Source organism: Shewanella sp. YLB-07, assembly GCF_009377275.1.
Window position 1 is genome coordinate 1 of the sequence record NZ_VOQB01000017.1, and the last position, 115,343, is coordinate 115,343.

Here is a 115,343-nt window from a genome sequence, read left to right on the forward strand (position 1 = left end):
GCGCATGGTGTTGTTATCTGGTTTGTTTTTGGCGAAATTGATTAGATCAAATTGCACCATGTGTGTCTAGCTTTTGAAAACAAAAGAAATTATCTGGGGATTCCCTAGAGCAGGGCGTTAGAGTATTTTTATCATGCTTCGGTATTTATTAATTTCAATTTTAATATTTTATTCATCTTCGTCATTCGCTTCATGGAATGAGCATTTTGTTAAGTACACATGCTTGACTGAACTAGGTGTTTTCCAAATTGAAAGGCTATCCATAGAGTCGCCCAATAACTTCCACGATTCGAATCCCGTGAAGAAAAAAAGTATTTCCGAAAACCTAGCTAATAAAAATATATATAGCATTAGTGGTGGTAATCATAACTTCACTTGCTCCATTTTCAATCACAATATCTCAGTTGATTTTGTACCACAAAGTTATCGCCATAACTGGGTTGGTGGCAAAGTGTCAATAAAAATTGGAGAAAAGTATCTAGTAAAACAATTAGATTTCTTTTCGTCTGTTCCTAGTTTAAGTAAGCTGAAAATAAACTTTAATTCATCTTCTCCATTCATTTATTACTGGAGTAATGTTGCATCTGAAAATGATATATTTGGCTATGATGAAAGCGAAATGGTGCTAACTAAAGATACAGTCATTACATATAAAGACATAGTTAACCATTACAACAAGTCTTCGAAGTAAAACGAATTTATCAAGCCAGCCATAATAAAAAGAAGGCCTCGTCATCACATAACACTGTCAAAGCTAGTAATGATAAATATGGGTAAAGCATTGATTTAAAATCAATTGCAATACTGTCTAGATTGGTTTTATACAATACGTTAAGTGGACACCCATAGAATTTAACTGAACTAATTCCTTTCCCTCATCCTACTCCATGCCTCATGCCCTTTTTCCTCCGCCGTGAGGATTAGCTTTGGTTTGATACTTAACGAAAACAAACAGCGTTCTCACCACGGAGCGCTGCGCTACACGGAGAACACGGAGGTAAAGATTTAGAGCGCAAAGATTTAAAATACTAAGGTTTAGAGAACAGGACTTTAGATTTCGCTCTTCTCCGTGGCCTCGATGTCCAACAACATCCATGTTTAACAGCCAGTTCGGCTCCCAGCCTCTCGTTCATTGCTTATGACTACGTCATATTCACCGTGGTGAATAGCTGGGTCTTTAGCTATTTGGGGGAAGAGTAAAATCAGATACTATTCTAATCCAATACAGGTTAACTAGAATCAATACTCTAAGTGGTTTCTGTCCAAAAGTGAACTGCATGCCAGTAAAACTCAAATCGAAGCGATAACTTTCTTGAAACCATAGCAGGTGTGAACGCGGCTGTGAGCTTCTAAATCAGGGATGATTTAGTAGAGCTTCCATGGACGGACTCGCAGCGACTCACAGAAGTGTTTGCACATTCCTCGCCGGACAGGCGGTAGATAACAATGCAATATTGGTAAGCAGAACACTACCAAGTATCAAACCAGTCCAATGAAGCAATCAGAAAAAGATATTTGAAACTTGTTATCCGACAAGTGTAGCAGTCACTATGTTTCATTTGTGTAACTTGTTACTCTCTATTGCAACAGAATATACGAGGGTACGTGGAATGAACTGGATGGAATTTGTAATACAGCTTTTTGATAAATTGGCTTGGCCTTCCGTCATTCTCATTTGTGTATATAGTCTTAAACGTCCAATTTCTAAGTTGATTCCTCTGGCTAAAAAACTCAAGTTTAAAGATTTGGAAGTGGAGTTTGGCCAAGAGTTAAAGTCGATAGTCCAGAAAGCAGAAGGCGCCTTTCCTGAACTTAAATATGACAGCAAGTCTCTGCTCATTGCCTCGGCTAACAATCTACCTAACTCGGCCGTTATCGAGTCTTGGGAGGCCGTGGATGTTGCAGCAGAGGCGCTGATTAGAGCCAAGAAAATTAATATCAAACTGGATGTTAATACCCGCTATAAGCATATAGAGAGTATCTTACTCAAAGAGAGCCTCATCAATACCAAGCAAGGAAAGCTGTTCAGTGAGCTTAGGCAACTAAGAAACCGGGTGGCCCATGCGGTAGGTTACGAGATAGGTAAAGTAGAAGCTATTCAATATATCGAACTCTGTTTTAAGTTGATTAACTATCTGGAGACGCTGACATGTGAAGGAGAAACAGCGTGTCTTGCCAAAGTAGAAAGTATCGCAAGCTAGTCAATGGCTTCTTGCTTGAAATTAATGTTAATTAGTTGTTATGCATTATTGACTATCAGTATGGTTTTTATACACTAGTACCCTTCATGGATTGAATGTGCTGGGGTTTTCGATGGGATCGATAACGAACAAAAAGAGTAAACGTTTCACCATACATTTCACTGTGGTGGGAATATTCATTTTGGCCACTGTAGTTACCGCAGTAATTGCGATAGGCCTACAGTATTATTTCAGCAAGTCCATGGTCACCGAGTCTGCGCTTAAACTCTATAATCTTACCTCTAAGAATGTCAGCAGTTATCTATCTCAAGTGGATAGTCAGGCCACTAATACTACCCAATTACTCTCGAGTTTCGATAATTTAGTCGTTGATGATGAGTTTAATCAAGAGTCTATTCAGATGTTTGCGCAAGTGATGCGAACCAACCCCCTATTTTATGCTATCTATATTGGTATGCCCGACGGCGACTTTTATGAGTTGATTAACTTAAATGCCCATCCCATTATTAGAAAGCAGCTAGAGGCCACACATATGGACAGGTGGGTGAGGATAACCATAAAGCAAGATGGGGGGGAAGGGGTAAGAGAAACGACCTATTTAGACTCGCAATTCAAGCCGCGAGTGACACGTACAGAACCCAGTGATTATGATGCGACCAGCAGACTATGGTTTATTGACTCGAACACTAAGAATGTATCTAAAACTGAGCCTTATCTTTTCAGGCACCTGCAATCCCCAGGGCAGACCTATTCAATCAAATTATCCGAGTCCGGTGCGGTTCTCGGCGTCGATATCGCGCTATCTACCCTGAACGAATATCTTATTGGTCAGAGTGAGAATGAATCGGGAGAATCACAAGCAGAAATCTATCTTTACAAACCTAGTGGTGAGCTAATTGCTTCTAACCAGAAGCAGCAAATACAAGTCCAGATCCCTCAATCTGCAGTGCTTAATTTGACTCAGCAACAACAGGCACTTATCGACAATACGCCAACCTTGCTGGTTTCTAACGAAACGGATTGGGCGCCGATCGATTTTGCTGTATCAGGTCAACCCCAAGGCTATAGTATTGACGTGGTTAACTTAGTTGCCGAGATGACAGGACTGAAGGTTCAGTTTATCAATGGCTTTACTTGGAACGAACTGGTCGACAGCTACATGATCGAAGAGTTGGATATGCTGCAGCCTATTATGATAACGGCCAAAAATGAAAGTTTGGGGGAGTTTAGTACGCCATTTTTAGACCTTAAATATGGCATAGTGACGCGTCCCGATGTGCAGCAGATAAAGGAATTGTCAGAGCTGAGTGGTAAGCGGCTGGCTATTCCCTTGGGTTGGTCGATTATTCCTGTTATTGAAGCTAATTTCCCTGAGGTTGAAATAGTCGAGCTGGCATCGACCCAAGCAATATTGAGTGCCGTGGAGCAAGGTGAGGTATTTGCAGCCTTGGATAACAGTATTATCTTGCATTATACGGCTAAGAGTTTCTTCATCGATGAGCTGAAATATCACGAAGATATCGGTTTTGATGATGTACAGACACCAACGGGATTACACATTGCCATGCAGGGCAAGAATGCGTCGTTGATCCCTATTATCGATAAGGCATTGGCAAATATCACTCCTGAGCAGGTAACGGCCTTAAGAGCCAAATGGTTTGCCGAAGGGACTCAACACCAGCTAACCACTCAAGGTGCTGTCCCCTATGAAGCACTTATCGATATTGGTGAAGATAAGCTATTGCACAATCAGCTGGTTCGCCGTGAACTGGGTGGCATAGAGCAATTTGTGTTTGTAACGCCTTTTGGCAATAACTCACAGACACAAGATCGCTTCGCCATCATAGTGCCGACCCAAACCCTGTTGGCCTCGAGCACTGACAAGGTGCAGAAGTCTATCGCTATCACAGTATTATGCTTATTCTTATTACTTCCCATCTCTACTGTGTTTGCATCACCTATCATTCGCCCGATTAAGCTGCTTGCTATTGAAAATGAGAAAATCAAGAACCGCCATTATGATGAAGTCACCAATGTTGACTCTAATATTGCCGAGCTTGATGAACTGGCTAGCTCAATGTGGGACATGTCCGAGTCAATCCAGCTACATGAACGTAATCAAAAAGAGTTGATGGAGTCGTTTATCAAACTGATCGCTCAGGCGATCGATGATAAATCTCCCTATACGGCTGGGCACTGTAATCGCGTCCCTGAGCTGGGTTTAATGCTGGCCGATGCCGCCGCTCAATCTGATCTGGCTCCTTTTAAAGACTTTGGCTTCAAAACGGCCGATGAGCACAGAGAGTTCAGAATCGCGGCCTGGTTACATGATTGCGGTAAGATCACCACCCCGGAATTTATCGTCGATAAGGGCACTAAGCTAGAAGTTGTCTATAATCGAATTCATGAAGTGCGTATGCGTTTCGAAGTGTTATGGCGAGACGCCGAAATCGATTATCTTAAGCGGCTATCTTCTACTGAGTCGAGAGAACTATTGGCTGCCGAGTTAGAACATAAACGTGAGCAGCTTAAAGTTGATTTTGAGTTTATCGCCAATGCTAACGTGGGCGGGGAGTTTATGGACCAAGCGCATAAAGACCGTTTGGCCGAGCTTGCTGAAATCACTTGGCAGAGGAACTTCGATGATAGACTCGGTTTGTCTCCTGTCGAAGAGCTCAACTTAAGTGATGTTCAGTCAACAGAGAGTTACCCAGTTACCGAGCGACTCTTGAGAGACAAGCCGGAACATATCATCAAGCGTATCAATAAGGTGGAATTTGACCCTAAATTTGGTATCAAGATGGATATCCCTGAGCATCAATATAATCTCGGTGAACTGTATAATCTTTCCATATCTCGAGGAACGCTCACCGCAGAAGACAGGTTCAAGATTAACGAACATGTCACCAGCACCATCAAGATGTTGGAAACTCTGCCATTCCCGCCGGAGTTAGCTAAAGTCCCAAAATACGCATCGACTCATCATGAAACGTTAAAAGGAACTGGGTATCCCCGTAGACTCAGCGCTGAAGACCTCTCCATTCCTGAGCGAATTCTGGTGGTGGCCGATATCTTCGAAGCGCTCACCGCGGCCGACAGGCCCTATAAGAAGGCCAAACCGCTCAGTGTCGCTATCGATATTCTTCACAAGATGGCATTGGACGAGCATCTCGATATGGATCTATTTAAGCTGTTTTTAACGAGTGGGATCTATCTCGAATACGCCCACAAGTTCCTCGATGCCGCTCAGATCAACCATGTAGACCTTGCTAAATATCTGGATGATGAGCCATTGCAGCGCAGTGCTTAGGTGATGGAAATACTTAGAGGGGGCAGTTAAAAATAAATTGCTGGTAATAGAGCAAGTTAGTCGAATAGATACAAAGTGATTCAGTTTGGAAACTTCAGTGACATAACCAGTCTATAGCATACGCAGCTCTGTTATTTGATATCTGTGGAGTTTACTGTGTTTTCAAAAAGTATACCTATCATTACTATGAGTCTCGCTGCTTTAGCCTTGGCCGCTTGTTCTTCTGACTCTTCAGAGACGACACCTGAAGAGAAAAAAGGTCAATGGGTCAAAGGAGATCTACATGTACATACTGCAATCTCATCCGATGCCAGAGAAACATTGAGTGATGTTTTAAAATGGTCTTTCGATACTTTCAACATGGACTATGTTGCGCTTTCAAATCATATGCGCGACAGCAGTCAAGATAATGATGATAACGACCTTGGTGGGATCTTATTTTTCGATGCCTTAGTTCACTATGAAATTCCAGGCGTCGCTGAGCTTCAAGCTAGCCTCTATCCAGAGAAAACCGTGTTATCAACATTCGAGTGGGATATGCCTACCCATGAACATTTTAATATCGGGATACTAGGCGATGAAATAAACTCTGCTGAGTCTTTGGAAGCGATTAAGACTTTCGAATATCTGTTTAGTTATCAAAACAGTATTGAAGATTTTGATCCTGCCGATGTGGCCAATTGGAATGCACAAGGATTGGTGAGGCAAAATCAAACCCATCAAGATGCTATAAATGCGCTTGCTTGGCTGCAGGAACATTTCCCTACAAGCAGCTATGGCATGTTAAACCACCCAAGGCGTTATTTAACCAGCTATAGCATCTCGGATGTCAGAGAGTTACATGATGCAGCGCCAGATGTGTTTTTTCTGGTTGAAGGCATGGTGGGCGGTCAGTTTAGCGGTAATCGTGGTGATTATGCAGGAACAAGCAGTGGTGTTTACGGCGGTGTCGATCCTGTTGTTGCTGAAGTTGGAGGTTGGTGGGATGCCTTACTGGGTGAAGGGCGGCGAATTTGGAATGTTGGTAATTCCGATATTCATTTCAAAGTGCGAGAGCCATATGCCAGTAGTTATTTTCCCGGTGAATATGCCAAGAACTATACCTATGCTGAAGAGACGAGTGCTCAAGGTATTGTGGATGGTTTAAGAACAGGCAAAACATTTGCAGTATTTGGGGATCTAATCAATGAACTTGATTTTACTATGCAAGGCTCGAGCGATGCCGAGCATATGGGGGGAGTACTTGCTGCCAATTCAGGTGAGATGATTACGATTAAAATTCGTTTCAAAAGCCCTGAAACTAACAACAAGGAGCAAGATATAGGGGATGAAAGCTTTAACGGGTTAAATCCCGGTATTCATCATATCGATCTGATTGCGGGTAATGTTGGCGAGAAAGCTCTGCCTGATACTAGTGAGTACTATAAAGAAACCAATGACAGTACTAAGGTCGTGAAGACATTTGTTGCCCAAGATTGGGACCTTGATGATGAAGGTTTCTATGCTATGAGTTACAGCTTCGTCGCAAGTGGCGATCAATACTATCGTTTAAGAGGGACCAACCTGGATTACAATGAAGAAGGGTTAACGCATAAAGGCGATCCTCTTAAGTCAGAGTCATACCCTCAGGCAGACGAAGGTGAGACTCAAGCTTGGTATAACAAGATTAATCAACGTAATTATGATGATCTTTGGTTCTATTCAAATCCTATTTTTGTCGAAATAAAATAACTCTTTAAAGCATGACTTTGGTTTAATCGGTTGAATAATAGCTGTAAGTGACTGGGGAATAATGGGTTGCCTGTATCAGACTGACTGTGAACCACTGAGTCTGAAACAGGCCGTACCGCCGGGTGATAAGCATTAATACCTAAGCTTGAACAAATTAATTGTTCAAAATTGATGTCGTGTTAAAATGCGCTCGGCATGTCAAATGACAGCTAAAAAGGTCGTTTAGCGCCTCCCTTATTCCCATCATTGATTAGAGTTTTTATGAAACGGATTTTACTGTTATCCCTGTTTATTTTTTCTAATGCGGCCATTGCCGTTGAACCTTTATTTGAAACTCCAGAAGATATGGAGCCGACATGGGTTGATGACATTTTGTCAGTTTTTGGTGCCGATGGTGAGTTTGATGAGACTAAAGCCATTGATATGAGTTATTTACCAACGGCTTATTACACGCCTGAGAAAAAATTTGGTGTGGGCTTATTGATGGTCGGATTATATAAAACCGACAATGCATCGCCTGAAGAGCAGCCATCATCGTTAGTGTTAAATTCGTTTGTCTCGATGAATAACTCTTATGGTGTCGAAGTTGAAAATATGACGTTTTTCAACCAAGGCAAGCAACGATTATTGCTGGAATTAGAGTTACACAATGAAGCCTCAGTTTATTATGGTCAAGGCATCGAACAAGGTGATCTAGACAGTAATCATCATGAGTTTGAAGAGCAGTTATATAGTTTCAAGCCTCGTTGGATGACTGAAGTGGCTGACAATTATTTTATCGGTGTCGGTGCCGACTTGATTTATGCAAGTGCAGGAAAGTTAGAGTTAGTAGAAACCGAAACGCCTGTGGATTCAGCTGATATTTTACCGAATAACTTTAGTTCAGGCGTCGTGATCACCAGTATCTATGATTCACGAGATTATCGATTAAATGCCACTAAGGGTTGGTTATTTCAAGTTGATGCCGGCTTATATCAAAACAACCAGTCTTCTTCGTTTTCGACTTATAATATTGAGTTAGCTAACTATATTGACCTAGGCAGCTCTGCACCAGGACTCATCGCATGGCAAGTGCAGGGACATTTTACCGATGGCGATGTGCCTTGGAATATGTTGCCAGACCTTGGCGGCTCTAATGCCATGCGCGGATATATCAAAGGTCGTTATCGTGATGAGCAGATGATGATGGGACAAGTTGAATATCGCTTACCCATATTCCAACGTTATGGCATGGTATTTTGGGGCGCGGTAGGTAGCGTGGCACCCCACGTAAGCGATCTGACCGAGGAGTTATTAACCTCCTACGGAACAGGTTTCCGTTTTAACATCAAAGACAATATTAATTTACGTTTTGACGTGGGCGTTGGTGAAAATGAAACCAACTTCTACCTTAATGTGAATGAAGTCTTTTAAGCATGGCTAACACTGCGACCGTTATGGGATGTATGAAGAGTATAAAGAGTTTACTTAGATGATGACGTATTCAGTCTTAAGCAGGTCCGTCTCAATCACTACTAGTTTGTGTGCCATTGGGCACACTTTTTTGTCAGTATCAGCTCTAACACCAGTTTTAGTGCGAGTTTTAGGGCTAACTTTATTACTTGGAACATTAACCAATACAGCCTTTGCCAATGAACAACATGAACATGAACATGAGCAGTGCAGCCGCACGTCAAACTACTCTATTTATCTGAGTGGTATATATACTGGCACAATGAACAGAACTGAGACTTGGCAGGGAAACACCGCGGTCGTTACGTCAAAAAGTGAAGCCAGTATTTTAGGTATTGGCACTCAGTATCGTCAGCGGGCAGAGTTATCTTGGTCGAGTACCACCAATGAATGGCTAACCGATAATTTTCATCAAAAAGTGACGGGGTTTCGCTCTCGAGACATGCAGGTTACTTTTGATCATCATGGTCGTGAGTCTCGGGTGGATATTGATGGCGACATAGATACCTATGCATCAGAAGATATTCCTCTGCGAGATGTGGACACCTTGTTGATTCAAATCCGTGAATACTTGCTTCGAGGACGCAAGCAATTCGCCTTAATCAGACAAGCTTCTGATGACATAGAGTCGTATCAATTCTATGTTCAGGATACGCTGACAGCCAGTATAGAGCCTTGGGGCGAGTTAACCTTGATCCCAGTTGAGCAAACGGGCGCAGAAGATGTCACTTATTATTTTGCCCCTTCCATGGATTATCAGCTGATTAAAGCCCGCTATCACGGCATCATACTTCGAGGGCTCATCGAACTCGATAGTTACACCTCATCATGCGAACCAAGCTTGGCTCAAGATCGTAGACAATGAGTGTGCTTTATAGATGGAAGTCGCTAATTACCTCAGGCTCCTTTAAGACCTCTTTTCGTAGTGATAAAAGGTGTAATAGAAATCTCCTCATGGGGAGCTAGTGCTGCTGTTTATGCAGATGAACTAAATAAATGGGTAATTACTAGTGAAAATCTATCCTTTTAAAGTAAGTCTATATCATGAAATGAAGCTTGTTACTTTTAGTATGCTAGCGTGGATATTGCCAGTAATGTTTATGAGTCAAGGTCATTGGTTGTTAACATTAGGCTGCATTTTTTTATAGCTCTTGCTTTTCCATTTAATAATATTATTTATATGTGTAATGCATACAAAGGTTTTTTTTGGTTTAGTTTATTTATGTTTATTCTGACTATTTTATATACCTTGGGATTTCTTTTTTTTGAATCGTTCTTTTTGTATTTTCTATATCTAGTTTGTTGCTGTTTTTGGGCTTACTTTTATCATAGATATTTAAAAACTCACTGGGACTGTGATGTTTTCTAGTTAAAATTAATGGGTGTAGCCCATTAGCTTCATTGACTTCGAATATGCTATTGGCTTAATCGACTGTTTTTCGGTTAATAACTCATTGATAAGTGGTTGCAGACTAGATATGTTATTGATTAACAATGGGTGACTAGAACCTCTATTTATGTACAACGAAAGTCAAAGAAATTTATACGGTGATATGGGGATGTGAGGAGGAGTACTCAGCGCTTTACCTATACTCTTGATTGCTCTATTTACTAAATTATGGTGGCTGGGCGCTTTAGGAATCATTTTATTTATATTGAATTTTCCCTTTAAAGAAATTTTATTATTTTCAAAAAATAATTTAGCTTTTGGTCTACTAACATTATTTTTAGTTGCTCAGTCTATTTACTCTACTTATTCTTTTTTAGAGTGGCGTGGTTATTGGGGGTGTCTTATATACTGGTCTTTAGCATTCTTTTGGGGAGGAGTATATTACACTCTGACCGTAAAAAGATTAAAGCTCTAACCTAGCACCTCAGCCCCTCTTATTAAGCCTTCAGGCCTAATCTTTCCTCCCTAGCACCTTCTCTTCTAAATAATGTATCGACTGCCCGCCCTTTTTAAACCCTTCATCTTCGAGTATTCGCTGTAGCAGAGGCACATTCGTTGATATGCCCTCGATAACTAGCTCATCGAGTGCGGTCTGCATGCGGGCTATGGCTTGGTTTCGTGTTGACCCCCAAGTGATCAGTTTCCCAATCATAGAATCGTAATAGGGTGGGACTGTGTAGCCTGTGTAGAGGTGAGAATCCCAACGAACGCCAATGCCGCCGGGTGCGTGAAATGCTGTCACTGTGCCGGGTGAGGGGATAAAGGTTTGTGGATCTTCGGCATTGATACGGCACTCTATGCTGTGGCCGCTGAGCAAGATATCTTCTTGTTTAATTGAAAGTGGTTTACCCGCCGCGATCTCCAGCTGGGCCTGGATCAGATCGACGCCAGTGACCATCTCAGTGACGGGGTGCTCTACTTGAATGCGGGTATTCATCTCGATAAAATAAAATCGTCCCGCCTCATAGAGAAACTCGAAGGTACCTGCGCCGCGATAACCGATATCGACACAGGCTTTAGCACATAAGGCGCCAATCTCACGACGGGTGTCTGAGTCTATACCCAAGGCTGGAGCTTCCTCTATGACTTTCTGATGTCTGCGTTGCATGGAGCAGTCTCGTTCTCCTAGGTGAATGGCATTCCCTTGACCATCTGACAGCACTTGAATCTCGATATGGCGTGGTGTTTGTAGATACTTCTCCATATAGACATCGCCGTTTGCAAAGGCGGCTTTGGCTTCGGCCTGAGTCAGCTCTATGGTTTGGATGAGTTCACTCTCATTGCAAATTACCTGCATACCACGGCCGCCGCCTCCCGCAGTGGCCTTAATGATCACCGGATAGCCTATTTTGTTGGCAATCCGCTTGTTGAGCTGTGCATCATTTGAAAGCATGCCATCTGAGCCCGGTACTGTAGGAACTCCGGCTTTCTTCATTTCCGAGATGGCTGAGACTTTATCGCCCATCAATCGGATCACTGCCGCTGTCGGGCCGATGAAGTTAAAGCCGCAGGCTTCCACTTGCTCGGCAAAGTCGGCGTTTTCTGACAAAAAACCATAGCCTGGATGTATGGCGTCAACCTTGGCGGCCGATGCCGCGGCGAGTATAGCGGCAATCTTGAGATAACTCTCACTCGCTGCAGGCTTGCCTATGCATAACTTTACATTGGCTTGTTGCACGTGCAGCAGGTCTTTATCTGCATTGGAGTAGGCGGCGACAGTTTCTATACCAAGTTGAGAGCAGGCACGCTGAATTCTCAGTGCTATCTCACCGCGATTGGCGATGAGCACGCGCTTGATTGGTCGCACAACTGGCAGATCCATCTATGGCTACTCCTCTTTTGTTAGTGCTTAAATCTTGGTTAACTTTTTGCTACTTGCTACTTGCTACTTGCTACTTGCTACTCGCAACTGGTCTTATTGATCTTCAATAATGATCAAGGGCTGATCGAAGCCGACGGCGTCGCCATTATCAACTAATATAGCCTTGATTATGCCGCTACGATGAGCCTCTATCTGGTTCATCATCTTCATCGCCTCTATGATGCAAACGGCTTGCCCTTTCTCGACTCTTTGTCCGATTTCAGACAAGGGATCAGCTTCTGGAGCAGGAGATAGATAGAAGGTGCCCACCATAGGTGAGATAACCGTATTTTCGTTAGGCTCAAGTATCTCATCACTTGTTGTTGAGCTTGCTAGGGCAGTATTAACCTGAGGGTGAGCAGTGTTGGCATTAGCTTGTGGTGAGTGATTACTCACAGTGTAAACCTGTTGCGGCGTATTAACCTCAGCAGGTCTTTGGCGGCAGATGCGTACCGACTCTTCGCCTTCAGTGACCTCGAGCTCAGCAATGCCGGACTCTTGAACCAGCTCAATCAGCTTCTTTATTTTTCGAATATCCATAACTTCTTACCTTAAAAGCTTTTCTGTAAAACTATACTTGAAAATCCATCTGGAACACTTAAGTCGAAAACCGCTTTAATGTTCAGCCGTCTTCGCATGTAATCGTGTAATCGCTGATTGCAGGGCGAAGTGATAACCCTCGGCGCCCAAACCACAGATCACGCCTATGGCCTTATCTGAGAAATATGAGTGATGACGGAAAGGCTCTCGGGCATGAACATTAGATAGGTGAACTTCGATAAAAGGAATGGCGACGCCTAATATCGCATCTCGAATCGCGACGCTGGTATGAGTGAATGCCGCCGGGTTGATGATGATAAAGTCGGCATCCGTGTTATGAATGGCATCGATGAGTTCATGCTCGGCATTAGATTGAATATGCTCAAGCACTATACCAGCTACATTTGACTCATCCGTGAGGTCTTTAACTATCTGATTTAAGGTCCTCACGCCATAGTGGCCCGGTTCACGTCGACCCAGAAGGTTAAGGTTAGGGCCGTTAATTAATAAGACCTTTGCTTTGCTGCTCATGTCAAAATCCTTTGAAATACAGATGACTCGTCGCTATACCAAGGGGTATAAACCACGGATAAGATGAATCGTTTGATTTCAACAGAAGTTAGCGAAGATGTCGACATTTGACTGCATTTTCGACGAAAATAGGCCGAAGTAGGGCTAAGATGATGCTGTGCTGGTGGGACTGTGTTGTAGGACCGGCTTTAGCCGGGAGAGAATGAACCTATAAGCCTCGGGGCTAAAGCACCCTCGTAGGAGCGGCTTTAGCCGCGAGAGAACCAATACCATAATCCATCGGGCCTAAAGACCCTCCTACACGAGGGAACCAACCTCTGAACATCGGGGCTAAAGCCCCTCCTACAGACAATTCAGGACGCAGTCCGTCTAATAGGCGAAGCCGTCCGCGCAGCGACAGGCCGAAGGCCATCGTCTTAGCTCCAAACCCTAAGATTTTTTAATAATCTGACTTATTGCGTCTTAGCGCTTTAGTCGCGCCTTTCTGTTTCTTAGCATCGACACGTCGGCGTTGACTGCCTCTGGTGGGCTTAGTGGCAATGCGTTTTTTCGGTGTGTGGCCCACACTGGCGACCAGTTCAATAAATTGGGCTAATGCGGTCTGACGATTGGCATCTTGGCTACGACTAGCCTGACACTTGATGATGATTTTACCGCTTTTAGTGATGCGATGATCGGCCTTGACGAGTAACCTTTGTTGATAAAGTTCCGGCAGGGATGATTTACGTATATCAAAAATTAACTGAGCGGCGGTAGAGACCTTATTCAGGTGCTGTCCGCCGGCACCACTGGAGCGGATAAATTGCCATTCGAGTTCATTTTCTTGAAGAAGTACACGGTTAGTGATTTTTATCATGGCCTTTGATTCGGGTTTTGTATTACCCTTTGTCGATTGAGTTGTTGGGTGCCGATTTGGTCTAAGACCTCAAACAGGTATCCTATTGGGATGAATGAAGAGGTTGTAACCCTTTCGCTCATTATTAGCTAGCAGATGGAAGCGGAGCTCATCTATGTTATGTCAAATCGCCGATATTACCAAAGGCGTGATCAGTTTATTTGCCAGTGGGCGACTCTCGACCCAGGACTATTGTGAGACAATCGTTCCCATTATCGAGGAATATAGTGCCGAGTCGGGCAAGGTTTGCCTCTATATCGAAGCCGATGTGTTGTTAGAGGGGTGGGAGAGTGATTCTATATCTGGGGTGGGGGAAATCCAGCTACCAAGATTCGATGCTCTGGTGTTGGTTGGTGGACCCGATTGGTTCGGTAATGCCGTACGCTTGTTGGGTCCCTTTATGCAGAGTGAAGTTGCTTGGTTTTCTCTGGATGACAAGCCTCAAGCTATCGAGTGGATCACGGCTAAACTGAGTTGCCCACTGCCTGTTTAATCGCTTTACTTCTCGTCGCTTTGATATCGGGACAAATGATCTAGTTTGCCAATATTAAAGTGGTAAATATTGGTTATTAGTTTAGCAACTTGGGTCTCGAGCTGATTGCTTGTATTATATCTGCAGTTTATGGATTTTTTAAGGAAAAAGAATGTCGTATATCAACAATAACGTGCTCAAATTAGGTTCACTTGCCTTAGCGTCTATGTTTGTTATTGGCCTATCTGGTTGTGCGCCAGAAGTCGGTAGCGAACAGTGGTGTAAGCAGATGAGTGAGAAAGACAAGGGTGACTGGACCGCTAACGAAGCGGCCGACTACGCCAAGCATTGCGTATTTTAATGGTGATTATTTAAATCACAGTGTGTTTGAATAATCGCTAGACTGTAAAAATTTGATTCTGACAATACTTTACAAAAACACTTGGGTATTAAGTATTGTCAGTTTTGAACTTTCGATTATAATCTGGGTCAGAGGATTAGAAGCTAGTTCCTAACTCTTTGTTATGAGCTATTAGTTCCGAGCTCTTAATTTAAGTTCTTTTGAATCAATAAGGTTTTCTTTGCAGCATAACTTTCGTCAATTCACTCACAAGATCGCCATAGCGATGATCGCCGTTGTGCTTCTGCAGTTTGCAGGTGGCAACATGGGTGAGCATCAGTTGCATCTTGGTAGTCATGACGAAGAACCTGCAAACCATCCTCATTTGCAATTTACTGCCCAAGTCACGACATTAGCGTTAGAGCAGTGCACCGCGTATAACGACTTAGGCTATAGTGATTCAGAGCATGCTAGTCAAAATGCAGCGCAAACGAATAGCTGTGACAGCTCCTTCGCCGATGGTGAATTGGTGTCAAACGATTATTTAGCAGCAAATTTAGGTTCTTCATTTGAAGCGGCTTCTCTCTATGAGGAACTGCCTTCAGCAACTGAGATTCATAGTCATCAAATCAGCAAGACTGAGACTAAGCTTTTCGATCTCTGTTTAGACTGCCAGTGCCATGGTGGACATGCCACCGTGATGACCAGTGGAACCAGCGAACCTTCAGTTCCGTTAAGCGATGAGTTCGTCGCCATGGTTAGCAGTTACTTACCTCCAGAGTCTCTACCCGATTACCGCCCTCCTATCGTATAACTCCTATACTTGCTGATAGTCGCATAATGCTATCTATCGCAAGTAGAAATCATGACTAACGTTAACTGGATCTTTAGGCCATTTGCCCAAACGATCTTAGAGATGATTTAACCCCAAAACCTTCTATTAGACCTGCAAGTATCAGGCTGCAATCATCTGTCCGTAATGACATTGAGATTGGGCTTGATTTGCAGTACAGCTTTTGCTGAAAGAGATGGCTTTAGGGATAGGATATACAATGAAAAAGACCATAATAGCCAGTCTGTTATTAGCCTATTTAACCGGTGGCGCAACATCTGTTCAGGCTGCTAACCTAGATTCGGTAGCAGCGGACAGCACGCTCAATAGCAGTGAAGCTTGGCTTACTCAAAGCAATCAAACAGGCTTCAAGACTTGGTTGCCTGACTTGATGCAAACCTTCAATGCTCTGCCTGAGGTAGCTGCTCAAGAAGCCAGACGTAGTCAGGCAGAGCTCAGCATCAAGGCGGCAGATCAAGCCATCTATAATCCAGAGCTGGGCGTGAGCTATCAAAATGCCACCGAGGATACTTACACCTTAGATATCAGTCAGACCATAGACTGGGGTGATAAGCGCGGCGCCGCCACCCGTATCGCTCAACTTCAATCCGAAAGGTTACTTGCAGATATCACCTTAGAGCGAAGTCAGATGCTGGCAAGCGTGATTCAGGCGCTAGTAGAGCAATCCCAGAGCCGTAAGGCCCTGGACTTTCAACAGCAACAGCTTGCCTCGTCTAAGCGCTCTCTGGATATTGCCAGACAGCAGTTACAGGTGGGAGACCTTTCATCGGTTGCCTTGCAGTTAGTACAGTTGGATGTGGCCAGCCGCGCCGCCGAGTATGCTATGGCCGAGCAGGACTCGATCACAGCGGATACTAATGTCTTGATGCTATTAGGTGAGAGTGAAATGGCTTTCAGTGGGTTTATCGGTTCATTGAGCCTGCCAAACATATCGAGGCAGATAGACCCGGAACTTCCCGCATTAAAGAGTGCTTATCAAGCCGTTATGCTGACCAAGCTCAACGCCGAGCAAGTTAAAGCCGATACATCAGCCGATCCAACCATCAGCCTTAGCGCCGAACGTGAAGGCGAGGAAAACAAGGTCGGCGTAGGATTATCAATTCCGCTGCAGATCCGTAATAACTACAGCGATACTTTAGCGGTGGCGAGTCAGGAGATTGCCATTGCAGAGCAAACCTATCTGGCGCAAGAGCGAGTGCTCAAGCAGCAACAGAAGAAGTTTTATTTGAGCATGCCCAGACTAACCGAGCGTTATCAAGAATGGCGTGATCTGGTGCTTAATTCCGGTCACGAGGCCGCATCGGGTCTGGCGCAGCAATGGCGCGCCGGTGACATAGATACCAGCGTTTACCTTCAAAGCCAGCGTCAACTGTCTACCAGTTACCTTGTTGGTTTGTCTCTGGAGACAGCCCTGTATACCAGCTGGCTCGATTGGATGGGAGCCAGTGGTCAGCTGGAAGCATATTTAAATGATCAGTTACCAAGATTATCAGTGACTAATCACTCTGGCTCAGGGCAAAACGCCTCTTCGGCTAAGTACTAATTCAGATGGGAACGCGAATTATGAACACGATTAACAACAGATTTAACAACAGATTTAAGAACATTGGCATGGATATGAATAAGCAAAATCAAGCTGTAGCACCATTTCATCTGAGTGCTCTTGCCAGAGCCATGAGCTTTGCATTTTTAATGACCTTGACTGCGGCTGCCGCGATCCCCTCAACGGCATTTGCCGGAGAAGGTCATGATCACGGCGCAGAAACGACTGAAACAGCTGAGATACCAGCTAAAAGTGATGGTCATGGTGCAGAAACCCAAGTTGGTAAGGAGAGTGGCGAGGAGCATGCCCTTAAGCTAACGGCTGAACAGCAAGCCCTTGCAGGTGTAGAGGTGACGCAACTATCCGAGGAGATATTTAGCTTAGAGGCGGTTGCCACGGCGACTCTGGTTGTAGACAGAGACAGAACAATGACCTTGGCGCCTCAACTCGATGTACGAGTATTAGAACGTCATGTGGTTCCGGGTCAGGAAGTGAGTAAGGGCGATCCCTTATTAACGCTTGGTGGTGTGGCAGTTGCTCAGGCTCAGGCCGATTATATTAATGCAGCGGCCGAGTGGAGCCGGGTTAAGCGGATGGGCAAGAGTACCGTCAGTGCCAGTCGCCGCCTGCAGGCTCAGGTAGATGCTGAGCTTAAGCGTGCAATCTTAGATGCGATGAAGATGACATCGGCGCAGATCGCCAAATTAGAATCAAATCCAGGCAGTATCGGTAGCTATCAGTTATTAGCCCCGATCAATGGCCGTGTGCAGCAAGATCTCGCCATGTTAGGCCAAGTGATCACTTCTGGTACCGCACTGATGCAGCTCACCGACGAATCACATCTCTGGGTCGAGGCTCAGGTTACTCCGGCTCAGTCTGAAAACATCAGTGTCGGCAGTGAAGCCTTAGTACGTGTTGGTGACAGAAGCTTCAAAGCCAAGATCATCGGCCGCTCCCATGAACTTAATAGTGTGACTCGAACCGAGCAGATCTTGTTGAGTTTGGAAAATCCAGGCCATGTGATCCATGCCGGCCAGTTTGCCGAGCTTTACTTACCTAATGCGCTACAAGGTGGAGTTATATTGCCCGACGCGGCCCTGACTCGCGGCGGAGATGGCGATTGGCAGGTATTTATTCAGGATGAAGATGGCTTCGAAGCGGTAGAGGTCGAAGTGGTTGAGCGTCAGCGCGGCATGAACTTAGTTCGTGGCTTGACGCCAGGCAGTAATGTGGTGGTATCCGGAGCCTTTTTCCTGGCCTCTGAGCTGGCTAAGTCCGGCTTCGATATCCACAACCACTAATAACCACACTCTCTTAAAAGTTAAGGAACTCTCTTATGTTGCAGAGACTTATTGAGGTTGCGATCCGCAACCGACTAATGGTGGTGCTGGCGCTTATTGCTGTTGCGATAGCCAGTGTGGCCATGTTACCTAAATTGAATCTGGATGCTTTTCCGGATGTTACCAACGTACAAGTTACCGTAAACACCGAGGCCGAGGGTTTAGCGGCAGAAGAAGTTGAGAAGTTAATCAGTTATCCGGTCGAGTCGGCCATGTATGCCTTGCCTGCTGTGACTGAGGTGCGTTCACTATCCCGTACTGGTCTGTCGCTGGTGACTGTGGTATTTGCCGAAGGAACGGATATCTATTTTGCCCGTCAGCAGGTGTTCGAGCAGCTGCAGGCGGCCAGAGAGATGATCCCTGATGGTATCGGTGTGCCTGAAATCGGTCCGAACACCTCAGGTTTAGGTCAGATTTATCAATATATTCTTCGGGCCGAACCCGGCTCAGGCATAGATGCTGCTGAACTACGTAGCCTCAACGACTATTTGGTCAAGCTCATCATGATGCCTGTTGGTGGCGTGACCGATGTGCTCTCATTCGGTGGTGATGTGCGTCAATATCAGGTGCAGATCGATCCGAATAAGCTGCGCAGTTATGGCCTAAATATGGAACAAGTGACCACAGCGTTGGAGAGCAATAACCGTAACGCAGGTGGCTGGTTTATGGAGCAAGGTCAGGAGCAACTGGTTGTTCGTGGTTATGGTCTCTTGCCTTCGGGTGATGCAGGGCTCAAGGCCATTGCTCAGATCCCCTTGACCGAAGTGGCGGGAACTCCTGTCAGGGTTAGTGATATCGCTAATGTGGATTATGGCAGTGAAATTCGTGTCGGCGCGGTGACCATGACTCGTCGTGACGAGGCGGGTAATCCTCAAGATCTGGGTGAAGTCGTTGCCGGGGTAATCCTCAAACGTATGGGGGCTAACACTAAGGCAACCATAGATGATATCAATGCCAGAACTTCACTGGTTGAGCAGGCGCTTCCCGATGGTGTCACCTTCGAGGTGTTCTACGATCAGGCGGATCTGGTTGATCAGGCGGTGACCACAGTGCGTGATGCCCTCTTGATGGCATTCGTGTTTATCGTGGTGATCTTGGCGTTGTTCTTAGTCAACATTCGCGCCACCATGTTGGTGTTATTGTCTATTCCGGTTTCTATCGGCCTGGCGCTGATGGTGATGTCATATTTCGGCATGTCGGCCAACCTGATGTCCTTAGGTGGACTGGCGGTGGCTATCGGTATGCTGGTGGATGGCTCTGTGGTAATGGTTGAGAACATTTTCAAGCATCTGACCCAACCCGATAGACAACATCTTAATGATGCCCGTATTCGTGCAGATGGTGAGGCTGACCCTTATCATGCCGACGAAGATGGCGCTGGGACACCGGCCCATAGCGAAACATCTGCAGCCATCGGCATGCGTGTCATGCTGGCGGCTAAGGAAGTCTGTAGTCCTATCTTCTTCGCAACAGCCATCATCATAGTGGTATTTGCGCCTCTGTTTGCCCTGGAAGGCGTCGAAGGTAAGCTGTTTCAGCCCATGGCTGTGAGTATCATATTAGCCATGTTGTCGGCCTTAGTGGTAGCACTCGTTGCCGTACCGGCTCTGGCGGTTTACCTGTTTAAGCGTGGTATTACCCTCAGAGAAAGTGCGGTGCTTAAGCCAATCGAGTCTGTGTATCGTCGCTTGTTGACGTTAACCATGGCGCGTCCTAAGACAGTGGTTATCACAGCAGTGACATTATTTGTGTTGAGCATGTCCTTGTTGCCGCGCTTAGGCACAGAGTTCGTACCTGAACTTGAAGAGGGCACGATTAACCTGAGGATCACCTTAGCACCGACGGCGAGCATACAGACCTCAATCGATGTCGCGCCTAAGATAGAAAAGCTGTTACTCGAGTTCCCCGAGGTGGAATATGCCTTGAGTCGTATCGGTGCCCCCGAGCTAGGCGGCGATCCTGAGCCCGTGAGTAATATTGAGATCTATATTGGCCTCAAGCCTGTCGAAGAGTGGCAGTCGGCTTCGAGCCGAGTCGAGCTGCAGAAGTTGATGGAGGAGAAAATCAGTGTCTTCCCTGGCTTGCTATTCACCTTCTCACAGCCCATTGCCACCCGAGTCGATGAACTGCTATCGGGCGTCAAAGCTCAGCTGGCGATTAAGATTTTCGGCCCGGATTTAGACGTGTTATCAGCCAGCGGAGAGAGACTCTCGGATCTGGTATCAAAAATCCCGGGTGCAGTGGATGTGTCACTGGAGCAGGTCAGTGGTGAGGCTCAGCTCGTGGTGAGACCTAAGCGTGATGTACTGGCGCGTTATGGTATCAGTGTCGATGAGGTCATGAGCCTGGTTAGCCAAGGTATAGGTGGTGTAAGCGCCGGACAAGTGATCGATGGCAATGCCAGATACGACATCAATGTGCGTCTCGCCGAGCAATATCGTAGCTCGCCTGATGCCCTGAGAGATCTTCTCCTTAACGGCGTAAACGGTGCCACCGTACGTTTAGGCGAAGTGGCCAGTGTCGAAGTCGAGATGGCGCCGCCAAACATTCGTCGTGACGATGTGCAGCGCCGGGTTGTGGTGCAGGCCAACGTCTCAGGTCGCGACATGGGCTCAGTGGTAAAAGATATATATGCCGTCATTCCACAGGCTAAATTACCAGCGGGTTATACTGTGGTCGTCGGAGGCCAATATGAGAATCAGCAAAGAGCTCAGCAAAAACTCATGCTAGTCGTGCCTATCTCTATTGGTCTGATAGCCCTGTTACTCTTCTTCTCGTTTGGTTCACTCAAGCAAGTCGCCCTCATCATGGCAAACGTGCCATTGGCCTTAATTGGTGGTGTGGTTGCCCTGTTTATCAGCGGAACTTACCTTTCGGTTCCAAGCTCCATCGGCTTTATCACCTTGTTCGGTGTCGCCGTACTTAACGGTGTGGTGCTGGTGGATTCGATTAACCAGAGACGCCAACAGGCATTACGAGAAGCTACCGGGACTCTCGGCCAAGGGGAAAGCCTCTATGATTCGGTCTATGAAGGCACGGTAGGGCGCTTGCGTCCGGTATTAATGACGGCATTGACCTCGGCGTTAGGTCTTATTCCTATCTTGATTTCATCCGGCGTAGGCAGTGAAATTCAGCAGCCCTTAGCTGTGGTGATTATAGGTGGCTTGTTTAGCTCCACTGCACTGACGCTACTGGTCTTGCCGACCCTGTATCGCTGGATATACCGGAAAGAGGAAACTCAAAATTAACAATTAGTTATATTTTAATTAGCTTGTAATTTTTAGTCGACAAGGAGGGTCTTCTTTCTCGTGGAAGAAATGAGATGCGTAGCGTTAGTCTGCCGTCGCATCTTATATTGGCTACGTTCACTTGCTTATTTACCTCTGTAAAGAGCGCTAAACAGTAGGGAAGTAATGGACTTATTGTGTTATTCAAGCACTGTCTAACCTGATCATTTTCAATATTTCCCTTCAAACAAGTCGATTTAGTACGCGCGGCAGGACGCCGCGCTTTTTTGAATAAAGATCAAACTGCTGACATTGACCTGTTGTTGAATAATTGATTCAATACAAGCTCAATTGAGTCTGCTTATTGTTTAAATGGACTTAAACTTCACAATAAAATACAAGGATATGTATTGATGCAAGTAAAACCACCTTTCTGCTTTATTACCTCTCTGTTCTTAGCGATCTCTCTGTTTACTCCCAGCTCTTATGCCGTCACCGAATGGGTCGACTTTGAATTAGTTAACGGCCATATTACTTTGCCTGTCACTATTGAGGGTTATGAGGGCCGTGCAATTCTTGATACCGGTGCCCAGGGAAATGCCATAAACCAAAGCTTTATCAACAGACATGAATTGGAGTTAGATAAGTCGGACAAGATCATAGTTCGTGGTGTTTATGGTGAGGAGAAGCGTCAGCGATACAGTAATGTGGAGGTCAATCTGCTGGGTGCCGATATCGAGATGGATAAGTTAGCGTCAGTGCGTTTGGGGCATTATGAAAATGCCTTGCTGTTGGGAGGCTCGTTTTTACGAAACTTTATTTTTCAGTTTGATTACCCCAATAACCGCATGCGATTGTTTATGCGTGACGAAGTTGACTTAGCTAAGCTTGAAAACATCGAAATGCGGATGGATAAAGGGACTAGGCAGCCAATAGTGAAGGTCAAGCTTAATGGTGAGAAAGAGACCTGGCTGATTATGGATACTGGCAACAATGGGGGGATTTTTCTGAAACGTAGCACAGCTGAGAGTCAGGGCTGGCTAGAAGAGTTTGAACTAGACAAGATTTCAAGTTCAGGTGTACTGGGTTCAGGGCAAAAGGATGCATTCATATTGCCTGAGGTACAGTTCGGTCCTTTTACCTTAGAAGATGTAAAAATGTCGGTACCTGAAGAGGGCCAGAAAACCAATATTGCTTCTACTAGCCGTGGATCTATGACACGTTTTAAAGGGAAAAATGTTAAAGGGCTTTTAGGCTATGATGTCTTAAAACACTTTGTGATAACTATCGATTATAAGGCAGGTAACATGCATGTTGGCTTACCTGAAGAGGACTGATATTCAGGGGGGATTTATGAAAAAAAGATGGCTGATATTCTTCCAGTTATTACTACTGTTTATCCCGCTGCAAGCCATTGCCAATGTGTGGAGCGAGATGAAGACGCCTTATCCGGTAACAAATGATCAGCCTGATGGTGAGGTGTTATCCGTTACTAAAATTGGCAGTTTGGCCATTGGCTCCTATGCCAATGGTTGTCTCGCTGGAGCCGATGCCTTGCCATTAGAAGGGGAGGGCTATCAGGTTATTCGTACTTCAAGAAATCGCTACTATGGCCACCCCGAACTTATCTCTTTTGTGCAAGAATTCGCTAAGCAGTTAAACCAGTCAGAAGGTGACGGTTTATTGATTGGTGATATCTCCATGCCCAGGGGCGGGACATTCACCTCGGGCCATGCCAGCCATCAGATCGGCCTGGATGTAGATATCTGGTTTAGGCGCGCCGCTCAGATGCAAACCTTAGCGCGCAGAGAGTCTCCCGAGGAGTTGGATGTCGTCAATCAAGGGGCATTTAAACTCAATGATAACTGGCAAGAAGCGCATGCCGAGATGATTAGGCTGGCGGCCTTAGACCCTAAGGTGGCCCGTATTTTCGTTAATCCGGTGATTAAACAAGAATTATGTAGGAGAAGCTTGCAAGTTTCTCTCTCTGGAAGCACTAAATCGAAAGAGTATAGCTGGCTCAATAAGGTGCGCCCCTGGTGGGGGCATTCCTTCCATATGCATGTGCGTCTGCATTGCCCGCTCGGTGATAGCCTGTGTCGAAATCAGCAGCCTCCAAGACCCGGTAGCGGCTGTGAAGATATCGGTTGGTGGAAGAGGCAACTATCTGGAGTGAAGCAGCCTACAGATAAGACCAAAAAGCCTGAGGCTAAACATGTAAGAGTTAAGCCAGAGCAGTGCGCGCAGCTATTAAAGTAAAAAGTCATTGAATTATCGCTATTTGAATCACTTTCACTGGAATTCCTATCGACTCTAACGAAGCAAGTGCTGTGATAGGGAATAAGGAATGAGGGGCAACCTATTTCAGGACGGGACACGGGACAAAAGGTAGAAAAAAGGCGAATCGATCATCGATTCGCCTGTTCATTTTAAGTTAAGCCAGAGGTTAGCTACTCAAGGCGTAACCGCCCTTGAGATGGGCGATATTACTAAACCCTAATCTTTGCATGGCTTGGGCAACTACGAGTGAGCGACTGCCACTGCGGCACACTAATACCCACTCGTTGCTTTTATCGGCTTGATGCTCTTGAATAAATTGTACTAAGCGTGTCATAGGCACATTAATACTCTTGCTTGTTTCTACAGTATCCATGCCGAGGGAGTGCTGCAGCGCGTATTCGTGAGGCTCACGGATATCCACTAATTTGATCTTGTTTGACTGCCCGAGTTCTAGCTTAAGACTGGAAGCGTCGTACTCCTTGATGGCCAATTTATGGCAATCGGACGTATAGGCGCCGCACATGATCTCGGTGCCAACTTCATCATTAAGGTTTGCGTCTAAGTTTGCTTTTCTACTGACAAACTGGCTCTCGGTGACTTGGCCTTTAAGCACATCATCGAGCAAAGAGTTACGTGTCACTTCGGCCATCAAGCTGGTGGTAAACTCGTTGTTATAGTCATGGCTGGCACAAAGTAAGGTGTTGGGGCCGATTAACTGTTCGAGTTGTTTTAAGCTGTGGAACATTTTATTTGAACTACTGGACTTGAAGTTGGTTCTGCCCAAGCTTCCCATTAGTACGGTATCACCACAGAAGGCGAATCGGGTCGAGCTTTTGAGCTTAGTGATGTCAGATGTTAACAAGAGGCTGATGCTGTCATCGGTATGACCCGGTGAGGCGACTTTTAAAAGAGATAGTTCACCTAGTTTAATCATATCGAGTTCTGTGTCATCAAGCTGTATTTTTTCACTCGCCTCAGGCCAACCTAAGTGATCACATTTTTGATGCTTGAGGTGCTTCTCGGCCAAGGCGACGCGGCCCGAGATATGATCAGCATGACCATGGGTATCGATAATGGCGATTGGCGAGAGTTGCTGGCATTCGAGCAGAGTATTGATACGTTTCTCTAGCTCGGGCAGTGGATCGATAATCAGTGCCTGTTTCGTTTTCAGATCAGCGTAAATCCAGGTGCAACTTGCTCCGCCTCTGAGTTGTACTAAACCATCGAGAGGGGCCTTATCATCGTTTAATTGAGTGTCATCTAACATCAGGCAACTGTGGGTTAAGGCGCTGGCGGCAAGTTGAATTCTGTCACAGGCGGCGTCAACCTCGGTTTGAGTCATAGCTGGACCAAAAGAGAGGCGAATCGCCGACTCACTCTGCCAGGCGGGTAAGCACATGGCATCGAGTACGAAACTGCGGGTGACCTTAGAGCTACAAGCCGAGCCTGAGCTGACACGAATATTAGCGGCATCGAAGAGATCCATGAGCTCCTTGCTGCTAAATCCTGGAACGGCGAAGTTAAGCGTAGTGGCTACACTGTTTTCGAAGCTGTGATTAAATACGATCTCAGGGAAAGCCGCAGTAAGACTCAATACCAGTTGTTGTCTGTATTGTTCAAGTTTCTCAGCAGTCGAAAAACAGGAGTTGTCATGGTCGAGCAGCATTTCGAAGATCACATTGAGGGCGGCAAGTCCAGGTAGGTTTTCTGTGCCTGAACGTAATCCGCCCTCCTGACCGCCACCTGCGATAAAGGGAGTGAAAGGAGCAGAGTCGCGAATATAGATGAAACCAATGCCTTTGGGGGCATAGAGTTTGTGGCCGCTAAATGGGGCGTAGTCGATACTGGTTTCGCTCAGCTTTAGCGGACGCTTCCCCAGAGCCTGAACGCAATCAACCATCCAGAATATATCGGTGTTGTGACTACGAATCGTCTGTTCGAGCCGCTTGAGATCTTGATATACACCGGTTTCGTTATTGACGGCCATGGTACAGATCATCAAGGCATTAGGGACTTCGCGTGCGATGAATTCTAGATCTAAGTTACCTAATGAATCGACGGGAATGGATTTAATCTCGGCATTGAGGCCTAAGATACTATTCCAATGTTCCAGTGAGTTTGGTACGGCTTTGTGCTCGGTGGCACCATAAAGAATTGTGTATTGTTTTCCTGGTTCGATATTTTCTCTGGCCTTTATAAGAGCAGACAGAATACCGGTTTGAATCCCTTCGGTAGCGCCACTGGTGAAGATGAGTTTACCTTGGCCAGTCCCCAGTAATACCTTAGCTCGCTGTCTGGTTTGCTCCATCAAGTTCTTGGCTTGAAGACCTGTGATATGGCTGCTACTTGGATTACCAAACAATTCTTCCATCGCTTTCAATGCAGCTTGTGCAGCTTGGGGAAGTACAGGTGTTGTGGCGTTAGCATCTAGGTAGATCTGGCTTAAATGGGCTACTTGACTCATAAGGGCACTCGTCTTGTTGTTTGTTTTTTCGTTATACAAGTGCTCAATAAATAACATTTATATAACTATTTAATATATGTAATTCGATGTGGTTATATTAGCAGTTTAGCTTAAATGATCAAGATCACGTTTTTAGTTTTTTTAAGTACTGGAAGTATTGATTGATGAGCCCCTATTGGAGCTCATTATCTCAGCAATGTCTGTGATCTCTTGCTGGTTTAGTGTTGGAATTTGGCCTTGACCGTTTCGATCAAGCTATTCCATTGGGAATGAGGTTATCACGACTTCTACGCCCGTAGAGGCGAGCTTTCAAACTCCGCCTTACCGGCTAGTCCTGCGGTGATCACAGTGTCGCTATTAAACTGTACAGCTTTGATGTCTCGTAGGGATTCGGGTGAAATCGCCGTTTAAGTTATATTTTTACTTTTATTACGACTTTACGTACTCGTTGAGGCGATGTGCTAGTACCGGGCATATGCATGTCTTGGGGGAAGAAAATGGCAAACATGCCGGCTTTAAATGGGATAAAAGCAGCTTCACTTTTATTGTTCTCATAATCGAATTCGGCGTAATCATGCTTGGCAAAGTAGGGTTTTGAGGGTGTCTGTTCTGCTAACGGAAGGTAGCCGAACTCCTCTTCACCACTCACCACATATTGCACGTCGATATACTGCTGGTGGACCTCAAAGGGTTCAACTTCTCTGGGTTTAGTCTCGTAGTCATTGACGATAACGAAGAGGTTTTTACCATCGAGTTCATAGTTACCGATATCCACTTTGGTGAAGTCTGTCTCGGCTAAATGAGCTAAAGCTGCTGCTATTCGTGGGCTGATATGTGAGTAAAGGTCTTTGTTATTTAAGGTGTCGACGATCATATTGGACTCTGACTAGTTTGCTATTTATGGCACGAGTTTAGCGTTCATGCCATTTTATACAAGAGCAGTAATAAATCAGAGCACAGGAGAGTCATGGTTTAGATAAATAAAGGACTTAAGGTGCTAGCGCCAAGTATTTAGCGTCTATTTATTAGGTATTAGGTATTAGGTATTAGGCAAGATTTTATCTCAAAAGGAATATTTCGTTTCTCGAAAGCCACTTTCAGTTGTTTAGTTATTTTTGACTTAGGCTTTAGTGGAAAACTTATCTTGCCCTTGGTGGCGTGGATATACAGCTGGTCACCGAGTAAACGTACCGAGTTGATCTCATCATATTTGACTGACAGGTTTTTTGCTGGCCCCCAATCACTCTCTAGAGAAAGCTTAATAAATTTAACTGAATTAGCGGTAAATTGTATCTGTTGTTGCCAGATAAAATATATCCAACTGATGCAGGTGCAGATAAACAGTAGCGGCACTACAAGATCCCAGCCTGAGTCGAAAGAGCTGACCTTAATAATGTATGATATGTAGGCCGTTGAGACAATTCCTATGATCATGCATAGGGTTTTGAAGGGGCGAATCTTGGTGTCTTCCATCTTTGATATTCCTTATCAAGAGTTTTCTATCCTATAAGCTATATTAGCGCCTCTATTTTAAAAAGTTAACTTTTGTTAAATAATGTCACATAAATATTTTTTGGAGTAATTGATTTGCCTGCATTGCGCTTCCTCGCGGGACCGACCGCATACCAAAAGATCGAACAGAGAGGTCTTAAACCTGAGTTATTTTCTCAACTGCTGGCGGCATCCGGTGGTCCTAAATGGATTGGCATAGCCGGGCTAGATAAATACCTATTTGGTGAGTTTTTTAAAGATAGAGAAGAGCCTCTGCACACCTTAGGTGCTTCGTCTGGCGCATGGCGATTGGCCTGTTTAGCTCAGGATAATCCTTTATCTGCTTATGCCCGCTTAGAGGAGCTATATATAGGCCAAAGATATGATATTAAGCCGACTGCCCAAGATGTATCGGATCAGGTTAAGGTAATTATTAGTGGTCTGCTGGGTGATGAGGCGGGGCGAGATATCGTCGGACACCAGATAATCAAGAGTCATTTTTTAGCATGCCGAGGGAAACATCTAAACCGTTTATCGAGCAGGCTAGCATTAGGCTTAGGTCTCGCTACCACGGCGACGGCAAACCTGATTAGCCGCCGCTCGCTAGGGTTTAATTTTGAGCGGTTTCTATTTAGTTCGTTTGATGCAAGTTCTCCCTTCAATACGCTTAACGATCTTCCCAGTAAGCATATAGGCTTGAGTGAAGATAATATTGCTCAGGTATTATTAGCTACTGGGTCTATTCCTTGGGTGCTGGCACCAGTCACCGATATCTCCGGAGCGCCGCGGGGGCATTATTATGATGGTGGCATCACAGATTACCATTTCGATTTGCCGCTTTCACATGCTGAAGGCCTGACAATCTACCCTCATTTCTATTCTAGAATTACTCCTGGCTGGTTCGATAAATCTTTGCCTTGGCGCAAGGCGAAAACGAACTATCACAATGCACTGATAGTGGTGCCCAGTGATGAGTATCTAGCCTCTTTACCCTATGGGAAATTACCCGATCGTAGTGATTTTAAATATCTCTGCAGCGAGGAAAGAATGGCATATTGGCATAGGACTATCACTATGAGTGAGGTGTTAGCGGATGAGTTTGCTGAGGTGATGGCTCGGGGGGCTATTATGGACCGTCTCGAGCCTTTCTATTAACTTCGCCATACTCTATTGCAACAAATACTGGCTAATATGTGTCTAATACAGTGAAGGAATAGTCTAGCTTGAGTGCCGTAAATAGTGTTGGGATTAGGCAACAAAAACTGACTTTAGCCTTACTTTGTCTTCATAAAGGCTCAAACTTGTTCAATTAGCAGTTAATTCTGCAACTGCTACACTTTAGGAATATTGCCTTGGCAGTTTCCAAATTCGAGAGAGACAGCGCTTTTTGTCAGTCACTTAGCCTTAGGCAGGAGGTTACGATGCGAACACAGGAGATGGCGTTAATCACGCGTGATGCCGTGTTATTGCCCGATGGCAGACTCGAAATTAGAATCGTGGGCCCAGCATATTTAAAGGTGATTGCGGATGTGCTTAAAGGTAAGTATCCATTAGCTTTCGGGATGTTGCTGCCCAACGGTAAGCCTCCCTGTTATCCCAATGCCACTCAGTGTGAAATCATCGATTTCAACCTACTCGATGATGATTCATTAGGCATAGTTCTGGAAGGAAAGCAGAGAGTGAAGGTGTTATCTGCGGCTCAGAAAAGTGATGGTGTGTGGATATCTAAAACCTTGCCTGGTAGTAATTGGTGCGAAGAGCCAATAAGAGGAGAGTTTGAATTGATCAGTGCAGCTTTAGAGCAGTTTTATGAAGTGAATCCTGATCTATTTGGCCTCTATTCCAATCTACATCTCGATGATGCGACCTGGGTCAGCCAGCGTTGGCTCGAGGTGCTTCCCTTGTATAGCAAAGATAAGCAAGTTTTGTTGAATCAACCCGATTGCCACAAGACCATGAACTTCGTGCTTGAGCTGATCAAATCGCACGCGGACTAATGTGCGAGGCCGCTGCGCTTCGAGAACGTTTCGCGTCAAGAGCGTTCGCAAGCTCACTTCTAGGACGCCGACAAGTTGGCTGCGAGCTAAAAGCAAAAGCTTTTCATCTTCTGACTTTTCTTTTCCTCGCAGTCGCAAAGCGACGTCCTCGGAGGCGCTTCTCAGCCGTTCTAGCAGGGTGAAACCCGTCCTCGGAAGCGTTTCATAGCCGAACTCGCATTTTCGTAGCAGCTTTTCTGTTAAAATCCCCCTGTCTTTATGCTGATCTTACTAGAGTTAACATGCCTTCATCCGTTCGTGCCTCTCAGGCTTCCTATGTGGTACTTCCTGAAAATGTGACCGATAAACCGACCGTACTGAGCTTTCTTGTCGAACGTTTCGAACAGGTTGGAAGTGAGATTTGGCGAGAGCGTATTATTGATGGCAAGGTGCATTGGCAAGATGGCTCTCTTATCGAGTTAGGCACAGCTTTCAAACCCAGAGCGCGAGTCTATTATTACCGTGAGGTCAAGTCTGAGGCTAAGGTGCCCTTCGAGGAGAAGATTCTCTACCGGGATGAGCAGATCATATTAGCCTTTAAACCTCACTTTTTGGCGCTTCACCCCAGTGGTAATTTCGTTAATGAGTGTCTAGTTAATCGATTACGGCTTAAAACCGGTATTGAGACACTAGTGCCCGCTCACAGGCTAGACAGAGCGACGGCGGGTATAGTGCTTATGGTCCTCAATCCCGAGGCACGTACTCAGTATCACGATCTGTTTAAGAATCATCAAATAACCAAAGAATATCAAGCGTTAGCTATATTAACTCCCGAGCTGTTGGCTCGCTATCAAGCTGGTGACTTGGTGCTTCCGATCCATTGGACGGTGAAAAACTGCATGGTGAAAGGTGAGCCATCCTTTACTATGAAAGTGGTCGAGGGAGAGCCTAATACCCATTCAGAGATCAGCTTGATTCAGGTGATAAATGAAATAGGTGTTTTTGACTTATCTCCTATTACGGGACGCACTCATCAGCTAAGAGTACATATGCAAAGTTTAGGCATGCCCATACTCAATGATACTTGCTATCCAAATTTACAGCCTAAGTCTGCTGATGACTATGCCCGTCCATTAAAACTAGTGGCTAAGCGATTGAAGTTTAACGATCCTCTGACTTCGCAGCCCCATGATATTCAGGTCGACGGGATCACATACCTATTGAAATGACTTTTTGAGTTTACTTTCTCTCCTTCTCCCTCTGCCTTCTCTCATTTATCAGTTTGATTAATCCTTGTTCATCTCGGTTGTACGTCACCTGCTACTGAAATAAAATGCTGCACCTATCACGATTTTGTAGCTAATAAAACCACAAAATCGATACAAGAGAAAATAATAAACTTCACTTGTTGGTTTTTTGGTGTTTGGTTGTCGGTAGTGTTGGTATTTTGTTGTAAAAGTGTTCTCTAGTGAGCCTAAATATGGCTTGGTTATCTATGCTTAGATTTGTAGTAAAAATTTATTAGAAGTAGGCGGTATTTTATGTTGGTCAAGGGAAAGAGTAATGAAGAAGATCTAGACCAGGAGGTATTACTCTGGTTAGGTCAGGAACAACCTAAATTGCCCGACTCCAGATTTGAATATTTCAGTTCATCGAGTGAAATTTTTGTTGAGCAATTAACGCCAGATTTAATCGTGTTGTCTATGCAAGATGAAGCACAAGATGAAGTGCTGATGACATTACGCCATCATGAGTTAACCTCTCATTGTCTGATCTTAGTTTTGCAGGAGAGTGTGCTATCTCCTTACCTTGCTAACGGGATATGGAATGAAGACTATGACCAGCAGTATCAAACGTATAAGTCTCGGAGGCAGCAGGTCAAACTGCGCTATTTTGATGATATTGCTTATAAGTTACTGGTATATCTTTGGTTACATCCAGAGTTCACTCTAACGCCTCACAGTGTTCCCTCCACTAGAACGCTATTTAATTACCCCTTACTTAGTTCCTGGGAAATGGCCCCCGAAGAGAGCTTTTCTTGGTTGATATCACTGCAACGTAAAGGTTGGATTGAGTCGAGCAGATTAATTAATCGAGTTCGTTTTTGTGATGCTTGCCAATCAGGCCACCTTAACTACATAGATACTTGCCCTCAATGCCAAAGCATTGAGATTGAAATGCAGTCAAGCTTACATTGTTTTAATTGTGGCCATATAGGCAAGCAGGATAGTTTTAAGAAGCAGCTAGGGCTTTCGTGTCCTAATTGTTTGCAAGACCTGCGTCATATTGGTGTCGATTATGACAGGCCCATTGAAAATCAGCACTGTAGCAGCTGCGACTCTCTTTTTATTGAAGCCAATGTGGAGGCCGAGTGCCTACATTGCAAGATTCATAATAAGCTGTCTGATCTGCAAGTGCGTAATATTTATGATTATTGTCTTGAAACGGGTGGCAGGCGTCTGGTTCGTCAGGGAAAAGATCAAGGGCTATTTGCCTTGGTACCTGGCGATGCTATGACCAATACTCAGTTCGATTGGTTGATCAATTGGCAGAACCAGTTAGCCATTCGTCATGGACATGATCATACGATAGTGTCGCTTCAAATGTTAAACCTCAATGAGTTTCTTACCCAAGAAGGAGAAGCTAAGGGATTCGCTCATCTCGATGCGTTGCTGGAAAGGATCCGCAGTACAATTCGTACCACTGATGCGTGCACCTACTCGACTGAGCATGGCCTACTCTTGTTCTTGCCATTCACTGAAGTAGATCAAATTAAGGTTATCTATAGCAAGATTTTTGAGCTGAAAAGTAGACTGACGGCCTCTAATATTGAGGTTAAGGTTAGGGCTATCGCATTACCCGATAAAAATTGGGGTGATGATGTTCAGGCATGGTTAACTGACAAGTTAGCGAGTGCGGAACCACTCTGATGCTAAGTGAGTTTAATACAGTCAGCTATATTGCATTGGATATCTGGTATCAGCTGGGAGAACACTTAGTCTTCTTTGTTTGGCTTATTCCTTTAGTGCTTATGTATGAGATGCCTCTGATGATCATTGTCGTAGGAGGCATCCTACGTTGGTATTACAGCACTTTTATGATTCCACCTAAAACGTCATTGTTTAAGCCTAAGGTGACTTGTGTCATCACTTGCTATGCCGAAGGAGATGCAGTTAAGTCGACCATAGACTCTTTTGTCGAGCAGACCTACGATGGAGAGATTGAGATCATCGCAGTCGTAGATGGTGCGGTGCAAAATGCCGATACCTATCGCGTGGCGATGGCCTGCGCGAAGGCTTGTAAGACTGAAAAACGTAAGGTTATCGTGTTGCCTAAATGGCAACGGGGGGGGAGGGTCTCCACGCTTAATGCCGGTTTAAGCATGGCATCGGGGGAGATTGTTATCAATGCCGATGCAGACACATCATTTGATAATGATATGGTCAACCAAGTTGTCCCTTACTTTGAAGATCCTAACGTGCCAGCCTTAGGCGGGGCGCTCAGAGTTCGAAATATCAATGAGTCTATCTGGACTCGTATGCAGTCTATTGAATACTTGATCTCCATGCAGGGAGGAAAAACCGGGCTGGCTCAGTGGAACTTTCTTAACAATATTTCTGGTGCATTCGGTGTGTTCAGACGAGAGTTTCTGATGCAGATTGGAGGTTGGGATACTCATACGGCTGAAGATCTCGATTTGACAGTTAGAATTAAGCAGTATTTCAAGCGACACCCGAACTGGAAGATCCCATTTGCTACCTTAGCGATTGGCCATACGGATGCCCCTGCGGATCTCAAAACCTTAGTGATGCAAAGATTGCGCTGGGATGGTGATCTCTTGTTTCTATACTTCCGTAAACATTGGCCGGCATTCACGCCTAAATTGTTAGGCTGGGGCACTTTCTTATTCACCTTATTCTATGGTTTCTTACAAAATGTCTTGATGCCTTTCATAATAGTGCTCTACGGCGCAGGCATTATCTTGCTTTATCCGTGGCAATTTATTGCGTCAATATCCGCTGTTATATATAGCCTCTATTTCGGGGTGTTAGTGTTTTTCTACCTCTTGGTGTTGTTGGCTATCTCAGAACGGGTGAAGCAAGATTTAAGGCTCGCACTCTGGCTTCCCCTGTATCCCTTTTATGCACTTTTCATGCGTCTGGTTTGTTTGTTCGCCTTGATCAATGAGCTGGTCAGACGTTCACATGAAGAAAGTTCCATGGCCCCATGGTGGGTGCTCAAACGAGGACGAAAATTTTGAATCATAAGTTATTAATTAGAGCCACAAGACAGAGAATCAAGCAGGAATATTGAGATGAAAGTAAACTACCAAGCGACACCTAAAGCTGAAAAACCCGATGTGGATAATGGCGTCGAGGTTAAGTATTCGGGGGCTAAACGGGGCGGCTTTAAATTTAGATGGTACTTGCTGCTGTTTCTGGTGATATCTCCTGTGCTCTTGGTGAGCTGGATATTGGCAAAGCCGTATATATTCGTACTCGCTCCGGGAATTATCACCGCCGAGCCATTGGAGATGAGGGCGCCCAGTAAAGGAATGGTACAAAGTGTGGCAGACCAGGTGACACCTGAAGTTGAGAAAGGCAGTGATTTACTGGTGATAGCAGATCCGGAATTAGATGCCCAAGTGGCAGAGCTTACACGGCAGTTATTCGAAATAGAAGGAAAAGCATCCTTCGATGGTGAGCCTGTGTTGCTAAGACTACGCAGACGTATAGAAGTGGCTCAGGATGGGGTAAAACGCCAAGATGAATTACTTGTCACCTATAAAAATTTTCAGAAGCGAGGAGTCGTGCCAACCTCTGATATGGCCATGGTTATGCAAGCCAATACGGCGTCTAAAATGGCATTAGAACAAGCTAAGGTCGACCTGTTACATGAGCTTGAACGACAACATATCCAGGCTATCGCTGGCGTGGTCACTCAAACCCGCAACCAACTTAAGTCCCAACTTGCCAGGCTAAAGTCGAAACAATCGGGGATGAAGATAATGGCTCCGTTTACCGGGAGGATAGAAGACATTTTGGTACAGGTTGGTGAACAGGTAGATGAGAACCAGCCCCTGTTGTGGCTAACGGGTAGAGATAAGCCTGTGGTAGTGGCTTATCTGGATCCTAAGTATCTCGAATACGTAGATATTGGCCAACAGGCAACAATTAAGCTGCCAAACGGGCAAAATATCAGGGGTATGATTGAAGAACCTACTGAGCTGGTGACTAAGATACCTAAGCAACTTTCTGGCCCCTTCGATGGTGAGAAGGCTGCATTAAAAGTGACGCTCACTTTAGATGAAACTTTGCCTTTTGCGGTTGAGGGGGTACCTGTTTCGGTCAGTTTCGATTATAAATGGCCATTCCAGTAATTGCATAAGATATTCAATCGTTGTTTTTTGTATCGATTCACTCTATGCTGGATTTGTTACGTGAAGGTTATTGTATAAGGGAGTGGCTAGGGAGTGACACTAAGATTATGTTCCCAATAAATATATAGCCTCAGTATGCGGTTGAGGTTTAGACCTCTGCCTGTCGCTCTTGTTTAGTGGTATGTAAGCAAAAACTAGAAAGGATAATAATAATGACTAAATCGACCCTGATCTCAATCACATTAGTCGCAGCCGCCGTTGTGGCTGCAATAGGTTACCAAAGCTTCAGTTCTGAGCCTGAATCAGCTGAGGCGACTTCTCCTCAAGATGTAACAAGATCTCCTGTTGCACAACAAGCTAAGCCAGTAGCGCCAGTTTCTATGAGTGCGCCAAAGGCAGTGACTCAAGCTTCAATGACGGCGCAATCAGCAGCTGAGAAAGAGAGCGGGTCCGACGCGACAGATTTTGTGGCGAGTCCTGATACTGCACCTTCAGCAATTAATGACCCTAGCTATCCTCCACGTCAAGCCCCGAACGCAACCCGGGCCCCGAGATCGGCACCCAATGCCAACCCTGAGTATGCCCATCACCCAAGACCTGGCACCGAGCAGCCTGTCTCTGCACCTGTGAGCATGCCGTCTCAGGCTCCAGTTAAATAAGCCGATAGCTAGTCTTTTCTTGGTGCGTCGAAATGGGTTTCACTCATGTCGGCATGCAGTACGCCTATCTTAGTCGGCGCGCCATTCTTAGCTAAATTTAGTAAGCCTATGCCACTCTGATTCATCAAGCGCTTACTGCGTTCGCCATTGGGGCGTCTGCCACGAATAGACATGCGCTTACGCTTAGTCAAAAAGTTGAGCGGTGAGAAGTGGCCGTATAGCCAGCCATTGAGCTTGTCGAAGATAGGGATTAACTTTTCCGGAAACTGGTTCTTAAGGCCACTGCAGGTGATCTGGTAAATTTGGGGGCTAGCCTTTCTGAAGCGAATGCGAATGTCATAGGCAAATGAGTAATGTACGTCGCCAGACAGGATGACGAATTGCTCCGGTGTTTTCCTGTGCTGAAAAATACTTAGTAGGGTATTAGCAGTCCCCGGATGAGCCATCCAGTTTTCGGCATCGACCAGTAGAGAACCACCCAGCATAGTCGCTGTACGCTGTATCGTCTCGATAAGCTTCACTCCGAACATGGGCGCCGCCGAGACTATGATGACATTGTTCTGACCAACCAACTCATGTTGGAACTCCATCAAGGCTTCCCAGTCCATTAATCCAGACGGCTTAGCCAGATTTGATTCACTGCGCCAGCGATGGGTCCGTGTGTCTAACACCACTATTTTCGGCGAAGTATTTAAGCTGTAATGCCAGTGGTCAAACTTGAGAAGTTTATCGATCAATAGATCGTGCTTGTCTGTATCGGGCTTAGAGAAAAAAGCATCGATTAGCGGGGTTATCTCAGTTTTAAACTTCTGCGGTGCATTACCTAATCCCTGAAACAGGGCATAGCCGATAAGTGCGTTGCCTATAATGCGTTTAGAGAAGGGGTGGCCGTAGGCGGCTTCCTCCCACTTGGCAGTGAGGTTCCAATCATCGGTTACGTCGTGATCATCGAAGATCATATAGGTCGGCAGATGTGCCATTAAGCGTCTGACCTGATGCAGTCCGGCCTTAAATTCCAGTAGATGCAGCCACTCTTTTTCCCAGCGAAGCTTATTTAGAGCAGACAGACCCGCGACCTCTTTAGGAATATCGATCTGCTCCCAAAGCTCGGGAGACCATGTCAGTAGATAAAGCGCCATGATCTCACCCAGAGAAATCAGATGATTCTCGGCTAACGATGAGGTGAAGATAGGATGATTGATATACCAGCGCCTAAGGGCCGTTTTCGCCTGATATTGGGTCTTCGGCAACAGGTTTTTATGTCGCTGATACAGGGCTGCTGGATGATAACTGATATCAGAGCTTTCGCTGAGGGCTGCACCAGAGAACTGCTCTTGGGGTAATCCTAATAGTTGAATCACTTGGCCTATGGCATAGATCATGGGTCCGGCAATGTCATCGACATAGACCTGATCGCCGCTAAGCATCAAGAGCGACGGCCTGGCTTCAACACTGAGATCTTGGCTTAGTCTGGTATCGGCAGCGACTAAGGCATCACCGCTATGATGATGGGGGTTACGACAGGAGCCGTGCAGCATGTTATCTATCTCAGGCTTGATAACAAACTTAGGGGTGATCTTATTCGCATAGTTAAGCTGGGCGATTTTTTCAAACAGTGCGCCATGTTGGCTATCTTCAAGTCTGTATTCAATTGCCGAATTTACCGCTAGCAGTTCGTTCTGATTAACCTGGATTAGATATTGCCAGGCACGTTTACCGAGCCGAATTTCATGACGCTGTTCATTCCCTAGAATTAACTTCTTCTCGCCTAGATGCAAGGTCAGCTCATTCATAGGTGCCGAGCTGACGAACCACAGGGTGAAATTATCTTGGTCGCAATGGCGAAGTGTTGGACCTGCAAGGACTAAGGGGAGTTCAGCGGGCATATTCAGTATGGATCCCAGACGCAATTTATGAGTTCACAGATTAAACAAAAGCCATGGATTTGCAAAATATTAATCGTCTTTTTCTTAACGATCGTAACCAAGATTTGAGTTGTCGATGAAGTATGTAATCATTGCACGCTCTGGGATTCTTGTGGTTATGATCTGTATATGGATATTTGTGCTAAATCTTATTGGCGTGGGCTAGGTAAATGGGCGCTTGTTTCTGTGTCTTTGTTAAGTTCCTCTGCTTGGGCCGATATCGGTGATACCCCTGTTATAGGCGGTGTATTTAATGCCAGTGAGATAATGAGAGATCAGATTGTATCTTCACTCAGCTATTCTACTAAGTTGACGCGAGATATAGCCCTGTTCACTATTGGCGGCGTGTCACTCGATGCTTATATTTTAACGCTTCCTCTGGATAAAAAAGTCAAAGCTAGGGTAATAGCCCAACTTAGCGATCCTAGCTATGCGATTCCTCTTGGTCATTTCCTCTATAGTTTTTACGACAGATATACCGGCCTGAGTAGCGAAGATGAATTTAAACAGCATTTGGCTAGTGTCTATGGTGCAGATCAGCTTAAAAAGTTCGAGCACAGTCTCTACCATTTTGCTGCCTCGCCGACAAAAAATAAGACTGCCGATAGAGTAAAGGAGGAAAGCTCCTCTTCGGCTGACCAAAGCCTAACTAAACAAGAATCGGCTAAGCAGGGCAATACCCAAGCCCAAGGTATAAAAGCCGACCGTCAGTTTATCGCATCTATGGTGACCATATATGATGCCCTGGTCGATATCGGTATGTGGCAGGATACGGATGCTGTGCCTGCTAAATATACCTATCTCACTCGGAGTGCTGCCGATTTACACTTAGTCGATAAGATACAGCCCATTATCATAGAGATCATGTCCCAGGCTGTGGCTGGCATGGATGAAGGTGAGATGCAAAGCTCGGTACTCGCCATCATAGAAGATGATAAGCCGCAGAATAGGGGCAAGGTTAATAATAAGGCTCAGGCTCTAACCATCACTCTGATTGATTTTGTGCGGTTAAATGTTCTTAAGGCTTATCGTCAGTTTGTGTTTAAAAAGGAGCGTGAGCAGGCATTAAATGCCTGGATGCAAGATACCTTCGATGATAACAGTGATGTCTTGATTGGCTTTTTAGAATCACAGCAGCAGCGTCGATACTCGGTGCAGGTGACGGTCGATGGCCTGCAACAAAGTTTGGTAGAAGGCCTGGTGGATCAATCTAAGCCATTTATTCACCGTGCGTATCAGATGCATCTACAGGGAGCCGATGTTAAGCCTAAGGGAGAGGCGACTAAGCAGCCTGAACATGAGCAGCAGGTTAAGTTTATGGCCGTGCTTGCCGAGGGTGAATATCGCGATCAACATTATCTACCCTTCTTCAAACGCCTGTATCGGGAGCATCCTAGGTCTATTACTCAGGTAGGTATCTCTTCTACGCCGACAATCAGTGTGCGAAACCTGCCGATCATCAAGACCGGGGCCAAGGTCTCCGGCGAGGGAGGTACGGGGATCCCCAATTTCCATTTCGTCGATCGCCAGCAAGATCGGGCCTATTACTTCTTTGGCAACGATGCCCTGCAACTGGATCGCCTCATGGAGAGTCATGGGGTGAGAACCATGTTCGATCGTTTAGCTTATCTGATCACGCTCAACTGTAACGGCCAATATGATTGGAATGCACATACCAGCTACGATGGCTTAGTCAATCTAGGTTTCGGTGAGGCCCAGCGTGATTATGGCGAGAAGCGCTGTATTAGGGAGTTGCAGGAGCGGGCTAAGGTCGAGGTGAAACTAAGGGAGTTTCGAGCCGAGATAATTGAGGATATTCGCGGTTATCAAGGTATCTTCTTCCTTGATGTGTTCACTAAATTAACCAAGAAGTGGAAGATTGAGCAGGCCATCTCGAAGCTTGCCAAACTCGATGGTCTAGGAATGCCGGATCATACCTTGATCTATAACCCCTGGCCTGATCACTTCGCTCATTTCACCGGGCCTTTCAGTGACGAGATTATCATGCCAACCGGGGAGCTAAATCGACTGGATTTCTGGTTAGGTCAGACAGAACAGGTCTATAAAGATGCGGGGATTTACGATCAAACCTTGTGGGGGATGGCAGGAGATCATGGACTTACTCCGGTTTTTTATGCGTTGAATCCCGAGAGGCAAGTATTTGATAATTTGTCTAGGAAACTGGGTTATCCCCTCCTGGTAAAGAAGATCTCTTCCGATGAGGGTGAAGGACCGAAAATCACCAATGCCCTTAATTACGCGAGTAACAAAGGCTTAGATGTGGTTGTGGCTTCTACTGCTGGCGGCAACATGATGATGGACTTCTTCAACGCTAAATCTGGCTGGGAAATTCAACCTGTTTATAACGATTTGACCCACTGGCTGCCCATTAATGCCGCCAAAGTAACGGATACTTTGGATATAGTTACAGAGACGGCAAACAGCCTGTCTGAGTCTCTGGATTATATGGTGCTGAGGGAGCGTCAATGTAATTCGGCTGGCTGCCAGGTGCGTTTAGTTGGCCATCGCGATGGTGTTCGGCTCGATGAGCTGGTGGAGCGTAGGGGAGATAAGCTGCTCTATATTAGCTTAACGGGCAAGCCAGCTAGATTACTGGATACTCAGAAGTTAAATTCGTATCGACAAACTCCCTCTCAAGCTGATATTGAGCACTTTTCTGAGTTAATTAACTTATGTATCACTCAGGCGAAAGCCGATGATGTGAATTCATGGTGCACAGTTGAGCAGTGGCGCGACTTGACTCGTTTCACTCCTCGCCCCGACTCGGTGAATCAGATTGCCAGGTTATACGATGAAGATCATGCTGGTACGATTAACCTGTTTCCCAAGGCTGGCATAGGCTACAACACTAAGGTGCCCGGTCGTCATGCCGGAGAGGACTTCTCTGAGAAGGATGCTTTCATCGGCTTCTGGGGTACTCCCATAGGGCCCAATGTCAGCACGCTCAAGATAGAGGAGAATGGCTCGCTGGCGCCGACCTTGTATGAATACCTGACCGGAGAGCAGGTGATACCGGGAGAGAATGGCTGGGGTTATAAGTCATTATTAAATAAGTTAGACATTTAACATTAATCTCGGTTAAACCTTTGTGAGAGCGGCTGGGGTTATAAGTCACAATTAAACTAAATAAGCTAGATATTCAACATTAATCTCGGTTAAACCTTTGTGAGAGAGGCTGGGGTTATAAGTCACAATTAAACTGAATAAGTTAGACATTCAACATTAATCTTAATTAAGCCTTGGTGTAAATCCATGTGCTTCCTACTTGAAAATCATTACACTGAGCCAATCTGTAAAATACAACGATAGGTATGGGGATAAGATGGCTAAAATCATGATAACTGGCGCGACAGGTTTGTTGGGACGGGCGGTAAAGGCTCAGATTGAGTCAAGCCAAGTTCATCAAGTTATCGCCACCGGTTTTAGCCGGGTTCAAGCTGGTATATACAAGTTAGATCTTACCCAGTCTGAAAGAGTCGATGAGTTTATTGGCCATCATCAACCCGATGTGATTGTGCACTGCGCCGCAGAGCGTCGCCCGGATGTTTCTGAGCAAGATCCAGAAGCGGCACTGGCCTTGAACTTAGGGGCGACAAAGGCATTGGCCGAGTCGGCAAGAAAGCATGGCACTTGGGTCATCTATATTTCTACCGATTATGTGTTCGATGGTACAGCGCCAAATTATGCAGAGTCCGATAAGCCAAATCCGGTCAACTTCTACGGTGAATCTAAATGGCTGGGTGAGCAAGCATTGCTGGAAACCTCTAAGGGCTTTGCCGTACTGAGACTGCCTATTCTTTATGGGCAGGTTGAGAAGGTATCGGAATCCGCCATCTTGATATTGCTTAATCAGTTAATGGATAAGCAGACTCAAGAGGTAGATCATTGGGCGGTGCGCAGTCCCACTTCGACACAAGATATTGCCCTAGCTATCGAGAAGATGATCGAGTTAAACATTTCTAAGTTTGACCTGTCTGGTATCTATCATTTCAGCGGCAAAGAGACCATGAGTAAGTACCAGATGTTATTGGCCATAGGTGAGGTCTTGGGTCTGGATGTTAATCATCTGGTGCCAGTGAGTGAGCCTGCCGATAGTGCAAAACGTCCTAAAGATTGCAGCTTACATTGTGACAGGCTGGCTCTACTGGGAATAAGTTCACAAGTTGATTTCAAGTCTGGTGTCTTCGATGCCTTGAAGGCGTCCACTGCTGCGCTATCGGCTATTGGTTTGAATCTAGATTAATGATTTTTCTATGAAGTCTTCAAATAGTGATACTCAATCACTGCCATCTAAGGTGCGTTATGCCTAAGAGCCTAGTGCCGCATATCAAAGCTTCGGATCAGTTAGCCTTCCTGCGTATCTTAGGTTTCGTGCTTAAGCTAGGCTTGACCTTTTTTGCTGCCGAGACCTTTGGTTTGTCTATCTTCAGTCCGGCGTTGAATTATGCCTTGCTGTTAGAGGCCGCTTATCTGACGGTCACGTTCGCGATCAGGCAACCCCTGATGTCGAAGGACTCTGGGTTATTTGTCGCTTTGCTGCTCGATACAGCCTTCTGGATCACTTGGCTTTATTTCTCCGGCGGTGCCACTAACGCTTTTATCTCACTTTTGTTGCTCCCCATTGCCATAGCTGCGGTGATCTTGCCTCGTTGGGCTCCTTGGACGCTGACCTTCATCTCGACACTTGCCTATAGCTTGATGTTATATGCTGTGCCGGAGAGTCAGATGCAGCACCATGGCATGGACATGAGTTCTCACTATTTAGGCATGTGGTTTAACTTCGTTATTTCATCTTTAGTGCTGACGACAAGTGTGGCCTTTATTGCTAAGCGTATGCGAAAGCAGGATGCGGAACTGGCTTATATGAGAGAGGCTCAGCTTAGGCAAGAGAGACTGTTAGCACTAGGTACTGCCTCTGCCCAGATGGCTCATCAGCTAGCGACTCCCTTATCCAGCTTACGTTTACTGGTGGACGAGGTCTCGGAAGAGCTTGGCGCAGACAACCAAGCCGTAGAAGAGATGGAGGCCGCGCTGTTTAGATGCGAACGAACCTTAACCGATCTGCGGCTGGCTACGGAATCCATCAGAGAGCAAAAACAAGTTGAAGCTCAGGTGAGCGACCTGGTTGCCATGCTTAGACAGCAACTGACATTGTTGATGCCTCAACTTAAACTTGAGTTACTTGTCGATGCCGAAGTTCAAGATTCTCATATTCAAACTGATACCAGCCTGTTGCCCGCGCTTTTATCCTTGGTAGAAAATGCCTCTCGAGCCAGCGAAGAAAAAACAACAGAGCAAAGAGTTAGCATCGAGTTTGCGCTTGAGCCGCACAGCTTAAACCTAAGGATCAGAGTTCGAGACTACGGCGACGGGATCCCAAAAGGCTTAATGTCTCAATTGGGTCATAAGTTAATTGAGAGTCCTTCAGGTATGGGCATGGCCTTAATGTTAAGCCATGCCAGCTTCGAGCGGCTAGGGGGAACCTTGATTTTAGGTTCTCATCAAGAGGGTGGAGCAGTGGCAGAAGTCATACTGCCGGTAATCGGGTCGTAATTAATGCTGAATCAGAGTCGAATTTTGTGGGGCTTAAGTGGTTGAAATTAACAAGCTATTAATCATTGAAGATGATTTGGCCTTTGCAGGTGTGCTGGCCAGACGACTCTCTCGTCATGGGTTCGAGTGTCAGCAAGCCCATGATGCGACTCAGGGATTGCTGCTGGCCAGACAGTTTCAACCTAGCCATATTCTGCTAGATATGAAACTTGCCGAAGATAATGGTTTGGTTTTGATCGAGCCTTTAAGGCTGTATCTACCTAATGTACTTATGGTGTTACTCACTGGGTATGCCAGTATTGCCACAGCCGTCGAGGCCATTCGTATGGGCGCAGACAATTACCTGTCAAAACCCGTCGATACGCAGACCTTGCTTAATGCGCTTAACGCGACACCCGTGGTTATGGCGATTTCGGCTATTGATGAAGAGCCTCTCAACCCCAAGCGGCTGGAGTGGGAGCATATTCAGCAGGTGCTCAATGCCAACAAGGGCAATGTTTCCGCTACAGCCCGGCAGTTGGGGATGCATAGACGTACTTTACAACGAAAATTATTGAAAAAACCGGTATCGGTTTAAACGGGTTAGTCTGTTTTTTATTCGTATCAGTAAATCCACTGATTTCTTCTAGGATTATAGCGTGTTTCGCTGTAGCTTTATCTTAATGACAGCTTGTATATAGAGGGTCGCATAAGATGACTCATAGTTCAGTATTCGAAACCGATAAGTTCCTACTCGACAACCCAAACGATCTTATCTCTATCGAAAAATGGCAAAAAACGGTTAACTTACTGGCCAAGCTTTTCGATGCGCCGGCTGGTTTCTTGGTGCAACATACTTCTGCTGGTTTTCAGGTGGCCATTGCCAGTGAGCAAGCATCTAACCCTTATCCTGCTGGCGTGGTGATAGAGCCTGAGGTGAATATTTTCTGCCGCAAGATAGTCGAGACTGGCGAAGAGCTATACGTCTCTAATGCCCAGATAGATCCCGGCTGGGACACCAATCCTGAAGTATATAAGGATGGTTTCACGTCCTATCTTGGGGTGCCGGTCTTTTGGCCTAATGGTAAAGTGTTTGGCACCTTCTGCGTGATGGATTTTAAGCAGACCGATTATCAAGAGACTTATCTTGAGCTTATTCGCCATCTGAAAGATATTCTCGAGGCGGATCTGTCCATGCTAGGCCTGTATGAACAGATGCAGAAGCTGGCCATCACAGACCCTCTGTGCGGCATCAATAATCGGCGAGGATTTTCTGTGTTAGCCGAGCAAAGGATCAGGCTGGCACAGCGTACTCAAGGTCGCTTAGGCTTGCTCTATATCGATGTAGATGACTTTAAATCCATCAATGACCGCTACGGTCATAATGTCGGTGATGACGTGCTGCAACATTTGGCTAGTACGCTAGAGGAATGTGTAAGGCATACAGATGTGATTGGCAGGATGGGGGGCGATGAGTTTGTTGCTCTGGTGGTTATGGAACAAGACGATGATCTACATAAGATAGAGCAGCGGATAATAAAAGGAATCGTAGCCGGAGCCGCGAATGTAGGCTTGCCTGAGTATGCCGTTTCCATCGGTCATGTGGAAATGGGTTTACAACTAGACCTGATGTCTATGCTCGATAGTGCCGATAAAGAGATGTTGATCCGTAAACAACAAAAGACTCAATGAAGGCTTAGTAATCATGTCTGGCAGTATTTGATGTTTGTACTTGTGTTTGAAAATAAAAAATCCCCGAGGATATGTCGCTGTAAAACGAGAATCGCTCGGGGAGGGAAAGTGCAGTGGAAACCCCTAAAATAAACAAAGCTTATAGAGCTTAGGAACTAGGCCTAAGCTCCCTAATTTAAAGCTTAAAACCTGTATTCTCCCGTCAACCAAGCGTTCATGCCTGTGCCTGGCATACGTTCGCCCGCCATTAAATCACCACCCATAACCCGGTTATAACCGGCTAAGTGATCTTCATATTCAGTATCGAACAGGTTATTTACCCCAGCCTTGACCATCCAGCTGTCTGCATCATAGGCAAGAGACAGATTCATCAGGCCATAACCCGCAGTGGTTTCTTCAAATTGTGTCTCTGATACCTTGTTCTGAGCGCTGACGCCCTGGCCTTCGACTCTTGCTAGCCAGTTACCATTTTGGTAATTCAATCCCAGAATGACCTTAGGCGGGGAGATACGATAGAGGTTATCGTCGATATCACGGCGCTCGCCACTGACATAACTGGCATTCATATCCAGACTCCAGCTGTCGCCAAGTTGGTAAGTCGCAGTGAGGTCCATGCCAAACAGCTGGGCATCGACATTGGCAAACTGCATTGGATTGTCATCTCCCATCATCTGCGCCGCCATGATCACTGCCGGATCTGTTGCAGCAACACCTTGAATATAATCGTCGATACGGTGTAAGAAGACACGTGGGCTGAAGCTGAAGTCGCCACTGGCGTAATCTGCGCCCACTTCGATTTGATAGGCCGTTTCTAAATCCAGATCCATCTGGCCGACATAGGTGCGGCCGTCGGCCAAGCCGCCGGTTGATTGCATCGGCACCCAGAGGTATCTCTGTTGGTAGCTGGCGCTGGCTTGTTTACGGGCCAAGCCTAAGATCCAGCTCAGCTCACTGTTCACTTGATAGCGACCGTTAAGAACCAGATCGACACCTGTTTGAGATTGAGAGCGGTCGGCATTGTTATATCTGTCCATCAATATCTTAATCGCTGGCATGCTACCCGCCATTGAGTGCTCAACTTCATCGGCATCTGTGCTGTAGTGCTTAATCCGCGCACCCAATTGCCAATTCCACTGGCCGATATCTTGCTGCCACTGAGCAAAGGCACTGTAGGTATCATCCTTCACACCATTGAAGTTATCGACATGGAACATGGCCATAGTCGGGTCGGTGATCACTGAATTATGCTCACTAAGCTGAGTATCGATACCGAATAGCCAGGCGTCTTTACCTATAGATATTTGGCCGTCGAAGCTGGTGCTATCGGCGCTGTTGTATCTGGCATTCATGGTCGGCATCTTCATGCGCTGGCTGAAGTTATCCATGCCATGTGTTGCATCGCTGTAGGCTAAGTGCCAGTTCAGCTCCCAGTTTGAGATATCGTGTACGCCTTCAAGCTTGACCCTGTCACTACGGATAAAATCGATATCCATAGGCAGAGCCGGAGTGCCTGCTTCGCTGGTTTCAACGTGCTGGTAGCCTATGGCAATAGATTCATCATCTGAGCCCGATGCTCCTAAGTTAAAGCGGTACTGACCGCCAAACATCTGCTTGTCGTATGTCGTTGGCGAGATCTCGCTGCCATTGCCTGAGATGGTGTTGTCATTGCCTTTAAGTATGTCGCCATAAACCAGTAGGGCATGATCTTGGTTACCGATATTGGCCTTAGCACCTAAATGACCGCGTTGGCCATTATCTTGATATTGCGCCGCGACTTTACCACTGACTTCATTGAAACTGGCTTGAGACTCTATGACCTTGACACTGCCGCCTATGGTGTTGGTACCAGCTGACACAGGCGCTATGCCTCGCGTCATCTCAAGGCGTTCACTGTTGACTAAGCTGGCATAACTTAGCGGAGTATCCATGGCATTAGGGCCGGCGCTGGCTAAGGTAACACCATTGACTTGGGTATTGACCCTGTCGCCATAGAGCCCGCGATACTGGGCTATGCCCGTTAGCGGGCCATTGCCATTGACGGCGGCGCCGGGTAGTTTTTCCAGTAGGCCGCTAATATCGGCCTTAGGCGATGTTGCATCGGCCACAACCGAACTGTAACTGCCTTGGTGATGGCCGGTGACTTCGATAACTTCGAAGTCACCGTCATCGGCGAAAGCCTGAGAAGAGGAGAATATAGCTGAAAAGATCGAGAGTGAGATAAATGATAAGCGCAAGGTCATAGTATTCGTCTTAGTGTATAGAGTATGTAGTTTTATGTGACCATCTTGGTTCGCGGCGGATTGTGCCTGTCAAGTTAGCGACTGACAAAGGCTAATAGCCAAACTGCGACAAGCTGTCGCAGGGGGAGTTAAATAAGTGGCAGGTTTAAAGGCGTATAAAGATAGGGACTAGTTAGTTAACAGGGGGTAGGTGCGGGAAAATGCATCAATGCGTTCGATGATAAAGTCTATGGTTTTACGAATTTTCAATCTTGGATAATCGGTCTGCAGATACACCAGTTGAAGTGGGATTGCCTCGGCCAGCTGATCGGGAAAGAGTAATACCAGTCTGCCCTGATGCACATCCATGGCAACATCCAACCAACTCTTATAGGCAATGCCTTCACCGGCTAATGCCCAGTCACGAATGACGGCGCCATCATTACTGCTCTTATTGCCTCTGACATGAGCCTCATAGCTTTCTCCCTTATGGCTGAATCGCCACTTATTCCAAGGTTCACCACCTCGATTGAGGATCAATATTTTATGTTGATTGAGTTCATTCGGGTGTTTGGGTATTCCGCTCTTGGCGAGGTAATCCGGGGAGGCTATGGCGACCCTATGGGTCATGGCTAGCTGACGGCGTTTAAGGTTTGAGTCTTCAAGTTGTCCATATCTAAGCGCCAGATGCAGGTTCTGGTTGATGAGATCTGACATATGATCGCCAAAGAAGAGGGTGAGGGTCAGATCAGGAGCCTGATTGGCAAAATCATCCAGCCAGCCACGGATGAGATTCCGCCCTAGATCTGAGGGCAAGGCGATACGTATCTCTCCTTTTAGCTCCCCTCGGTTATCCGCCAAGGCCGCATTTGCACCTTCCAGTAACTCTAGGGCTTGACGGCCTGTCTCGATAAATACTTGTCCTTCCTGGGTTAGTTTCATCGAGCGGGTAGAGCGGGAGAATAGCTGACAATCGATCTGCTTCTCCAGTCGTTGCAGTGCTGCGCTGGCCGCTGCGGGCGTCATGCCTAGCTCGCGACCGGCTGCCGAGATGCTGTGAAGATCGGCAATTCTGATGGCTAGATGAAGATCTTTGAGGTGATACATATCAAATATTTTTTGAAAATGATTTTAATAATAGCCTAATTATCAAAAAATGATACGGGTTATATACTGGGCCTAAGTTTTTCAGGTTGAGAGTTTCTCCCTGAAATCTGCCCACTTTTACTCAGCATAAGGTTTTATCATGAAGCTATTTACTCCCTACTCAAATGGTCGGTTCGATTTGGGAAATCGTATGGTGATGGCACCTATGACGCGCTCGAGGACCACTCAGCCTGGCAATATACCCAATGAGATGATGGCTGAATATTATGCCCAGCGAGCTTCGGCTGGCTTAATCATCACAGAGGCAACTCAGATCTCTGATGATAGCCAGGGCTATTCATTCACGCCTGGAGTCTATACCCATGAACAGATCCAAGGTTGGCGCAAGGTTACTTCTGCGGTGCATCAGGCGGGAGGTACCATTTTCAATCAACTATGGCATGTGGGTCGGGTGTCTCATCCTGTTTTTCAGCAGGGACTGGCACCGATAGCCCCATCGGCGATTAAGCCAACGGATACTCAGGTCTGGATTGTCGATGAAGCCCATCCTCAAGGACAGATGATCGATTGTCAGACCCCTAGAGAGATGACTCAATCAGATATAGATAGGGTTGTTAATGACTTTGCCGATAGCGCGGCTAAGGCCATAGATGCAGGCTTCGACGGGGTAGAGATTCACGCTGGAAATGGTTATCTCATCGATCAGTTTTTACGAACCAACTCTAACAAGAGAGCAGATGAATATGGTGGTTCGCCCTTAAAGCGTATTCAGTTTTTACTGGATATTGTTCGCGCCGTCAGTGCAAAGATCGGCTCTGACAAAGTGGGTGTTAGATTGGCCCCGTTTGTGACCTTTAAAGATATGGGTTGCCCGGAAATTGTAGAAACCATTTTATTGGCAGCAGAGTCCCTAGGTCAGCAGGGGATTGCTTATGTACATCTTTCTGAAGCGGACTGGGACGATGCACCACAGATCCCTGAGAGCTTTCGTATCAAGCTAAGACAAGTTTTCAATGGCACTATTATTGTGGCGGGCCGTTATGATGTTGAGCGTGCCAGCGCAGTAATTGAAAAAGGTTATGCCGACCTTATTGCATTTGGCCGTTCATTTATCGCCAATCCAGACTTGCCTTACCGTTTGTCTAACCAACTGCCGTTGGCTGATTTCGATAAGGGCCCTCTGTTTGGCGGCGGCGCAGAAGGTTATATCGATTATCCCGAATATCAAGTGAATGCTTAAAGTGGAGGAGCTTGCTGAGTCGCATTTACCAGCTCGGCAATGTTGTGCACCGCAAGCTTCTTCATCATCTTAGCGCGATGTACTTCTATGGTACGTAAGGATAAAAATAGCTTTTCTGAGATCTGCTTGTTGGTTTTTCCTTGAGTCAGTAAGTACAGCACTTGGTGCTCTCTTGGGGAGAGCGTCATCATTTTTTGCTTCAGAGCTTGTTCGTTGAAGGTACGCTGGCTGTAGGTAAATGCTTTATTGATGGCCTCGGCTAAGGCTGTACCTGGTACGGGTTTCTGAAAAAAATCACAAGCTCCCTTGCGAAATGCATCCACGGCCATGGGCATGTCACCATGCCCAGTGAGAAAAATGATTCCCAGTGGACTGTCTACTTCTAGTAATTTTCTTTGTACTTCCTGCCCGGTAATTTCAGGCATTCGGCTATCAAGAATAACGCAGCCTGCTTGTTCCAGCTCGACCTCTTTAAGAAATTGAGTGCCGCTGCTAAACCCCGTTACCTTGTAATTGAACTGGCAAAGCATAAAGCTCAGGGAATCTAAGATCGCAGTATCGTCATCTACTAGGTAAATTGGAAGAGAGAGATTATTTTGCGTCATCACTAGGAGCCTGATTCTCTATTGTGAGGATAGGCTTTAGGTTAGCCCTATGACGTGCTTGTCTCAATTGTTCCATGCCAGTTTAGGAGGGAGATCACTAAAACACGTTTTAAGCTGTGAATATTTGAGTCCGCATCTCATTAATCCTTATGGCTTTGGATTATCTTTGCTGGAGAATCACTGTTGGACTCTTATAAATGCTCCTGTCGATCCGTTTTGCTATTTTTTGTCTCTCCCTTGTTTGTTTTTCCATTGCTGCTCAAGAGGAAGTGCCGCCCACTCATGCAGGGGAGTATATAGAGGTTTTTAAGGTAGGTGTGCTCGCTAATCATGGCGTGCAGAAAGGGGTGGAGCGTTGGCTGGAGACCATGGATTATTTAAGTGAACAGGTTTCTGGCACTCGCTTCGAGGTCGTGCCCGTCGACTTTGATGAGATGAGTCGTCAGTTACTGAGTCATGAGATCCAATTTATCGTGACCAATCCAGGTCAATACCTGAACCTTAGTGGACACTTTCCGCTTTCATGGCTGGCGACGATGAAGAGTGTCAAGCATCAACAAACCACTTTTGCTATCGGCTCAACCATTATTGTGCGAGCCGATAGTCAGATATATACCCTCAAAGATCTGCAAGGCAAGCACATAGTTGCCAGCGATCCTCAAGCCTTGGGAGGATATCAGGCGGCTATTGGCCTATTTCATAAAATGGGCTACCCCCCCGAAAGTTTTTTTGGCTCTATGCGTTTCTTAGGGTTTCCTTTAGAGCCCATCGTTTATCAGGTCAGGGACAGAACCGTTGATGCTGCAATCACACCATTTTGTACTCTCGAAGAGATGATTGATGAGGGCATGGTTAATAAGGCTGACTTCAGGGTGATCCACCCGACTAAACCTGAGGGCTGTGATTGTCTTGTGAGTACTCAGTTATATCCTAATTGGTCTTTTGCTTCTGCCGATACGGTTTCGCCGAAGATCACCCAAGAGATTGCTCAGGCGCTCTATGATCTTCCCGCAGACCATATCGCAGCCATTACGGCAAAAAACTCAGGTTGGACGGCGCCAATTAGCCAGTTCAAAGTGATACAGCTATTTAAAGAGTTGCAACTAAAGCTGCCACCTCCACCGTTACATGAAACAGTTTTGAAGTGGATGGAGCGTAACAAGGAGTGGGGGATTTCCCTATTACTGCTGTTTATCGTGTCTACCATCTATCACCTTTGGCTCGAGTATAAATTCAGAGAGAAGAGTGAATACCTGGTAGAGACCGAGCGACAGTTAAAAGATAAAGCCTTACAAGTGGAGCGCATGCAAAGTGCCGCTATTTTGGGTGAGATTGGCTCGGGTCTCGCCCATGAACTTAATCAGCCAATAGCGGCAATCACTCAGTATAGTGAAGGCGGAATGATGTGGCTGAACAGTAGAGGCGATGGGGACTCTGAGCTCTATGAATTACTGGCTAAGGTAAATGCTCAGTCTATTCGAGCTGGCGCCGTGGTGCACAGAATGAGAAGCCTGTTGAAGCGGCGTAAGACTCATGCCGAAGCCCTTAATTTAATTGACGTAGTTAATAACTCCTTGGTTCTTTTTCGGCGTGAATTTGATAGCCAGAGTATGACGCTAACTCAGGAAACATCTGGCTCAGTGTACCCGATTAAAGGTGATGAGGTGGGACTAAGCCAGGTTTTAGTCAATGTTATCAAGAACAGCCTAGATGCAATGAGTGATATAAACAGAGTGGATAAACAGATCTGTGTTCTACTCGACTTTGAGGAAACTAAAATTAGCCTGCGAGTGATAGATAATGGTCCGGGCTTACAAGGTGAAGCAAGTGAACTGATGGCATCATTCTGCTCCACTAAAGATGATGGACTAGGCCTAGGACTCGCCATCTGTAAAGATGTTATCAATCAACATAAAGGTGAGTTTACAATAGAAAATAATAGTCGGCATAAGGGGTCGCCATGGGAGCAAGGTTGCGTAGTGACCATCATGCTACCCAGAGAAATAAAGGAATAAATATGGGTTTGAAACGGAGCTTTTCTAAGGGGCGACTTTTAGTTGTACTGTTAATATTAGTGTTTTTAGCTGGCTACGGGTTAGCAAGTTTTCAAGGGAAAAGGCTGCAAATAACTAAGGAGTTAGATAGCTTTCACAGGGAGATATTAATCGCTTTTCGTTTGCTCGACCAGTACAGCGGCCAGTGTGATGTTCAGAAACATATCAATTTTTCAGATTATATTGCCCATGCAAATGACAAGTATGCTTTAGTGCTTAATAAGGCGAATGGCTTTCCTTATTACCTTGACTCATCAAGTTTTAGTTCAAGAGGTAGAAGCTAAGGCCCTGGCTCAAAGGGTTGCACAAACCATGCTAACTGACGGGTTTGTTGTTGCCGGTGAGGTGAGTGATTTTAATATTGATAATGGTACGACTTATATCGTGCTCGGTATGGATGAGGATGGTTGGGCTGGGGTGTCGGTCGCGATGGCTGAGATACGTCCCTTGGTGGTGTTGAATCTGCTACAGTATTCTGAAATAAACAAGGTTCATTTTGGCCGTAAGTCGGAATAACATGGCTAAATACAGATAGATAAAGGGGCCATGTGGTCCCTTCATAATATGCTAGTTCTCTATTTTCATACTCTAAAAGTTTCTGCTCGTGCTTCCCCACAAGAATCTGCCCGACGATAACTCACACTTTCTTACTTGCTTCGCCAAATACACCTGCGTCGGATCTCATTCATTCCGCCTATGTGGTTTACCACAATACCCTTACTTCTATTATGGATTAATAATGGTCCTAAGCCCCGGGTAAAGAGGGGATAAATACTGTGATTAGTGAGTGTTTCATCTGCAGAGCAGGTGAAGGAGAAAACCATGATTAAGCTTGATAGGCGTAATTTTATTAAGGGAGCTGGGGCGGGAGGTGCATCCTGTGCCTTGGCGACTATGCTGCCAGGAACTTTGGCTGCTCTGGAAAGTGCACCACTTAAAGGAGTTGGCAAAGAGGTCGCGAGTATCTGTGAGATGTGCTCGACTCGTTGTCCTATTTCGGCGCGAGTCGTTAACGGTAAGAATGTTTTTATTACAGGTAACAAGGCGGCTAAACCTTTCGGTGGAAAGGTGTGTGCCAGAGGCGGCGCAGGCCATAGCTTACTCTATGATCCTCAGCGTATCGTTAGCCCTCTCAAACGTGTTGGTGAGCGCGGCGAAGGAAAATGGGCCGAGATAAGCTGGGATGAAGCCTATCAGACCATAGCTAAAAAATTGAATGAAATTAAGCGTGATCATGGTGCGGAGTCCGTTGCTTTTTCATCAAAATCGGGCTCACTGTCGGGTCACCTGTTCCACTTAGGTAAAGCTTTCGGCTCGCCTAATCATTTTACTCACGCTTCCACCTGTCCCGGTGGCTATGTTGTCGCGGCTAAAGCCATGTTCGGCACTAAGGTTAAGCGAGACTTGGGTAACTCTAAATATATTATCAACTTCGGCCATAACCTCTATGAAGGGATCAATATGTCCGAAACTCGCGCCATGATGGATGCGCAGATGGAGAAGGGCACCAAATTAGTGGTTTTTGAGCCTCGTTTCTCAATCGTTGCCGATAAGGCCGATGAGTGGTTTGCGATTAAGCCCGGTACCGATGTCAGTGTAGCCTTAGCCCTGTGTCATGTATTGATTGAAGATGGCCTTTATGACAAGGAGTTTATCGAGCGTTATGTTGAAGGCTTCGATGAATTTGCTAAAGAGGTTAAGGCGTACACGCCCGAGTGGGCCGCAGCCATTAGTGATGTCCCCGCCGCCGACATTCGCCGTATCGCCCATGAATATGCCTCCCATGCGCCCCATGCTGTGGTCGATTTTGGTCACCGAGCCACCTTTACTACCGAAGAATTCGATATGCGCCGCGCCTTGTTTGCCGCTAATGTATTGATCGGCAACATCGAGCGAAAAGGCGGTTTATATCTGGGGAAAAAAGCTAAAACCTATAATAAGTTTGCCGGTGAAACGGTTGCTCCAATTTTGGGAAAACCTGGTGTAGAGGGCATGCCAAAGCCAACGGCTAAGCGTATCGATCAGGTTGATGAGCAATACGCCATGATGTGGTCATCGGGTGGAATATATCAGACGATTTTGGATGCCACATTAGAGGCTAAACCCTACCAGTTAAAAGCTTGGGTGATGAGCCGTACTAACCCGATGCAGACCATGACAGATAGAGCGCGTGTAGTTGAAACCCTAAAGAAACTCGACTTGGTGGTGTGCTGTGATGTCTATATCAGTGAGACTGCCGCATACGCCGACATTATCCTTCCCGAATCGACCTACCTTGAACGCGACGAGGAGATAGCCGATAAGTCTGGCAAGAACCCTGCTTACTATGTGCGTCAACGTGTGGTTGAGACCATAGGTCAGACTAAGCCGAGCTGGCAGATTTTCAAAGAGCTTGGTGAACAGATGGGGCTAGGTCAGTTCTTCCCCTGGCAGAGCATGGAAACCTTGCAAATGTTGCAGCTTAATCGTGACACCAGCGAGCTTAGGCGTATCAAAGAGCAAGGTTATGTGAGTTACGGTAAGCCATTAATGCTCAGAGAGCCTGAGATGGTCAGCGCCTTTGCCCAAACCTATAGCAATGCTAAGCCGGTGGATGAAGATGGCACCTATGGCAGTCAACTTAAGTTCAAGACTCCAAGCGGTAAGATTGAGCTGAGCTCGAAAAAAGTTGAGGGCATGGCACCTGGTCGTGGTGTGATCAAATACCGTGAGGTGGATCTTAAGCAAGACGACGAGCTCTACTTTATTCAAGGCAAGGTGGCCATTCATACCAATGGCGCAACCCACAATGTTCCTATGCTGGCGAACTTGATGTCCGATAACGCCATTTGGGTGCACCCGCTAACGGCAGGAAAGCTGGGGATCAGTGCTGGTGATGCGATACGTATCACCAGTAGCGTTGGTAGCGAAGAGGGGACGGCCTTAGTCACTCCCGGTATTCGTCAAGATACGGTATTTGCTTACATGGGCTTTGGTTCTAAAAATAAAGAGCTGGTACGCGCAACAGGTAAAGGGGTGCATTGCGGTAACTTGTTACCACATAAGACAGCCCCGGTTTGTGGCATGAATATTCACACCACTGGCGTCAAGCTTGCGAAGATTTAGTAGGAGTAAAAAAATGTCTAAGCGACTCATAATGATACATGACGAAAATAAGTGTATCGGCTGCCAGGCTTGTAACATAGCTTGTCGCAGTGAAAATGGCACCCCAGATGAGGTGACCCGACTTCAAGTCAGAGTAGAGGGGCCATTTGGTGATGCGCCCAATCTACACTTCAAGTACAACCGTGTCTCTTGTCAGCAGTGTGAAGATGCACCTTGCGTCAGGGTCTGCCCGACGGGTGCGGCCTATGTTGGCGAAGACGGCCTAGTCTCAATCAAGGCCGAAAAATGCGTTGGCTGTATGTACTGTGTTGCAGCTTGCCCTTACAAGGTTCGTTTTATGAACCCGGAGACTAAAGTCGCCGATAAGTGCAACTTCTGTAAGGAGACCCGCCTCGCTAAAGGTGAGCTACCTGCCTGTGTGACAGCTTGTCCAACCGATGCCTTGATCTTCGGCGATGCCAACGATCCTAGCAGCGAAGTTGTCAAAATACTTAACACTAAACCTAGCTACCAAGATAAGACACACCTTGGCACAAAACCGAGACTCTATCGTATTCCGACTAAGAGAGGGGGGATCCAGTCATGAACAATATCTGGGGCGATATGGCGCAATATGATCCGGTTACCTGGAATTGGATCATCGCAATTTATCTGTTTATGGCAGGCTTATCTGCCGGCAGTATCTTAATTGGTATTGGACTGCGCTGGTATCGCAGTGAAGACGATAGAAAAAGTACCAAAGAGAGCGCTATTTTAAAGGCGGCCGCAATCATCAGTCCGATTGCGATCAGTTTAGGTTTAGCCTGTCTGGTATTCGATTTGACCAAACCGTTTCATTTTTGGTTGATCTTGATTAACTACAACTTCGAGTCGGTGATGGCGTTGGGCGTGCTAGCCCTGTTAGCTTACTCACCCTTGGGTATTGCATATGCCTTAATTGTGCTGCGTGATGAGCTACCTAGGTGGAAATTGGGTTTCCTACTGCCAGTGGCTCAGGTGCTAATGCCATTTAGAAAGGCGATTGAGGTATTGTTGTTTATCTTAGCTATCGGAGTCGGCGCTTATACTGGTTTCCTTATCTCGGCAATGAACGCTTATCCCATGCTTAACACGGCCGTACTGCCTGCACTCTTCCTGGTTTCTGGTCTGTCAGCGGGGGCTGCAGCCAACTTAGTTGTGGCACTGCTGATGTTCAATGTCGATAGTCACGATAAAGAGCTCAGTAAGATGCATAGATTAGAGCTACCAGTGATGGCAATCGAGATGATGTTCCTGTTTATGCTGTTTTGCGCGCTCTACTTCAAAGGTGGCGCAGCAGCACTAGCGTTAGCATCGCTCACAACTGGTGTGTGGGCTAGTGTGTTTTGGATAGGCGTGGTAGGTATTGGCTTTGGTATTCCCCTGCTATCGATGCTGATGCCAGCATCTAGCCGCCACACCAAAACTGCAATGATTATGGTGGCCTGTAGTGGCTTGACTGGCGTGTTGGCACTAAGACATTTTATTATCTACGCAGGACAAAGTTACATCTATTAGGTGGGCGCTAATGTGCCGCTTATGGTGTTAGTTCATTGTTAGCTTATAGCTTGATGATGGACATCGAAGCCCAGATGTAATGTCTGGGCTTTTTTGTTCGTTGGGCTATAGGCATTGGAGGGTGATGTTTGAAGTGATAATTCATTGTTATCTAGACATAATGACTCCCACTAGGTGCTAGCCTCCAAGCTTTGGTCTCTTTTTATATTTTCTAGATCTACAATACTTCTATGTTGGTAAGCATATGTTTGTATGTCTTGATTGACATGCCTAAATGTACATATCTGATATTTTTATGAGTCATCGGAACTCGACGATAAGAAGCGTCAGAGCTGATAAAATTTGTCCGTTTCCCTTTATTTGAGAAAGCAAATAGCTGTCCCTTAATGTTTCTATCACCAGTGACAGGATTCGGCTCACCCACTTTGATTACATTGCCATGGGGGTACTCAAAGGCATAATAAACACTCATGTCTCTTCCTCCTCACTTTCTTTCATTTACTCCAAAGGCCTGCTGCTTCGCAGCGGCTTTGGGTAATTGGGTTTTGATTCTTCTGTAGGGTTTGAATACGCTTTACCCGCTCACATTCCCATCTACTGACGGGATAGGTTTTATCCCAGGAATTCATCAGTTGTCTTTGCTGTTTACTCATGGCGTATTTAGGATAAGTAGTATCCATATACATATAGGTTCTGGCAATGCGGCCTCTTGCACTCACCGGAGGCTCTGATTTTCTGTTGTCTATCTTCATCTGGCATGATCCAAATTCACTTACAACACTTGGCAGTAGGGTAAAGTTGTAATTTGAACGCATGGCATTCACTGCGCCTATGGCTGGGAACAGGTTGAACATGTCGGCTTGCATATATCTATATTGGCTATTCACTTTCTCCGCACATTTACGGCCTTTGAATGATTTCCCCTTACTATCGACACACAGGGTATTGCCATCGCGCCATTCACTGTAAGCACGACCAAAATTTTCAGCTGGCACTATGTGTTCCCACTCAACTCTTTTAGCTCGTTTGATATGCTTTGAGGTGGTGAAGCCTTGGGGCGGGGAGATTTTCTTCTTGGTATTGAAACTTGCACCACAATAGATGGTTTCTCTGTGGTCTTGATAAACCTGACGTTCAAGCATCTTCTTAGCTTTGCTGAAAGACTGGTTAGTGCCATTGCCATCATATGCTAAGGCTAAGTTGGTCACACTCATAAGCGCGACAACACACGCGACAGATTTGATATTCAATTAATTTCTCTTTGTAGTTATGTATAAAGAAGACGAGTCATTCATCATTTGGGCTAAGGCTCGATGAATTAAGTGAGGAAAGCTGAAAAGGAAACGCTCTAATCTATTAAGAGAAGAGCGGCTCAATGCAGGAAAATATACAATCTGGAGTAATCATGAGCCCCACTACAAACCTAAAGGTATTCTCCCTCAATCAAAGGAGGGTATTGTTTCTACAGGGTAATCTTGTTGACTGAAGTGGAGTGAACTGGTGGTTATCATTTTGCACTAGCTGTTTAGGTTTTGATTCACTCGAATCGGTGAAGACCAGATTTGAGATTTGGGCTTATTTTGTATTTTAGATTACGGGTATTTCGCTTATTTTTAACGTTAATTGTCCAAGGCCTGCGGGCGAAGATGTATTGATATTCTACTTATACGGTGAGTGAAGTATTGCTTCTGCATACTAAAGATGCATGGATTATGAATTATCCCTTAGGCATGGAATATGTTTAAAGAGGAATGAAGGGCTGTAGTTAATGAGCTTGTTTCATCTTATATAGCCAAGTCGAAGTGATAATTTTTTTGAAATTTGGCTAAATGAAATCCACCTAAAAGATACTTCAAATTTATTATCTGACAAGTTCAAACCCTGAACTCTTAGGTATTTTTAATCTCTGGCTCAGATACGTTTATTACAATGGATTACTTTGTTGTTTCTTTCAAAAAAAGTCAGCTGTTAAAAGAGGGTTTTGTTATCAAGGATAAATCTATGTCTAAGCCTAAAGCTAAGTCTGAGTCGACTCGCCGTATGCCTTGGGTTTCTATCGGTGTCATCACATCCATAGTGATCATTATTTGGCTGTTGTTAATGGCGATGCCTAAAGGTTTTAAGGCGACACATGAGCAAATAGGCACAGGCAAGCCTGCTCTAGTGTTTGTCTATAATCCCAGTCTTACAGTGAGTGGCAGTCAGACAGAACAAATGAATGAAGCTCGCGACTATCTTAGTGATCATCTTGACGATCAAGTGTTCTTTCTCGTCGCTCAAGTGGGCAGCCCTGAGGGCGACCAACTGATCGCTAAACACCGCGCTAGACCAGCGGAGCTTTTACTCTTTGATCCATCTGGTAGCCTGATTAAAAGGCAGTATGCTTTAAAAAGTGCTAGCGAGCTCATCCAGTGGCTGCGCTAGGTAATGGCTAAATATGAAACAAAGGGTCACAGCTAGTCACCCTTTCGGTGGCAATCATGGTAAATATAGCCGCTAAATTATTTTGTGTTACAGTGCTTGGGTATTTCAAAAACAAGGATGAGTGATGAGTAGTCATCAAGAGATTATAGGGAAAGGGATGCTTAGGTTTATCGTACTTCGTGGTGTGCTGGGCTGGGGAGTGACAACTGCTTTTATTGTGCAGATTATCATGTCACTGACCAGTGATAAGAGCTTCTTTGATGGCTTTATTACGTCACTGATAGCCTTCCCACTAGGAGGTATTCTATACGGGTACGTCACCTGGATGATGATGCTGAACAAGTCTAGACAGTTAAAGTAAGACTAATTCGAAGATAGATTATCCAGATAAATATGGCTACGCCAAATTCACCGTGTCGCAGGCTATAGATAGCTACGAAAGTTCGACCTTCAACATTATCTCCCGATTACCAAAATCTAAATTAGCCATGAAGGTAAGACCTCCAAATCCCCATATGATGGCAATTTAAGGCCAAAGCAAAAAATAAAATTTTAATGTCTCAAATCTGAGACCAGCCTCCATTGTCGACGAGCCGTCTCCAAGATAAACCCAGCTGCTAATCCTGCTGCGGTATTCACCAGCAGGCAGATGGCGGCCGTCGAGAGGATAACGAAGATACAGAAGGGTCTGCCATCGATAAACCGCTTCGACCAGGCGAGTTGTAGGCCCGCTATGGCGAGTAGGCTGCCTAGTAAGGCTAGCGGGATCAGCGATAACATAGCGGCGATGCCTTCTCCCCAAGTGAGGGCGATAAGTAGGCAAGTACTGCCAAATATCGTGGGGGCTATCCAGGTTCTGGCACCGAAGTGGTGCTGAACTGCTAAGCCGCCGGCACCGTGACACATGGCGGTTGCACCGAAAGGGGCAAGGATGAGGTTCATTAAGCCTGAGCTGGTGGCTAAGCGTTTCGGGGTGAAGTTCTCATTGCCATTGACGGTATCCGATGGAAACTTATCTTTCGCCATGGCCGAGGTGGCGATCACCGCGTTAGTCAGGGTGAGTGCTAGCTGGGGCAGTACCAGCAGACCCGCGGCCGAGGTCCACTCGTGAATGTTAGGCCAGCTTAGCTGCCAACTAGTGTCGATACTTAAATTAAAGCTAGGTGCCAGACCACTCGTGTACTGCCATAACATGCCCGATGCTAACACCAGAGGCATTGCCAGATAACGCATCGGTAGGAATCGGCTGGCAAACAGGACGATGAAAGCGGTTATGCCAATAAACCAGGTTTCACCCATCATCTGTCCGCCCATCCAGATAAGTTGTAAACCAATGGCGAGCTGTATGCCGATACTGATAGCGGGAGAGAGCTGCTTCGCCATCCAGCTAATCGCCCCGCTAAAAGCGAGTAGCAGGAGTATGACGCCCATCATCATGCCGCTGGCTTGCAGCATTCCCGGCGTCAGGCCTTGGGCGATAACCAAGGCGGCGATCACTTTCATTGGCTGTACCGGGATAGGACGCCTGTAGTAAAAAGCGGTAAATAGCGCAAACACCCCGAAGCCCATAAAGATCCCCTGAGGAGAGAAATGGTTAAGGGCGATAAGGCCTAAAACGAGTGGTAGAAACGTCCCTAAGTCGGCGAAGGCTCCGCTGAGCTCACCTGAGTATCGATCACATCTGTTAAGAAATGTGCTTTTGCATGTCATATAGCTTGCCGTGAGAAGATAAAACCCTGATTTCTACTAGATATGAATACAATTATAGTGCCAATTCTCACACCTGAATTTTAGGCTCTCAGGGAGCAATTATGGCTATTTGTAACATTGGGGTGGGACAAGTTGACCATAAACTGAGGCGAACTGTATCTAAATGGGTATTTATCTCTATTGGCTAATCAAGACTTATGGCATGGAACAGCCAAGTAAATGATTTGGCTGTCTCTGTTGCTTTTGACATTGCTCGGCCAAATGGGATTGTCTATTTGACACTCGATTGTCGTTTTGACAGTTTTGACTTGTGTCATTGTGACACTTGTTGCGAGTGGTAAATCTATAAAATACTTTAAATATAGTTGGTTACGAAACTGGCTCGGCTTGTGCAATAGGCCATGTAAGTTTAATAATTTAAGTATATTTGAGGTTTCATCATGGCAATTAAGGTCAAGAACAATATTCAATGGGTTGGTCAACGCGATTGGGAAGTACGAGATTTTCATGGTACCGAGTACAAGACAGAAAAGGGCACCAGCTATAATAGTTATCTGATCCGAGAGGAGAAAACAGTATTGATCGATACCGTCGATCATAAATTCAGTCATGAGTTCGTGCAAAACTTAGAGCTGGAGATCGATCTGAAGCAGATCGATTACATTGTCATTAATCACGCCGAAGAAGATCACGCCGGTGCCTTGGCGGTATTGTTGGCTAAAATTCCCGGCACGCCTATTTACTGTACCGAAAATGCCATCGACTCTATCACTGGGCATCATCATCACCCCGAGTGGAATTTCCATACCATTAAAACTGGCGACAGTTTGGATCTGGGCAACGGCAAACAATTGATCTTCATCGAGACCCCTATGCTGCATTGGCCCGATAGCATGATGACTTATATGACGGGGGATGCCGTGCTGTTCAGTAACGATGCTTTCGGTCAGCATTATTGTGACGAGCGCCTGTTTAACGATGAGGTCGATCAGACTGAGCTGATGGATCAATGTCTGCGTTATTACGCCAACATCCTCACCCCATTCAGTCCCTTGGTGACCGCGAAGATCCATGAAGTACTTAGCTTCAACCTACCCGTCGATATGATTGCAACCGCCCACGGCGTGGTGTGGCGTGAGGATGCGACGCAGATTATTCATAAATATCTGGAGTGGGCTGATCAATACCAGGAAGACCGAATTACTATCTTCTATGATTCTATGTCTAACAATACTCGCATGATGGCAGATGCCATAGCTCAAGGGATCTATGAGGTCGATCCCCAGGTTGCGGTGAAAATTTTCAACGTCTCCCGCCACGATAAGAACGAGATTTTGACTAGCTTGTTTAGATCTAAGGGCGTGCTTGTCGGCTCATCGACTATGAACAATGTGATGATGCCCAAGGTGGCCGGTATGTTGGAAGAAATCACAGGTCTGCGCTTTAAGAACAAGAAGGCCGGCGCCTTCGGCAGCTTCGGTTGGAACGGTGGTGCGGTAGACCGTATCCATACCCGTCTGACCGATGCCGGCTTTGAAATCGTTCTGGGATTAAAGACTAAATGGAAACCCGATGGCAAGGCACTGCTGGCATGTCGTGAACATGGTAAAGAGGTGGCGCGTCAGTGGGCTTTACATCCCCTACAAGGGCGAGATACCAAGCGAGACACGCCGGCAGTAAATGATCCTGTGATGCCTGCCAAGCAGCCTGCAGAATCACCCAACCAAGCCGAAGTGGCCAACGTCAGTACTACAGATTTTGCGGGGCAGAGCCTGGTATGCACTGTGTGTCAGTGGGTCTACGATCCGGTATTGGGAGAACCCAACCAAGATGTCGCCCCAGGCACTGAGTGGCAAGATGTACCGGACTATTTTCTCTGTCCCGACTGTAGTTTAGGTAAGACTGTGTTTGAACCCCTCGCCAAAGAGGTGGCGGCATGAGCCTGCCCATAGTGATAATAGGCAGTGGTTTTGCCGCCTATCAGTTGGTGAAGACTCTACGCAGGCAAGATACAGAGCAGGCGATCACAGTGATCACCGCCAACGGTGGTGATGATTATGCCAAACCTGATCTAAGTCATGTGTTCACTAAGGCGCAGTCAGCTAAAGATCTGATTAAGATGAGCGCCGATGAGTTTGCCAATACCTATGGTATTACCCTGTTGAGTCATAGCAGGGTAGAGAGCATAGATGCGACGAAAAAAACGCTGCGCTGTAATGGAGAGTCGATTGCCTATCAGCAACTGATTTTGGCAACCGGAGCCAGAGCTTTTGTGCCCCCCTTTCAGGGGGACGCGGTGGGTCGAATCATTACCCTAAATGGCTTGGAGGATTATGCGGCCTCTCAGTCCGAGCTCAAAGAGGCTAAATCTGTGCTGGTGATAGGCGCAGGCCTTATTGGTACCGAGATAGCAATGGATTTGGCCAGCACGGATAAACAGGTGATATTGACCGACAGGGCTGAGGCTCTATTGCCGAGTCTGTTGCCCGATTTTGTCTCCGCACAACTATATCAGTCCTTGGGCAATCAAGGGGTGACGATAGAACTGGGCACCCAAGTTAAAAGTCTGCGACAGGCAGAAGAATCTATCGCTATCAGCCTGGAAAACGGTCAAGACTATCGAGTGGATACCGTGGTGTGCGCTGTGGGCCTGAGGCCCAATATCCGCCTGGCGGCCGAGGCAGGCCTGCAAACTAATCGTGGCATAGTGGTGGATCGTCAATTGCGAACGTCGGATCCCCATATCTTCGCGCTGGGGGACTGCGCCGAAATTGACGGCAACGTGTTGGCTTTTCTGCAGCCGATACTGCTGAGTGCCAATGCGCTGGCAAAAACCTTACTCGGTCAGGCCAGCAATGTGGCGCTGCCGCCTATGATGGTCAAGGTTAAGACCCCGCGTCTCCCCATGCAGTTAAGTGGTAACACCGCCAACGCCGATGCTAACTGGCAGGTGAGCGCAAGCAAGGAGGGGATGACGGCCAGAGCCTTCGATGAAGAGCAGCAAATGATTGGTTTTGTCGTTACCGGCAGTCACATGAAGCAAGGATTCTCCCTGCTACGCGAGCTTCCACCAACATTTTAACTGTTTTAGTTCATACCCAAATAAGCTTAACGCGAATCGGTATCATGGATGATACCGGATTAGAGTTTGATGGGACTCTTCCCTTGTTATGGTTGTTGACGAGTCGCTGCTAATACGATTTCACGCACACAGACGCTTTGAGGTTGCTCGTAAGCAAACAGGGCTGCATCGGCGATAGTTTCAGGTGCGATCACCCCCCCCATATCCTCTTTCCAATCTGCATAGCCGGCTTTTATTTCATCGCTGGTGGTATGTGACAGTAGCTCAGTTTCTACGGCCCCTGGCGCTATAGTGACAAGGCGCACATCATCCATGGCCACTTCTTCACGAATGTTTTCGGTCAGTGCGTGTACCGCAAATTTAGTGGCACAGTATGCAGCATGATTAGGGAAGGTTTTACGACCCGCGACCGAGCTGACGTTGATAATAGTCCCTGTTTTTCGTGCTTTCATATCGGCCAATACGGCATGGATACCGTTGAGTACGCCCATAATATTGATGTTGAGCATACGGCTCCACTCGGCTGGATCTTGAGTGTCGGCTTGACCCAGTAACATGACGCCGGCGTTATTAATCAAGCCGCCAACGGGGCCAAACTTTTCAACTGCAGTAGCAATCGCGGTCTTAATAGCTTCACCATCGGTTACATCTAGGCTGATACATAGACTGTTTTCTAACTCTAGGGCTTGCATAGGCTCGACGCGGCGAGCTAATAAAAGTAGTGGATGGCCCTTTGCACTGAATGCCTTTGCCATTGCTGCGCCGATACCTGAAGATGCACCTGTAATTACGATAAGTTCTTTCATCTGTTTATACCTTCTAATCTACTTAAATGAGGGATTGAATCGGCTGGTTATTTGGCTGTTCAATCATGTTGCAAGCATTATAGAGTTAGCGTTATTGTTGATATATACCTTAAAAAGAACATGATTGTTTCCTATAGACTACAAATGGCATAATCTTATCCGTATCTCAAATGTGAGAGCCAAATATGAGAATCGAGTATGAATAAGAGTGAGATAAACCTAGCCGATATCAAGGCGTTCACTGTGATTGCCGGGCAAGGAAGCTTTACTAAGGCGGCCGAGGTGTTGAATTGCTCACGCTCCCATCTCTCTAAGCAATTGACTCATTTAGAATCTTGCCTCGGGGTGACACTTATCACCAGAACGACAAGAGCCCAACGTTTAACCGAGCAGGGGGAGGCTTTCTTTAACCGGTGCCGATCTGCCTTAGAGAGTATTGATCAGGCGGTGGAGATTGCCGTGGACAATGCCCAAAATCTACAGGGAAGCATCAAGATCAACTGTGTGGGTGGCTTTCTCGGCGAGGAGATTGTGGCTAGCCTGGTCAATGACTTTATTGCTAAATACCCAGGGGTCTCAGTAGAGCTGGACTTTAGTAGTCAGCGGGTCGACTTGCTGGTGGATCAGTTTGATCTGGTTTTTCGTATGGGGCAGCTTGAGGATTCCGGGCTTGTAGCTCGTAAGCTAATGGATATTACCAATTTGACCTTAGCGTCCCCTAAATATCTTAGATCCCGTGGTTTTCCGATAGATCCTAAGTCACTAAAATCACACCAATGTATTACCGGTTCAGTCAGTAACTGGTCTTTTTATCATGTCGATAATTGCGAGCATAAACTTGATGTACATATCAATGGCGTGTTTCGCTGTAAGAATGGCAGGGCAATGAAACACAGTGCTTTAGCGGGCAATGGTGTCGTGAGGTTGCCCGAGCTGTATTGCTCTGAAGAACTTAGTCAAGGTGAATTAGTTTCGGTATTTGAAGATTGGCGAGTCGCCGACACTCCCTTTTATCTCCTCTACCATAAAGACAAATTTCAGCCTGCAAGAATAAAAAAGTTTATTTCATTCACTATTAATAATTTTATGAAATATACCAGAGAATAAAACCCCACACAAAATCGAAAAAGATACAAGTGAATCATAATTTGGTTGTTTTGGTTAGATATGGATCGTAGGTGATACTTTTATGAAACAATTGGTTTTTTGATGAGAAATCAAATGCGCTGTTTTAAATGAGTATTATTATTGTTTTGAAGTGGCTATGTTAATGTTTGTAACATTTGAGTTGTTTTTATATTGTTATTTTATTGGTTTTTATTTTAAATGTATCGCGTGGTGATACAATGTGATACAAATGTCTGGTTGTATAGTTAATATTCTCACGGTTATTATCTGCGCCAGTTTAATATATGATCTCATATTAAACTCAATTAGAGAGTGTTCGCTTGTATATGTATATTTAATCTTAATCATTTTTTTATACTGTATCTATACATTCTTACATAAATTACTGGCAGGGAAGTTGACAGTAAAATCAGGACTTCAAAAACAAAAAAGTCACTCATGAAAATTCAACTCGAGAGTCTTATCTCCTTTATCACAGCAGCCGATACAGGTTCATTTAGTGCAGCAGGTAGAAAATTAAAAAAATCCCAGGCTGGTATCAGCTTGTCGATTCAAAATCTGGAAATAGATCTGGGCTTTACCTTGTTTGACAGAAATGGAAAATACCCCTTGCTGACTCAGCAAGGGGAGTTGGTATTGAAAGATGCACGCTTGTTGATGTCTCAATACAGCACTTTTGTCGAGCGTTCTAAATTTATCTCCAGGGTAGAGCAGGTCAAGCTGAGTATAGGCATAGATCCTCTGGTTTGTTGCCAAGAGGTGAAAGACATAATTTTAAGATTTTCAGAGGTTTTTCCTGCAGTTGAGCTAACGATTGTGCAGAGATCTAGCGAGTCTTTAGCTCAAAAACTGGCAGATAAAACACTGGAATTTGCACTCGGGCTATTTGGTCGAGATGTTGAGAAAACCTTTGAAAATATGTCAGCATTCCAGCTGGATAGCTGCTGGGTCGTGTCACCAAGTTATTCACTTGCTCAAAATTTGCAGCATGATGATGTGGATCCCCGAGCTATCAAGATTGATAGAGCCACCTTTAATCAATCCCGTATATTACTGCCCTCAGAAACCCCCTTGGCGGGGTTTTATGAGGTGAGTCTGACTAAGAAAATTTGGTATGTGGAAGATATACATACCTTGCTGTCATTTTGTCGCAATGGTTTAGGCATTGCGTTCCTGCCTAGTTTTGTTGTTGCGCACGATCTGGAAAATGGTAGTTTAAATAAGATTTTTCTTGAAAAAGATCAATCCAGAAGTAGAGATTGGAGAAGCTCATTAATTTTTACGGTTGGTCATCAAAAATCACCAGCAGTCGAATGGTTAACTCAACAGTTATTAAATATTTAATAGTTTAAGTTTTATCTAATTAATATTTCCCCTCCATAATAATTAATATTGTTTTGACCTATAACTAAAACTTATAGGACCTATTTTTGTTTTTGTTTTTGTTTTTAATATAATTCAGGCGTTGAACGATTCAACAGACTAATTATTAATTAGACTATATAAATATGATGGAGTTATTTATGAACAAGTTTTACTGCAATACTATGGCTTTTCTTGCGACTTACAAAAAAGATGAGCGCGGCGTAACGGCAATCGAATATGGATTGATCGCTGTAGCTATGGCTGTTGCATTGACTGCTGCTTTTGCTTCCGATGGCAACTTGATGACTGCGTTGAATGCTGCATTTGCATTGATCACAACTAACTTAACAAGCATGACCGCTGGTACTTAATAAGCGCGCCATAGGTTGTTTTGATTGATGCAATTAACCATATTGGCCATAGCTAGTCTGTTATTCGTTTTGACTACTTGTTGTGTCAGTGACATACGTCAACGACGGATCTCGAATTTAAGCTGTCTCGTCGTCTTGGTTATCAGCATCTGGCTAGCCCAGAGTCAGCAGCAATTGGTTGCTGGCCTGCTTCGCGGATGTTTAATATTTTTTTTCAGTTTACTGCTTTTCAAGCTCAGGTGGCTCGCCGCAGGAGACGGAAAGTTGGCCAGCGCCCTGGCGATCGCTTTACCTATAGCATCACTGTCTACGGCGTTAATATTGACTGCTACATTTGGTGGAGTACTGGCTGTTATCTATCTGATTAAATATCGAATTATCCAAAAAATCCCCCGAGGTGAAGATTCCGGTTTGCCCTATGGTATCGCTATTTCCTTAGGTTTTTATATTCCTATCTTGGCTAGTTATTTAGGCGCTACAACTCAATCTTGATACTTGACTGTAACCGTCGTTAACCAGCACTAACAGAACAGTAGAATAATGCTTAATTCTAAATTGATTTTCATTATCGCATTTATTGCGGTATTGACCGGCCTGTATGGCGTGGCAGATAAACTGCTCTCGAGTCCTGAGGCTGTTGTCATGCCTGTTAGTGATGATGAAGCGCCGATAACTTATACCCTGTGGCAAGTGAAAAAAAATATGGAGAAAGGCACATTTTTAACCTTAAGGGATCTTAAAAGAGTGCAGCTAGGGCAGAAGGAGGCGCAAGCATTGGGCTTTAATGCCGATGTCGACCTTAAACTAGATACACAGACATTAACCAATACCGCACTTAATACTGATCAATATCTGCTTCCCGAGCTGCTCAGTCATCCTGGAGATCTAGGCTACCTAAGCTTGATTGCCAGGGAGGGAATGACTCTATATCCATTGACCGTAGCAACAAAAAATCTGATCAACAATTATATTTTGCCCGGTGATGATATTGACATTTTAGTGGTCAGTTCACCTGAGCATAACTTAGCCACAGACACCCATAGAATTGAAGATTTTATAGGGTTGAAGGCATCGTTGTTGATGAGGAAGGTCAGAGTTATCTCAATTGGTGAAAGCGAATCAGGAGGGGCAGCTCCTAAGGTGAAGAGCTCAAATAAGGAGGAGACCCGCATGGTTATCGAAGTGGCTCCCGATGATCTGGCTCGTTTGACTCTGGCCCAGCGCACTATGCATATCGAAGTGCATCCTAGTCAACACTATGGTTCAAATCCTGAGGCCGATGTGAGTGATGTTATTACTAATTACACCGGGGTGGTTGAATTGCGTGGTGCATCTAAGAGTAATGTCGGCGGGATTTTTTAACCATGACTAATCTAGTTAATATGTGTGTGAAGGGCTTGTTATTGGGCCTGTTTTTTTGTAGTAATGCTATGGCGGGTGATAGATTTATTACCTTAAATGATGCCACTAGTGTAGAGATGGATCAGGATATAGGGACTGTTTTCATCAGCCAGCCTGAGATCGCAGATTATAAGATCACCGGCAGTAATAAACTGGTTATCTACGGCAATAAATTAGGCCAGGCAAGGCTATTTGTTTATAACAAAGCCAATGAGGTGATCTTATCTCAGTTATTGCATGTGGATATCAACCTGTCTCAAATCCGTCGTCAAATTGAACTGTTTTATCCCGACCTTGATATTAACCTCACTTCGGTGGGCGATAAGGTGGCCGTACGCGGCATAGTTGATAGTGAACAGCAACGTGATGATATCTATCGTCTGGTCGCTAAGTTATTAGGGCGGGATAAAGTCGATCGCTTCGATGACCAAGCTAAAGATGTGGAATTCGAAGACTCCTTTAGTGAATCTAACTGGCTGACTTATCAGCGAAACTTTACCTGGGAAGGCATTATTGAGGGGTTAAGTCTTTCCCAAACACAGCAGGTGAATGTAAAAATCTCGGTGGCGCAGGTCACCAAAGAGTTTAATGAGACATTAGGAGTTAGTTGGTCGACGGTGGGGAATGCTGCCGGTGAGTTTTCTTTCTTAGACTTTAAAGCCAGTGATTTATCGACAGTCATCACTGCACTGGATAACGACAAAATCGCTGAGGTATTGGCAGAACCTAATCTTTCCGTCATGTCCGGAGAGTCGGCAAGCTTCCTTGTCGGTGGTGAGATCCCAGTGATCTTTACTAATGATAATACTACCAATGTGACTTTTAAAGAGTTTGGTGTTCGGTTAGATATTTCGGCTAAGGTATTGAATAATAACCGGATTAAACTTAAGTTGATGCCTGAGGTCAGCGCCGTTGAAGGTTTTATTGAGGCCGCTGGGATCAAGGTGCCACAGTTGAGCACACGCCGGGCTATGACCACCATAGAACTGGGGGATGGCCAAAGCTTTATGCTTGGTGGCCTGATGAGCAGTGATGAACTCGAGCAAGTCAGTAAGATCCCGCTATTAGGTGATATTCCAGGCATTGGTGCCCTATTCAGGCATGTAGGAACGACTCGCAAGAAAACTGAGTTAGTGATTGTAGCCACGGTTAACCTCGTCAAACCCATTGCGCCCACAGACATCCGCTTACCCAAAATCACGCCGACTAAGTCATTGGCGCGATTCTTTAATATCGAGCCTGAATCCGACGAAGATAATAATGTCAATGTCATACATATGCTCAACCAAGGGGGCTTTATTCAGTGAGAACCTTAATCATATTAGGCCTAATCATGCTGAATCTCAGTGGCTGCGCCGATAGCGCCAAGGTCCAGCTAGGCAGTGAAGCGGTCGTGTATCAAGAGATACATGACTTTGTTATCGAACCTAAAAAAACGAGTGACCCAGTGGAGATCAATGGGCAATTAGATCGCATCATTAATAGTTTTGAACCTGGGATTGAACAAACTTTGTGGACCTTAAGTTACCGAACTCAGCTTGATAAGTCTTGGGTGAACGAAATTAAGCTGAAGCTACTCAATCTAGGGCTTGTGCCTTCGAGAATAAAGGTGACAAAGCTGGATTCAGGAAAGTCAGTGATAAAGATGAGCATAGGTAAGTACCGAGTAAAAACTCAGACTTGTAAACCCAGCATCTTGGGAAGAATGGACAGTGATACTGGCTGCTTCGTCGATTCTATGCGGCTCAGACATGTGCGTGACCCACAGACTCTTATCCTGCCAGAGGGGCAATAGTATGTTTGATTTGGCCAAGGTTGTCACTCAGGCAGCGGAGTTTAACCGTGAACCAGCGGGACCGACTAGCTGCTCTTTTTATTATCAAACGGCACACTGTCGGGAGCTGATAGAGCAGGTTTTCCGTTTCGAAGGTTGGAATTATCCAGATTGTATTAAGACCTCTAATCCAGGTGGTTTACAGCTGGATGCGTTAAAAGATATCGTAATTTTTGAGCTTAACCAGTCGACGAGTATTGTCGAAGATGCTCGAGATCTAGCCAGTAAGCTGCCAAATCAGAAAGGCGTCATCGTCATAGGCAAAGAGGACACCATCACCACATTGCGTGAGTTAAAGGTGATGGGATTTTATTATCTATTGTGGCCGCTGAACCAGGAGGAATTAAGTGAGTTTTTGCGTCATGTGCATATTAACCAGCAACGTCTTTCCGGGGTAACTAGAAATCGTAAGGCCAAGCGGGTGGCGGTGGTAGGCACTAAAGGTGGCATAGGCAATACCATGGTTGCATGTGAGTTATCGGCGACATTAGCTTTTCAAGGGATCGACACGATTCAAGTTGATCATCAGTACTTCAACAGCAACACAGATATCCTATTAGGCCTTAAGCAGTTCATACGTCAAAACTCGGATAACCTTGAGTTACAGCTTAGAGATATGGATGAAGCGAGCGCCAGTAATTACTTGAGCAAGGTAGATAAACACTTTCGTTTATTGGCATTGGGAGGTTCACAATCGGCCGAAAACCTTTATAGCAACAGCCAAAATATAGCCGAGCTACTCAGTCGAAAAGCCAACTTTATTATTGAAGACTTTTCCGGTGCTAATGATTTTATGATGGATCCGGCAGCGCTGTCGAAGCGGATAGATGTGTTTGTTATCGTGCTCGACCCCACTGTCTCTTCGGTACGTAATGCCAGCCAAATTATCGAAAAAATTGAGATGCATAATCTGTCGGGTACTGCGGATATACGTATCTTAACCTTTCTCAATATTCATCGTCCCGAAGGGGCGTTTCCTTTGAGAAAGGATGAGGTTGAGCGTTATCTGGAGCGGTCGGTAGATGTTCAGTTGGATTATACCGCGAAATTCTCGGCTCTTATGTTGTCAGGAAAGCGATTACATCGCTTTGAGAAGCGTAATGGCGCCTTCAATAAATTAGCCCAACTGATACAGGGGAAGCAGGCTGAAGTACAGGTATCACCTCTGGATAAACTCAAGGCGCTAATGCAAAGATGAACAATAATAAAGAGATTTACCTTAGTTTTCGGGGGCAGATTTTTGAGGCTTTGGATGCTCAGGCAATAGCCAAAATGCCACGGGAGGAGCTGTACCGGCAGATCCAGAGTGCGGTTGAGGTGCTCGCGAACAATTTCAGTCAGCCTGTTTCTACCTCTGTACGCAATATGACGGTTAAAAACCTGGTTGATGAACTGATTGGTCTGGGTCCACTGCAGCCGCTGCTGGAAGATGACACCATTAATGACATCATGGTCAATGGTTGCGATCAGATCTTCTATGAGCGTCACGGTAAAATTCACAGCTCGGAAGTGGTGTTTGTGAACGAGGCGCAACTGCTGGAGATTGCTCAGCGTATTGCAGCTAGGGTTGGGCGTCGGATCGATGAGTCTTCACCTATGGTGGATGCCCGTCTTAGCGATGGTAGTCGAGTCAATATTGTGATTAAGCCTGTTGCTATCGATGGCACAACCATTTCCATCCGTAAGTTTAGAGAGCAAAAGATTGGTTTAGAAGATCTGGTAGGTTTCGGCTCTTTATCGCCAGATATGGCGAGAGTCTTGATGATCGCGGCTCGCTGCCGCTTAAACATATTGATCTCGGGAGGCACAGGTTCAGGCAAGACAACCTTACTTAATGCACTTTCAAATTATATTGCAGATGATGAACGTATCATCACCATAGAAGATGCGGCCGAACTAAATCTGCAACAACCCCATGTAGTTAGGCTGGAAACACGTCCCGCCAGTACCGAAGGTACCGGTCAGGTAGATCAGAGGGACTTGATTATCAACTCCCTGCGTATGCGCCCGGATCGAATCATCTTAGGTGAGTGCCGTGGAGCCGAAGCGTTCGAGATGCTACAGGCGATGAACACTGGTCATGATGGCTCCATGTCTACCTTGCATGCCAACACTCCCAGAGATGCTATCTCCAGAGTCGAGTCTATGGTGATGATGGCCAGCTTGAATCAACCCTTAGCCGCCATACGTCGCACCATAGTCGGGGCAGTACAATTAGTGGTTCAGGTTAATCGTCAACGTGATGGGTCGCGAAAGATCACCAGTATTTCAGAGGTCGTTGGCCTCGAAGGCGAGAGTGTGGTGATGGAGGAGTTATTCAAGTTCCAGCCGGCCGAGGGCCAGAGTTTAGATAAGGTGATGGGTGAATATGTGACTCTTGGGATTATGCAGCGCTCCATCTTGATGCAGCGAGCGGCCTACTTTGGCCTGCAAGAGGAGTTAATGTTGGCTTTTAGGAGCCAGCAATGATCTTGTACTTCTCCTTATTCTTACTCGGTATCGCCGCATTGTTGTGGGGCATGAGAAGCCAAGATATCAAGAGTCAGTATCTGGTAAAAAAGATCGAAACGGCAGACATAGATGAAATCCAGTCGGCGGTTAAGCTTGAGACCTTGGAGCATAGGGTTTGGTTGACTAAAATTCAGCTACTACTTCGCCCAGCATTTAGCACCCTTGGTGAAAAAGCTTGGCTAAAATTATCTGTTTTCCTGCTGCTGCTTAGCGGAGCCGGGATCTATATCAATAACTTCCTGCAGCTGGATAGTCTGTGGTTGCCGCTGATCATGCCAGCTCTAGGTTTTTTATGGGGCTGGAACTGGTTGATGGGAAAGCGTAAACAGACCTTCGAACAGACCTTCCCCGATGCCCTCAATATTATGATGAGTGCCGTCGCTTCCGGTGAAAGTATTATGCAGGCCATCTGTTATGTCGGTCAGTCACTGGATAATCAAATCGGACACGAATTTAGAGATATGGGGGATCGCCTCAAGTTAGGTGAACCTCCTGAGCAGGTTTTTAAGCGTGCCAGTAAACGCTTCCCCTATCCGAGCTTTCTATTTTTTATCGTCACTATCCGCGCCAACATGTCCCGAGGCGGACAGCTTAAGCCGGTTATGGCCAGGTTGGTTCGCGTCTTAATGGATGCCAGAACCTTGGATAAGAAGAAAGCTGCGCTGACATCGGAAGCACGGCTATCGGCGAAAATAGTGGGTTGCTTGCCCTTCTTCTTCATGATTCTTCTTAGCTATCTCAGCCCACAGAATCTGGATTTTGTGCTGACGGATCCGTCCGGGCGCTACATCTTGTACTACGTGGTCGGAAGTGAGGCTCTGGGAATGTTTATTATCTGGCTACTTATCAAAGGAGTGCGCTAGTGGTTACCATTATTTTGCTCGTGATTGCGACAATTGGCTTGCTGATCTCTGGTATTAACCTGTATTTACTGATTAGAGGTATGAGCTTATGACGCTTATCATCTTGGTGATTGTCTTTGTAAGTGCTTTATTGGCATTAGGCCTGGCTTTGTGGCATCAGGAGAAACAGCGCCAATGGCATATCTTACGTTATCTTGAAACCTCACAAGAGACCAGTCTGGAAAAGCTAAGCAAACTCGTGGTGCGTATCGGTCAGGAGAAACGAGAAGAGTTGGAGCAGCAGTTTATTGATGCGGGTATCTATAACACTCGATTCGCCCGTTTCTATGTACCAGCTAAAATAGCCTTTGCTCTGCTGATTATTCTCCTTATTGTTATTTCGGATATGACACTGTCCAGCAAGGTTACTGTTGGGGCTATCAGCATGGTGGCAGCCTTGATATTACCCGATATTATCTTGTCTATGCGCAAGAAGATGCTGATTAAGAAGACTTCTCGTCAGTTACCTTACATGCTGGATATGATGTCTGTGTGTGTTTCAACCGGGATGACGGTTGAAACCGCACTGGCTTATCTCGCCGAAGAGTTAAAGGCTTTCGATAAAGATCTCTGTTTCCATATCAAAAAAACCGCCGATTCCTCACGTATCACTGGACTGGAAAAAGCGCTGTTAGAGCTGAGTGAGCGGATCCCCACTGCTGAAGTTCGCAGCTTCTCATTGACCCTGATCCAGAATATTCATTACGGTACTTCTATCGCTAATGTCTTGTCAGATTTGGCAGAAGATATGCGCAAAATGCAGGTGCTGAGTATGGAGGAAAGTATAGGTAAGCTTGCGGCAAAAATGAGTGTGCCTCTGATCATACTTATTATGTTTCCCATCGTTATCTTGATCTTGGCTCCGGGCTTTATGCAACTTTCTCTATCTATAGGTTAACTAATGAGAAAATATTACTTCATCCCAATACTGCTTCTTAGCTTATTAGTTGGATGTACCACGACACCAGAGCCCCACCAAGTGACAGTTAAAGAGCTAGTCGCGGTGGGCAATCATGAGGGCCTAATTCAGCATTACAAGGCAGAGCTGGTGAAAACGCCTGATTCATCGGCTGTGATGCTTAATTTGGCTCAGGCCTACTATGACAATCGAGATGTTGAATCAGCTCATTTCTATGTCGAACAGCTAAAGAGTCAGCAGGCTCATCAACCTAGTTTATATTTCCTTTCTGGGAGTATTGCGGCTGATTCGAGCCAGTTTGATATGGCTATTTCTGAGTTTAGAAAGGCCGAGTCTCTGGGTTACCCAGATTCCTCTTTATTCATTAAGCTAGGTATTGCGTTAACTAATAGTGGCCGATATAAGGAGGCAGAAGTCGAGTTCAATCAAGCTCGTTTAAAGGGTCATGACGATATAGCGGTTAAGAATAATTTAGCTGTGCTCTATCTGGCTCAGGGACAATATCTGCAGGCAGTAGAGCTTTTGACTCCCATATATCGACAGCATCCCGACGAGAAGAAGTTGGCATTTAATTTGGCTATTTCACTGTTTAAGGTGGGAAATTATCGTGAGGCACATCGTTTGTTGGCCGATGACTATTCAGCCGAGCAGGTGTCAGCGCTATTTTATAGTTTACGTCGAGGGGAGGACAACTTGTGAAGAGGCAAGGCTTGTTAGCCCAGTCCAAGCGTCGTCAATTGGGAGTCATTTCTATCGAGTTTGCCATAGGATCTATAGTGATGTTTCTGGTCACATTTGGCATTTTTGAAATCAGTCGATTGATTTACGTGATTAATTTGACCGAATCGGCTCTGCGTGAATCATCCAGGGATACTCGGGTCTGGGATGGTGAGCGGACTGGAGAGCTTTATGGGCAGAGGATGACTCAGATGTTTGAGAAGAAGGGGGAGATTTGGCACTTATTAGTCGATCCCAGCCGCTATCAGCTTTCTATCTCTTATTTTGAGAGCTTGCAAGATTTGATTGATAACAAGAGTAGTGGAACACAAGCGAAACAGCAGCGTAGCCCGCTGGCCTTGTATGAGATCTCCTATGACTATACGCCTATGTTTTTTCTGGCTGGTGTGATTGAGAAAAAAATCAGTCGTCGGATTTTAGTGACGATGGAGCATGAGGGGTGGCCAGTTGATGAAGAGTAAGCAGCAAGGCTCTTTTACCGTAGAGTTGGCCTTTGTGCTTTTTTTTACTTCAGCTCTGCTTGTTTTCACCGGGGATATCGCTTTGCAGCTACTCAATAGGGTGAATCTGGATCGAGTGAGTTACTCCCTGGTGAATATCCTCAAGGATCGCACTCGATTTTATCAGGAAAACCCAATTGTGACAGCGAGTGAAGTGGACGAGATGGACATCTTGGCCGCTAGATTACTCGGCTATCCCAATACATCTGAGGCTGCTCCCTATGGGATACGCGTAGAGTGGTTGGTGGAGGGCGGCTATGGCGGTATCGATAAAGGCATTAGGGGAGGGACGCCATGTCGCCCCGATGATTCGCTTCAAGATAAAGCGAGTCTTGTTCCGATAAACTCAGCGCATAAGACGTTTCCGCTTTACCAAGTCACCCTGTGCCTGAAAACAGACTCCTGGTTCAACCAGTTTTGGGGGGATAGTGAGCAGCACTATATTCACTCCAGTTCAGTCATGCCCGGAAGGTAGTTATGTATAGAAGAGCAAGATTCTCCTTAAAAAAGCAGCAAGGTGCGGCGGCCATTTATTTAGCTTTTTTACTTATTCCATTATTCGGCATGATCTTTTTAGCGCTTGAGGGCACACGCTATATTCAAAAGCAGAATCGTCTCGCCGATGCAACTGAGGCGGCGAGTCTTGCCGTGTCTATAGCCAATCGTGACGACAAGGCATATGAGTCGAAATTGGCGAGTGATTATATTTCAAGTTACATTAGAAATATCAATAATATTAGTCAGATAAAAGTAGAGCGTAATGAAGCTGTCGATCATTACGCCCTGCCTGATGGCAGTGTTGAAGACAGAGAATATACCCAGTACAGAGTGACGGCTAAAACAGACCATCACTCCTGGCTACATAGCGATGTTATTCCGAGTTTCAAAGAGACTGTAACCTTAGCCAATCTTGCCATTGCCCGTAATTATCCTGAGTATCTGGGCGACCGTGATGTGGATATCGTTTTTGTTTCCGATTTCTCTGGCTCCATGGATCAACATGGAAAAATTAATAGTCTTAAGGAGGCGATAACTCAGGTTGCGGATGAGATCTTAGTGCCCCGTGACGGAGAGACCGAAATTCGTAATAGGATTGCTTTAGTCCCCTATAACATGCGAGTCGTAGAGGGGGGAAGCAGTAGAAATGTTTGTATGTCTCAGCTTAAGTATCGAAATCCAAGTGGAAAAACAGGTAGTAATTACTCTGATTATGAATCGATAAATTGGAGAGACTGGGCCAATGAAAGCTATAGCCAGGTTGATCGTTGCGTTAATAACAGTCGTAAGTGTAACGGCTTACCCGGCTCCAGATCCGATGCTCGTACGGTGAGGGCTGTTGTGGATGACGCCCCTTCAGCTTATTGGAGTTCGAAGTGGCCAGATAGTGCTAACTGGATAGATTATAGCCGTACCGTTGCTGATATTTTTACCGAGAACTCTGCAGATATTCAACATAATCCTAGCTATCAAAGGCTTTATAGTAGCTCTATGTGTAACGGTAATTTTTGGTCGATTCCGCTGACAAACCAAGAGTCACAGATAGACACTGTGAGCCGTATGTCTCCTAATGGGGGAACCTCTGTCTATCAAGGCTTGCTAAGGGGGGCACAAATCTTAGATAAGGGCCGACCAGTGAACCCAAGTGAAGAGGAGAGTGAGGAGTATAACAAGCGCCTTAAAATGATCCTTATCCTTAGCGATGGTATGGAATCTCCCTATGAAAACACTTTCTCTAAGTTGGTGAATAATTATGGCATGTGCGACAAGATCAGGTCTCAGTTTAATGATGGCGAACTTCCACTGCATATGGGGGTGATAGGGATTCAATTTAGTGCTTCGGGGCAAAATGCCTTTAAAAATTGCGTAGGCGCAGACAACATCATAGATGTGGATGACTTAGATGATTTGATCCAGGAAATTTTAGACTTAATTAAGAAAGGCGCCAAGAGTGATGGCATCAGTAAACTTTATTATCGACATACAGAGAGTTAAATTGCGATGACAAGAATATTTTCTACCTTATTAATCTGTTTCACTCTGGTCTCGGCCTTAAGCGGGTGTGCTCAAGATGTACAGCCTGAGGTTGAGATACAAGCTGTTGAAAAAGTCCAATATGACCTAGCTTCTTTTTGTTCTACTAGGAGTCACAGTATTAGTCAGGATGTGACAATTTCTGATGTTACCGCATTAGCGAATCATAGAGATGGAAGGTTAGTGATCATGCAAAAGGTTAGTGATTCAGAGGTCAATAATAGGTTACTTAAATTGGCAAAAAGCCAAGATGTTTATCCTGCTTGTATGGAATATTTGTCGGCTAGCGGTTTAATGAGAGTCACACCAGAAGGGCAATTGTTGGCTCGGGTTTACTTCGATTTTGACAGTGAAAAGTTAACCTCAGAATCCCGTGATATTTTAGCTAAAGTCGCCGAAAAGTTGGCGAGTCACCCGGATATTATTAGGCTTGAGGGAAATACCGATAGCAAGGGAAGTGTCAGATATAATGATGCTCTGGGATTGCGCAGAGCCGTAACTACGCAGGATTACCTCGGTAAGCAAGGGGTGAATGCGGTGCAACTTAAGAGCGAAAGCCTTGGCGAGGCTAAGCCTTTAGCCAGCAATGATACAGCCGAAGGCAGGAGGGTGAATCGACGGGTTGATCTCCTCGTGTCTCCCCAAGAGGAAAACTAAGTTTATGTGTTAATTTAGGTATAGGGCCTGAGGGCTGCTTCATCCTCAGGTTCTGGTGCTATTGACCTAGTGTCATTAGCCTGCCTTTTAACTTCTTAACTTTGGTGTATTTGTTTCTGTGTTTGATGACTAGAGAGTGGTCGATACCTCCTTTTATCTCCTCTAGCATAAAGACAAATATCAGCCTGTGGTTTTAAGATAATTCCTAGGTCTTACTGCTGAGAATTTTATGGATTATGTGCTTTAGGTCTATATGGAAAATAGACAAATAACAGTGCTGAATTTAGCTGTTTCTAAACTAGATTCGTTGGCGATATAACATAATAAATATTCATATTTATTATGTGGTTAAGTTAGATAATTACTTATGGTGGAAGCCTGTTGAAAAAAAGATCAAAATAAATCGATACAAGTGTTGGTTTTTTGAGCGTTTATCGTACACAATTCTGAATGTTGGACTATCTTTAAATTCGACTGTTTTTATGTCTCTCTACTTATTTTTGTGAGTATTATTCAGAGCGCTACGCTGAATAATATCAAGTAGGAAGCAAGGTAAATAACATAAGAAAATAAAAATAAAGATAAGGGCTGAAAGGATGAAAATGCTCAAACTTGCACTTAGCTGTGCACTGATACTCTCCCCGTCGATGGCTATCGCAGGGCAGCAATACTACGAGGCTCGCAGCGATGCCATGGGCGGCGCTGGCGTGGCATCATCAAACCGTGAGGGGGCAGCCTTCATCAATCCCGCTCTATTGGCTCTGCAAGCACCTAAATTCAATAATTTTGCTATGTTACTACCCGCAATCGGAGCCGATGGCGCCGATAAAGATCAGATGGTAGATAAGTTTGATTCACTGCAAGACTCCTATGATGCATTAGATGCCGCCATCTCTGCCGGCAATGCAACCGCAGCCGATCTCCATCGTGGTGAGCTGGTCAGCGATCTCGAGTCTTTAAAAGATAATAATGCCTATGTGAGTGCGGGCATTGGATTTTCTATCGTATTACCCACACATAAGATGCCTATGGCGGTATTTTATAAGAGCTATATCGATGCAATAGGAGTCGCTGCTATCGCCCAGTCAGATATAGATAGTCTCAATGCATTAGATCCAGATAATCCCCCAGCACTGACAGACTTAGATTCACAAGGTGCTGTAGTTGCTGGCGTGGTTTCTGATTTAGGCGTAGCCCTGAGTTTTCCACTTTCAATCGTCAATATGCCCATTGCGGTTGGGGTATCGCCTAAGCTTCAGCTGATAGACACATATAACTACGTAGTAAGTGCCAATAACTTCGAAGCCAGTGATTTTGATGATGCCAAGTACAGAAACGACGAGACCACATTTAACCTAGATGTTGGTATCGCGATGGAGCCTATATCTGGATTAACGGTAGGCCTGTCAGGTCGTAATCTTATTAGCCAAGATGTCGAGACCGTAGAGACCCAAGGCCGTAAATTTACCTATCAGGTTGAGCCACAATTTACTGCAGGCATCGCCTATGATTGGGAGAGTATAACCGTAACATCTGATATCGATCTTAACGCTTATAAGCGCTTCGAAGAAATTGGTGCTACTCAGTATTGGCGCGTTGGCGGAGAGTTGCAGGCTACGGATTGGTTTGCACTGCGTTTAGGTTATCGCCATGACATGAAAGACAATACGGCAAATATCTATTCATTAGGGACAGGATTTGAATTTGGGCGAGTCTTCTTTCTGGACTTTACCGGCATGGTCGGCAGCGATGATGCCATCGGCGGTGTACTACAAACGTCATATCATTTTTAAATTTAAAGAAGGTTCGAGGACGCGACTACGTCGCTAGGAGTCCGTTCGTAACCTCACTTCGAGAAGTTCGCCAACAAGTTGGCTAGGGGTAAGAGCAACAGCCTTTGACCTGTCTTTTCCTCGAAGGCGCTTCTCAGCCGATCTCGTAGGGCAAAGCCCGTCCTAGTAGCTATCCCAATTCCATTAACGACTTTACTGCCAATAAGCTTGCACAGATTGAACATAAGATGAGTGTTGCCTTACGAGTCTTATCTTTATCAACATGTCCTATCAGTCTTCCCGCCACCACATAACCTAAGATCACCGAAGGTAGAAGCAGCAGCGACAGCCATAGATGCTTAATGCTGAGTAAGCCTGTGATTGCCAAAATAACCAAGGCGATCATTGAGCTGAAGATGAAGAAAGCCGATAGCGCAGCACGAAACTGACGGGCGTCTTTTCCTGCAAGCAGAATGGCCAGTGGGGGACCACCGATAGCGGCGATATTGCCAAATACGCCTGATATCACGCCGGCGCCAAACAGGCTCTTGCGGTTAACGGCTATGTTGAACTTAAGCAAACTTAATATGACCGCCGCGGCAACTATGCCCGATATGGCCAGCCCAAGAACTGGTTGTGGTGCATATATCAATAAGCCCGCACCGATAAACCCTCCTGGTATTCGCCCAAGCAACGCATATTGCAGCCCATTAAACTCAAGGGCACCTCGCTCTCTAAATAGGGTCAACAAAGAGATAGAGAAGCCCATGATGATAACCGGGGCTGGTACTAGCTCAGGATCGACGATATACAGCAGGGGAGAGGCGACAATGGCTAAACCGAAACCGATAAGGCTCTGGGTCAAGGCTCCACAGAAGATAATGAGTGAGGCTAGGGCGAGGGTCGTTGGGTCTATCATTGAAAGCACGGCATTTTCTCTCAATTATTAATGTATTGTGGGTGGAGAAGGAGTTGGCGTTATTAATTTTTAACAATAGACTCGAAATTAAGCTGTTAGTTGGTCTCGATTGTTTCTTCAGGGTTATCTTCGGGGTCAATAGTCGTGTAGAAGTAAACAGGGATCGCAATGCGATCCCTGAAACTGACTGGTCAAGCGTTAAGTGGGTCCGATTACTCCACATCTTCCCACTCAATACCCATCTGATCCATCAAGCGCTTCACTTCGGCTGGGATAGTATCAGGCTTATCTTTAGACAAGTCATCGTCGTTAGGTAGAGGCTGACCTGTGTATGCATGCAAGAATGCCTCACAAAGCAATTCACTGTTGGTGGCATGACGCAGGTTATTCACTTGGCGGCGCGTGCGCTCATCGGTAAGAACCTTAAGTACCTTCAAGGGAATAGAAACAGTAATTTTCTTTACTTGTTCATTCTTCTTGCCGTGTTCAGCATATGGGCTGATATAATCGCCATTCCACTCAGTCATTGACTCACCTGTATATTCAAATTTCGGGGCAGATTTTAACCCTTTAAATTGTACAGTCAAATTATTGCCTCTTATTTATGACAATTGCAAATAGATTTCCATATGTTTAGACGTCTAAACGTCTATATTTGGTTGACGCTAGGCTTCCCCTTAGGTACATTTAGACGTCCAGACATCTCTTGCCACATTTTTGTTGGTAAGAAAGGTGTTCAGTAAATAGTTTAGGAGTAGTAGATGACCGAACGTAAGTTAGCCACAATTGCAGTGCGTCAAGGGATTGAGTCCGATACCCAATATGGTGCTGTGGTGCCCCCCATCTATTTGTCGACTAACTACTCCTTCGATGGGCATAAGAATCCCAGAGACTATGACTATAGTCGTTCGGGTAATCCGACTCGCTCTATTCTAGGTGATGCTATCGCCGCTCTGGAAAAAGGTGCCACTGGCGTGGTGACTTGTACAGGTATGGCTGCGATTACATTGGTGACTAGCCTGCTTGGCCCTGATGACCTGCTTGTCGTCCCCCATGACTGTTATGGCGGAAGTTATCGTCTGTTTACTAACTTAGCCAAGAAGGGAGCCTTTAAACTTGCAGTGGTCGATCAGACCGACGGTGCAGCACTCGAAGCCGCCATTGCCCGTAAGCCTAAGATGGTTTGGCTGGAAACACCATCGAATCCTCTACTGCGTGTCGTCGATATAGAAGCAATTTCCAAGGCGAGTAAGTTGGTCGATGCCTTAGTGGTAGTCGATAATACGTTCTTATCGCCAATTTTGCAGCAACCACTGCTTCTCGGTGCCGATATCGTTATTCATTCGACCACTAAGTACATTAATGGTCATAGCGACGTAGTCGGTGGTGCCGTCGTCGCTAAAGATGCCGAGCTAGGTGAGTTATTACATTGGTGGTCTAATACCTTAGGTCTAACAGGATCAGCCTTCGATAGTTACCTGACCCTACGCGGCATTCGCACCTTAGCGGTACGCATTCGTGAACATCAGGCTAATGCTCAGCGGGTGTTAGCGGTATTAACTGCCAGCGAGGCGGTCGATAAGGTGTATTATCCGGGCCTGAGTGATCACCCTGGTCATAAGATCGCGGCGAAGCAACAGAAAGGCTTCGGTGCCATGCTCAGTTTCGAGCTGAAGGGTGGAGAAAAGGAGCTGGTTGCTTTTCTTGACAAACTTTCTGTGTTTTCTCTTGCAGAAAGTTTAGGTGGGGTAGAGAGTTTAGTCGCAGTTCCTGCGACAATGACCCACAGAGCTATGGAGCCAGAGGCTCGAGCAGAAGCTGGGGTAAAAGAGACCCTAATCCGTCTTTCAGTGGGTATCGAAGATGCCGATGATTTAGTTGCCGATATTGAAGCTGGACTCGCAGCAGCGGCGAGTTGTTAATCTCGGTAGATAGGAGTTAAAGATGGCGCGTTGTCATTTGCACAAATTTGGTGGTTCTAGCTTAGCGGATGCAGATTGCTACCGCCGTGTTGCTCATATCCTTCTCACTCACGGCAACAGCGACGATCTCGTCGTGGTATCGGCCGCAGGTAAGAGCACCAACTTTCTTTATAAACTGCTGGAACTCAAAGACACAGGTCAGCTATGGCAGGAAGAGCTGCAGGTGTTGATCAGCTTTCAACAGAATCTAATTGAGCAGCTACTTTCTAACGAGCAGGCCAGAAGCCTGAGAGAACGCTTGTCTATCGACAAGTATCAGCTCATTAGCCTATTTTCTCTAGAGGCGTTAAACGAATATAAAAGAAGTGAAGTGGTGAGTTTCGGTGAGCGTTGGTCTGCTCGTCTTCTGGCTGCATTACTCAGAGAGTCGGGTGTTGCTGCATTGGATATCGATTCCAGAAGCTTGCTATTAGCCGATGAAGGAGGCGTGCCGCAGATCAGACTCGATGAGTCACGAGCACGTGTTCAGAAAGCTCTGGATGAGCATACCAGCGAAAGATTAATTATCACGGGTTTTATCTGTGCTAACAGCCGTGGAGAAACCTTGTTACTTGGCCGTAACGGCTCAGATTATAGTGCGACCTTGATTGCCAGCTTAGCCGATATTGAACGTGTCACCATCTGGACTGATGTGGAAGGTGTGTTCAACGCAGATCCAAATAAGATTAACGATGCCAAGTTACTTAAGAGCCTGTCGTTAGATGAGGCTAACCGTTTAGCGCATCTGGGTTCACCTGTGCTGCATAACCGTTCCCTACAGCCCTTATTCGATACTCAAGTGAGTCTGGCTGTTCGATCTAGTTATGCGTCTCATACCGATTTCACTCTGATCGCACCTAAGAGCTCTCAAGCCAGTGCGCCAGTGGTGACGAATCTGTCCAGTGTTTCCCTGTTTAGCTTCAGGATAAGTAGCGATATTGCTCATTTGGCTGAGTTATTGGAAAGTGCTGGTTTAATTCCGTTAGCCCATTGGAAGTTGGCTCATAATCGAGTCGAGCTCGCCTTTACTCACGAGAATCAGAAACAAGTTCAATCCATATTGGAGATAGATGGCTTGGCCATCTCTGAGATACATCTTCGAGAAGATCTAGGCTTAGTCGCCTTGGTCAGCGCCGATGCTGGGCTTTACCGCCGTGGCTTCGCTCGCCTGTTGAGCCGGGATGCAAGGCCGCTGTTTAAAGATGGCTTGAGTCTGGTGACCTTAGTGCCGACATCACAAGTTAACTTGCTGACTCAAAAAGTGCATCGTCGCTGTGCCGGCCCGCGTAAGCGCATCGGTGTGCTCCTGCTTGGAGTGGGAAATATTGGTGAGACTTGGGTGGATCTATTCAGTCGTGCTCGAGTCGCACTCAATAAAGAGTTAGAGGCTAGCGTGGAGCTGGTGGGATTACTCAGTTCTAAGAAAGCCTTGTTAAAAGAGGAAGGGATAGATCTCGATTCCTGGAAACAGGCTTTTGAGCAACAAGCCACCCCTTGGCTCTATGATCATATGTTTGAGCAGCTGCAAGCGCTCGAATGTGACGAACTCATCGCCTTAGATATCAGCGCTAGCGCCAACTTAACTTTGCAATATCCTGAGTTCTTCTCACGAGGTATTCATGTGGTTAGCGCTAACAAACTGGCGGGTTCAGGCCCCTTAGCTTTCTATCGAGAGCTAAAGCTACAGCTGGGGAATCGCAGACTGTTTTGGCGCTACAACGCCAGTTGTGGTGCGGGTTTACCCGTACAGCATGCATTGAACGATCTGCATAACAGCGGTGACAGTATCGAAGCCGTTGGTGGCATCTTTTCTGGCACCCTGTGCTGGTTATTCGAGAAGTATGACGCTAAGAAACCGTTCTCAGAACTGGTGTTGGAGGCCAGAGGATTAGGTATTACCGAGCCGGATCCCCGCGATGATCTGTCAGGTCGAGACATGCAGCGAAAATTGTTGATCTTGGCCCGTGAGATTGGTCATGAGATTGAACTTGAAGATATTGAGCTTCATTCATTGGTACCTGCTGATTTAGCCGATATTCCTTTGGAGCAGTTTTTAGCACGTATCGACGAGCTAGACCATGAGATGCTACAGCAGTTCCAGGCTGCGGCTGAGCAAAGTAAGGTCTTGAGATATGTTGCCGGACTCGATGTTGTCGATGGTCAGCTTAAGGCCGCAGTTGGCATGGAGTGGGTCGATACTCAACATGCCTATGCCAATCTAACTCCTGGCGATAATGTTTTTGTTATACGCAGTGCTTTCTATCAAGATAATCCTTTGATCATCAGAGGCCCTGGTGCCGGCCGCGAAGTAACGGCTGCAGCTGTGCAGTCTGATCTGGCGCAGATCTGTCGGGATTTAGTGCAAGAATAGGTATCGTAAAGAAGAGCGCTGCACTACGAGAGCGTTCGCAAGCTCACTTCGAGGCCGATGCGCTTCGAGTACGCCACCAAGTTGGCTGCTAGAGAAGATCAACAGCTTTTTCTCGCAGCGGCTTGCCGCGCTCTCAAAGGCCACAGGCCGTCCTAGCAGTGACGAAGTCACGTTCTCGTAGCAGCTTTGCTGCGTCCTAACAGGGGAAAACCCCTTCTCTGAGGCATTTCCCTGCCGCTCTCTAGTGACAAGGTCGCGCCCTCGTCTCTCATACCTGATCTTTAATTTGCATTTAGTACTCTATTTACTATTGACTTCAAACTCAGTTTCACTAATATGGATATCTAGACGTCCAAACGTCTAGATGGTTTTTTTATTTTATGGTTAAGTAAAGCAGTAGAGGGAATAGGAATGGGTTTTCATCACGCACAACATTCAACATCACTAAATCAGAGCTTGGCTGAGCTTAACGGTGATATTAACGTTTCTTTCGAATTTTTCCCTCCTGCATCACCAGAGATGGAAAAAATTCTCTGGAATTCTATTCGTCGTCTAGAGCCATTAAAACCTAAGTTTGTTTCTGTGACTTACGGTGCGAACTCAGGTGTTCGTGATCGCACACATGGGGTAATTGAGCGTATTCAGAGAGAGACGGATCTCGTTGCCGCGCCTCATTTGACCTTAGTCGATGCCAGCGATGAGGAGCTTATAGAGCTTGCTAAACATTATTGGAACTCAGGTATCAGAGACATAGTCGCGCTACGTGGGGATCTTCCCGATGGCAGCCCTAAGCCGACCCGTTTTGCTAATGACTTGGTGCGTCTATTGCGCTCTGTTGCCGATTTCGATATCTCGGTGGCGGCTTATCCTGAAGTTCACCCGGATGCAACTAATGCTCAGGCCGATTTAATCAATCTTAAGAAGAAGATAGATGCCGGGGCCAATCGCGCCATCACTCAGTTTTTCTTCGATGTCGAGTCCTACCTCAGATTCCGTGATCGTTGTGTCGCCGCCGGTATCGATGCTGAAATCATTCCTGGCATACTGCCTGTGACTAACTTTAAACAGCTTAAACGTTTCGCTGGTATGACTAACGTCTCTATTCCCGGTTGGTTACATAAGCAGTTTGAAGGCTTAGATGACGATCCCGCGACCCGTCAGATGGTAGGTGCTAACGTGGCCATCGACATGGTTAAGGTCTTGTCTCGTGAAGGTGTTAAAGACTTCCATTTTTATACCCTTAATCGTGCCGAACTGACATATGCAATCTGCCATACCTTAGGTGTGCGCCCTGGGAAATAGATTTTATCTTGTGCTGTGAGGCTGTGAGGCTGTGAGGCTGTGAGAGTTAGAATTTGGGTGCCCTGTCTTGTGATAGGGCATTTTTGTACTGGATTGACTCAGAGCAATTGCATGGATAGCTATTGAATGGGATTTGTATCAAGTTCAATCGTACCTCTACGATAAAAACAATTAATTTGGGGGTTAACATGTGTACCTTAACCATCTCGTTATTGTTAAGTAGGCAAGTGATTGTTGGTGCCATGACGGAGGGAGAGGCAATGCCTGCATCGGCCCAGCGAACAGGTTCAGAAAGGGGATATCGATGGAGTTATGGGCCATATAGCGGGCAAGCTTACTGCAAGCGAAATCGATGCCCTATCGTAATACTTTGCCACATTCAAATAGGGAGTTGTTCATGAATTTTTTGAAAAAAGCTTTAGTGGTCTCGGCCTGGCTAACAGTCATATTTGCTGTCCTATTCTCTTATGTCTCCATTGCTTAGGCAACGGAGTTGCAAGACAAGCAGGCTGAGCTTACCTCTGTGCCTATGAGTATCTGAAACCAAGAAGTTTAGCCTCTACCCCGGAGGGGGTATTTGGCGATAAGGTTCGCTTGGGTTATAAAATCTTCGTTGATACACAAGGTTTGATGGGGAAGCAGGTGAGGAATGATGCAGGCTATAAATCAATTTAAGGCGAGCTGTCACTGTGGTGCTGTCGAGCTTAAGATAAATTTACCCGAAGGTTTAGTCGACCCTCGTAGATGTGATTGCTCCATGTGTAGACGGCGTGGGTCGATTGTTGCTTCTGTGCCTTTATCTGATCTTGAGGTCGTGAAGGGCCAAGAAGTATTGAGTCTTTATCAATTCAACACTCGTAGTGCGAAACACTTTTTCTGCTCCAAATGTGGGATCTACACCCATCACCAGAGACGTTCCAATCCTCACTTGTATGCCTTCAATGTGGCTTGCTTAGAGGGGGATAACCCTTTTCAACTTCAAAAGCTATTGCAGGAAGGTGTGACACTATATGATGGCATTAACCATCCTGCGGATAAGGCTTCTAATATAATGAAAGTATATTTAGATGAATAAGGCTGTCGTTGAACAGAGCCTTTGCCCTCTCTGTCAACGAAGCAACTCTTGTGCTGTAGAGTCAGGGGGAGCGATAGAAAATTGCTGGTGTAATCGAGCCTCTTTTCCGCCAAAAGATGTATTGCGAGGTGCAATGCCATCCTCTAACTCCTGCATCTGTGAAGCCTGCATAGAGAAATTAAATCAAGAAGTCACCTTAGGCATCAAACGCTTAGATTAGTGATTGTTCGTTATCAATATTCAGCTGCTGATATCAGATAGTGATTCTATATCGAGAACATGTAACGCAGCATAAAGTGTTTTTAAACCCGCACTACGTGAGCCTCTCAGGCGTTCCACTTCTTTGTTGCACTGACTTAAAAGGGAATAACCATTTCTACATCAATGCGCCTTGAATTGAAAAGTCTGAGTGGCTCTGAATCGAGCAGATATTTAATGAGGCTGGTATAAGTTATTAAAGTAGATCACTAGTGTCTCAAGGTTGATTCGCTATACTTAGATGATACATAAAGGTACACATCTGTATAGTTTGTTTTTGCAAATATAATCATAGAAGTTTAAATAAACGTAAGCCGATCTTTACTCTGTTACGGCGGTTTGAGGTGACAAAATGAGACATATGCGTGTGTGTATCATCAAATTGATGAAGATGAGATGCGCAATTATGCTTTTCTTTGCGTTAGTTTGCTCCTGTCAGTCGACTCAAGAGATAAATGGCATGGATACACCATCAGTTATAATATTACTCGCCCATCCCGATGATGAAACTTGGGTATCCGGCACCTTGGCAAAATTAGCCGATTGCGGCGTAAGAGTGTTTCCTGTATACGCAACTTCTGGTGATGCTGGTAGCGACCATTCAGGCCAAGGGTTATCGGGTGCTGATCTTGCTAGGGTACGGGAACAAGAAGCGATAGCAGCTTCATCTATTTTAGGTCTGGAACCGCCCATATTTTTGCGTTTTCCTGACGGGAAACTCACGAATTTTCATCATCAGCTTATTGCAACATTTGAGTTTATTGTTACCCAAATAGATCCCATTGCGGTAATGTCATTTATTCGAGGAGGGATCACAGATAACCGAGATCATAAAACAGTGAATAGGCTGATTACAGGGGAGTTTAATGAGAACTCTATCTATTTTGCGCTGTCTGATACCCGAGCCGATATTCTGAGTCGTTCGGCTGAAAAGTTTGGCTTAGATTATCGCGTAACTGTTCCTGTCGATGACAGTGAAATCAGCATTCTAGTCGATGTATCACCTTATGCAAGACAGCGTATTAGTGCCATGTCGATTTACACTACTCAATTTCCACCTACCATGATAAGTGCATTTTCAGCTTTTGTAGAAAGGTCCACAGTAGAAGAGCTAGTGATTGTTGATGGGGTAGAGTTACCTCATCAATTGTTATATTTATTGAGATTTTAATCTGGGAGCAATACAAATACAGCCTAAAATCTTACCCAATATACAGCTTTTTATAGGACGCAGTGGTCACTACAAGGCTTGTAGTCACGCTCGTATAGGTATTAAGTCGTCAGGCTAACTTAAACTCATTATTAGTATATAAGCAGGCCTGACATGGTCATTACTGTTTATCTGTTACTTAAATCGATAATCTTCTGGGTGATATCGCCGGCTAGACTTGGATCATCTAGCTTGAGGCTAACAGGTTTGCCATTCTCTATAAGTGTGTAAAAATTAACGTTAAACTTGGTAAATACATTGCCCCATGTATATTCCAGAAAAGTGGTTCCTGTCTCCAGACTCTGACTTATTGTCCACTCGGTGGCGTACTCAGTCATCTTGCCATCGACAATTCTGTTTGGGGCGTCATGGGGCACCTTAACGATAGTGGCCTGTAACTTCATTAAGCCATTGATGGTGCTTTTAGGTTCGGTTAAATGTGATAAATAATAGCGGGCATGTAGGTATCTTTGCTCTGGGCTGACATGACCTTTCCCACCTAAGATGCTTTTGCCATCGGATCTCGCTAGCGCTTGTTTGGACCAGGCCTTGTTCCAGTTATCAATGTGCGCTTTTACGCTAGGTTGGTCATGACCTGAGCTTCTTCACCCGTGTAGACCTTCACCCCTTCAGGATCTAATTCGATAATCGCGCGATCGCCAGATTTATCAGTCACAGTCCAGTGGAACTTAGGTGATATGGGAAGTCCTGGAAGCTCAACTAAGGTGGATTTTATCTGCTCAATATTAGCCAGCACCTCTTTTACATTGGCAAAATTAGTTGCCAAGTACTCACCGTAAGTCAGTCGAGACACGCTGCCCTGAGCTCTTTCTCCCATGGTCATAGGACCGTAATATAGAACACTTGCTCGCATGCCTTCGCTATTAACGACGTCATGGACTAAGCCTCCATATGAGAATATGCCCGCAATTGTGTACTTGGTTTTATATTTTCCACCAGTTTTGTCACTGTGGCTGAAACAGGTTCCTTTAGCGCCGCGGCAAGAGCTTTAGGCCGAGATAGGTCGACGCTCAGCCAAGTGATCGCCAATTTAGAGATTGATTTGGGCTATGGACTTTTCGATCGTTCGGCTAAATTTCCTGTGTTGACCCGTGATGGTCGTGCTTTATTAGCGCACGCTAAAAACTTAGCTGAGTACACCTCCTCTTTTGAGTCATTGAGTGCCAGCATAGGTAAAGGTATTGAGAGTGAATTAACTATTGTGCATTGTGATTTAATTCCAAAGGAGTTGATAACTTTAAGTGTTCAAGCGATTCGTGCACAATTTCCCGATACCAACATTCATTGGCTACATCGAAGCAGGGAAGAGATCATTGCAGAGTTAGAAGCTGGTGAGGCTGACTTAGGTTTAGGTATGGCCTTTAAGGGGAAGGCCATAAGCCGGATGCAATATATTCATTTAGCGAACTTACACTTTATTCCTGTGGTAGGGGCTGGGCACCGGTTGGTGACAGCTTCTGAGGCTGAAAAAGTGGGTATTACACACTTGAGAGGAGTTAGGCAGCTAGTCCCCGAAGATTGTATCACCGCAGATATGCAAACCTCGGTGGTTCTATCGCCTCATTATCAAAGGATAGAAAATATGAGTGTACTAAAAGCCTTGCTTGAAATTCATGAAGGTTGGGCTTTATTACCCAAAGGTTTGGTTCATGACGAGCTCATTGCGGGTTCTTTGGTTCGATTGCATATTAAAGAGTTGAATCAACCTATTTGTTTCCCTTTAACTCTATGGTCATTTAAATCAAAAATCCCACTCCTGTCAGGCTGGCACTGATGGAGAGTGTTTGTCATGTCGCTAATCAGTTGGTGGAAAAATATCAACAGGTTTGAGTCTGTTTCTTGTGCTCAATTACCTATCTTTCGTCTATTCGATTAAGTATATGGCACTGGATTACAGCTTGGTTGTTTCGATGAGTAGATGCAAGGGCCCAAGAGAGTGCCATGTTAGCGCTAACGCCAACTTTCAACTTTAGCAGTACGGCACTCATTGTCAGTTTAGGTCTGTGGCCTGACATGTTGAGCAGCGATAGTCTAGATATCTTGTCGCTGTCAGGTATTGGCGTGAACATTATTTTTGTGATGGTGTGCTGAAAATATTCCCTCGTCTTATCAAACTACTGTATCTCCCTAATCGTTCAAGATGACAAGCCAGGTTATGAAGACAACTCCAATTGTTTCTCTGTCGATAACTGTTCTTCTAACCAGTTGATGGCGGTTTTATTACCGTCGTTGATGCCTGAGAAGAGGCGTATATTCAACTCGTCGACCAGGCGTCTCTGGCTGAATTCTGGCGGGAGTGTCGCTTCATTTTCATCGTAGAAAACAACGGCCGTTGCCTTTAACTTTTCTTGTGATGCCATGCAAAGTTGAGCTTCGAATGAATAGCTGTATTTGTGTTGCTTATTGACCAGTAAGGCATAGTCATGATTAAAAATTTGACTCATGTATTCATCAAATTCCCCTAACATCTCTAGAGTGATCTCAACGCCAGGCTCAATGGTTACTTGAGCAATATTGTTAGTTAACAGTTCGACCGAACAACCAAAATTAAATTTATGCATGTTTTTCTTCCTTGTATTATTACTTTTATAGCGCCATAGAAGCTTAGTATAAAATAGTTTCGCCTGTAAAATATGAGCGGTTACATTTACATTAGGAAAACACCCTAGTCTTTGATTTATCGCTAAAGAAAATGTAGGCAACTTGAGTGTTTATCGATAATTCAGTGTATTAGAGCAGTCTGAGAGGGAAGAAGTTCGTAGGTGAATGAAAATTAATCTAATCTATCTATTCGAGCTCGATCAGAAAGAGCCTAGATTAAGCTTGATGCCAGCCAGTTTAATGCTTTCTTGGTGCCCAACTGTGTGGCTGGAAAGCTTTTTATCTTAATGTTATCCATCTTACGTCTCTTATCAAATTGAGGTGGGATCTGTTCCCGGTGTAAATCATGATATAAGACTGCGATGGCCTTCTGCTTCTCTAGCGACGCCAGGCATAATTGAGCCTCGTAGGTGTAGCTATATGGGTTTTTCTTGTTGACCAGGAGTGCAAAGGAGCCTGGATAGTATGTATCTAGATAAGTCTCTAGTTCTTCAACCATCTCTATGGTGAGCTCAATTCCAGAATCTACAATCACTTCGGCAATACTTTTTTGTAGATGGTTAATCGTGCAGCCAAAACTGAGTCTAGGCATCTACTTTTCCCTTAATTTTATTATGTTTGGTCATGTTCAATATAGTGTATTAAGGTAAATTGACGTAATCGGGAGTAATGCTTGATAGTATGAGGCTTGCATACTCGACAAAAACTTAGAGACTTGAAATGGAAAAAGTTGATGCTGTCGTCGTAGGCGCCGGAGTGGTAGGTCTGGCGATAGCGGCGAGGTTAAGCTGTAAGCTCTCCAATGTCCTGATCATAGATAAGCACCAGGGATTCGGTGAAGAGACCAGTAGCCGTAACAGTGAGGTGATCCACGCTGGTATTTATTACCCGGAGCAGAGTTTAAAGGCTAACTTGTGTTTCGAGGGAAAGCTGGCACTTTATGAATTTTGCCAAAAAAGAACAATCCCATTTAAGCCCCTAGGTAAACTCATAGTGGCCCAGAATGCGGATCAGCAAGCATATTTAGCAGACTTGCAGCTTAGGGCTAGGAACAATGGTGTTGGAGATCTTATGTGGCAATCTCATCGAGACTTGCATCGATTTTCATCTGAGTTAAAGGCATCAGCCGGGCTCCTCTCTCCATCGACAGGTATCATAGATAGTCACAGTTACATGCAGAGTCTGTTGGCAGAGGCTGAGTCCAATGGAGCCTCATTCGCGGCTAATACTCAGTTTAGATGGGCTGAGCCCACAGATAAGGGCTTTAATCTAAGCTTGGATATTGATGGTGACGTTATGTCACTGCAGAGTCGCTACCTTATCAATAGTGCTGGCTTGTACTCTACTGATGTCGCTCAAAACATAGATGGAGTAGGGAATGGCTGTATTCCAGAGCTCCATTGGTGTAAAGGCCATTATTTTTCTTATAGTGGCAAGAGTCCATTTTCAAGGCTTGTTTATCCAGTTCCTGAGACAAATATTACCGGGCTTGGGATCCACGCGACTGTAGATATGGGCGGGCAACTGAAGTTTGGTCCCGATACCCAGTACATCTCTCGCTCGACAATACCTGACTACAGCATAGACTCAAACTTGAAACCTAAGTTCCTAGAGGCGATAAGGCGTTATTTTCCTGGCATAGATGCGAATAAGCTTCAGCCTAGTTATTCGGGAATACGGCCTAAGCTTCAGGGGCCTAAAGATAGTTTTGAAGACTTCCGCATAGATGGTAGCAAAGTACACGGGATAGAGGGGCTAATTAACCTGTTTGGTATAGAGTCGCCAGGGCTCACCGCCAGTCTGGCGATCGCTAAGCATGTTGAAGCATTACTGGCAGAGGAAAAATAACATCTAGGTGGAACTCTAACTAAGTTCAAGTGAGTGCGCTTTTGAAAAAGTGTTTGCGGCAATGTTGGATTGGTGAAATTGTACTAAATTATAACTAGTGTAGTGCTGTGCAGGATCTCTCTTATGGACAAGGTTATTGCTAGCTTGAGGTGTTCATATGCGAAACGTCAGAATCGATTGGTATCGGTTACTTGGTTATAGCTTACTTTTTTTACTTTTTTCCCTGGTTGTGACCATAGGTTTTGTTTTTTCACTCACTGGCAATTTAGCGCACTTAACGCAAATTGAGATTCAAATATCTGGCATAGAACTAGCATTCTCTTTAGCTATGTTTGTTAGCATTCCCGTTTTAATGTGTCGTTTTGGCTTTTACTTCTACCGTATGGTAAAGGGGGGGAGAAAGAGTGACATTGGGATCATCTGTTACCAGAACCTGTTTAACCCGTTTAATTTTCTACTCTTTCCAAGCTTACTTAACCGCAATGGACAGGAGTCCAGAAGACGTTGTCTGGTGTCATTAACATTATTACTCATACTCTACCTTGTCGTTTTTTTCGATACTCAGATCAAACCTATGCTTTTAAGTATGAGCACTTGGTAGCTTCATTTTGCTAGCCAAAAATAACAAAGTTAGCCATAAAAAAAGGAGCCAAAGGCTCCTTTTCATTGATATATTCACTTAGCCTGTATGAGCTAGTGAGATCATCTTAAATTAGCTCTCTTTAGGAGCGCTACCTTTACGATGTGGCTTTCTGTCACCGGTTGATGGGCGACGATCGCTAGAAGATCTACGTGGGCGACGTGGTGGACGGCTATCTCCTTCTGAAGGAAGCTCTGCACCTTCAGCTTCACGGATGTTTAGAGGTCTACCACAAACACGCACTTTCCTAAGGTGTTGTAGTACATCTGCTGGCATTCCGGCTGGAAGATCGATGGCTGTTATTTGATCGAATAATTGAATTTGACCTATGTAACGGCTGTCGATGTTAGCTTCATTAGCTACTGCACCTACAATGTTACCGACACCAACGCCATTGTCACGGCCAACGTCTATGATGTAACGACACATCTTAACGTCTGGATTGTCTTTAAGTGAGTCAGCCGTACCTAAGTTGCTAGGAGTTGGGCGTGAATCACGACGTGGACGCTCACTGCGCTCACCACGATCGCGAGGATTACGGTCATTGCGGTCACGTGAGTTACGATCATCACGGCTATCACGTTGACGTTCGTGAATCGATGGTAACTGTAGAGGACGGTCTTTCTGTACTTGCTGAAGCAGAGCGGCGGCAAGAAGATCTGTATCGACTTCTAGCTCTTGACATAGCTTTGCTACTGCACCCTTCATGAAGTCTAAAGAGTCTTTAGCGATAACCTCGGCAACTTGCTCACCTAGACGAGATAGACGACGTTCAGTTACTGTCTCTGGGCTTGGGACATCCATCGGAGAGATGCGGCTCTTAGTTGCACGCTCGATAGTGCGTAGCATACGCATTTCTCTGTGTGTAACGAAAAGAATTGCCATACCTGTACGGCCTGCACGACCGGTACGACCAATACGGTGAACGTAAGCTTCAGTATCATATGGGATATCGTAGTTAACTACGTGTCCGATACGCTCAACATCCAGGCCACGAGCTGCGACGTCTGTTGCAATAATGATGTCTAACTTGCCGCGTTTAAGCTGATCAATTGCACGCTCACGTGCTTGTTGGTTCATATCACCATGTAGAGGTGATGATGCGTAACCGCGGGCTTCTAATTTTTCAGCCAGTTCAACACAACTGTTACGAGTACGAACGAAGATGATAATACCTTCGGTCTTCTCAACTTCTAAAACACGTACCAGTGCTTCAAGTTTGTTGTGTTGTGAAACTTGCACAAAACGCTGCTCAATAGTTTCGACTGTAGCAGTGGTAGCTGCAATCTTAACGTGAACGGGGTCGGTCAAATATTTATTAGCAACACGCTTAATTTGCTCTGGCATGGTCGCAGAGAAAAGAGCAAGCTGACGTTGCTTAGGTGTATGCTCAAGGATCCATTCGATATCGTCGATGAAGCCCATTTTTAGCATCTCATCGGCTTCGTCGAGCACCATAGCTTTTAGTGAATCTAGCTTAAGAGTACCACGACGCATGTGGTCCATTACACGACCAGGCGTACCAACGATGACCTGAGGGCCACGTCTTAGGGCATTCAGCTGCTGATGCATGCTCTGACCACCGTAAATAGGCAGTACATGTAAGCCTTTCACAAATTTAGCATAGCTAGCGAACGCTTCGGCAACTTGCACTGCAAGTTCACGAGTCGGCGCCAAGACTAAAATTTGCGGAGCATTAATAGAAGGGTCTATGTTGTTCAGTAGTGGTAGTGCGAAAGCACCTGTTTTACCTGTACCAGTCTGCGCCTGACCTAGTATGTCTTTACCGGCCATAAGAGGGTCGATACTTGCGGCTTGAATCGGGGTTGGCTTTTCATAGCCAAGGTCGTCAAGAGCACGCAAAAGAGGCTCGGAAAGACCGAGCTCGCGGAAAGTTTGTTCATTGGATGACATGGGTTGTAACCTTGTGGAATAGCAGAGTGCTCGTAAAGCACTTAGGTTTATAGACAGAAAATCAACCCCGTGTCGACTTCCCGCACCGAATAACGTATCAGTAAGCCGAACATTATAGCAGGGTGCAATTGGTATTACCAATTAAAGATGGTGTTTTAGCCCGTATAATCGATAGTTTCCTAGCAAATATTAAGCCAATTAATGAGTTAGCGAGTGGATAATTTAATTTCTATTAGTGATTTTCATGTTTATTCTAACGTTAAACTGTCGATAATCAGCAGTTGATAGGCCGATTCGCTTACAGCAGCCAGAAATTTAAGATCTATTTTTTCTATTGTATCACTACTGCCGTGATAATCATTGTGCGGCGGGACTCCAAAGTAGAGCCAGGGGATCCCGGCCTTATACAGAGGATAGTGATCAGAGGCCCTCAGCCAGTCTACTTTCTGGACACTCCTACCCAGGGGACGGGGGTGTTTGGCTTTGATACACAGGCCTGTGGTGTCGGTCAAAGTCTGCTTTATCTCATCAAAATGGGTAAAACCCCGCCGGCCTTCGAGATAGATAACAGAGGGGCGACCGGGACGGCCAACCATATCCATGTTGATGGCTAACTCTATCTGCTTTATTTGTGGGATGGCACTTAGCTGTTTGAGTTGTTCGACTAAGGCATAGCCACCAAAGAGGCCTGGTTCTTCAGCATCTGTTGCGACAAATAAGATGTTGACTGACGCTCGTGATGACTCTTGCGACTGCTCTTGGCGTGGGTCTGGAAGAGGGGCTGAATTTTTCCGATTATGTTTGGCGACTTGGCTAGCCACTTGTAATAATTTCGGCGTTTCTTGGGGTTGTTCTTGTGATGGGTCTGGAAGAGGGGCTGAATTTTTCCGATTATGTTTGGCGACTTGACTGGCTACTTGTAAAAGAGCGGCTATACCTGAGGCGTTATCGTCTGCTCCCGGGTAAATTTTATGTCCTTTTTTACCTAAGTGATCGTAATGAGCCAGAATGACCCGCCATTTGTCTGTGGGCTCGGCGGCATAGATGACGCCGACCATATTGACCCCCTGGCGCTCACCGAAGTTATATTGGTATGTAAATGGGACTGAATATTCATCTTTCCAAGGGGTCAGCCCTATTTCACTATATCGGTTGGCGATATAGTGTCTGGTTAACTCGGCCCCTAAGGTGCCGGTTTTTCTTCCCTCAAATTCCGGGGAGGTGAGCTTGGCGATATCGGCGTGAAGCTGGTCTGTGTTGGCCCATTCTACAGCAAGCTGAGTTTTGCATGAGGCATAGGAAAAGTGTGAGTGAGTACAGCCGGAGATGAGCTGGCTAGTTAACAGCAGAGTGACGAGCATAGCTAATTGCTGAAATTTCAGCTTGGCACTGGTTAGGCCATTAAGTCTATGAGGAGTTGGATCCATCCCGTTCCTTTTTATGCTGCAGTTGTTTGATCTAACTTAACCCTATTTAAGCAGAGATACACTAGGTTTATCTTTGCAATTGGATAATGCAGTGAACCTAGAATTGAGTTTAGTTAATTAGAGGCCCAAGCCATATCGACTCGGGCCGGCATTTATCTAAATACGGGTATTATTCACGCCTTGTATCATTGAATTAGAGGCTTAAGAAAACGTGCCGTATGGGACTCAGTATGTTGGGCGACCTCTTCTGGAGTACCTGCCACCAAAATAGTTCCACCTCCGGCGCCGCCTTCGGGTCCTAAGTCGATGATCCAGTCGGCAGTCTTGATGACGTCCAAGTTGTGCTCTATCACCACTATGGTATTGCCATGGGATTTTAGTCTATGCAAGACGTCCAGAAGTAACTGGATATCTGCGAAGTGCAGTCCGGTTGTCGGCTCATCGAGAATATACAGGGTCTTACCCGTGTCTCTTTTCGATAGCTCCTTGGCAAGCTTGACGCGCTGGGCTTCACCGCCTGATAACGTCGTCGCACTCTGACCTAAGCCAATGTAAGAGAGACCGACTTCCATCAACATCTGCAGTTTTCGAGAGATGGCTGGCACGGCATCGAAGAAACCTCGTGCCTCCTCGACAGTCATAGATAAGACTTCGTGAATGTTTTTACCCTTGTATTTTACCTCTAAGGTTTCACGGTTATATCGCTGGCTCTTACAGTTGTCACAAGGGACATAAACATCCGGTAGGAAATGCATCTCAACTTTAATCAGACCATCGCCCTGACAGGCTTCACAGCGGCCGCCTTTGACGTTGAAAGAGAAACGCCCCGGTTTATAGCCTCGTGTGCGAGATTCTTGGGTCGCGGAAAACAGCTCACGTATAGGGGTGAAAATACCAGTATAGGTGGCTGGATTAGATCTGGGTGTTCGGCCGATAGGGCTCTGATCGATATCGACCACCTTATCGCAGTGATCCATGCCCTCGATACTCTTATAAGGGGAGGGCTCATCAACAGTGGCACCATTGAGCTGTCTATGGGCTATCTTATAGAAAGTGTCGTTTATCAGTGTCGACTTACCAGAACCTGATACGCCGGTGACACAGGTGAACAGGCCTACGGGAATGGTTAAATCTACATCCTGAAGGTTGTTACCGCTGGCCCCGAATAGCTCAATCACTTTATTTGCGTCGTAAGCAACGCGTTCTTCAGTGATATGGATCTGTTTAGCGCCAGACAGATATTGGCCGGTGATCGAAGCCTCACAGTCGAGAATATCTTGCAGGGTGCCATCACAAATCACCTCGCCGCCATGAATCCCGGCTCCGGGGCCGATATCGATAACGTGATCGGCCATCTTGATCGCATCTTCGTCGTGTTCGACGACGATTACCGTGTTGCCTAAGTCTCTTAGGTGAACCAAGGTTTGCAGTAAGCGTTCATTATCTCTCTGATGTAGACCAATAGAGGGTTCGTCGAGTACATACATGACACCGACCAGACCAGCGCCAATCTGGCTGGCGAGCCTGATCCTTTGGGCCTCTCCGCCGGATAATGTCTCCGCCGAACGGGATAGACTCAGATAATTGAGTCCCACATTGACTAGGAAGCCGAGTCTGTCTCGCACTTCCTTGAGGATCTTCTCTGCTATCTGACCCTTTTGCCCCGGTAGCTCTAGACTGCTGAAGTAGTCCATCGCCTCCCCGATAGACCATTCGGTCAGTACTGGCAGGTTAAGATCTTTGATAAATACGTTTCTCGCCTCTTCCCGCAGACGAGATCCACCACAGCTTTGACAGGACTGAGTATTGATGAACTTAGCTAGCTCTTCACGGACGGCGTTTGACTCGGTTTCACGGTAACGACGATCCATGTTGTTGAGAATACCTTCGAAAGGGTGGTTACGTACCACTACATCCCCTCGATCATTGATGTACTTGAAGGAAATGCTTTCTTTTCCAGAACCGTATAACACCAGCTTGCGTACGTCATCGGTCAGTTGCTGGTAGGGTTTCTCAATGTCAAATTTATAGTGTTCGGCTAATGAACTGAGCATCTGAAAATAATAGAAGTTGCGTCTATCCCAGCCACGAATCGCGCCGCCAGCGAGAGACAATTCGGAATTCAATATCACGCGGTCTGCATCGAAAAACTGCTGCACACCCAGACCATCACAGGTACCACAGGCGCCAGCCGGGTTATTGAAGGAGAATATTCTTGGCTCCAATTCGGCCATGGAATAACCACAGTGTGGGCAGGCAAAGTTGGCAGAAAACAAGAGATCTTCTGTTTGGTCTTGTTTGTCATTGTCCATAGAGGCGACAGTCGCAATACCACCGGATAGCTCGAGTGTGGTTTCGAATGACTCGGCCAGGCGCTGCTTAATATCGTCTCGTACCTTGAAGCGGTCGACCACGACTTCTATGGTGTGCTTCACATGTAACTCTAATTCTGGTGGATCGGTCAGATCGCAGACTTCCCCATCGATACGGGCACGAATAAAACCTTGAGCCGCCAGGCTCTCGAGGAGTTTGACATGCTCGCCCTTGCGATTGTTGACCACAGGTGCCAGTAGCATTTGGCGGCTGCCTTCGGGTAACTCTATGACTTTATCGACCATCTGACTGACCGTCTGTGCGGCGAGTGGTTGGCCATGAGTTGGACAACGGGGCTCACCTACACGGGCAAAAAGTAATCGCAGATAGTCGTAGATCTCCGTGATGGTACCTACGGTCGATCTGGGGTTGTGGGATGTGGATTTTTGCTCGATTGAGATAGCCGGGCTGAGACCTTCAATCAGATCGACATCAGGCTTTTCCATCAGGCTTAAAAATTGGCGCGCATAGGCGGAGAGAGATTCGACATAGCGTCTCTGGCCTTCGGCATACAAGGTGTCGAAGGCTAGGGATGATTTTCCTGAGCCTGAAAGGCCGGTGATCACAATCAACTTGTTTCTGGGAATCGTTAAGTCGATGTTTTTTAGATTGTGGGTGCGGGCGCCACGTACTTCAATCTTGTCCATCTGTCTCTCTATGCCGAATAAAAAAGAGATCGATTATCGCATAAAAAATGACAAAAGCGGAACTCTTAGGTTTGAGGACGGACAGGATCCTTCTAGTTCGTTCATTTGCACTCAGGAAGTGTACTTCGAGTACATTTATATTCTCTCTTAGGCAATTGCTCTGTCTAAACATTGTTTAATCACATCTTGGGAGATTCTTTTTGAGCTAATTAAGTGCTTCGTGATAACATGCGCGACTTATTTATGACTTCAGATCAGGGCGGAACATGGCCAATAACGGACTCTCAAAGACTGAGACCAAAGTCGCGTTTTCATTAGCCGGTGTATTTGGTTTACGCATGATGGGCTTGTTTATGATCATGCCTGTCTTTGCGCTATACGGACAACATCTCGAGGGCTTTTCACCACTTTGGGTGGGGATAGCCATAGGTGCATATGGTCTGACTCAAGCCGCCCTGCAGATCCCCATGGGGATGCTATCGGATAAGTTTGGCCGTAAACCTATCATCCTCATCGGTCTGGTATTGTTTGCTATCGGTAGTTTGGTCGCCGCCAATGCCGATACGATTTATGGTGTCGTCGCTGGCCGGGCAATACAGGGAATGGGGGCGATCGCTGCCGCCGTATTAGCCTTGGCCGCCGATTTAACCCGGGATGAGCAGCGCACTAAGGTGATGGCAATAATCGGCATGTGCATAGGTTTTTCCTTTGCGCTGTCGTTATTGGTCGGGCCTATCGTTGCTCAGTATATTGGTTTATCGGGCCTGTTCGCCTTGACGGCGTGTCTGGCTGTACTAGGCATGTTGATCGTTCAGTTTCTGGTACCTACTCCCATCACACATGCACCGAAAGGTGACACAGTGGCTACGCCTACCAAGTTAAGAGCCATGATCACCGACCCACAACTATTCAGACTCGATGCCGGAATATTTATTCTGCATCTGGTATTGACGGCAGTATTTGTGGCCTTGCCACTGGATCTGGTGGATGCGGGCTTAGTGAAAGAAAAGCACTGGATGCTCTATTTCCCTGCATTTATTGGTGCCTTCTTCCTTATGGTGCCGTTGATCATCATAGGGGTAAAGAAGAAAAATACTAAAGCCACTTTTCAGGTGTCCCTGTTGGTCATGATGCTGGCCTTAGGTTTGATGGCGCTGTTTGCCCATAACCTGATGGTTTTGAGTATTGCAGTAGTGCTATTTTTTACCGGTTTTAACTATCTGGAAGCCTCGCTGCCAAGTTTAATAGCCAAGTTTTGTCCGGTGGGAGACAAGGGCTCTGCCATGGGGGTTTACTCTACCAGTCAATTTCTCGGTGCCTTCTGCGGTGGCTTACTGGGTGGCGGTGCATATCAATTATTGGGTGCCGTCGGGGTATTCGCGGCCGCTTTGTGCTTGATGACTGTCTGGTTGTTATTGACCTTGGGCATGGAGAATCCTGTGCTGCTTAAGAGCTATACCCTTGAAGCTACAGTAGAAGGTAAAGAACAGGCCAAGGCGATGGCAAGTGAGTTGTCTCAATTAGCCGGAGTTGCTGAGGCGATAGTTGTCTTAGAGGAGAGAGTCGCATATTTGAAAGTTGATGAGCATTTCGATTTAAGAGAGGCGCGAGCTGTGTTAGGCTCTGTCAGCTAACTCGCCTGTTCGGATATTTTGTTTCGAAGCGGGCGAAAAATTTATAGTAATTAGTAAGAATATTTCAGGAGATTTCAATGGCCAGTCGTGGTGTCAATAAGGTAATTTTGGTCGGTAACTTAGGGAAAGACCCTGAAGTGCGTTACATGCCAAATGGCAATGCCGTAGCCAACTTTACAGTGGCGACGAGTGAGTCTTGGAAAGACCAACAGGGTCAACAACAAGAGCGCACCGAATGGCACAATATCGTCATGTACCGTCGCTTAGCTGAAGTTGCTGGCGAGTACCTGAAGAAAGGTTCAAAAGTTTATATCGAAGGTAAATTGCAGACCAGTAAGTGGCAAGATCAAGCGACCGGTCAAGACCGTTATAAGACTGAGATCAATGCTAACGAGATGCAGATGCTCGATAGCCGTGGTCAAGGTGGCGGACAGCAAGGTGGCTATGGTCAACAGCAGAGTCAGCAACAGTCTGGTGGTTACCAGCAGGCGCCTCAACAGCGTCAACAGGCTCCACAGCAGCAAGCCAGCTATCAAGGTGGTCAGCAGCAGGCACCACAGCAACAAGCATCACAGCAGAGTGGTTATCAGCAGCAACAGGCTGCACCACAACAGCAGGCTCCAGCTTATGCGCCCAAGCCCCAGCAAGGAGCTCAACAAGCACCACAGCAGGCGGCTCCTAAAGCGGCTCCACAGCAACGTCCAGCGCCTCAGCCACAACAGGCTGCGCCGCAACAGAACTTTACACCTGATCTCGATGATGGTTGGGATGATGATATCCCGTTCTAGGGCTTGCTAAGGAGGATATTAAAATATACTCCTTATGTATGACTCAGAAACCTCGCTACGGCGGGGTTTTTTTATGACTTTTATTCGAGACATAGCGATCGGACTGTGAGAGTTAGCTACATCTTTGCGCTTACTTTCTAACAGCCTCTTACTACCCAAAAGTATTACTCCCTTCTTCTAGTTTTTATTTTGAGCCGCAATTTTAGCCATTTTACTGGTCGTAAGCTTGCGGTTTACTGTTACTGTGGACGAGTTCATATCTCTCACAATAACAATATAAGGAAATCACCCGTTGGCGCTGGATTAGGCATATGTAAAAGTCTATTAAGCCTAGGGGGATGGCTGAGTGTATGGTAAAAAAACTGATTTTAACTGCTCTATTACTGAGTCTTGTTTGGCCTGTGATGGCTAAAGAGGATGACATAGAGATTAGCGGTCTAGTGATCGATAGAACCTTGACGCGCTTTGGAAAAGATTTTGGTTTCTATTATTCAGGTTATTGGAGAGATCTCCCTTTTACCCAGGGATTTAATGTCACTCTATACGAAACGGTCTTTCCACAAGCCGGAACACGGCTCACCTTAGAGGTCAATGGAACGGCTATCTATAGGACCCATTTTGGACGCCGAGCTAACCCCATTAAGGAGAGAGCGGAGCAGGCCATTCTACTCACCATAGATTATATAGCTACAGTCAGAGCTAATGCGATAACAGGTGAGTTTGCCGATACCTCAGACGGTTACTAGCGAGCTAGTAATCAAGATGATTAGGAATAAGAATAATGAATTACAGGATGTTATTTATGGGGGCCGCGCTATCGGCTGTAAGTCTGGCGGGAAACCAGGCTCAAGCAACCGAATTGGTTTATACCCCAATCAATCCGAGTTTTGGGGGGTCGCCTCTCAATGGCTCATATCTGCTCAATAAAGCCAATATACAGAATGATCATACGGCAGAAAGCACAGAGAAAGATTTTGTGACTCGTTTTAAGGAGTCACTGGAACGCAATATTCTCAACACAGTGACCCGTGGTGTGGCAAATGGTGAGATCACCGAGGGTATCTATGATACCGGGGATTTTACCATTGTCATTTCTACCGTTGGAGAGAATGTAATCTTGACTTTGACTAACCTCTTGACCGGCGAAGTGACTGAAATTGTCATGTCGTTAAACGGGGGATAGTAATGAAAAAGTTAATTTCTTATTGTGGCCTGCTATTACTCTCAGCTTGTAGCTTAATTCCTAAGCCTGAGCTCAATGTCACCGAGGCCGAGATTAATCCTGTGAGTCAAACCATGCGCGCACTGCAGGAAAAACCAGGGCCTAAATACCCTATACCGGTCGCCGTCTATTCCTTCAGGGATCAGACTGGACAATATAAGCCGCAACAGAATGTGAGTTCGTTTTCGACGGCGGTGACGCAAGGGGCGACTTCTATGTTGATCCAGACTCTGCTCGAATCTAAGTGGTTCACGCCGGTGGAGCGTGAAGGGCTGCAAAACCTGCTTACTGAGCGGAAGATAAGCAAGAAACAACCCGTGAAGTCGAAAGACGCTAAAGTGCCGCTACTGACCAATGCGCGTTTGCTGCTTGAGGGGGGGATCATCAGCTATGAGACCAACATCAGTACCGGTGGTGCAGGGGTTGAATATTATGGTATTGGCGCTTCTGAGATGTATCGGGAAGATCAGGTGACCATTTATCTCAGAGCCGTCGATGTACACACTGGTAAGGTGATGATGTCGGTATCGACCACTAAGCGAGTCTTCTCTCAGGAGATGCGTGCAGGTTTGATCCGTTTTACCAGCTTAAACCGTCTGGCAGAAGCCGAAATAGGTTTCACGACTAATGAGCCGGTGCAGTTCTGCGTGCTTCAGGCAATAGAGCTCGCGGTGGCTGAGATCATAGAGAAAGGGATCAAGCTAGGATATTGGAATCAACATGATTCATCAGTAAAGAGTTAGTTAATCAAAAGTTACACTGATTTTCATACCTAGGGGCGCCAATAGCGCCCCTTTTTATTGGCCGCTGCGCTATGAGAGCGTTCGCAAGTTCACTTCGAGGACGCCAACAAGTTGGCAGTGAGAGAAGATCAAAAGCTTTTTCTCGCAGCTGCTTTGCTGCTTTGCTGCATTTTCGAAGGCCGCAGGCCGTCCTTGCAGTGACGAAGTCACGTTCTAGCAGCGGCATTGCAGCGTGCCGTACTTGCTACAGAAAAAGGGAGCCTAGGCTCCCTTTCTAATCTAGTTAACGTTTAACTAGCCTTAGTTCTGAATGACAACTGCCGAGTTGAAGTCACCGGTCTGAGTCACAGAAATACTGTTACCCATGCCCGTTTGAGAACCTGTCACTAAGTTATCGTTGCCGTTTTGGGCGACCATCAGGCTGTTGCCCATACCTTCGACGACAAACGCAGACTCATCTTCACCACCAAACCAGTTACCGTCACCAGTTTGAGTGACCATGACGCTGTTTTCATCGCCCATGATGATCAGGTCAATAAGGTTAAGGTCGCCATTTTGAGTCGCTTCAACATCTGTGTTATCAAAACCAACTACTGTGACCAATGCTTCGTTTTCGTCACCATTTTGGTCAATATCGACCTCGTTATCACTACCGATAACATCGGCATAGCCGAAGTTTGTGCTGCCATCTTGATGGACTTCGATGTCATTATCTTCGCCATCGGCAAAAGCAGTAATTTCGTTGTTGTCACCGTCTGAGCTCATGTCGATATCGTTGTCATCGCCATATGCACCGAAGGTAGCAAAGTTAGTGTCGCCTTCTTGATCAAGGTCGATATCATTCTCATTGCCCCATACCTGGAATTCGGCGCCGTTGTTATTGCCTTCCTGCTCAAGGTCGATATTGTTATCATCGCCTTGGATGTCGGCAATTAGCGTGTCACCAATAGTGTTATTATCGCCACGTTGAGTGATCTCAACATCGTTATCATCACCTGTAGTAAGGGCAAGGTAAGCCGTGTTGCTGTCGCCTTCCTGGTTAACCTCGATCTCATTGTCTGAGCCTGTCAGAGAGTAGACAAAACCTGTGTTGTTATCGCCTTCCTGAGTCACTAAGAAGTTGTTGTTATCACCAGCAACACCTTTGATGGCACCTAAGTTACCGTTACCTTCCTGATAGACTTCGACGTCGTTGTTGTTACCTACGTTTGGCGTGATGTCCAGCGATACCATGCCACCTATGTTGTTATCACCGTATTGAGTGATATCACCATCGTTGTCGTTGCCTTCAACACGGAATACACTGAAGTTTCCGCTACCTTCCTGAACAACGATAGCTGAGTTAGTATCACCTAACAGTTCTACCACAGCCTCGTTCTGGCTGCCGTCTTGCGTGACATCGACAAAGTTATCATTACCTGAAACAACGACATTGGCTTGGTTCCAGAAATCAGCCTGCTCGACTAAGGCTTCGTTGTCATCGCCTTCAATATTTATATCTGCAACATGCCAATCGGCTGCTTGATCGACTTCAACATTGTTACCTAGTCCCTTTGAATCGATATAAGTTTCCGCCCAATATCCATCCTGAACGATTGTGGCTGTCTGCTCGTCGCCTTCTTGGTTTAGTACTGCGGTATGGCGGTCACCGGTTTGAGTGACATAGGCTTCTTGGCCAACCACATCGCCAGCAGTGACAATAGTCTGAGTTAGTGTGGCACTGTTATCCGAGTCCGCTAAAGCGGATGAGCTCATTCCGAGTCCTGCGGCGATTGCTAAAGCTATGATCGATTTTGTTTGCGTTCTCATTTGACGCTCCCTGTTAATATTGAGTTATTGTGATTGCTGCCCCGTCTGCAATCTGTTCAATTGAAAAATTAGCGCTTCCCAGTTGATCTAGTTGAACCAAGTTGTCATTACCTATCTGAGTAATATCAGCCTGATTACGCACACCAACCTGGAGTAGTTCGACTTCATTGTTATCACCGTATTGAGTGATATTGGCTTGGTTATCCAGACCGACTTGATCTAGCTCTATACTGTTGTCATGACCTGACTGCAGTAAATAAGCGTGATTAAGTACACCCGTTTGAACCAAGTTAATGAAATTACCTCGCCCGTTAGTTTCAAGTAGAGTTTGCAGAGTGATAGGTATTTCATAATCTTCACTATCTTGGCGCTCTTGAGGCTCTTGGCTATGAGCACAGAAGCTACTTGATAGTAGAATGATGATGGATAGAGCCTTAGTTAAAGCTTGCACTTAACACCCCTTTACGAGTTGCTTGTCATGACATTAAATGCGTAATGCTTGCAAAAATTGCCTGTGACTCGCGATGGATTTCTCTGATCTGGCTAAGTTTTTAGTTAAGCCAAATTTGATATCCAAGGTACGTATCGATGAAAAATGCCGCAATCGGAAGAAGGTCTATTTATTCGATTTAAATTTATAAACTAATAAATTGCTGTAATTAAGTGAAATATATCGAGATTATCCTAAAAGGTATTAAATATTCTTTAAATGTATAACCCCATACAACTAGTAGTAAAGTTGTAAAAAATGTTAACACCCTTTTAAATTTTGCTTTTGTGTGGCAAAAATTCACGGGTTAATAAGTGCCGGTTATCACGCTGTGACTTTCGAGGCTTACTTATACCTCTTGGTATTAGGTCAAGGAATGACGCGGTAAAGGGATGAAGTACCGGATTGGGGAATTTTAAAGGATTAATAGGAAATCAGTTTATGTTAAACAAACTGTCACCTCTGGCGATTGCCATTGCAGGGGTTATGGCTGTATCTGCGCCAGTACAAGCAAAATCAATTTCTAACCATGAATATGTGAAAGATTCGATTCTCGTTGTTTATAAAGATAACACGACTAAGAGCGAGCGACTTTCGGCTCAGCGACTAGTAAGGGGATCCATTCGTGATCTCAATGCCGACGGTATCGATGATAAATTCTCTCGCTTACTCGATGGACGTTTAGCTAAATTATCTCTACGTTCAGGTGCCAATATTGACGAGGCTATTAAGGTCATTAGTAAGCACCCAGCGGTTAAGTATGCTGAGCCAAACTATGTGATAAAGGCCATAGGAACACCGGACGACCCTGACTTTGTCTCTCTTTGGGGCATGCACAACACAGGTCAGGATGGTGGAACGGCCGATGCTGATATCGATGCGGTCGAAGCATGGGATATCACCACAGGTGATACCAGTGTCGTGGTAGGTGTTATCGATACGGGTGTCGATTATAACCATGAAGATCTACAGGGAAATATCTGGACTAACCCCAATGAGATCCCGGGTAATGGTATCGATGATGACGGTAACGGCGTGATCGATGATATTCACGGTTATAGTGCTATCAATGATAATGGCGACCCTATGGACGGTAACGGTCATGGTACTCATGTATCGGGCACTATCGGTGCAAAGGGTAATAATGGTATCGGTGTTGTGGGTGTTAACTGGGACGTGACTATCGTCGGCTGTCAATTCCTCGATGCGAGCGGATCGGGTTCTACCGAAGGTGCGATTGCCTGTATCGATTACTTGACTGATCTTAAGATTAATCATGGTGTAGACATCAAGGCGACCAACAACTCATGGGGCGGCGGCGGATTTAGCCAGGCGCTGAAAGACTCAATCGACTCTGCAGGCGATGCAGGCATCTTGTTCTTCGCTGCTGCGGGTAACAGTGCGTCAGATAATGATGCGACTGCCAGTTATCCGGCAAGTTATGATTCAGACGCGGTAATGGCGATTGCCAGTACCGATAGAAATGACAACATGTCAGGCTTCTCACAGTGGGGCTTAACCAGTGTCGATATGGGCGCACCTGGCTCATCAATTCTATCGACGACTCCGGGTAACGGTTACTCGAGCTATTCGGGTACATCCATGGCAACGCCTCATATGACGGGTGCTGCCGCTCTGGTTTGGTCAATCAATCCGGATCTGAGCGTTGCTGAAATGAAACAGCTGCTGATGGACTCAGGTGATGTGAATGCCGATCTAACAGGTAAGACAGTTGCTGGTACTCGACTCAACGTAGCGACAGCGTTGGATATGGCCGATCCTTCTCCAAGTTACCGTTTCACTGCAACGCCAGTATCTCAAACTGTTGAGGCCGGTTCTGGTACCAGTTACGACTTCAGTGTCGGTAGCGTAGCGGGTTGGGATGATACTGTTGCGCTGACGGTAGCCGTTTCACCAGCATTAGCTGGCGTTACTCTGTCTAACGATACTGTGATGGCGGGTGATATGTTTACCGTCGATGTGATGACTGCAGATAACGCAGCATGGGGCGATTATACTATTACCGTTTCCGGTGATGATGGCATGATCCAGAAGGACAAGTCAGTATCTCTGACTGTACTGCCACAGGGTCTTGAAGACTTCACTTATCGCAATGATTCATCTGTAGATATTCCTGATAACGATGCAACTGGTATTACTAGCACTATCGAGATCAGCGATGTGGTACAGATCTTCGGCGTCAATGCCGATGTGAATATTACTCATACCTGGAGTGGCGATCTACTGGTGACTCTGACTTCACCAGCAGGCACTGAAGTTGTCTTGTCGAATCGCGCCGGTGGAAGTGCGAATGATATCATCAAGAGTTGGGATCTGAGTGACTTCAACGGTGAGATGGTTGCCGGTACCTGGACACTATTTGTCAGTGATAATGTCGGTGCTGATACCGGTACATTAAATAGCTGGGGCATGGTGGTTTCTGGTGTGGGTGATGCGGCTCCTGCTGCACCTGTCGCTAGCTTCGATTACAGTGTCGATAGCCTGAATGTGGCATTTACTAACACGAGTACCGACGCTAATGACGATATCGTCAGCTATAGCTGGAGCTTTGGTGATGGCTCTATATCTGCCGATATGAGTCCTAACTATGTATATGCTGCTGCAGGCACTTACTCTGTGTCTATGACTGTGACCGATGCCGAAGGCAACGAAGACACGGCTATGATGGATGTAGAGGTATTTGAACACAGCATCACGGCTACTGTTGCTCGTGCTAGAGTTTCACGCCGCGGTAGTGCTCTGGTCGACCTGACTTGGGATGGTGCTTCTGGTGAGTCTGTGAGTATCTACCGTGATGGTGTGATGATCAAAACCACAGATAATGATGGTCGTTACCGTGATCGATTCACCAATGCACCAGCATCGGTTGAATATAAGATCTGTGAAACCTCTACTAGCCTATGTTCTGATCCAATTACGGCTCAGTTCTAAGCGAATAGATTCAAGGCACTCAGACGTGCCATAAGGAAACTCTTCCTTGTTAGATTGCGGCCTTAGGGCCGCTTTTTTTATGGTTTTTTTAGAGAAAAAATTAAACTGGTTAGTGTTGATGACCGCTAGTCGATTGGCTAGGAATATGGGATTTTTCAATGTCAGTAGCGAGCTCGAGTTGAGTGATGACCTGTTTGAACTCTCCCCTGATATCCCTCATCTGAGTTTGTACCAATTGGCTGGATTGTCTTAACGTCGCAGGCATGTTTTTTAGGTATTTCTTACCTGTCTCGGTGCGGTAGAAGGCGGCGATATCCTTTAGCTCCTGCTCCTGGTAAGTACTGGTATAGAGTGAAATAAACTCAGGCTGGATCCGTTCCCAGTTGAGTCGCTTGTTAGCCAGTTCGAATGCTTGCTCCCTGTATCTGGTCTCTATCTCTCTATGCTCCCTCTTTAAGGGCAGATCTTTCACCAGATGAGCGTAACTAGCTTTGAGTTGATACATGGCTTGGGGGATCACGTCTTGGGCTAAGGTGGCATCTAACACAGCCTGAGCAGCCGCTCGATGAGACTGACTGATCTCATTATTATCGGCAGCGAAAGCAGTATTAGAAAATAGGATGGTTAAGGTCAAAATATATTTTTTCATCACAACTCCTGATGATTAAGGAACCTAGCTCCTAGGATCTAGCGTCTGGGATCTAGGTTCCTGCATTAATTACTTCAGATCTGCCTGAATGGCCACACCCGAACTCGCTACATCACTCTGTAGAGTGATGTAGTACCAACCTTCAATCGGATTAGTCACAGTGAATGACTCATTGGTGCTGCCCGCGTTAGTCGATGATGCCGAGTTAGACTGAGCGCTAGGCCAGCTAGTGCCACCATATATACTGACATCACCTGTTCCATGACCTGTTCTTACTGTAAGTTCAATGCTACCTGCATCGATCCACATGCTGTAGTAGTTCACACCATCGGCGGTACAGAGCGCCTCTGCGGATGTGAGTCGTCCATCACTCACTGGGTTGAGTGTCTGACAGGCATCACTGATATTAGCGTTCGCTGGTGGTGTTACAGGCACAGTGGTGCCGTCACCTAAGCTAACCTTAATGGTCGTGCCGCTATACTCGGTATTGGTATCGACCTCTATGTAGCGCCAGCCTCTGTTCGCCGTTACTTGAATCGACTCCTCATTACCCGCAGTAGTCGAACGGACATGAGCATTGTTAGCATCGGCCCAGGTATCCGCGTTGTAATACAGGCTTGCATCGCCGGTTCCACCAGATGTAGTGATGGTCAGTTGAGTATTATCTTCCTCGACAAAAACATAGAAGCTGCTTCTACCGCCACTGATGCATTCATCTTTACCGAATGTCAGTTGGCCGTAACTCATGGTCGGGGCGCCACAGTCCAGAGTTGGGTCAGGGTTGGGATTGGTTCCACCACCTTGAGCCGGATCGGGATCGGCAAACACCTCAGAGGTGCTGACAAGAAGATTCGCTCCACCAAATTCTCCGGAGAGTGTCAGGTAGTGCCAATACTCGTTCGGATTCAGGGTGACCTGAATCACCTCATGGTTGCCGTTGCCTATGCCGAAACCATCATTGATTTCACCGCTCGCCCAACCTGTGGTGCTGTAATAGATATCGGCATCGCCCCAACCGCCGCCGGTTTTGATCCACAGGGTTTGATTGGTTCGGTCGACGTTGGCGAAGGCAAAGCTAGCTCTGCCATTCTGTGAGTCGATACACTCCATGGGCTGATCTATAACCAGAGATGCATCGGGCGTGTAGCGATAGGTTTCACTGGTTACGGTACATGGCGAATAGTCCTTACTTATGGTCGAAACCGGGCCCGCCCAGTTGCCATCAGTGCCACTCGCTAACGCGGCCGCATCGGATGGCCCGTGATCGACTATACCGTTATCGACGATACTTAAACCACTGGTTAGCCAACCTGCCCACTCGTTGTCATAGCGAGTGCCGATACCGTCTATAAAGGTTTGATATTCAGTGTATTGATCGTTTCTCAGGTAGGCTAAAATCTGATCCACATCGGCTTTATGATTCTCAAACATGAAGCGCACCGCTAGGTAGCCCCAGCGATAGATACGGTCCTGGCCGGAGTTGTAGTTATTCTTGAATATGGTTGAAAGTGGGAACTCCCCGGTTTCACCTAAGGTGATGGCCGTGGTGTTGGCATCACGGTAAGAGATGTATTCGGCTAAGCCTTCGATCCACCAGATGGTGTCGACTGAGATCCCACGGCCGAAATCACCCTGCAGATTATAGCGGCCATCTAAGTAATGTACGTATTCGTGTTGCAGGTTCCAGATATGGAAATCGGGTCTGCGCCACTCGGCCTCATAGGCGATAAAACGCGCCTGATTTTTAAGCCCCGCTGGTGAGCCTTCCAGATACATGCCGCCATTGTTGGTGGCGATGCCGAAGAAGGTACCGGCATAGGACTGGTAGTCGCTCGAGCTGTCAAATACGACCAGCTCCAAGGCGCTGTTATTGTCATTTGCGACAGGAGTACGGTTAGTGGCCAACTTGGTATGGAAGTAACTCTCCTGATTACCTAGCACACCACATGCCCAATTTGCCTGATCTCGATACATACTCTGAGCACGCATCTTTAATGTTGAAGAGCACTCCCAGTTGAAGGTCAGTGTTTCGGCCTCCAGCTGCGCCTTGAAGCCACAGATATCGTAATAGTTACAGTTACTGCGATCATAATAATCGGCCATCTCGGCGGCGGCCATCCAGATCACTTTCGAGGTATCGTTCTTACTGCTGCTGTCGAGTACCGCCTTGACTAAAGTGGTGACTCGGCTTTTCATCTCTGGGATGTGATACAGACGAGACAGCTCACGCACGGCATTGGTCAGCACATATTCGGCATCGGTACCCACCAGATGCCGATTGGCTAATTGGAAGTTATTCAGAGCATCGAGAATGCTTTGGTCTGTGGCAAATAATGCCTTCATGGGGTCATCCCACTGGGCGCGGAACAAGGTTGTGAAAACCGAGTTAGCGGCGGCATTCATGCCGAAGTTAACTTCCCAGTTCGCATCAAAGCGGCTAAGTACTTCTTTAGTGATGTGATTGAAGTCGGCGCCGAGTCCAATAGAGTCGATAAGGATCAGAGTTTCCTTCAATACGCCTGAATTCTCCGTAGATACGGTCCAGATATTACCATTGTTAAACAGGGCTGTGATCTGAGTCTTGACGTCAGATTTGACTGCGCTCGAGTAGGCCGGTACATCGTTAGGGCTATAGAACTGCACGTAGAGTGCGGCGCGTTGGAAATAGATCAAAGACTCGATACCTGTGATATCAACTCCGGTATAGCCTGCTGCACGGTCACGCACGGCTGAGGCGATAGTGCGCATATTAGACTCACTGAATAGCACTGTGGCATCCGGGCCCTTCAGGTTGTAGAGCGGGCTGACACATTGAGGATCTGAGTTAGCAAGCTCAGTCACGAGTGCATTGCCGCTGAGTCCGATAAATGCGCTGCAACCCGTAGCGGCCATAGGGCCACTGAGTCCAATGGGACCCGGCGATGCGAGGGGCGAGACAGATTCTGTATTGGCCCAGGGAGAACGAGTTCGGGTTAGGGCTGAGACTTGACTAGATACTAAAGTGGATGAAGTTAAGGGGGCTGAGAGCAGGTTCGAGTCTAGATTAGTCTCGTCATGACTCACTTGTGTGTTACTCATGGCACTGAAGCTTGTTGCTAAACCAAGTGCGACGACCAGGGTGTTAAGTTTCATGGGGTCTCCATTATTGTTGATTGCTCCCGATACCTACTTGGCACAGGAGTTAACTGTCTGCTGAGCAGATCTTGTTAATGATCTAGATATAAAAGAAGCGACCGCATGCATAACATCTGAATATGCAACACTTTCCTTGGGTGATGCGTAACAAAAAAGTAACAATATAGCCAA

95 protein-coding genes and 2 pseudogenes are annotated in these 115,343 nt (G+C 45.9%); 70 read left to right on the plus strand and 27 right to left on the minus strand.

The window, feature by feature from the left end; genetic code table 11:
* The first annotated feature begins 298 nt into the window (after positions 1–298).
* From FS373_RS26760 to FS373_RS26785, 6 genes are all read left to right on the plus strand, one after another.
* A complete protein-coding gene (locus FS373_RS26760) occupies positions 299–691 on the plus strand; it encodes a hypothetical protein (RefSeq protein WP_152830976.1) in 393 nt (130 codons plus the stop codon).
* A 928-nt stretch (positions 692–1,619) separates the two neighbouring features.
* Positions 1,620–2,201, plus strand: a complete 582-nt coding sequence (locus FS373_RS26765) for a hypothetical protein (protein WP_227993307.1) — start codon at positions 1,620–1,622, stop codon at positions 2,199–2,201.
* A gap of 112 nt (positions 2,202–2,313) precedes the next feature.
* Positions 2,314–5,511 carry an HD domain-containing phosphohydrolase gene (locus FS373_RS26770; RefSeq protein WP_152830978.1) on the plus strand — a complete coding sequence of 1,066 codons (3,198 nt, stop codon included), beginning with the start codon at positions 2,314–2,316 and terminating at the stop codon, positions 5,509–5,511.
* Positions 5,512–5,667: 156 nt separating this feature from the next.
* A complete protein-coding gene (locus tag FS373_RS26775; protein WP_229381017.1) occupies positions 5,668–7,242 on the plus strand; it encodes a hypothetical protein in 1,575 nt (524 codons plus the stop codon).
* Between the two features lie 261 nt (positions 7,243–7,503).
* Positions 7,504–8,655 carry a BamA/TamA family outer membrane protein gene (locus FS373_RS26780; RefSeq protein ID WP_144048196.1) on the plus strand — a complete coding sequence of 384 codons (1,152 nt, stop codon included), beginning with the start codon at positions 7,504–7,506 and terminating at the stop codon, positions 8,653–8,655.
* Between the two features lie 58 nt (positions 8,656–8,713).
* The gene (locus FS373_RS26785) at positions 8,714–9,559 is read left to right on the plus strand and encodes a hypothetical protein (RefSeq protein WP_194165943.1); all 846 of its coding nucleotides are present in this window, start codon (positions 8,714–8,716) and stop codon (positions 9,557–9,559) included.
* Positions 9,560–10,595: 1,036 nt separating this feature from the next.
* Here the strand turns inward: FS373_RS26785 and accC are convergent.
* The 4 genes from accC to arfB all read right to left on the minus strand — a co-directional run bounded on the left by accC (position 10,596) and on the right by arfB (position 13,932).
* Entirely contained in the window at positions 10,596–11,966 is a 1,371-nt protein-coding gene (accC, locus tag FS373_RS26790; protein ID WP_152830979.1) for an acetyl-CoA carboxylase biotin carboxylase subunit, read from the minus strand.
* Between the two features lie 93 nt (positions 11,967–12,059).
* Positions 12,060–12,545, minus strand: coding sequence for an acetyl-CoA carboxylase biotin carboxyl carrier protein (accB, locus tag FS373_RS26795; protein ID WP_152830980.1), 486 nt, complete (start codon positions 12,543–12,545; stop codon positions 12,060–12,062).
* 75 nt (positions 12,546–12,620) lie between these two features.
* On the minus strand, positions 12,621–13,076 hold the full coding sequence (gene aroQ / locus FS373_RS26800) for a type II 3-dehydroquinate dehydratase (RefSeq protein WP_144048192.1): 456 nt from the start codon (positions 13,074–13,076) through the stop codon (positions 12,621–12,623).
* A 439-nt stretch (positions 13,077–13,515) separates the two neighbouring features.
* Positions 13,516–13,932, minus strand: coding sequence for an alternative ribosome rescue aminoacyl-tRNA hydrolase ArfB (arfB, locus tag FS373_RS26805; RefSeq protein ID WP_144048191.1), 417 nt, complete (start codon positions 13,930–13,932; stop codon positions 13,516–13,518).
* Between the two features lie 154 nt (positions 13,933–14,086).
* On the opposite strand from arfB, the gene FS373_RS26810 reads away from it, so the two are divergent.
* The 8 genes from FS373_RS26810 to mepA all read left to right on the plus strand — a co-directional run bounded on the left by FS373_RS26810 (position 14,087) and on the right by mepA (position 24,005).
* Positions 14,087–14,464 (plus strand): STAS/SEC14 domain-containing protein, encoded by a 378-nt coding sequence (locus FS373_RS26810; RefSeq protein ID WP_144048190.1) that lies wholly within the window; start codon positions 14,087–14,089, stop codon positions 14,462–14,464.
* A gap of 151 nt (positions 14,465–14,615) precedes the next feature.
* Entirely contained in the window at positions 14,616–14,804 is a 189-nt protein-coding gene (locus tag FS373_RS26815) for a DUF3012 domain-containing protein (RefSeq protein ID WP_144048189.1), read from the plus strand.
* Positions 14,805–15,024: 220 nt separating this feature from the next.
* Positions 15,025–15,597: a hypothetical protein gene (locus FS373_RS26820; RefSeq protein WP_227993308.1), complete on the plus strand. Its 573-nt coding sequence runs from the start codon at positions 15,025–15,027 to the stop codon at positions 15,595–15,597.
* Between the two features lie 238 nt (positions 15,598–15,835).
* The gene (locus FS373_RS26825) at positions 15,836–17,179 is read left to right on the plus strand and encodes a TolC family protein (RefSeq protein ID WP_152830981.1); all 1,344 of its coding nucleotides are present in this window, start codon (positions 15,836–15,838) and stop codon (positions 17,177–17,179) included.
* A 20-nt stretch (positions 17,180–17,199) separates the two neighbouring features.
* Positions 17,200–18,480 (plus strand): efflux RND transporter periplasmic adaptor subunit, encoded by a 1,281-nt coding sequence (locus tag FS373_RS26830; RefSeq protein ID WP_152830982.1) that lies wholly within the window; start codon positions 17,200–17,202, stop codon positions 18,478–18,480.
* Between the two features lie 35 nt (positions 18,481–18,515).
* Positions 18,516–21,767 carry an efflux RND transporter permease subunit gene (locus FS373_RS26835; protein ID WP_144048186.1) on the plus strand — a complete coding sequence of 1,084 codons (3,252 nt, stop codon included), beginning with the start codon at positions 18,516–18,518 and terminating at the stop codon, positions 21,765–21,767.
* A 392-nt stretch (positions 21,768–22,159) separates the two neighbouring features.
* The gene (locus FS373_RS26840; RefSeq protein ID WP_152830983.1) at positions 22,160–23,083 is read left to right on the plus strand and encodes a retroviral-like aspartic protease family protein; all 924 of its coding nucleotides are present in this window, start codon (positions 22,160–22,162) and stop codon (positions 23,081–23,083) included.
* 16 nt (positions 23,084–23,099) lie between these two features.
* Positions 23,100–24,005 carry a penicillin-insensitive murein endopeptidase gene (mepA, locus tag FS373_RS26845; RefSeq protein ID WP_227993309.1) on the plus strand — a complete coding sequence of 302 codons (906 nt, stop codon included), beginning with the start codon at positions 23,100–23,102 and terminating at the stop codon, positions 24,003–24,005.
* Positions 24,006–24,192: 187 nt separating this feature from the next.
* On the opposite strand, the gene FS373_RS26850 is transcribed toward mepA, so the two are convergent.
* The 3 genes from FS373_RS26850 to FS373_RS26860 form a co-directional block, all read right to left on the minus strand.
* Positions 24,193–26,490 (minus strand): aminotransferase class V-fold PLP-dependent enzyme, encoded by a 2,298-nt coding sequence (locus FS373_RS26850; RefSeq protein ID WP_152830984.1) that lies wholly within the window; start codon positions 26,488–26,490, stop codon positions 24,193–24,195.
* Positions 26,491–26,902: 412 nt separating this feature from the next.
* On the minus strand, positions 26,903–27,364 hold the full coding sequence (locus FS373_RS26855) for a YhcH/YjgK/YiaL family protein (protein ID WP_144048156.1): 462 nt from the start codon (positions 27,362–27,364) through the stop codon (positions 26,903–26,905).
* A gap of 158 nt (positions 27,365–27,522) precedes the next feature.
* Positions 27,523–27,963 carry a hypothetical protein gene (locus FS373_RS26860; RefSeq protein ID WP_144048155.1) on the minus strand — a complete coding sequence of 147 codons (441 nt, stop codon included), beginning with the start codon at positions 27,961–27,963 and terminating at the stop codon, positions 27,523–27,525.
* 114 nt (positions 27,964–28,077) lie between these two features.
* Between FS373_RS26860 and FS373_RS26865 the strand changes: the two genes are divergently transcribed.
* The 7 genes from FS373_RS26865 to FS373_RS26895 all read left to right on the plus strand — a co-directional run bounded on the left by FS373_RS26865 (position 28,078) and on the right by FS373_RS26895 (position 35,996).
* Positions 28,078–29,136, plus strand: a complete 1,059-nt coding sequence (locus FS373_RS26865; RefSeq protein WP_152830985.1) for a patatin-like phospholipase family protein — start codon at positions 28,078–28,080, stop codon at positions 29,134–29,136.
* A gap of 266 nt (positions 29,137–29,402) precedes the next feature.
* Positions 29,403–29,978, plus strand: a complete 576-nt coding sequence (locus tag FS373_RS26870; protein WP_144048153.1) for an LON peptidase substrate-binding domain-containing protein — start codon at positions 29,403–29,405, stop codon at positions 29,976–29,978.
* 281 nt (positions 29,979–30,259) lie between these two features.
* Positions 30,260–31,186 (plus strand): pseudouridine synthase, encoded by a 927-nt coding sequence (locus FS373_RS26875; protein ID WP_144048152.1) that lies wholly within the window; start codon positions 30,260–30,262, stop codon positions 31,184–31,186.
* Between the two features lie 312 nt (positions 31,187–31,498).
* On the plus strand, positions 31,499–32,887 hold the full coding sequence (locus tag FS373_RS26880) for a hypothetical protein (protein ID WP_152830986.1): 1,389 nt from the start codon (positions 31,499–31,501) through the stop codon (positions 32,885–32,887).
* The gene (locus tag FS373_RS26885; protein WP_152830987.1) at positions 32,887–34,218 is read left to right on the plus strand and encodes a glycosyltransferase family 2 protein; all 1,332 of its coding nucleotides are present in this window, start codon (positions 32,887–32,889) and stop codon (positions 34,216–34,218) included. The genes FS373_RS26880 and FS373_RS26885 overlap by 1 nt, the downstream gene beginning before the upstream one ends.
* Positions 34,219–34,272: 54 nt before the next feature.
* On the plus strand, positions 34,273–35,337 hold the full coding sequence (locus tag FS373_RS26890) for an HlyD family secretion protein (protein ID WP_144048150.1): 1,065 nt from the start codon (positions 34,273–34,275) through the stop codon (positions 35,335–35,337).
* A 212-nt stretch (positions 35,338–35,549) separates the two neighbouring features.
* On the plus strand, positions 35,550–35,996 hold the full coding sequence (locus FS373_RS26895) for a hypothetical protein (protein ID WP_152830988.1): 447 nt from the start codon (positions 35,550–35,552) through the stop codon (positions 35,994–35,996).
* Between the two features lie 8 nt (positions 35,997–36,004).
* Here the strand turns inward: FS373_RS26895 and FS373_RS26900 are convergent, their stop codons facing one another.
* On the minus strand, positions 36,005–37,882 hold the full coding sequence (locus tag FS373_RS26900; RefSeq protein WP_152830989.1) for an alkaline phosphatase D family protein: 1,878 nt from the start codon (positions 37,880–37,882) through the stop codon (positions 36,005–36,007).
* A gap of 168 nt (positions 37,883–38,050) precedes the next feature.
* Between FS373_RS26900 and FS373_RS26905 the strand changes: the two genes are divergently transcribed.
* The 5 genes from FS373_RS26905 to FS373_RS26925 all read left to right on the plus strand — a co-directional run bounded on the left by FS373_RS26905 (position 38,051) and on the right by FS373_RS26925 (position 45,166).
* The gene (locus FS373_RS26905) at positions 38,051–41,008 is read left to right on the plus strand and encodes an alkaline phosphatase family protein (protein WP_152830990.1); all 2,958 of its coding nucleotides are present in this window, start codon (positions 38,051–38,053) and stop codon (positions 41,006–41,008) included.
* A gap of 256 nt (positions 41,009–41,264) precedes the next feature.
* Positions 41,265–42,185, plus strand: coding sequence for a dTDP-4-dehydrorhamnose reductase family protein (locus tag FS373_RS26910; RefSeq protein WP_152830991.1), 921 nt, complete (start codon positions 41,265–41,267; stop codon positions 42,183–42,185).
* Between the two features lie 59 nt (positions 42,186–42,244).
* On the plus strand, positions 42,245–43,495 hold the full coding sequence (locus FS373_RS26915; protein WP_152830992.1) for a sensor histidine kinase: 1,251 nt from the start codon (positions 42,245–42,247) through the stop codon (positions 43,493–43,495).
* Positions 43,496–43,541: 46 nt separating this feature from the next.
* Positions 43,542–44,072 (plus strand): response regulator transcription factor, encoded by a 531-nt coding sequence (locus FS373_RS26920; protein ID WP_144049120.1) that lies wholly within the window; start codon positions 43,542–43,544, stop codon positions 44,070–44,072.
* 116 nt (positions 44,073–44,188) lie between these two features.
* Positions 44,189–45,166, plus strand: coding sequence for a sensor domain-containing diguanylate cyclase (locus FS373_RS26925; protein ID WP_152830993.1), 978 nt, complete (start codon positions 44,189–44,191; stop codon positions 45,164–45,166).
* 182 nt (positions 45,167–45,348) lie between these two features.
* On the opposite strand, the gene FS373_RS26930 is transcribed toward FS373_RS26925, so the two are convergent.
* Complete coding sequence (locus tag FS373_RS26930; protein ID WP_144048144.1) at positions 45,349–47,406, minus strand: TonB-dependent receptor; 2,058 nt, start codon at positions 47,404–47,406, stop codon at positions 45,349–45,351.
* 168 nt (positions 47,407–47,574) lie between these two features.
* On the minus strand, positions 47,575–48,492 hold the full coding sequence (locus FS373_RS26935) for a LysR family transcriptional regulator (RefSeq protein WP_144048143.1): 918 nt from the start codon (positions 48,490–48,492) through the stop codon (positions 47,575–47,577).
* A gap of 139 nt (positions 48,493–48,631) precedes the next feature.
* On the opposite strand from FS373_RS26935, the gene FS373_RS26940 reads away from it, so the two are divergent.
* Positions 48,632–49,732 (plus strand): alkene reductase, encoded by a 1,101-nt coding sequence (locus tag FS373_RS26940; RefSeq protein ID WP_144048142.1) that lies wholly within the window; start codon positions 48,632–48,634, stop codon positions 49,730–49,732.
* Here the strand turns inward: FS373_RS26940 and FS373_RS26945 are convergent.
* Positions 49,729–50,337 (minus strand): response regulator transcription factor, encoded by a 609-nt coding sequence (locus FS373_RS26945; protein WP_152830994.1) that lies wholly within the window; start codon positions 50,335–50,337, stop codon positions 49,729–49,731. The genes FS373_RS26940 and FS373_RS26945 overlap by 4 nt on opposite strands.
* A 197-nt stretch (positions 50,338–50,534) precedes the next feature.
* On the opposite strand from FS373_RS26945, the gene FS373_RS26950 reads away from it, so the two are divergent.
* The 5 genes from FS373_RS26950 to nrfD all read left to right on the plus strand — a co-directional run bounded on the left by FS373_RS26950 (position 50,535) and on the right by nrfD (position 57,032).
* A complete protein-coding gene (locus tag FS373_RS26950) occupies positions 50,535–52,352 on the plus strand; it encodes a sensor histidine kinase (protein WP_152830995.1) in 1,818 nt (605 codons plus the stop codon).
* A gap of 267 nt (positions 52,353–52,619) precedes the next feature.
* Positions 52,620–52,907 (plus strand): hypothetical protein, encoded by a 288-nt coding sequence (locus FS373_RS26955; RefSeq protein WP_144048138.1) that lies wholly within the window; start codon positions 52,620–52,622, stop codon positions 52,905–52,907.
* A 306-nt stretch (positions 52,908–53,213) separates the two neighbouring features.
* The gene (gene phsA, locus FS373_RS26960) at positions 53,214–55,496 is read left to right on the plus strand and encodes a thiosulfate reductase PhsA (protein WP_144048137.1); all 2,283 of its coding nucleotides are present in this window, start codon (positions 53,214–53,216) and stop codon (positions 55,494–55,496) included.
* A 13-nt stretch (positions 55,497–55,509) separates the two neighbouring features.
* A complete protein-coding gene (locus tag FS373_RS26965; protein ID WP_152830996.1) occupies positions 55,510–56,082 on the plus strand; it encodes a 4Fe-4S dicluster domain-containing protein in 573 nt (190 codons plus the stop codon).
* Positions 56,079–57,032 carry an NrfD/PsrC family molybdoenzyme membrane anchor subunit gene (nrfD, locus tag FS373_RS26970; RefSeq protein WP_144048135.1) on the plus strand — a complete coding sequence of 318 codons (954 nt, stop codon included), beginning with the start codon at positions 56,079–56,081 and terminating at the stop codon, positions 57,030–57,032. Before FS373_RS26965 ends, nrfD begins: the two co-directional genes overlap by 4 nt.
* A gap of 494 nt (positions 57,033–57,526) precedes the next feature.
* Here nrfD and FS373_RS26975 read toward each other — a convergent pair whose 3' ends face one another.
* Positions 57,527–58,246 carry an endonuclease gene (locus FS373_RS26975; RefSeq protein WP_144049119.1) on the minus strand — a complete coding sequence of 240 codons (720 nt, stop codon included), beginning with the start codon at positions 58,244–58,246 and terminating at the stop codon, positions 57,527–57,529.
* Between the two features lie 787 nt (positions 58,247–59,033).
* Here FS373_RS26975 and FS373_RS26980 point away from each other — a divergent pair.
* Together FS373_RS26980 and FS373_RS26985 are read left to right on the plus strand one after the other, a co-directional pair.
* On the plus strand, positions 59,034–59,456 hold the full coding sequence (locus tag FS373_RS26980) for a hypothetical protein (RefSeq protein ID WP_152830997.1): 423 nt from the start codon (positions 59,034–59,036) through the stop codon (positions 59,454–59,456).
* A gap of 124 nt (positions 59,457–59,580) precedes the next feature.
* Positions 59,581–59,817 (plus strand): hypothetical protein, encoded by a 237-nt coding sequence (locus FS373_RS26985; protein WP_227993311.1) that lies wholly within the window; start codon positions 59,581–59,583, stop codon positions 59,815–59,817.
* A gap of 191 nt (positions 59,818–60,008) precedes the next feature.
* On the opposite strand, the gene FS373_RS26990 is transcribed toward FS373_RS26985, so the two are convergent.
* Positions 60,009–61,166 (minus strand): putative sulfate/molybdate transporter, encoded by a 1,158-nt coding sequence (locus tag FS373_RS26990; RefSeq protein WP_144048133.1) that lies wholly within the window; start codon positions 61,164–61,166, stop codon positions 60,009–60,011.
* 440 nt (positions 61,167–61,606) lie between these two features.
* Between FS373_RS26990 and norV the strand changes: the two genes are divergently transcribed.
* Together norV and norW are read left to right on the plus strand one after the other, a co-directional pair.
* Positions 61,607–63,106 (plus strand): anaerobic nitric oxide reductase flavorubredoxin, encoded by a 1,500-nt coding sequence (norV, locus tag FS373_RS26995; protein ID WP_144048132.1) that lies wholly within the window; start codon positions 61,607–61,609, stop codon positions 63,104–63,106.
* Positions 63,103–64,248, plus strand: a complete 1,146-nt coding sequence (norW, locus tag FS373_RS27000; RefSeq protein ID WP_152830998.1) for an NADH:flavorubredoxin reductase NorW — start codon at positions 63,103–63,105, stop codon at positions 64,246–64,248. The genes norV and norW overlap by 4 nt, the downstream gene beginning before the upstream one ends.
* An 86-nt stretch (positions 64,249–64,334) precedes the next feature.
* Here norW and FS373_RS27005 read toward each other — a convergent pair whose 3' ends face one another.
* A complete protein-coding gene (locus FS373_RS27005) occupies positions 64,335–65,054 on the minus strand; it encodes an SDR family oxidoreductase (RefSeq protein ID WP_152830999.1) in 720 nt (239 codons plus the stop codon).
* 198 nt (positions 65,055–65,252) lie between these two features.
* Here FS373_RS27005 and FS373_RS27010 point away from each other — a divergent pair, with 198 nt between their 5' ends.
* The 17 genes from FS373_RS27010 to FS373_RS27090 all read left to right on the plus strand — a co-directional run bounded on the left by FS373_RS27010 (position 65,253) and on the right by FS373_RS27090 (position 81,204).
* Positions 65,253–66,161: a LysR family transcriptional regulator gene (locus tag FS373_RS27010; protein ID WP_144048131.1), complete on the plus strand. Its 909-nt coding sequence runs from the start codon at positions 65,253–65,255 to the stop codon at positions 66,159–66,161.
* A 459-nt stretch (positions 66,162–66,620) separates the two neighbouring features.
* Positions 66,621–67,526, plus strand: coding sequence for a LysR family transcriptional regulator (locus tag FS373_RS27015; protein WP_152831000.1), 906 nt, complete (start codon positions 66,621–66,623; stop codon positions 67,524–67,526).
* A gap of 179 nt (positions 67,527–67,705) precedes the next feature.
* Positions 67,706–67,918: a Flp family type IVb pilin gene (locus tag FS373_RS27020; protein ID WP_144048128.1), complete on the plus strand. Its 213-nt coding sequence runs from the start codon at positions 67,706–67,708 to the stop codon at positions 67,916–67,918.
* A 27-nt stretch (positions 67,919–67,945) separates the two neighbouring features.
* Positions 67,946–68,410: an A24 family peptidase gene (locus FS373_RS27025; RefSeq protein WP_144049117.1), complete on the plus strand. Its 465-nt coding sequence runs from the start codon at positions 67,946–67,948 to the stop codon at positions 68,408–68,410.
* Positions 68,411–68,458: 48 nt separating this feature from the next.
* Positions 68,459–69,280, plus strand: a complete 822-nt coding sequence (locus tag FS373_RS27030; RefSeq protein ID WP_152831001.1) for an RcpC/CpaB family pilus assembly protein — start codon at positions 68,459–68,461, stop codon at positions 69,278–69,280.
* A gap of 2 nt (positions 69,281–69,282) precedes the next feature.
* Positions 69,283–70,626 carry a type II and III secretion system protein family protein gene (locus FS373_RS27035; RefSeq protein WP_144048126.1) on the plus strand — a complete coding sequence of 448 codons (1,344 nt, stop codon included), beginning with the start codon at positions 69,283–69,285 and terminating at the stop codon, positions 70,624–70,626.
* Positions 70,627–70,652: 26 nt separating this feature from the next.
* Entirely contained in the window at positions 70,653–71,114 is a 462-nt protein-coding gene (locus FS373_RS27040) for a hypothetical protein (protein ID WP_152831002.1), read from the plus strand.
* 1 nt (position 71,115) lies between these two features.
* Entirely contained in the window at positions 71,116–72,351 is a 1,236-nt protein-coding gene (locus tag FS373_RS27045) for an AAA family ATPase (protein ID WP_144048124.1), read from the plus strand.
* The gene (locus FS373_RS27050; RefSeq protein WP_144048123.1) at positions 72,348–73,622 is read left to right on the plus strand and encodes a CpaF family protein; all 1,275 of its coding nucleotides are present in this window, start codon (positions 72,348–72,350) and stop codon (positions 73,620–73,622) included. The genes FS373_RS27045 and FS373_RS27050 overlap by 4 nt, the downstream gene beginning before the upstream one ends.
* Complete coding sequence (locus FS373_RS27055) at positions 73,619–74,527, plus strand: type II secretion system F family protein (RefSeq protein ID WP_144048122.1); 909 nt, start codon at positions 73,619–73,621, stop codon at positions 74,525–74,527. Before FS373_RS27050 ends, FS373_RS27055 begins: the two co-directional genes overlap by 4 nt.
* A gap of 88 nt (positions 74,528–74,615) precedes the next feature.
* Positions 74,616–75,464, plus strand: coding sequence for a type II secretion system F family protein (locus tag FS373_RS27060; protein ID WP_144048121.1), 849 nt, complete (start codon positions 74,616–74,618; stop codon positions 75,462–75,464).
* Positions 75,465–75,467: 3 nt separating this feature from the next.
* Positions 75,468–76,184: a tetratricopeptide repeat protein gene (locus FS373_RS27065; protein WP_144048120.1), complete on the plus strand. Its 717-nt coding sequence runs from the start codon at positions 75,468–75,470 to the stop codon at positions 76,182–76,184.
* A complete protein-coding gene (locus FS373_RS27070; protein ID WP_229381008.1) occupies positions 76,181–76,684 on the plus strand; it encodes a TadE/TadG family type IV pilus assembly protein in 504 nt (167 codons plus the stop codon). Before FS373_RS27065 ends, FS373_RS27070 begins: the two co-directional genes overlap by 4 nt.
* On the plus strand, positions 76,674–77,198 hold the full coding sequence (tadF, locus tag FS373_RS27075) for a tight adherence pilus pseudopilin TadF (protein WP_152831003.1): 525 nt from the start codon (positions 76,674–76,676) through the stop codon (positions 77,196–77,198). The genes FS373_RS27070 and tadF overlap by 11 nt, the downstream gene beginning before the upstream one ends.
* Before the next feature lie 2 nt (positions 77,199–77,200).
* Entirely contained in the window at positions 77,201–78,715 is a 1,515-nt protein-coding gene (locus FS373_RS27080; protein WP_152831004.1) for a pilus assembly protein, read from the plus strand.
* Between the two features lie 6 nt (positions 78,716–78,721).
* Positions 78,722–79,411 (plus strand): OmpA family protein, encoded by a 690-nt coding sequence (locus tag FS373_RS27085; RefSeq protein WP_152831005.1) that lies wholly within the window; start codon positions 78,722–78,724, stop codon positions 79,409–79,411.
* Positions 79,412–80,007: 596 nt separating this feature from the next.
* A complete protein-coding gene (locus FS373_RS27090; protein ID WP_152831006.1) occupies positions 80,008–81,204 on the plus strand; it encodes a conjugal transfer protein TraF in 1,197 nt (398 codons plus the stop codon).
* Between the two features lie 169 nt (positions 81,205–81,373).
* Here FS373_RS27090 and FS373_RS27095 read toward each other — a convergent pair whose 3' ends face one another.
* Together FS373_RS27095 and metJ are read right to left on the minus strand one after the other, a co-directional pair.
* Positions 81,374–82,111 (minus strand): sulfite exporter TauE/SafE family protein, encoded by a 738-nt coding sequence (locus FS373_RS27095; RefSeq protein ID WP_144048116.1) that lies wholly within the window; start codon positions 82,109–82,111, stop codon positions 81,374–81,376.
* Between the two features lie 203 nt (positions 82,112–82,314).
* Positions 82,315–82,629, minus strand: coding sequence for a met regulon transcriptional regulator MetJ (gene metJ / locus FS373_RS27100; RefSeq protein WP_005500679.1), 315 nt, complete (start codon positions 82,627–82,629; stop codon positions 82,315–82,317).
* 234 nt (positions 82,630–82,863) lie between these two features.
* Between metJ and metB the strand changes: the two genes are divergently transcribed.
* From metB to FS373_RS27130, 7 genes and pseudogenes are all read left to right on the plus strand, one after another.
* Complete coding sequence (gene metB, locus FS373_RS27105; protein WP_144048115.1) at positions 82,864–84,024, plus strand: cystathionine gamma-synthase; 1,161 nt, start codon at positions 82,864–82,866, stop codon at positions 84,022–84,024.
* 22 nt (positions 84,025–84,046) lie between these two features.
* A complete protein-coding gene (locus FS373_RS27110; protein ID WP_152831007.1) occupies positions 84,047–86,434 on the plus strand; it encodes a bifunctional aspartate kinase/homoserine dehydrogenase II in 2,388 nt (795 codons plus the stop codon).
* A gap of 411 nt (positions 86,435–86,845) precedes the next feature.
* The gene (metF, locus tag FS373_RS27115; RefSeq protein ID WP_144048113.1) at positions 86,846–87,736 is read left to right on the plus strand and encodes a methylenetetrahydrofolate reductase; all 891 of its coding nucleotides are present in this window, start codon (positions 86,846–86,848) and stop codon (positions 87,734–87,736) included.
* A 534-nt stretch (positions 87,737–88,270) separates the two neighbouring features.
* Positions 88,271–88,390: pseudogene (locus tag FS373_RS32815) on the plus strand (cytochrome C); the annotation flags it as partial.
* Positions 88,386–88,811: a GFA family protein gene (locus FS373_RS27120; RefSeq protein ID WP_152831008.1), complete on the plus strand. Its 426-nt coding sequence runs from the start codon at positions 88,386–88,388 to the stop codon at positions 88,809–88,811. The pseudogene FS373_RS32815 and the gene FS373_RS27120, both read left to right, overlap by 5 nt.
* Positions 88,804–89,031 carry a cysteine-rich CWC family protein gene (locus FS373_RS27125; protein ID WP_144048111.1) on the plus strand — a complete coding sequence of 76 codons (228 nt, stop codon included), beginning with the start codon at positions 88,804–88,806 and terminating at the stop codon, positions 89,029–89,031. The genes FS373_RS27120 and FS373_RS27125 overlap by 8 nt, the downstream gene beginning before the upstream one ends.
* Positions 89,032–89,421: 390 nt before the next feature.
* The gene (locus tag FS373_RS27130) at positions 89,422–90,240 is read left to right on the plus strand and encodes a PIG-L deacetylase family protein (RefSeq protein ID WP_227993321.1); all 819 of its coding nucleotides are present in this window, start codon (positions 89,422–89,424) and stop codon (positions 90,238–90,240) included.
* A 167-nt stretch (positions 90,241–90,407) separates the two neighbouring features.
* Here FS373_RS27130 and FS373_RS27135 read toward each other — a convergent pair whose 3' ends face one another.
* Together FS373_RS27135 and FS373_RS27140 are read right to left on the minus strand one after the other, a co-directional pair.
* Positions 90,408–90,683: a hypothetical protein gene (locus FS373_RS27135; RefSeq protein ID WP_144048110.1), complete on the minus strand. Its 276-nt coding sequence runs from the start codon at positions 90,681–90,683 to the stop codon at positions 90,408–90,410.
* A gap of 170 nt (positions 90,684–90,853) precedes the next feature.
* Positions 90,854–91,225 (minus strand): annotated as a pseudogene (locus FS373_RS27140) (linear amide C-N hydrolase); the annotation flags it as partial.
* Positions 91,226–91,249: 24 nt separating this feature from the next.
* On the opposite strand from FS373_RS27140, the gene FS373_RS27145 reads away from it, so the two are divergent.
* Together FS373_RS27145 and FS373_RS31715 are read left to right on the plus strand one after the other, a co-directional pair.
* Complete coding sequence (locus FS373_RS27145) at positions 91,250–92,074, plus strand: LysR family transcriptional regulator (RefSeq protein WP_152831010.1); 825 nt, start codon at positions 91,250–91,252, stop codon at positions 92,072–92,074.
* Positions 92,075–92,241: 167 nt separating this feature from the next.
* A complete protein-coding gene (locus FS373_RS31715; RefSeq protein ID WP_194165944.1) occupies positions 92,242–92,391 on the plus strand; it encodes a hypothetical protein in 150 nt (49 codons plus the stop codon).
* A 62-nt stretch (positions 92,392–92,453) separates the two neighbouring features.
* Here FS373_RS31715 and FS373_RS27150 read toward each other — a convergent pair whose 3' ends face one another.
* Together FS373_RS27150 and FS373_RS27155 are read right to left on the minus strand one after the other, a co-directional pair.
* Positions 92,454–92,861 carry a hypothetical protein gene (locus FS373_RS27150; protein ID WP_144048107.1) on the minus strand — a complete coding sequence of 136 codons (408 nt, stop codon included), beginning with the start codon at positions 92,859–92,861 and terminating at the stop codon, positions 92,454–92,456.
* A gap of 251 nt (positions 92,862–93,112) precedes the next feature.
* Positions 93,113–93,493 carry a hypothetical protein gene (locus FS373_RS27155; protein ID WP_144048106.1) on the minus strand — a complete coding sequence of 127 codons (381 nt, stop codon included), beginning with the start codon at positions 93,491–93,493 and terminating at the stop codon, positions 93,113–93,115.
* A 128-nt stretch (positions 93,494–93,621) separates the two neighbouring features.
* On the opposite strand from FS373_RS27155, the gene FS373_RS27160 reads away from it, so the two are divergent.
* Together FS373_RS27160 and FS373_RS27165 are read left to right on the plus strand one after the other, a co-directional pair.
* Positions 93,622–94,749 (plus strand): NAD(P)/FAD-dependent oxidoreductase, encoded by a 1,128-nt coding sequence (locus FS373_RS27160; protein WP_152831011.1) that lies wholly within the window; start codon positions 93,622–93,624, stop codon positions 94,747–94,749.
* A 157-nt stretch (positions 94,750–94,906) separates the two neighbouring features.
* A complete protein-coding gene (locus tag FS373_RS27165; RefSeq protein WP_152831012.1) occupies positions 94,907–95,350 on the plus strand; it encodes a hypothetical protein in 444 nt (147 codons plus the stop codon).
* 111 nt (positions 95,351–95,461) lie between these two features.
* On the opposite strand, the gene FS373_RS27170 is transcribed toward FS373_RS27165, so the two are convergent.
* The 3 genes from FS373_RS27170 to uvrA form a co-directional block, all read right to left on the minus strand.
* On the minus strand, positions 95,462–97,303 hold the full coding sequence (locus tag FS373_RS27170) for a DEAD/DEAH box helicase (RefSeq protein WP_152831013.1): 1,842 nt from the start codon (positions 97,301–97,303) through the stop codon (positions 95,462–95,464).
* Between the two features lie 248 nt (positions 97,304–97,551).
* Positions 97,552–98,730 (minus strand): M28 family peptidase, encoded by a 1,179-nt coding sequence (locus FS373_RS27175; protein WP_416221775.1) that lies wholly within the window; start codon positions 98,728–98,730, stop codon positions 97,552–97,554.
* A gap of 185 nt (positions 98,731–98,915) precedes the next feature.
* On the minus strand, positions 98,916–101,750 hold the full coding sequence (gene uvrA / locus FS373_RS27180; protein WP_152831014.1) for an excinuclease ABC subunit UvrA: 2,835 nt from the start codon (positions 101,748–101,750) through the stop codon (positions 98,916–98,918).
* A gap of 266 nt (positions 101,751–102,016) precedes the next feature.
* On the opposite strand from uvrA, the gene FS373_RS27185 reads away from it, so the two are divergent.
* The 5 genes from FS373_RS27185 (at position 102,017) to FS373_RS27205 (ending at position 106,137) form a co-directional block, all read left to right on the plus strand.
* The gene (locus FS373_RS27185) at positions 102,017–103,384 is read left to right on the plus strand and encodes an MFS transporter (RefSeq protein ID WP_152831015.1); all 1,368 of its coding nucleotides are present in this window, start codon (positions 102,017–102,019) and stop codon (positions 103,382–103,384) included.
* Positions 103,385–103,461: 77 nt separating this feature from the next.
* Complete coding sequence (locus FS373_RS27190) at positions 103,462–104,172, plus strand: single-stranded DNA-binding protein (protein WP_152831016.1); 711 nt, start codon at positions 103,462–103,464, stop codon at positions 104,170–104,172.
* Positions 104,173–104,576: 404 nt separating this feature from the next.
* Complete coding sequence (locus FS373_RS27195) at positions 104,577–104,918, plus strand: curli production assembly/transport protein CsgE (RefSeq protein WP_227993329.1); 342 nt, start codon at positions 104,577–104,579, stop codon at positions 104,916–104,918.
* Positions 104,919–104,953: 35 nt separating this feature from the next.
* Entirely contained in the window at positions 104,954–105,355 is a 402-nt protein-coding gene (locus FS373_RS27200; protein WP_407695616.1) for a curli assembly protein CsgF, read from the plus strand.
* Positions 105,356–105,357: 2 nt separating this feature from the next.
* Complete coding sequence (locus FS373_RS27205; protein ID WP_152831017.1) at positions 105,358–106,137, plus strand: CsgG/HfaB family protein; 780 nt, start codon at positions 105,358–105,360, stop codon at positions 106,135–106,137.
* A 300-nt stretch (positions 106,138–106,437) separates the two neighbouring features.
* Here the strand turns inward: FS373_RS27205 and FS373_RS27210 are convergent, their stop codons facing one another.
* Both FS373_RS27210 and FS373_RS27215 read right to left on the minus strand, forming a co-directional pair.
* Positions 106,438–107,946 carry a curlin gene (locus FS373_RS27210; protein ID WP_144048100.1) on the minus strand — a complete coding sequence of 503 codons (1,509 nt, stop codon included), beginning with the start codon at positions 107,944–107,946 and terminating at the stop codon, positions 106,438–106,440.
* A gap of 13 nt (positions 107,947–107,959) precedes the next feature.
* Positions 107,960–108,397, minus strand: a complete 438-nt coding sequence (locus FS373_RS27215) for a curlin (RefSeq protein WP_144048099.1) — start codon at positions 108,395–108,397, stop codon at positions 107,960–107,962.
* Positions 108,398–108,877: 480 nt separating this feature from the next.
* On the opposite strand from FS373_RS27215, the gene FS373_RS27220 reads away from it, so the two are divergent.
* Positions 108,878–111,388 carry a S8 family serine peptidase gene (locus FS373_RS27220; RefSeq protein WP_152831018.1) on the plus strand — a complete coding sequence of 837 codons (2,511 nt, stop codon included), beginning with the start codon at positions 108,878–108,880 and terminating at the stop codon, positions 111,386–111,388.
* A gap of 109 nt (positions 111,389–111,497) precedes the next feature.
* Here the strand turns inward: FS373_RS27220 and FS373_RS27225 are convergent, their stop codons facing one another.
* Both FS373_RS27225 and FS373_RS27230 read right to left on the minus strand, forming a co-directional pair.
* Entirely contained in the window at positions 111,498–112,037 is a 540-nt protein-coding gene (locus tag FS373_RS27225) for a DUF2059 domain-containing protein (RefSeq protein ID WP_144048097.1), read from the minus strand.
* A gap of 69 nt (positions 112,038–112,106) precedes the next feature.
* Positions 112,107–115,169 (minus strand): M9 family metallopeptidase, encoded by a 3,063-nt coding sequence (locus tag FS373_RS27230; RefSeq protein ID WP_144048096.1) that lies wholly within the window; start codon positions 115,167–115,169, stop codon positions 112,107–112,109.
* Positions 115,170–115,343: the final 174 nt, after the last annotated feature.

Coding starts and splice junctions, on each gene's coding strand:
- FS373_RS26935 (WP_144048143.1), bottom strand. CDS start 48,492: ATGTATCACCTCAAAGATCTTCATCTAGCCATCAGAATTGCCGATCTT.
- tadF (WP_152831003.1), top strand. CDS start 76,674: ATGAAGAGTAAGCAGCAAGGCTCTTTTACCGTAGAGTTGGCCTTTGTG.
- FS373_RS26980 (WP_152830997.1), top strand. CDS start 59,034: ATGTCTAAGCCTAAAGCTAAGTCTGAGTCGACTCGCCGTATGCCTTGG.
- FS373_RS26890 (WP_144048150.1), top strand. CDS start 34,273: ATGAAAGTAAACTACCAAGCGACACCTAAAGCTGAAAAACCCGATGTG.
- FS373_RS27190 (WP_152831016.1), top strand. CDS start 103,462: ATGGCCAGTCGTGGTGTCAATAAGGTAATTTTGGTCGGTAACTTAGGG.
- nrfD (WP_144048135.1), top strand. CDS start 56,079: ATGAACAATATCTGGGGCGATATGGCGCAATATGATCCGGTTACCTGG.
- FS373_RS27135 (WP_144048110.1), bottom strand. CDS start 90,683: ATGAAGTTACAGGCCACTATCGTTAAGGTGCCCCATGACGCCCCAAAC.
- FS373_RS27220 (WP_152831018.1), top strand. CDS start 108,878: ATGTTAAACAAACTGTCACCTCTGGCGATTGCCATTGCAGGGGTTATG.
- phsA (WP_144048137.1), top strand. CDS start 53,214: ATGATTAAGCTTGATAGGCGTAATTTTATTAAGGGAGCTGGGGCGGGA.
- FS373_RS26885 (WP_152830987.1), top strand. CDS start 32,887: ATGCTAAGTGAGTTTAATACAGTCAGCTATATTGCATTGGATATCTGG.
- accB (WP_152830980.1), bottom strand. CDS start 12,545: ATGGATATTCGAAAAATAAAGAAGCTGATTGAGCTGGTTCAAGAGTCC.
- FS373_RS27065 (WP_144048120.1), top strand. CDS start 75,468: ATGAGAAAATATTACTTCATCCCAATACTGCTTCTTAGCTTATTAGTT.
- arfB (WP_144048191.1), bottom strand. CDS start 13,932: ATGATAAAAATCACTAACCGTGTACTTCTTCAAGAAAATGAACTCGAA.
- FS373_RS26965 (WP_152830996.1), top strand. CDS start 55,510: ATGTCTAAGCGACTCATAATGATACATGACGAAAATAAGTGTATCGGC.
- FS373_RS26950 (WP_152830995.1), top strand. CDS start 50,535: ATGCTCCTGTCGATCCGTTTTGCTATTTTTTGTCTCTCCCTTGTTTGT.
- FS373_RS27050 (WP_144048123.1), top strand. CDS start 72,348: ATGAACAATAATAAAGAGATTTACCTTAGTTTTCGGGGGCAGATTTTT.
- FS373_RS27040 (WP_152831002.1), top strand. CDS start 70,653: ATGCTGAATCTCAGTGGCTGCGCCGATAGCGCCAAGGTCCAGCTAGGC.
- FS373_RS27225 (WP_144048097.1), bottom strand. CDS start 112,037: ATGAAAAAATATATTTTGACCTTAACCATCCTATTTTCTAATACTGCT.
- norV (WP_144048132.1), top strand. CDS start 61,607: ATGGCAATTAAGGTCAAGAACAATATTCAATGGGTTGGTCAACGCGAT.
- FS373_RS26955 (WP_144048138.1), top strand. CDS start 52,620: ATGGCTTTCCTTATTACCTTGACTCATCAAGTTTTAGTTCAAGAGGTA.
- FS373_RS26810 (WP_144048190.1), top strand. CDS start 14,087: ATGTTATGTCAAATCGCCGATATTACCAAAGGCGTGATCAGTTTATTT.
- FS373_RS26985 (WP_227993311.1), top strand. CDS start 59,581: ATGAGTAGTCATCAAGAGATTATAGGGAAAGGGATGCTTAGGTTTATC.
- FS373_RS26850 (WP_152830984.1), bottom strand. CDS start 26,490: ATGAGTCAAGTAGCCCATTTAAGCCAGATCTACCTAGATGCTAACGCC.
- FS373_RS27155 (WP_144048106.1), bottom strand. CDS start 93,493: ATGCCTAGACTCAGTTTTGGCTGCACGATTAACCATCTACAAAAAAGT.
- FS373_RS27205 (WP_152831017.1), top strand. CDS start 105,358: ATGAAAAAGTTAATTTCTTATTGTGGCCTGCTATTACTCTCAGCTTGT.
- FS373_RS26835 (WP_144048186.1), top strand. CDS start 18,516: ATGTTGCAGAGACTTATTGAGGTTGCGATCCGCAACCGACTAATGGTG.
- FS373_RS31715 (WP_194165944.1), top strand. CDS start 92,242: ATGTTAGCGCTAACGCCAACTTTCAACTTTAGCAGTACGGCACTCATT.
- uvrA (WP_152831014.1), bottom strand. CDS start 101,750: ATGGACAAGATTGAAGTACGTGGCGCCCGCACCCACAATCTAAAAAAC.
- FS373_RS27230 (WP_144048096.1), bottom strand. CDS start 115,169: ATGAAACTTAACACCCTGGTCGTCGCACTTGGTTTAGCAACAAGCTTC.
- FS373_RS27165 (WP_152831012.1), top strand. CDS start 94,907: ATGCGAAACGTCAGAATCGATTGGTATCGGTTACTTGGTTATAGCTTA.
- mepA (WP_227993309.1), top strand. CDS start 23,100: ATGAAAAAAAGATGGCTGATATTCTTCCAGTTATTACTACTGTTTATC.
- FS373_RS27160 (WP_152831011.1), top strand. CDS start 93,622: ATGGAAAAAGTTGATGCTGTCGTCGTAGGCGCCGGAGTGGTAGGTCTG.
- FS373_RS27080 (WP_152831004.1), top strand. CDS start 77,201: ATGTATAGAAGAGCAAGATTCTCCTTAAAAAAGCAGCAAGGTGCGGCG.
- FS373_RS27015 (WP_152831000.1), top strand. CDS start 66,621: ATGAAAATTCAACTCGAGAGTCTTATCTCCTTTATCACAGCAGCCGAT.
- FS373_RS27085 (WP_152831005.1), top strand. CDS start 78,722: ATGACAAGAATATTTTCTACCTTATTAATCTGTTTCACTCTGGTCTCG.
- accC (WP_152830979.1), bottom strand. CDS start 11,966: ATGGATCTGCCAGTTGTGCGACCAATCAAGCGCGTGCTCATCGCCAAT.
- FS373_RS27020 (WP_144048128.1), top strand. CDS start 67,706: ATGAACAAGTTTTACTGCAATACTATGGCTTTTCTTGCGACTTACAAA.
- FS373_RS27045 (WP_144048124.1), top strand. CDS start 71,116: ATGTTTGATTTGGCCAAGGTTGTCACTCAGGCAGCGGAGTTTAACCGT.
- FS373_RS27120 (WP_152831008.1), top strand. CDS start 88,386: ATGATGCAGGCTATAAATCAATTTAAGGCGAGCTGTCACTGTGGTGCT.
- FS373_RS26900 (WP_152830989.1), bottom strand. CDS start 37,882: ATGCCCGCTGAACTCCCCTTAGTCCTTGCAGGTCCAACACTTCGCCAT.
- FS373_RS26855 (WP_144048156.1), bottom strand. CDS start 27,364: ATGATCGTCGACACCTTAAATAACAAAGACCTTTACTCACATATCAGC.
- FS373_RS26785 (WP_194165943.1), top strand. CDS start 8,714: ATGATGACGTATTCAGTCTTAAGCAGGTCCGTCTCAATCACTACTAGT.
- FS373_RS27210 (WP_144048100.1), bottom strand. CDS start 107,946: ATGAGAACGCAAACAAAATCGATCATAGCTTTAGCAATCGCCGCAGGA.
- FS373_RS27110 (WP_152831007.1), top strand. CDS start 84,047: ATGGCGCGTTGTCATTTGCACAAATTTGGTGGTTCTAGCTTAGCGGAT.
- FS373_RS27030 (WP_152831001.1), top strand. CDS start 68,459: ATGCTTAATTCTAAATTGATTTTCATTATCGCATTTATTGCGGTATTG.
- FS373_RS27060 (WP_144048121.1), top strand. CDS start 74,616: ATGACGCTTATCATCTTGGTGATTGTCTTTGTAAGTGCTTTATTGGCA.
- FS373_RS26825 (WP_152830981.1), top strand. CDS start 15,836: ATGAAAAAGACCATAATAGCCAGTCTGTTATTAGCCTATTTAACCGGT.
- FS373_RS27025 (WP_144049117.1), top strand. CDS start 67,946: ATGCAATTAACCATATTGGCCATAGCTAGTCTGTTATTCGTTTTGACT.
- FS373_RS27130 (WP_227993321.1), top strand. CDS start 89,422: ATGAGACATATGCGTGTGTGTATCATCAAATTGATGAAGATGAGATGC.
- FS373_RS26990 (WP_144048133.1), bottom strand. CDS start 61,166: ATGACATGCAAAAGCACATTTCTTAACAGATGTGATCGATACTCAGGT.
- FS373_RS26765 (WP_227993307.1), top strand. CDS start 1,620: ATGGAATTTGTAATACAGCTTTTTGATAAATTGGCTTGGCCTTCCGTC.
- FS373_RS27195 (WP_227993329.1), top strand. CDS start 104,577: ATGGCTAAAGAGGATGACATAGAGATTAGCGGTCTAGTGATCGATAGA.
- FS373_RS26830 (WP_152830982.1), top strand. CDS start 17,200: ATGAACACGATTAACAACAGATTTAACAACAGATTTAAGAACATTGGC.
- FS373_RS27005 (WP_152830999.1), bottom strand. CDS start 65,054: ATGAAAGAACTTATCGTAATTACAGGTGCATCTTCAGGTATCGGCGCA.
- FS373_RS27055 (WP_144048122.1), top strand. CDS start 73,619: ATGATCTTGTACTTCTCCTTATTCTTACTCGGTATCGCCGCATTGTTG.
- FS373_RS26770 (WP_152830978.1), top strand. CDS start 2,314: ATGGGATCGATAACGAACAAAAAGAGTAAACGTTTCACCATACATTTC.
- FS373_RS26840 (WP_152830983.1), top strand. CDS start 22,160: ATGCAAGTAAAACCACCTTTCTGCTTTATTACCTCTCTGTTCTTAGCG.
- FS373_RS27090 (WP_152831006.1), top strand. CDS start 80,008: ATGAAAATGCTCAAACTTGCACTTAGCTGTGCACTGATACTCTCCCCG.
- FS373_RS27010 (WP_144048131.1), top strand. CDS start 65,253: ATGAATAAGAGTGAGATAAACCTAGCCGATATCAAGGCGTTCACTGTG.
- metJ (WP_005500679.1), bottom strand. CDS start 82,629: ATGACTGAGTGGAATGGCGATTATATCAGCCCATATGCTGAACACGGC.
- FS373_RS26815 (WP_144048189.1), top strand. CDS start 14,616: ATGTCGTATATCAACAATAACGTGCTCAAATTAGGTTCACTTGCCTTA.
- FS373_RS26895 (WP_152830988.1), top strand. CDS start 35,550: ATGACTAAATCGACCCTGATCTCAATCACATTAGTCGCAGCCGCCGTT.
- FS373_RS26925 (WP_152830993.1), top strand. CDS start 44,189: ATGACTCATAGTTCAGTATTCGAAACCGATAAGTTCCTACTCGACAAC.
- aroQ (WP_144048192.1), bottom strand. CDS start 13,076: ATGAGCAGCAAAGCAAAGGTCTTATTAATTAACGGCCCTAACCTTAAC.
- metF (WP_144048113.1), top strand. CDS start 86,846: ATGGGTTTTCATCACGCACAACATTCAACATCACTAAATCAGAGCTTG.
- FS373_RS27185 (WP_152831015.1), top strand. CDS start 102,017: ATGGCCAATAACGGACTCTCAAAGACTGAGACCAAAGTCGCGTTTTCA.
- norW (WP_152830998.1), top strand. CDS start 63,103: ATGAGCCTGCCCATAGTGATAATAGGCAGTGGTTTTGCCGCCTATCAG.
- FS373_RS26875 (WP_144048152.1), top strand. CDS start 30,260: ATGCCTTCATCCGTTCGTGCCTCTCAGGCTTCCTATGTGGTACTTCCT.
- FS373_RS27035 (WP_144048126.1), top strand. CDS start 69,283: ATGACTAATCTAGTTAATATGTGTGTGAAGGGCTTGTTATTGGGCCTG.
- FS373_RS26945 (WP_152830994.1), bottom strand. CDS start 50,337: ATGACGCAAAATAATCTCTCTCTTCCAATTTACCTAGTAGATGACGAT.
- FS373_RS27175 (WP_416221775.1), bottom strand. CDS start 98,730: ATGGATCCAACTCCTCATAGACTTAATGGCCTAACCAGTGCCAAGCTG.
- FS373_RS27200 (WP_407695616.1), top strand. CDS start 104,954: ATGAATTACAGGATGTTATTTATGGGGGCCGCGCTATCGGCTGTAAGT.
- FS373_RS26870 (WP_144048153.1), top strand. CDS start 29,403: ATGCGAACACAGGAGATGGCGTTAATCACGCGTGATGCCGTGTTATTG.
- FS373_RS26780 (WP_144048196.1), top strand. CDS start 7,504: ATGAAACGGATTTTACTGTTATCCCTGTTTATTTTTTCTAATGCGGCC.
- FS373_RS26975 (WP_144049119.1), bottom strand. CDS start 58,246: ATGAGTGTGACCAACTTAGCCTTAGCATATGATGGCAATGGCACTAAC.
- FS373_RS27150 (WP_144048107.1), bottom strand. CDS start 92,861: ATGCATAAATTTAATTTTGGTTGTTCGGTCGAACTGTTAACTAACAAT.
- FS373_RS26880 (WP_152830986.1), top strand. CDS start 31,499: ATGTTGGTCAAGGGAAAGAGTAATGAAGAAGATCTAGACCAGGAGGTA.
- FS373_RS27170 (WP_152831013.1), bottom strand. CDS start 97,303: ATGTCATCCAATGAACAAACTTTCCGCGAGCTCGGTCTTTCCGAGCCT.
- FS373_RS27125 (WP_144048111.1), top strand. CDS start 88,804: ATGAATAAGGCTGTCGTTGAACAGAGCCTTTGCCCTCTCTGTCAACGA.
- metB (WP_144048115.1), top strand. CDS start 82,864: ATGACCGAACGTAAGTTAGCCACAATTGCAGTGCGTCAAGGGATTGAG.
- FS373_RS26915 (WP_152830992.1), top strand. CDS start 42,245: ATGCCTAAGAGCCTAGTGCCGCATATCAAAGCTTCGGATCAGTTAGCC.
- FS373_RS26860 (WP_144048155.1), bottom strand. CDS start 27,963: ATGGAAGACACCAAGATTCGCCCCTTCAAAACCCTATGCATGATCATA.
- FS373_RS26930 (WP_144048144.1), bottom strand. CDS start 47,406: ATGACCTTGCGCTTATCATTTATCTCACTCTCGATCTTTTCAGCTATA.
- FS373_RS26940 (WP_144048142.1), top strand. CDS start 48,632: ATGAAGCTATTTACTCCCTACTCAAATGGTCGGTTCGATTTGGGAAAT.
- FS373_RS26905 (WP_152830990.1), top strand. CDS start 38,051: ATGGATATTTGTGCTAAATCTTATTGGCGTGGGCTAGGTAAATGGGCG.
- FS373_RS26910 (WP_152830991.1), top strand. CDS start 41,265: ATGGCTAAAATCATGATAACTGGCGCGACAGGTTTGTTGGGACGGGCG.